We start from the raw sequence: 115343 nt of genomic DNA, 5'->3' as shown, positions 1-115343 counted from the left end.
ACCACCGACCACCGACACGGTCGCCGGCGCGTCGGAACTCCACGTCCGCAACACCAAACCCTCTAGCGCGACGTCCGCACCCTCGCAATAGACGGTAGGTGCGGCATCGCGGTTCTCCACCGTCACCGCACCCGGCACACCCGCACGGATAGTGACTGCCTTGGCGCGCACCACGACATGCCCGTCGTAACGGCCCGGCTCCACGAGGATCAGCGCGCCGTGGGGCGCAGCCGCTACCGCCAGCCCGATCCCACGGTACGTGTTCGGCCGGGTCAACGACACGACAAGCGTCGGCGCCCTCATCGACCCGCCTTTCCCGCGATCAGCCACCGCCAGGTAGGACGATAGACACACCGGAAGCATAGATCTCGTACGCCACCTACCCGAGTCTCAGCCCGTTCCACGCGCCAGGCGCGCCTCGCCTGGGTGGGTGCGCTTCATCGGCATCTCGGTGGCCGCCCTCTGCTGGCAACTGGTGTCTGGTGAGTGGTCGGGCAGGCGTCCTGTCTCCGACTCGACCAGTCAACGGCGCAGCACCTCGTCGAACTGGTGCGCGTCCAACGGCTCGACGCGGCGGCGTCGGGGTCTGTGGCGGCCGACCTCGAGGCATGCCTGCATGACCGCCAGCCGGGTGGCTACGCGGTGCTCTCCGTCCCATGACTCGCTCAGCGGCGCTGCGCCGAGGGCATCCACGAGTGCTGCCGATCTCTACACGCCCAACCAAGCTGGTTGTTGCGACGTGTGGAGTGAGACGCCGAGCGCCGTCAGCACTGGAGGCACCTCGGTCCAGAGGATGTACTCGTAGGAGAGATTCTCTTCGACCGGCAGGCTGCCGGCGCTGACGATGCCTCCCGCGGCGAAGAATCCGTCCGATCGGATTGACCGTACCGGGCCGCCGCTGTCGCCGGGTGCGACCGAGGGGCATCCCGCGCACCGATGACCCTTGACGCCGCGGCGAACCTTCCCGTTGTCGTCCGACCTGGCGATGCCGCTGAACGCCCCTCGGGGGACGCGGTGGTAACGCGAAACGTGGCCGCTTCCGTCCACAGCCGCTTCCGGCCACCCCGGAGACCTTCTGTATCCGCCGGTCGGCGATGAAGATTGATTCCAGGCGACAAAGGAGGCCCGCGGGTTATCTGAAATGTCTCCTCGAGAAAATCACGATGTCGACCGTCAGATTGGACGAAGGTCATGCGGATCCGGGTCGGAATCTTTGCTGTCGCTCTCGCTTTCCTCGGCGCTGTCACGCCACCGCTGGTGCTTTCCGTCGTGAACGGTTCGACCGCTGTGGCCGAGCAGGCGGGCGGAGGCGTTCGCGCCGACAGTCTTATCTGGGATTAGCGCGGCCATGCGGTTGACGCTGATAACGATCTCGTCCCAAGCAGGAACGATGTTCGACGGCGGTGCGGCGCGTCTCGTCGACACGCTGTGGGCAGCAGTCCGTGCCGAGGACGGGGTGGAACACATCTCGGTCCGAGCCGTACGGGGCAGGGTTGATATCGGCGTCTTCAGCGTATCGATGGATCAGGTGATGGCTCGTACGGTCGCTCGTGACGTGGTCGAACGAGCCCTCGTGATGTCACCGCAACTCCGGCAATGGAGCGTGGCCGGGACCGTACCCGGGCTGGCTGGCACCTGAGCAGCGCTGGGCCGATCGTCCGCGTCACCCGTCACATTCCCTGAAAGGGGCGAGCTAGGTGTCGACAACCTATCCGACGCAATCCACAGCCACGCCCGGGTGGCGACGGCGCGACGAACGCGGGCGACGCGAGGAGGGCGAGCGTGGACGGCAGGGCGGCAACGCCTCCTGCCTCGTCGAGATCCAGGTCAGCGGGAACCGCCCACCGCTGTTCTGGGCGCACGGCATCAGCGGCAGCACCAGCACCTACCGGCCGATCGCCCGGCTGCTGGCGGGGCGTCGCGACGTGTACGGGCTCGAGAATCGGACCGCCAACCCGTCGAACCGGTTGGCGGAGTCGGCCCGCCGGTTCGCGGCGGCGATCAACGAGCGCCGACCCGATGGACCGTGCGAGATCCTCGGTTACTCGCTCGGTGGTCTGGTGGCACTAGAAACCGCGCGTCAGTTGGTCATGACCGGCCGCGAGGTGACTCTGGTCGGCATTCTCGACACGGCACCGCCGACCGTTCCGGTCGCGCCGGAGAACACCTCGGTCGCCCTCTCGCTGATCTCCCGTGGCCTCGGTCTCAGGCCGCCGTTCGATCCCGCAACGATCGGCACCGACCCCGAACTGATCGCGATGTTGAGCGTACGGGCCGTCGAGGCGCGGATACTGCCCGCCAGCCTCGCCTTCGATTACGTGAGCGCCATGGCCCGAACCTATACCGCGAACGGGCAGGCGGCAGACCGCTACCGGCCACGGGCGTACCGGGGGCGGGCGGCGGTGCTCCTCACCCGCGACGGTGACGCCCTACGACATCTGGATCTGTGGCGCCGGTTCGCGCCCGGCATCTACCGGACCGACATTTTGGATCTGGACCACTTCAGCCTGATCGGCGACGCCGCCCCGACGGTACACGCGGTCATCGACGAATGGCTGACCCGATAGCTGCCACACCCGGCGCGACCTTCCGTCGACCCCCGGCCTTTCGTGAGTCTCGGTCTCGTCAGTCCCCACCGTTCGTGAGTCTCGACCCTTCGTGAATCAAGGAGAGTACGTTGTCGCACTGGATTGAGCCACTTTTCACGGGCCTGCTGCCCGATGCGACGATCGCCGCGGCGGTCGCCGACTACCCGGCGTACCGGGACGTCGATCTCGCCGAGTTGGGACTGGAGTCCCTGGCCACCATGCAGATCGCGATTCGCATGACGGAGCTGTTCAACTACGAGATCGACTACGAGTCCTTCACGATCAGCGCCTTGCAGACCTTCGGCGGACTCGAGCGTCAGCTCGGCCTCGTCCTGACGGAGGTCTGACGATGCCGACCCTCAGCCTGCCAGTGACGCTGCAGGAGAACCTGTGGCCCACCATGCACACCCGACTGCGTTTTCATTTCCCGCAGATCGAGCAGTTGGACATGACCGCCACCGAGATCCGCGTCCACTCCGCAGCGGCGCTCCCGGCCGCAAAGGTCAGGTCTGTGGTCGAGCGGGTCGCCGCCTCGTACAAGGCAATCAGCGAGCGGCTCAGCTCCAGGGTCGTCTACGACCCGGCCGACGGTACCGACGCCCCGGCCCTGAGCGCCGAGGACGCGACCGCGCTGCGGGCCGCCGCCGTACGCCTCGTGGCCGACCTGGATGAGGCTCGGGCAGCGCTTCCGGCGGACGGCCTCGGGGAGGTGCTGCCACGCGAGCGGGGCATCAACGTCTACGGCGGTGTCGGCGCGTACCGGCTGCGCGCCATCGACGACTTCTTCCGCCGCTTCTTCGAGCGCGCCCACGGCGCCACCGAGATCCGGGTTCCCTCGATGCTGCCCGCCACGGTCGTCGACCGGGCCGGGCACTTCGACACCGGCTGCCAGCACCTGAGCTTTGTGGCGCCGATGACCACCGACATGGAGGACTTCGAGGGCTTCCTGCCCTACTGGCGGGCCGACAACGACCGGGACCGGCTGCACGAGTTCCTGCGAACCCCCAGGGACATCCTGAACCCGGCGCTGTGCCTGCACGCCTATCCGCTGGTCGAGCACCGACCGGTCGACGACCTGGTGCTCACCCTGTCGGGTTCGTGCTTCCGGGATGAGTCGGGCAACCTCAACAACCGCGAACGGCTCCGTGAGTTCACCATGCGGGAGGCCGTGTTCTTCGGCAGCCAGACCGACCTCGCCCGAGTCCACCAACGAGTCGTCGCGATGATGGCTGCCGTGGCGGACCTGCTCGGGTTCAAGTACCAGCTCGCGACGGCCACCGACATCTTCTTCAACGACAACGCCCAGGAGCAGCTCTTCTCCCAGTTGGTCACCGACAGCAAGATCGAGATGCTGGTGCAGGTGGACGACGGCGATTCGATCGCCGTGGCCTCGCTCAACAAGCACGGGCAGCACTTTGCGAAGCCGTTCGGGCTCAGCAACTCCGACGGTACGACGCCGAGCACGATGTGTATCGGGTTCGGTCTCGACCGGGTTCTCCTGGCGCTGCGCGACGTTCCCGATCTGCCCGGCCAGCTCCGGCAGGGCCTCGCGCGGATGGAGCGGCAGGCATGAACCGCTCGCTGGTGATAGTCGAGTCGCCCGACTTCTTCGTCGCCGACATGACGCGGGTCGCGGAGGCTGAGCAGGACCGGGTGTACGTGTTGACCAAGGACGATCGGACCACGGGGCCGAACGTCATCCGCGCGGACGTCCGCAAGGATCCGGCGGAGGCGATGGCGGCCGTCCGCCGTACGGTGGGCGTGCCGGGAGGGGTGCTGACCGCCCAGGAGATGTTCCTCACCGAGACGGCGGCACTGGCCGACGCGCTTCAGGTCGGGCACGGTAGCCGGGAAACCGCGCTGCGGTCCCGGGACAAGGCCACGATGAAACGGATCTGGCTGGACGCAGGGGTCTCCACTCCCCGGGGTCGGTCGTTCCGGTCCGCCCAGGACGTCCGGGACACCTGCGCCGACCTCAGCTACCCGCTGATCGTCAAGCCCTCGCACGGGTACGCGAGCTGCGGCGTTCGCCGGGTGGAGTCCGAGCGGGAACTTCGGGAACACCTCCAGGCCGTCTCGATGATCAACGCGACGGTGATCGGACGGGAGCGTCCGGACGCCGGGATCGTGGTGGAGGAGTGCCTCGACGGTGAGGAGTACTCCGTCGACACGGTGTGGTTCGACGGAGTTCCGGCTTGTGACGGGCTGATGTCCAAGGGGGCCGCAGTCGGGCCGTACTATCCCGATCGGCTGTATCACATCGACCCCGAACTGCCGCCGGCCGTCGCCGCCGACATCATCCGACTGTCCCACGACGCGGTACACGCGCTGGGCATCCGCTCGGGCGCGACCCACACGGAGATCCGGCTACGCGGCGACGTCCCGTACGTCCTGGAGACCACCAACCGCCCCGGCGCCGGCGGCCTCTTCTACCCGCTGTTCCAGCAGGCGCACGGGGTCGACTTCGCCCGCGTCCTGTACCACGCGACCCTGGCCACCTCCCGGGGTGAGTTCGCGGCCGCCGGCACGCCGACCACCGCCTCGGCCGCGGCGGGTACGCACTACTTCTGGTACAACCTTCCGCACCCTCGACCCGGGGTCATCCGGGAGATCCGCGGCCTGGCGGAGTTGGCGGACCGTCAGGAGGTGCTGGGCTGCTTCTGCTACAAGCAGCCGGGCGGGGTCCTCTACCCGGACGGCCTCAACGCCGACTACTTTTGCTCGGTCCTCGGTCGCTACCAGCCCGGGCCCGCCGACCCGCCGATCAGCGAGTTCGTCCGGGGCTACGACGAGGCGCTCGAGGTGGTGCTGTGACAGCGAACAGCCTCTACCACCGCAGCTTCATCGCGCTCGTGTCGGGCGGGTTCGTTTCGGCCCTCGGCACCGTCGTCTTCGACCTCGTACTCGCGTGGTGGGTGATCTCCGAGACCGGGTCGGCTGTACTCACCGGATATCTGCTGGCCGCGGCGCTGGCGCCGATCGCCTTCATCGGACCGATCGGCGGCGTCCTGTCGGACAGGTGGAACAAGAAGGCCATCCTCGTCGGCACCGACCTGGTCAGTGGTGCCGTGGCGTTCGGGGTCGCAGTGCTGGCCTACCGGAACACCCTGCACGTCCCACTGCTGGCGCTGTCCTGCTTCGCGCTCGGCACCTGCGCCGCCCTCTACCGGCCGGCCGCGCGGTCCATCGTGCCGCTGCTCGTCCGGGACCGACACCTGGTCAAGGCCAACTCGGTGTCGAACAATCTGACCGAGGCGACCAAGGCGGTGGGACCGCTGCTGGGGGCCGCGCTCGTGGCGATGCCCGTCATCGGGGTCGGCGGAGCGATGGTGCTCAACGGCGTGTCGTTCTGGCTGTCGGCCCTCGCGGCGGCGGCGATACGCTACCGGCACGTCAAGCACGGCAAGGACATCGCCAGCGTGACGAGCGATCTGCGCGCGGGCTTCCGGTACATCAACAGCCGCGTGCTGATCCGGAACATGGTGATCCTCTGCGCCGCGGTCAACTTCTTCCTGATCTCGTTCAACATCCTGCTGCCGCTGTACGTCACCGAGGTGCTGCACGGATCGAGCGCGACCTACGGGCGAGCCCTCACCGCCGAAGCCGTCGGCGGGATCGCGGTCACGCTCCTGCTGCTGTTCCTCCACGACTTCGTTCCTACCAATCGGCTGCTCGCGGCGCTGATCGCGGCCGGTGGGATGTCGCTCGCAGTCATTCCCGTGGTGCCGGCCGTCGCCGGGCTGCTGCTGTTCTCCGCTGCCCAGGGATTCTTCGTCGGCGGATTCAACACGCTGTTCTTCGCCTACATCCAGAGGGAGGTCAGCCAGGAGTTCCTGGGCCGGGTCTTCTCCGTCGTGTACATGGCGGCGATCGGGGTGATGCCGATCGCGTACATCAGTTGGGGCTACATCGGCGACTACGCGCTTCGCTGGGGATTCATGTATGCCGGCCTCGGGACAGTGCTGTGCAGCGTCCCGTTCCTGCTCCTGCGCCGGCACGCCACCAGGTCGGTGGTGGAGCCCACCCGAATCACCAAGCTCGCCCACACACCCGAGCCGGCCCACACACCCGAGCCGGCCCACACACCCGAGCCGGCCCGCACACCCGAGCCGGCCCGCACACCCGAGCCGGCCCGCACACCCGAGCCGGCCCGCGTGGCCGAGCCGGCCATGGCGATCTGATCGATGCCGCCGACGAGATTCGCCTGTCGGGTGCCGGCTGCGGGTTCCCGCGGCCGGTACCCGACCGGCGTGCTGGCGGCGAGGTGGCTCGACCGCCGGGCCGGGTGGCGTCGGACGGGCACGACCTGCCCCCGCGGATCGTTCGTGGCTAAGTGCTCGACAGCTCACGCAGGCTCGTCAGGCGCCTGAACTGCTCGATCAGGGTCCGGAGTTCCGGGGTGCTCAATGCCTGACAACTGTCGGTCCACGACTGGTCCGGCACCGGGTGACTCTCGACGATGATGCCGGCGGCGCCGACCGCGGCACCCGCGAGGGCGAGTGGAAGCACCCACTCCCGACGTCCGGCCGCATGGCTGGGATCGATGATGACCGGAAGGTCGGTCCGGCCGGCCAGCACCGGAACCGCCGCGATGTCCAGGGTGTTACGGGTCTCGGTGACGAACGTGCGGATGCCCCGCTCGCAGAGGATGACGTCATCGTTCCCGGTGGCGCGTACGTAGTCGGCCGCCCCCAGCCACTCCGCATAGGTGGCGGCGAACGAGCGCTTGAGGATGATCGGCAGTCCGGTACGGCCGGCGACCTCCAGGAGCCGGCTGTTGCGCATCGACCTGGCTCCGATGAGGAAGCCGTCCACGTGGTCGCGCAGGAGTCGCACGTCGTCGCCGTCCAGCGGCTCTGCGATGATGGGCAGCCCGGTACGGGCCCGAGCCTCGTCGAGCAGCGGAATGCCCTCCGCGCCGATGCCCTGGAAGCGATTGGGGCCGGACCGTGGCTTGAAGACGCACCCCCGAAGGACGTCGGCCCCCGCGGCCGCCGCCGCCTCCGCATGTCCGACGTAGCCAGGCTCGACCGAGCAGGGGCCCGAGATGATCGGCCGCTCGTCACCGCCGAAGATGACGTCACCGATGGCCACCCGGCGGGTCGCCTTCGGCTGGGTGTGCTGGGGCGAAGTTCCCATGCCTTGTCTCCGATCGGTCACGTCCGTGTCACAGCCAACCCCGCTGGGCCGCCTTCAGGCCCGCCTCGAACCGGCTGCGGGCCTGAAGGCGTTCCATGAGATCCGCCATCATCCGCCGGGCCGTCCGTGCGGAAACACCGAGCCGGGCCGCGGCGGCTTCGTCCGTCAGACCCTGACCGAGTAGCTCGAGCAATGCGCGTTCCTGGGTGTTCAGTCCCTTCCGTTCCGGCTCGCGGGCCGCGCCCAGCGGCGTCGCGATCTCCCACACCTGGCTGAAGAGCGCCAGCATCGAGGCGACGAACCCGGGACCGGTCAGATGCAGGGCACCCTTGCGCGTGTCGGCGGGGTCGATCGGCACCAGCGCGGCGCGACGGTCCGCCAGGATCATGCGGGGCGGCAGGATGGGTGAGGTCCGGAACTCCGCGCCACTTTCGGTGAGGAAACGCGCGTGCGCGAGGGTCTGCGAGTCGTTCCGAATGCTGTCCAGGCCGACGGTCTGGATGCGGACGCCGCGTTCGAGAAGTTCGGTGTCGTTGCGACGTGCGTGCCCCAACGCCGCCTCTGACTGGGCACCGCCGGGCATGAATGTGAGAATCTCAAACTCGGTCTCGTGGGCCAGTTGGGCCAGCTTGTCCTGCACCGCGTCGATACCGAGCAGATGAGTGGCCGCCGGGGTCGAGGCATGCCGCTGTGCCGTGCCGAACTGGTCGATCAGTTGACTGATCTCGGCTTGACTCTCCGCGACCTGCCGCTGGCGACGAGCGAGGTCAGCCTGTTGCTGGGCGAGCGCGGCGCTCAACCCGACATCCGGACTCACGACGTGCAGCGCGCCGGGTCGATCCATCGAGTTGCGGACCAGGGACATCTCGAACAGGCGGTCCAGGGCCGCTCGGACCTGCGTCTCGGTGACGCCGAGATGGGCACCGAGTTCCGTGACCCCCCATTCCGGCTGCGCGAGCATCTGTCGGTAGACCCGCTCCGCGACGGAATCCAACCCCAAGGCGACCAGCACGAAATTGCCCTCCCCGTGTTGGCCCACAATGGACCAGGCAATATCTCGAGCGAGATCGTCCCACGTGGACCTTGCCCCCGCAAGCAGCTGCGACCTGGGGTCACCGACCGACGGATGGGTCATTCTTGCTGCCAGGGCGGGCGCGGACCGGCAGCAGCGCATCGAGGTAGTTGGCGGCGGTGGCGAGGCGTCATCCGCACCCTCACCTACATCGCCGCGGCCGCGCTGGCTGCCGGCGCGGCGGCTGCGTGGCGAACGGGACGAGGAGACGTTCCTGCGCGGGGGTGAGCGCATCGGGCCGTACCTGACGTGTCTGCGCGGCCGCCGGTTCGAGCAGGAGCACCGTGAGTGGTGCGAGCAGGTCGCGGTGCTGCTGCGCGTCCGGGCGGCGCTGTCGGACTGACCCTGCTGTCGGTGTCATCGGCGGGTCGGTCCCGGCTGGCCGACGAGAGTCGGCGGTCGGGCCGACCGGATCGGCCCGACCGCCGGCGTCAAGCGGTTTGGTCGGCCCGCTCAGCCGCCCGTCACGCGGAGACCGGTCAGCTGCAGGACGGGCTCGTCAGCCGCCAACCCGGTCCAGTGACGTCCGTCGGACGAGCCGACGAGCCGGTCGACGCGCTGCGCCCCCGGGCGGGCGACGATCCGCTGCACGCTTACGCGGCGTCCGGTGCCAGCGGCGGCGGCGGTCGCCACGGCGGCCTCAAGGGCGGTCGGGCAGATCGCGGCGGTCGGTGGAAACGGCATCGTCCACAGGTCGGCGGCCGTCCCGGCGGACAGGTCGGCCGAGTGCCCGCCGTCGTGCCCGACCCGCCATCGCGGTCGGCCGATCGCCAGGCCGGACCAGCGCAGCCGAGGTCCACCGGAGCGGGGTGGAGCGTCAGCGGCTGGCGGGAAGGTCGCCGCCAGCGCCGAGGGCTCGGGCGGATCCTCGGCGTACCGCAGGGTGGCCGTGGCCGCCGGTTCGCCACCGTCGCCGAGCACCGCCACGGTCACCGTCCAGCCGTTCGGGGTGTCCGCGCCGACCGCGTGGTTGACGAAGCGGGTTCCCTCCTCCCGTAGCCGCAGCGCGTCGAACTGCACGGACACGTCGCTCAGCTCGACCAGGTGGCGGCGGGGCCAGCCCGGCGGGGCCACCCAGTCGGCCACCGAGCACATCTGCTCGATCAACACGCTGACTGGCAGGGCGGGGACACCGTCCACGGTGAACTCGCCGGCCAGACACGGTTGGTCCCCGGCCCGGTGGGTGACCGCGCTGCGGAGCTGGGCGAACGGCTCGAACAGTTCGACCTCACCCAGGAAGTGGGCCAGCGAGTGCAGGCGTGGCAGGTCGGGGTGACCGGTGAACCGCCAGAATCCGCGCAACATCGAGGGAACCAGGGCGACCCCGATCCGGCCGATGAACATCACTTCGCTGGTCGTGCCCGCCCGCATCTCGTCGGTCCAGCGCCGGACGCCGTCGTCCGGCGCGATGGTGGAGACGTACCGGACGGCGTTGTCGTAGTTGGTGATCACCCCCAGCCGTTCCCAGGTCGGCCAGCACAGCGTCTGTGCCGGTAGGCCGTGGGTGCGGTGCGCCCAGAAGCCCAGCCGGGCGAGGGCTTCGTTACCCGCGGCGTAGTCGATCTGTCCGACCATGCCGCCCAGCCGCCCGGCGAGTGACCCGACGTTGCAGAACATCTTCAGCGTCGCGCGCCGGCCGTCGTCGGCGAGCACCTGGTTGACCAGGTTGGCGAAGCCGGTGACCTTGACGTCGACGGTGTCGACGACCTCTTCCGGCCGTTTCTCGGCCAGCCTTTTGGGCAGGTCGATGCCCGCGTTGTGGACGATCACCGTCGGCGCGCCGACGGTGTCGAACAGGGCCGCGACCTGGGCCTCGTCGGCGCAGTCGCACGCCCGGTAGGTGATTCGGAGACCGGCGTCGCGGGCGGCGGTGACATTGTGGTGCACCGCGCGCAGCTCCGCCTGTCGCCGCAACACCTCCCGCACCTCGCGCAGTCCCGTCGCCGAGGTCGCCGCCGCGACCTCGGCGCGCCGGTATTCCTCGAAGGCGGCGTCGTCGAGGGCGAGCCAGGGCTCGTCGATGGACATGGCACTGCGTCCGGTGACCACCACGTGGCAACCAAACTCCCTGGCCAGATGCTCGGCGAGCGCGAAACCCACGCCCCGTGCGCCGCCGGAGATCAGGACCAGGTCGTCGGCGCCGAGGTCGAGCCGGGGTTCGGGTGCGTCCTGCCGGCGTGCCTCCAGCACGTAACGCTCGTCGCCGGCGTAGCCGACCTCGAACTGGTCCCACGAGCCGAGTTCGGCGTGCACCACGTCCGCGATGCGGACCGCGTCCGGCCGGTCGAAATCCACCACCTTGATCGCCAGGTTGGGCAGCTCCCGGACCAGGCCCTTGGCGAGCCCCGCCCAGATGCCGCCCAACGGTTGTTCGATCGGGGCGTCGTCGTACCCCATCTTGCCGCCCATGACCGTGACCACGAGGTACCAGCAGCCGTTGGCCAACGGCTGGGCCGCCCAGTCCGGATAGCGGTGCGCGAGCATCCGGACGCTGCGGTCCAGCGCGGAGCGCCAGTCGCCGTCACCGGGGGAGTACCGGGCGCCAGCCACGTTGAGGTCGACGACGCCGCCCCAGGCCGCCGGGGCCGGCTCGACACCGGGAGCGGCCACGTCGACCGCGAGACCTCGCGCCCGTAACCGTGCGGCGACGCCCTCCGCCAGCGCCACGTCGTTTCCGACGACCAGCAGCGGTCCCACGTCGGCGACCCGGGCGGTGACCGGCCGAGCCGCCGGGACCGGTGTCCACACGAACCGTTCGACGGGCCGGACGAACGATTCGGTGGTGAACGAGACCAGGTGCGGCCGCAGGGCGGGAGCACCCGGTGGGGACACCGTGGCAACGGTCACGACCGCTCCTCAAGGTACGCCGGCATGCCGTCGGTCGGGAACAGGGTGATGTACGTGCCCGGCCGGATGTCGTGACGCACCAGGCGGAGCCGGAACCGTTGACTGATCATCGCCACCGCGAGGACGCAGGTCGCCAGTGCCAGGGCCTTGCCGATACACATCCGTCGTCCGCCACCGAACGGGAGGTACGCGTACCGGTGTCGGCTCGTGGCGGCGGTGCGGAACCGGGCGGGGTCGAAGGCGTTCGGATCGGTCCAGAGCTCGGCGGAGCGATGGGTGCCGTAAACGCTCATCAGGAGCGTGGTGCCGCCCGGCACGAACCGCCCCGCGACCGTGTCGTCGGCTATCGAGTCGCGGGGGAACTGCCACACCGGCGGGTAGAGCCGGAGCGCTTCGTCGACGGCGGCGGCGACGGCGGGCAGCCGGTCCACGTCGTCGATGGTCGGTGGGTTACCGGCCAGCACCCGGTCTACCTCTTCCTCGACCACCCGCCGCTCGCCGGGATGTCTGGCCAACTCGTACAGGGTCCAGATCATCGCCTGCCCGGTGGTGTCCGAGCCGGCCAGGAGCAGCGTTCGCAGACTGTCGGCGACGCCCTGGTCGGACAGGTCGGATCCGAGCAGTCGACCGGCGGGGTCGTCGCCGGTGTCACCGGTGCGTCCCCGTGACGTGACGGCGTTCCGCACGATCGCGTCGATCTTCTGATGGGCCCACCGGCGCTCCCGGTGGTATCGGGTCGGCAGCGCCTTGGGCAGAAGCTCGTTGATCCCGAAGACCGTCTTCGTGTACATCACCTTGGACGCGATCGCGGCGGCCTCGGAGTAGCCCGTCTCCGGCTTCGAGAGATCCCGACCGACCACGGCCGTGCCGATCACCCGGGCCGAGATGCTCATGACGTCGTCCGCGATGTCGACCGGTTCCCCTCGGTGGGCCAGTTCGGCCCAGCGGTCCAGCACGGCGCTGGTCGCGGTGATCGTCTCGACGGCGTCGTCGCGGGTCCGCTGCGGGGTGAACGCCGGCTGCACGACCCGTCGGTGCGTCTTCCACTCGGCGGTGTCGAGGGTGAGCAGGCCACGACCCATGTACGGGGCGAATCCCCGGTACAGCTTGCCCCGTACGTAGTTGTCGGGGTTGGTACGCAGCACCCGCTCGATGGCGTCGGGCTCGGTGACCTGGATGAATGGCACCGGCAGCTTGACGCCCACCATCGGGCCGTACCGCCGCTGGGCGTCGAGCGTGTACCCGAGCGGATCGCGGAAGTAGGGCCGCACGTCGCCGATGAGGGGCAGCCCCTTCGGGCCGTGCGGCACCGGGCACACGTTGCCCCGCTGCCCGCTGACCGGGCACGCCGCCGGTGGGCTGGTCGTATTCTCCGACTGCTGTTCGATGGACACTGGCCTGCTCCTGTCCTTGTGCGGTGCTCAGGGCCGAGTCGCTGGGGCGGGAAACATCTCGTCGAACGTCTTGCGGTCGACGATCTCGCCGGTGGACTGGTCGAGGTAGCCGACGATCGCGCCGATGATGTCCTTGACCTGGAGTAGCACCTCACCATCGCGGGACACCGCGATGGCGCGATTGTCGGGGTTCGGGTCTTCGAGATCGAGATCGACCGGGGTCACGTACAACTCCACGTCTTCGCCGCGGGCAGCCAGGCTGGCGTCCGTGTGACCGCCGTACAGGTCGATGCGCCGGACGTGCCGGGGGATCGCCACAGGCGTCCAACGGCCGTGCGCACGTTCCAACACGGCCACTCGGACCAGCCCGTCGAGCAGGACGGACGGCACCAGCAGGTCGGGGAACCAGCGGTGGATGCCGGCGGTGTCCAGGGCCAGCCGTCCGCGGCGACCCAGCGGGTGCACCCGGGTGTCCCTCGTGGAGCGGAACACCTCGCGCAGCAGCACCGGTGAGCCCGACGCGTGGTAGGGGTCGATCAACGCCTCGCTGCCGTGTTCGTCCCAGTGTGTCCAGCGCGGCCCGGGCGTCGGCCGGTCGCGCAGCCGCACCACGACGGAGAAGTGCAGCCGGTCGCGTACCAGGACCCGTCCGCCTGGCCCGAGCACGTCGCCGGAGATCCGCACCTGCACCACCGACTCGGTGTCGTCGCTGTGCAACAGTCGCGCGGTCAGCCGCTTCGTCCTGCTTCGGCCGTCCCGGTAGACCCGCAGGAAGGACTCCAACCGGAGATCCTCGAAGACGACCGGCACTCGGTCGGGCACCAGCATCACGGCCACCTCGGCGGCCAGTTCTGGTACGAACGTGCCGGGCAGGGTGGGGAACTCGAGCACCTGGTGGTGCTCCAGGTAGCCGTCGCGATCGAGATCGAAGGTGCGTACGGCGGTCAGCGACGTCGCGTCCCGGTGTACGACGTCGTCGATGAACGGTAGCCGCCGCTCGGCCCGGGGTGCCGGTCCCGCCAGCGGCACCGCGGGCTGCGGTGGTTTGGCGGACCGGGGCGCTGCGGCGGAACGGGATGGTGCGGCGGGCACCTGCCGTGTCGTGGGCTCGGGTGGTGCCGCGGCGCAGAAGTCGAGCAGACCGGGGAGCACCGTGGAGAGCGCGCCCGCCTCGCGGTCACCGAACAGGACGGTCGCGGCCGGCGGCCTCGGACACGCGAGTTCGGCCAGGAAGTGCGCCACGCCCTCCTCGGTCGGGGTGGCCGTGAACCAGCCGGACCGACTGAGGAATTCCTGCATCACAGTGCTGGCGCCCAGGCCGGTGTCGCGCCACAGCGTCCAGCCGATGGTGTGCTCGGTCGAGCCGTCGTCACGGGCGGCGGCTGCCGTGTTGAGAAAGTCGTTGGCGGAGGCGTAGTCGGTCTCGCCCCGGGTACCGCTGAAGCCCACGAACGATCCGAAGTTGCACCACCGGGCCGGTGGCCGCTCCCGCAGGGCGTCGGCCAGGTTGAGGTAGGTGCGGACCTTCAGGTCACGCACCGTGCGGAAGTCGGCCAGGCTCTTGGAGCGTAGGTCGGAGGCGCGGTTGATGCCGGCGATGTTGATCAGCAGGTCGATGTCGCCCTGTTCGGCCAGGACCGCACCGATGGTCTCCCGCACCGCCGCGGTGTCGCGCAGGTCGCAGCGCAGGTACTGGACCCGGCCGGGTCCGCAGTGCAGGGCGAGTTCGGTCAGCGTACGGCGCATGTGGGCCGCGTCGCGTAGCCGGTCGAACCGCGCGTTGGCCGCCGCGACCGATACCCGGTCCGGGCCGGTGACCTGTTCCCGGATGTACCGGCTGCGCTGCTGCGGGTCGTCGAAATCCAGCACCGGATCGTCGTCCGCCGGCGGCGCGGAGCTGCCCAGGAGCACGATCCGTGGCGCGTAGCGCCGGGCCAGGGCGAGCAGGATCGGCGCGCCGATTCCTCGCGCACCACCCGCCGCCACCACCAGCGACGAAACGTCCAGCGGTGGCGGCGCCGCATCGGGCTCGTCCACCTGCTCCGGACGGGCTCGCGGGGTCGTCCGACGGCCGTCGACGTGGTACACGCACGGCAACAGCTGCTCGGCACCGAGTTCTGCCACCGAGGTGGCGAGCATGGCCGATGCCGGCCCCGCTGCGTGGACGGTGGCGACCACCAGCGCACCGGGACAGTCCAGCGCCAGGCTCTTCGTCAGCCCGGTGAACAGCCCGGTGAACGGCCGCGGCGTGCCGTCGGCGGTGACCCCGTCGAGTACGGTGACCAGATAGCTGCCGCCGTCGACCAGCCGGTCGGCGCTCTCCTGCGCTGCCAGGAACGCCCACTCGTGCAGCCGGAGCAGATCCCCGGACCGGGTCGACCAGCCTGCGACGTGCAGCTCCGGGTCCCGGGTGTCCACGATCACGCGTACGTGCCGGGGTGGCGCCCCGACTGGTGCCCGCGCCTCGGGCCAGTCCGCCGGTGACAGGTGGCGCACTCCGCCGGACGTGCGTACCTCGACCGTGTCGTCCGAGACGACCAGGACGGTACCGTCGGCCGGCAGCGAGAATTCCGCGGCGGCGGCGGTCGTGTTGGTCAGCACCAGCACACCCGCCGGCAGCAGTTCCGGCACCGGCCGTATCGCCCGGTAGGGCAGCTCAGCCAGTTCCAGGACGTGCCGGCGCAGCAGCTGTTCGGTCGGTGCGTCGGTCGCGGCCGGCCCGGGCCGGCGCAGCCGCAGCGCCCGTACCGGGCCGGCGGCATCGGCGCGTACCGCCACGGTGCCGTACTCGACGCGGCCGGACAGCATCGCGGCGAGCCCGGCGGCGCCGCTCGCCCCGGCCAGTTTCGTGCCGAGCCCGCTCATCGGGTCACCTCCGCTACGGACAACTGGTCCAACTCGGCGAGGATGGGCAGCCCCTCGGCCTCGGCCACCGACCGCCGGGTCAACGCGAACAGGAACGCGCCCTCGGCCAGTTCGCCCTCCGAGGCGAACACGGCCCGCCACGATGCCAGGGTGTTGCCGTTCACCCCGGCGACCAGCGCCAGGTCGAGGTCGCCGAAGCGCAGGTAGTGGGCGGCGACCTCGAACGCGTCCGCCAGCGAGGCACCGCCGCCGTCCACGGTGATGTTGAGGCCGCGCAGATCGAAGTAGTTGCAGAGCCGGGCCGCGATGACGTTGGGCATCTCGCCCGGGAAGGAGTCCTCGGTCGGCGCGGCGATCCGCCCGGTGACGTCCTGCCGGAGCTGCTTGAGCAGCCGGGCCAGCGCCTCCGGATCGCGGGCCTCCGTACCGACGCGGTCCAGCTCGTCGAGGTAGCAGCGCAGCGCGAGCAGGACCGCGTTGCGGGTCGGACCCGCGTGCGCGACCACCACCCCGGTCCGCTCGCGGCGACGCTCGCAGGCCTGGCGTACCTGCCCGTCGAGGCGCTGCATGCACTCGACCAGCATCAGTTGGGTCCGGTCGGTGGCCCTCGCCGCCGGCGGCGGCATCTGAAGCTTCGGGAACGGCGGATGGGGATAGACCGGACCGAAGGTGTGCGGGGCACCGGCACGGCCGACGGAGCAGTCCGCGACCGCTTCGGTGTCGTCCACTCCGGGCAGGTGTCCCGACCAGCCGACCAGCACCAGCGGATCGGTGTGCGGCTCGCCGTAGCCGTAGGCGCCGTTCACGTCCGGGCGGTACTCGCTGACCAGCAGATGGGCGTTGGTGCCGCCGAATCCGAAAGCGGAGACCGCCGCGGTGCGACACCGGTCCGGCAGGGGCGGCCAGGCGACCGGCTCGCTGGGTACGGCGAGGTTGGAGGTATCCACTCCGAACGACTCGGGGGTGCCGGTGAACCGGTACTGGGCGGGTATCACCCCGTGCCGCAGGGCCAGCAGCGCGTGGATGACCGACACCACGCCGGCTGCCCAGCCGGTGTGCCCGATCAGCGACTTGTTCGACGTCACCTGGATCGGCGCGTCGCCCGCGTAGGCGGCCCGCAGAGACAGGAACTCCGCTTCGTCGCCGGCCGGGGTGCCCGTCGCGTGCGCGATGACCATGCCCACGTCGCCGGGGCGGACCGTCGAACGGGTCAGCGCGCGGTTCACCGCCAACTCCTGCCCGCTGCTGGACGGCGCGTAGATCGCCTTACCCTTACCGTCGGCGGAAAGCCCGGAGCCGGCCAGGATGCCGTGGATCTCATCGCCGTCGGCGAGCGCCCGGGAGAGCCGCTTGAGCGTCACCACACCGGCACCGTCGGAGAAGAGCACCCCGTCGGCGGCACGGTCGAGCGCGCGTACCGCCCCGGTCTTGGACAGGCCACCGAGCTTGGCGAAGAGCACCGAACCACTCGGCATGAGCGCGAACGAGCCGCCGCAGAGCGCGATGTCCGCATCCCCCGTGAGCAGGTCGCGGATACCCAGATCGATCGAGTACAGCGAGGACGAGCAGGCGGTGTCCACCATCGTCACCCGAGCGTCGTCCGGCAGGATTCCGGCCACCGCGGCGCGCCCGACCTGGTGCGGCAGGGCCACCGGCCGGTCCGGGGACTGGTGCGGCAGCACCCGGTCGAGCAGGGTGCGCAGGTCGTCGCGTACCCCGGGCTCGTCCGCCGCGGTTCCAGCCATCGCGAGAAACTCCTGGCTCGCCAGCGCCTCGAACAGGTGCTGGCTGCCGTCCGGCGTGTACCCGACCCAGACGCCGTACCGGTCGCCGGGGCGCCGGGTGACGCCGTCGAGAGCTTGGTGGACGCAGTGCCGCAGCCACCGGATCGTGAAGTCCGTGGTGTCGTCGTCGACGATCGACTCGCCGGCCATCGCCGGGTGTGCTCGCAGGTCGGTGATGAACCCCGACCTGCGCTGGTAGGTCTTGTCCGGCGCGGTCGGGTCCGGGTGGTGGAAGCCGTCCATCCACCAGCGCTCCGGAGGCACCTCGACGAACAGTTCGGCACCCTCGTTGAGCAGCGACCAGAACCCGTCGGGGTCGGACGCGCCGGGCACCGCGAGCCCCATCCCGACGACGACCACCGGGTCGTACGTGGCGTCGGGACCGGTTGGTGCGGGGGTGGCATCGCTCGTCGCCTCGGGAAGCGTGACACCCGCTTCCTCGGGAAGCGTGACAGCGGTCGACGGGGCGGGGGCCGGCGGGGCCGCGTCGGGTGACAGCGCCCGATGATGCAGGCTCAGCCCGCCGTCGGCCAACACCGTCTGCCCGGTGATCCAGCCGGCCTCGGGCGACGCGAGCAGCAGGACCACGCCGGCCAGATCCTCTGGCGTGGCGAGTCGCCGCATCGGCGTGGCGTCCACCAGATTGTCCCGCAGCGAGGGAAAGCCGGGAAAGCGGCGGCCGACGTCGTTCTCGATCAGGCCGGCCGACGCGGTGTTCACCCGGATGTCGTCCGCCGCGAACTCGGCCGCCAGATACCGCGTCAGGCTCTCCAGGGCCGCCTTGGACACCCCGACGGACAGATAGTTGGCCGGGGCGTGCGTGGCGCCCATGGACGAGACGTTGACGATGCATGCCCCCGGGGTGGCGGCAAGTAGCCGACGGGCGGTGCGTGAGCACCACAGCGGTCCCTTGACGTTGATGTCGAAAGCGCGGTCCAGGTGCTCGTCGGTGATGTCGTCGATCGTGGCGAAGGTCCCGGTGGCGGCATTGTTCACCAGCACGTCGAGCCGGCCGTACTCGTCGCGCACCTGGTCGAACATCTGCTCGAGCTGCGCCGGTCGGGCCACTGACGCGCGCAGCGGCTTCGCCCGTCCACCCGCTGCGACCACCTCAGCGGCCAGGTCCTTCGCCGCTGGCCAGGAATGGAAGCAGTTGATCAGGACGGTGGCACCGGTCGCCGCGAAACCTCGGACGATCTCCCGGCCGACGCTGCCGGCCCCGCCGGTGACCAGGACCACCCGTCCGCCCGTCATCGGACCTGCCCGCTCGCGAGGTTCCCGTGCACGAGGTCGACCACGTTGCCGAAGGTGCGGTACTCGCCGATGCGCATCCCCTCGGGGCGCATACCCAGCGCGAACGTCTGGCCGATGCGGTTGAGCAGTTCGGTCTGCTTGACCGAGTCCACACCGAGGTCCGCCTCCAGTTGCGCGGCGTCCTCGAAGACCTCCTCCGGGTATTCGAGAGCCTGGGCGTACATGGCGCGCAGTTGCGCGGCGATCTCGGACCGGGGTAGCGCCGACCGACCGGCCGCTTCCCGTACCTCCGGGGTCGCCGCGGCAGGCGTGGGGGCTGGCGGAGCGGGCGGCGCAGCGATCGGCGCAGCGGGCGCAGTGGTCGGCGCAGCGGGCGCAGTGGTCGGCGCAGCGGGCGTCGCGGTCGGCGGGACGAGCGTAGCGCGCACGGTGGCGGCCGGCGGGACGGCGACGGTCGACGACGGTACGAGGAAGGCAGCGGCCTCCGCGATGGTCGTCGCGGTCTCGGTCACCGGCGTCAACACCGTGACGTCGGGGTGGAGCGAACGGACCACGTTGGTCAGCGCCCGACCCGCGCCGAGTTCCACCCAGACCCGAGCGCCCGCCCGGTACAGTCGGCCAACGGTGCCGGCAAAGTCCACGGGCAGCACAAGGTGCGCGGAGAGCATCGCGGCCAGGTCGTCGTCCGCCCGGTAGAACCGGCCCAGGATCGGGGAGAAGACCGGGGTGTGCATGGGCGCGGCACGCAGCCCCGTGAGCCGCTCCGCGAGCGCCTGTCGGGCGGTCGTCAACATGGTGTGATGAAACGGGTACGCCGAGAGCAGCGGTGTGGCCGGCACTCCGATCGCGGCGGCGATCGCCTTGACCCGGCGCAGCGCGTCGGCGGACCCGGAGACCACCACCTGTTCCGGCCCGTTGTCGGACGCGATCACCGGGCCGGCGTGGTCGAGTAGCGCGAGCACGGCGTCCATCCGGTTCCGGCCGCAACCGACAGCGACGAGCCCGCCTTCGGCCGTGGCGTGCTCCCGCAGTACGGCGATCCGGTGGCAGAGCACGGACGCGCCCTGCTCGACGCTGAGGGCACCTCCGGCAACCAGCGCGGCGATCTCGCCCATGCTGTGGCCGATCAGCGCGCCGAACGCGCCACCACGGCGGCGTAGCGCGTCGTGTGTCGCGACGGTGCTGGTGAAGATCGCGAGCTGCATGGTGTCGGGCGAGTCGGCGAACAGCTGTTGGGTGCTCGGCGGCTCACCAGCGCGCAGGCCGGCGATCGGTTGGTGGCCGAGCATGGCCGAGCTGACCCGATCGACCTGCTCGACGAGCTCTTCCAACTCCCGGTCGGCACCAATAAAGTCCAGGCAGCCGGGGAAGTAGGCACCCTGTCCGGGGAAAACACCGACAGCAATCTCTGGTTGATCGAACATCAGATCTCCTCCGCTATCCCCTCGTGTGGTGTCACCGACGCTGAAGCGCCGCCACCGGCCGGAGGTCTGGCGAGCCGGCCTTGTCCTCCTGTCCTCCGCTCCTCGGCCGTGCCGAGGCCCGCTCCCGACCCCTCGGTCGATACACAGGGGACGGTCGGCCGGTGGGAAACACGTTAGGTCGTCGACTGGGATGCGCGTTAGGTCATCGACCGGGATACATCAGGTCCGCGACCTCTCGCCGGCGGCCGTAGCCCAACGACGAAGGAGTCGAGTGCCCACCCCGGACGGGTACTTTCTCGCCCTGCACGAGCCGTACTCGGCGCCGACGCACCCGGTGCCGATCAACGCCACCATCGTGCACAGCAGGAGAATCGCGCCGATCTTGCAGTTCCTGTCGCCAATTTAAGCGGTAATGCACCCTAATGTCGGGGCAGGAAGTGCAAGATCGCGATGCAGGATCGGTTGACGAACGGTCATTCCGCCTGACGCAACGACGTGCTGTGGTTGACAGGTCGGGTGGTGGTGATCGGGTGGGCCAGCAGGCGGTGGACCTCGCCGGGGGTGAGCGGAATGAGGCCGTCATCGGATCTGGCACCCCCTGTTTGGGCGGCAGGGCCGCTCGCCGTGCGGGGTCATCAAAGCTATTCATCCTGGTAACTTGCTGCGCTATGCGGAGCACCACCCTTTTGATGGCGGCGTGTCTGGCCACCATCGTCGTGGTTGCCCCCGAGGGGGCGCAGGCGGCGAGCACCGGCCCGGGTGCCACGTCGTCTGTCATGGAGCACTTCAACGATGCCGAGTTCGGCACTGTGCCCGCCGGCTGGGGTACCGATACGTCCGGCGGGACCGTCGGGGTCGCCGCCCTCCCAGACGCGGTGGACCGCAGCCTCCGGCTGACGAAGACTGCGACTGACGCAGCTTCGTCGACGATTGTGGAGCGGCGGACGGCGGCCGGTCTCACCGGCGTCGTCGAGGCGGAGGCACGCGTCCGCGTCGACTCGGCGGTAGGTGCGTTCAACGTGCTCTACGTGGCCAGCCGGACCGGCGTGCCGGTGGCGAGCATCGGCATCCGCGCCGGGCGCTACTACAACGCCGGCCCGGATCAGACGCTCGCGGCCGCGTCGCACGGCTGGCACGTCGTGCGTGTCGAGCTGCGCACCGACGACCAGACCTTCGACCTGTACGTCGATGGTGCCAAACTGCTCGACGCCGCGCCGTTCCGCACTCCGGCCGCCGATGTCGGCCGGCTCACGTTCGGCCTCGGTCCCGGCGCCACCAACCTCGGCACGATGTGGGTCGACAACGTGAGCCTGCGAAGGGTGCCCGAGGACACCGCGGCGTACCAGGCCAAGGACCTGTTCGACGACGTGCCGGTGGGTGCTGTGGCGCCGGGCTACGTGGTTGCCGGTGGCGGGGGCACCGTCGGTGCGCAGCCCGTCCCGAGCGACGCCGACCGCAGCCTGCGCATCACCAAGACCACCAGCACTCGGGAGCTGACCGCCACCCGGGCGTTGAGGACACCGCAGACGGGCGTGGTGATGGTGCAGGCCAACCTGCGGACGGAGTCGACGACCGGTGTCAAGATGGCGCTATACATCCGCAGTTCCACTGGCAGGATCTCGGCCTCGCTACAGTTCAGCAACTCGGTCCTGCAGTACGTATCCGGTGGGGTCAGCCATGTCTTGCTCTCCGGTGTGCAGCCCGGCGAGTGGTACACGGTCCGCCTCGTGCTCGACGTTCCGGGCCGAAAGTTCGTGGCCTACGCAGACGGCCGGCGCTTTCCGGCGGTCAGCACCACGGCAGGACCCACCCACTTCCCGTTCCGCGACCCGGCCGCGGCCGATGTGGCGCAACTCGTCCTCGGCGTCGGCGCCGGCCAGGTCGGCACCGTGTACGCCGACAAGGTTCTCGCGTATCCGGTTCCCGACCAGGCACCGACCGGGCCGGTTGTGGACGTGCGCTCGTTCGGCGCGACCGGGAACGGCACCACCGACGACACCGCAGCGGTCCAGGCGGCGGTGAACGCGACTCCCACCGGCGGCTCGGTCCTGCTCAGCGGCGGTGTGTTCCGCACCGGGACGATCATGTTGAAGTCCGACATGACGTTCTTCGTGGCACCCGATGCCATGCTGCTGGGCACCTGGGAGGACGCTGCCTACCCTCCCGTTGCGAGGATCGCCCCGAGCCGCCCTTTCGTCGGCGGTGTGCTCACCAAGGCGCTGCTCTTCTCCCACCGGGCAAACAATCTGACCATCGAGGGCGGCGGAGTCATCCACGGCAACGGCACGAATCCCGCCTGGGCCGGCGACCAGCCCGTGCCCGCCGAAAACCACCGTCCGGCCGGCATGTTCCTCACCTCCGGCAGTAATGTCACCATCCGTGACGTCTACCTGAAGGACGCCGCTTTCTGGGGCATTGTGCCCGCCGAAATCGACGGCCTGACCATCACCGACGTCGCGGTCGACAGCAACATCGACGGGAACCGTGACGGCATCGACGTCGTCGACGGTCACGACGTCCTCATCGAAAGGGTGGACGTCTACAGCGATGACGACTCGATCTGCTTCAAGAGTCACTTCTCGACCAGCCAGCGCGTCTCCAGCCGCGGAGTCGTCGGGGCCGTCGTCCGGCTGTCGAGCGTGTCCGCCTCCGGACGGGCGAACGGCGTCAAGTTCGGCACCGCCAGCGACGGCGCCTTCGCCGACATCACGGTCGAGGACGTCCTAGTCAAACGACCGCGCAACGCGGGAATCGTCGTCACCGAGGTTGGCGGCGGGACGGTCACCAGTGCCCGGTTCCGGCGTGTCACGATCGACCAGACGCAGCGGGCGATCTTCGTGCTGATCGGGCGCCGAACTGGATCACCCGACCCGCGGTGGATCAGCGGCCTGCGCTTCGAGGACATCACCGCTACCCGCATCGCTGATGCGGCACCCAACCATCTTGCGACGGGAGCCGTGCTCTCGGGTACCACGGAGAGCACGGGCGCCACGTACGGGATGTACGACATCCTCCTGAGCAATGTGAAAGTCAACGTCACCGTCGGCGGATCGGTCGCTGCGCAGACTCCGAACGAGTACCACGGCGACTATCCCGAGAGCACCCGCTGGCCCTACCTTGCGGCGTACGGCTTCTTCATCCGACACGCAGACGGGGTGATCCTGCGGGACAGCTCGGCGACGCTTGCGAGTCCCGGAGCCCGGCCGATGACAGCCACTGTCGACGTGCGTACGTATGCGACGGGCTGATACTGCAACGGCGTTTGCCGGCACGGCCACCGCCCGGAGTGACACCGGCGCCGTCTTCGCCACCCGGCGCGAGGCGGTCACCGTGCGGGAGTTCCGGGAGATGGTGTCGCGCCTGTCGCGCGACGACGACGGTGCTGTCGGCCGCGTCCCGCCGGAACCGTTCACGCGCTGAACCCACGGCGCAGAGCGTGGTCCGCGGCGCGCGACCCCGATGTCTCTGGTCGGGAAATTCCTCTACGCAATGAATGTGCGACCGTAAAAATAGCCCCTGTTGATCGTCTTTAGGCGCAAATCCGCCGCTGCGCCAGGGGGATGATTGGACGATTTTCGTCATCCCTCGTCTGACTACCCGCTGGCCCTTCGGGTCGACTCTAGTCAATGATCTTCCGCGCCAGGCATTGAGTCATATGCTCGTTCCATCGTGAAGTCCTGGGGGGGATCATGATCAATGTGGCCGGCCGCCGCGTGTCCATCTCGTGTGGAGCGATGTGCGCGTCCTAAGATGGAAGATTCGACGCTGATCCATCGCTTCGGCGATGCCACTACCGCCCGGCCCAACCATCCCGCCGTGCTCGGTGACACCGGCCCGCTCGACTACGCCGGCCTGGCCGGCCTGGCCGGCGGCCACGCCGAGCTGCTGGCCCGGGCCGGCGTTCATCCCGGCGACCGGGTCGGACTGTTGACCACACACGGCACCGGCACCATCGCCGCGATGCTGGGCACCCTCGCCGCCGGCGCCGCCTACGTGCCGCTCGACCCGGGCTTCCCGGAGCAGCGACTGCGTCAGCTCGTCGACGGCGCCGACGTCACCGTGCTGCTCAGCGGGGGCGAGCACACCGAGCTGGCCCACCGGCTCGCCACCGACCGGCCCGGCACGCGGGTCGTCCCCGCCGTCGACGTGCGGCCGGCGCCGCTGCGGCCGGTATCGGTGGACCCGGACGCTCTCGCGTACGTGCTGTTCACCTCCGGCTCCACCGGCCGGCCCAAGGCGGTCGGGCAGACCCACCGCAACCTGCTGCACGTGGTGGACAACCAGATCGCCACCCTCGACCTGCGGCCGGACGACCGGCTCAGCCTGCTCGCCTCGTTCAGCTTCGACGCGGCCATCCCCGACCTCTACCCGGCGTTGCTCACCGGCGCCGCCGTCGTCCCGGTCGACCTGCGCCGCCACGGGCTGGCGTACGCCGTCGAGCAACTGGCCCGGCACGGCGTCACCGTCTACCACTCCACCCCGACGGTCTTCCGGTACCTGCTGGACACTCCCGGCGTCGACCGGCTCGACCGGGTCCGGGTGGTGCTGCTCGGTGGCGAACAGGCCAGCTACGCCGACGCCGCCCGCGCCCAGGGTCACTTCGCCCCGGGTTGCGTGCTCGTCAACGGCTACGGTGCCACCGAGATGACCTTCGCGGCTCGGTCCGCGTTGCCGTTGGCCGACGTCGACCGTACGGCCACCGGGCCGCTGCCGATCGGCACCGCCCTGCCCGGGTACGCCCTGCGGCTGACCCCGGACGGCGAGATCGTGGTGCGCGGCCGGCACCTCGCCCCCGGTTACCTCGACCAGGCCAGCGACCGGTTCGGGCTGGACCCCGACGGGGTGCCGGCGTACCGCACCGGCGATCTCGGCGAGCTGCTGCCCACCGGCGACCTGCGCTGCCTCGGCCGCCTCGACCGGCAGGTCAAGGTGCGCGGGTTCCGCGTCGAGCTGACCGAGATCGAGTCGGTGCTCGCCGCCGAGCCGAGCGTCGCCGAGGTGCGTGCCGTCGCCCGTGACGGCGAGTTGCTGGCGTACGTCCGGTCAACCGGGAGACCGGTGGACCCGGCCGCGCTGCGGGCCGCCCTGGCCCGGCAACTACCCGAGTACGCGCTGCCCCGCGCCGTCGTGCCGGTCGCCGAGTTTCCGCTGACCGTCAGCGGAAAGATCGACGAACGGGCGCTGCCGGCGCCGGCCCGGGCCGTGCTGGCCGAGGATCGACCGGCCAACCCGACCGAGCGGATCGTGCACGACATCTGGTGCACCGTGCTCGGCCGGGACGCTGTCGGCCGCACCGACAGCTTCTTCGACGTCGGCGGGCAGTCCCTGCTGCTCGGCCAGGTGCAGCAGCGACTGACCGAACGGTTCGGGGTCCGGCTGCCGCTGCTGCGGCTCTTCGAGCATCCGACGGTCGCCGCCCAGGCTCTACTGGTCGACCCGCCGCCGGCCGCCGACCTGCCGGCCCCGCCCGTCGCGACCGCCTCGGCGTCCACCGCGTCGCCGTCCACCGCGTCGCCGTCCACCGCGTCGCCGTCCACCGGCGGTGCGTACTCCTCGTCGGTCGGCGTCCGCGAGTACACCGGCGAGGAGATCGCCGTGGTCGGTCTCGCCGGCCGGTTCCCGGCAGCGGTGGACGTGGCCACCTTCTGGTGGAACCTGTGCGCCGGCGTGGACGCCATCCACGACCACAGCGACGAGGAGTTGGCGGCGCTGGGCGTCGGCCCCGGGCTGCGCGCCGACCCCCGGCACGTCAAGGCCACCGGGCGGCTCGACGGCATCGCCGACTTCGACGCGGAGTTCTTCTCCTTCGGCGACCAGGAGGCCGCCCGTACCGACCCGCAGCACCGGCTGTTCCTGGAGACCGCGTGGGAGGCGCTGGAGGACGCCGGCCACGACCCGACCCGGTTCCCCGGCCTCGTCGGCGTGTACGGCGCCACCTCCGTCAACCGTTACTTCCTCTTTCACCTGATGGACAACCCGGCCGTGATCGGTGACGTCGATCCGGACGACTGGGAGGCCCGCCTGATCGGCCGCCAGCTCACCGACCACCTGCCCGGCCAGGTGGCGTACCGGCTGGGGTTGACCGGGCCGGCGGTGGCCGTGCAGAGCGCCTGCTCCAGCTCGCTGGTCGCGGTCTGCCTGGCCGCGCAGAGCCTGGCCGACTACCAGTGCGACATCGCTCTGGCCGGTGGCGTGAGCGTTACCTGGCCCCGGCACCGGCACACCCCCGGTGGCCTGGCCTCACCGGACGGTCGCTGCCGGGCCTTCGACGAGGCCGCCCAGGGCGCCGGCTTCGGCTCCGGCGTCGGGGTGGTGGCGCTGCGTCGGCTCGCCGACGCGCAGGCTGACGGGGACCGCGTCCTCGCGATCCTGCCCGGCTGGGCGGTCACCAACGATGGTGCCGACCGAGCCGGCTACGCCGTCCCCGGTCCGGCCGGGCAGGCCGCCGCGGTGACCGGCGCGCTCGCCGCCGCCGAGGTCGCCCCGGGCGAGGTCCGTTTCATCGAGGCACACGGCAGCGGTACGCCGCTCGGGGACGCCATCGAGGTGGCCGCGCTGCACGAGGTGTACGGGGGCGCCGCCCCCGCCGAGACCTGCGCGCTCGGCTCGGTGAAGACCACCATCGGTCACCTCGACGCCGCGGCCGGCATCGCCGGGCTGATCAAGGCGGTGCTTGCCGTACAGCACGGGGTCATCCCGCCGAACCTGCACTTCACCCGTCCGCACCCGGAGATCGACCTGGCCGCCGGTCCGTTCTACGTACCGACGAAGGCGCGGGACTGGCCCGACGTGCCGCGCCGGGTGGCCGGGGTCAGCTCGTTCGGGCTCGGCGGCACCAACGCGCACGTCGTGGTGGAGCAACCACCCGCGGTCGAGCCGGTCGACACCGGGTCGGCCAGCGCGCACCTGCTGCCGGTGTCGGCGCGTACCCCCGCGGCTCTGCGGGCGGCCCTGACCCGGCTGCGGCGGCACCTGGCGGGCACCGCGCCCACGCTGGCCGAGGTCGCCGCGACGCTGGCGCTGGGCCGACGGGAGTTCGGCTGCCGAGCCGCGGTGGTCGCCACCACCCCGGCCGACGCGGTCGCCGCGCTCGACGCGTTACTGGCCACGGACACCCGAGTGGTCGGTCCGGCCGGCCCGCTGCGCGACCTGGCCGCCGGTTGGGTGACCGGCCGGTCCCTGGACTGGACGGCCCTGCACCCGGCCGACGGCGTCCGACGAACCTCGCTGCCCACCTACCCCTTCCAGCGGCAGCGGTACTGGATCGAACCTCCTCAGAAAGGTGTTCGGTGAACTGGTTCCTCTCCGCCGGCAGCCGCGATCCGGCACCGGTGCAATTGTTCTGCCTGCCCTATGCCGGCGCCGGAGCCGGCGCGTTCCGCAACTTTCCGGGCCGATTCGGTCCGGACGTCGAGGTGCTGCCGGTGCAGCTCCCCGGCCGGGAAAACCGGATCAGCGAGGACCCCCGGTTCCGGGTGGTCGACGTGGCGAGCGCCATCGCCGGGCGGGCCACCGGGCCCTACGCCATCTACGGCCACTCGATGGGCGGCCGGCTCGGCTTCGAGGTGGTCCGCGAGCTGCGCCGCGCCGGGCGTCCACTGCCGCTGCGGCTCTACGTCGGCGGCGCCCGCGCACCGCACGTCACCGCGCCCACCATCTTCGACGGGCTGTCCCAGGTGGACGACGACGAGCTGCTGCGCCGGCTGCGGACCGGCGGCGGCCTGCCCGCCGGCGTGCTGGAGCACCCCGAGCTGGTCGACCTGCTGCTGCCGCTGCTGCGCGCCGACTTCGAGCGGGTGGACACCTACCGGTACCGGCCCGAGGAGCCGCTGCCGGTGCCGATCATCGCGTTCACCGGCCGGCGCGACCCGGCGGTGACCCGGGAGCAGAGCGCGGCCTGGCGGGAGCACACCGCCGCCGGCTTCACCCTGCACGAGCTGGACGGCGGGCACTTCTTCCTGCACGACGCGTTGCCCGAGCTGGCCGACGTGATCCGCGCCGACCTGACCGCGGCGCTCACCGCCGAACCGCCGGCCGCCGCGCCGAGGGCGGCCGCCGCCGCGCACCGGGTCCCGCTGGGCGACACCGGCTGGTCGGTGTGGCGCGACGCCGTCCTGCGCAGCACCGGCTTTCCGGCCGACGGGCTGACCCTGCTGTCCGCGCCGCACGCCGCTGCGGCGGCCGACGAGCTGCTGACCACCGGCACCGGTGCCGACGTTTTCGACAAGGAGTTCGCCGAGGCGCTGTCCACCGCCACCCGGCGGATCACCGAGTTGGCCGCCGACCCGCTGCTACGCGAGGCGATCACCTGGCAGAACCGGGGGGTGCTGCCCACCCTGGACGGGCTGGTCGGTGGTGGCCCCAACGCTCCCCGCAACACCCGTAGGCGTGAGCGCGAACGGGCCGTCATCAGGTACTGGCAGCGCTACTGCGGCAAGAACGAGACCGTCGGTTTCTTCGGCCCGAGCTGCTGGGTCACCCTCGACCCGGGGCTGCCGGTCGCCGCCGAGGTCCGGCCGGGCGCGGCGCTGACCCGTGACCGCTGGGTGTGGTTCGAGTCCTGGGCGCTGACCGTGTACGCGCAGCGGATCGCTGAGGACCTGGCCGTCCGCCGCTGGTGGGCACCCCAGCTCGCCCCGCACCTGAGCCTCGCCGGCCGGGAGGTGCGCCGGCCGGGTCGACCCCCGGTGCCCCTGTCGCCGGTCGAGGCGGCACTGCTCGGTGCCGCCGACGGCCACCGCCCCGCCCACGAGCTGGTCACCGACCCGGCCGTCGGTCTGCGTCGGCCGGAGGACGGGTACGCGCTGCTCGACCGGCTGGTGCAGCGGGACCTGGCCACCTGGGACGCCGCGCTGCCGGTGAGCCCGGCCGCCGAGGAGGTGCTGCGGCAGCGGATCAGGCAGGTCGGCGACGCCCCCGCGCGGGCCGTCGCCCAGGCCGGCTTCGATCGGCTGTGCGCCGCCCGGGACGCGGTCGCCGCCGCGGCCGGCGATCCGGACCGGCTGCACGCCGCGCTGAACGCGCTCGACGAGACGTTCACCGACCTGACCGGGCAGCCGGCGCAGCGCCGGGCCGGGCAGATGTACGCCGGTCGGACGCTCTGCTACGAGGACACCAGCCGTGACCTGGACGTGGTCTTCGGCGCACCGCTGCTGGACGGGATCGCCGCCCCGCTCGCCGTGCTGCTGCGGGCCGCCCGCTGGCTGGCCGGCGCCTTGGAGGAGGCGTACGCGGTGGTGTTCCGGGAGCTGTACGACGAGCTGCGCGCCGAGGCCGGCGACGCCCCGGTGGCCCTGTCCGACCTGTGGTTTCTGGTCCAGGGCATGTTCTGGGGCAGCGGGCCGCGCCCGGTCGACGCGGTGGCCGGCGACTTCGCGGCCCGTTGGGCGGGGCTGTTCGGGCTGGCCGACCTGCCGCCGGGCAGCACCGACGTGCGGCTGGACGTGGCGGACCTGGTCGCCCGGGTCGACGAGATCTTCCCCGTTCTCCGGCCAAACTGGTCGAACTCCCGGCTGCACAGCCCCGACCTACAGATCTGTGCGGCCGACGCCGGCGCGCTGGCCCGCGGCGACTACACCGTGGTCCTCGGCGAACTGCACGCCGCCTGGCCGTCGTTCGACTGTGCGGTGCTCACCGCCGCGCATCCGGACGTGGAGCGGCTGCGCGACGCCCTGGCGGCCGACCTCGGCCCGAACCGGATCCGGCTGCTCTATCCCACCGACTGGCCGCGCCGCACCAGTCGGGTCGCCGAGTCGCTGATCGGCCCCACCGAGCGGCAGGTGGCCTTCGCGTCCGCGCCCAACGCCGACCCGGACCGGGTGCTGCCCACGGTGGCGCTGACCGTGCGGGACGAGGACGGCCGACTGACGGTCGTGGCCCCCGACGGGCAGCGCTGGCTCCTGACCGAGGTCTGCGCCGGGCTGCTCAGCCTGCACGCCGTGGACGGGTTCAAGCTGGTCGCGGCCGCCCCGTACACCCCGAGGATCACGCTGGACCGGCTCGTGGTGGCCCGGCAGACCTGGCGGACCACCGTCGGCGCGTGCGACTTCGGCGCGGCGAAGGGTGAGCGGGCCCGCTTCCTGGCCGTACGGGACTGGCGACGCCGGTTGGGTCTGCCCGAGCAGGTGTACGTCAAGCTCGGCACCGAGACCAAGCCCTGCTTCGTCGACCTGAGCAGCCCCGCTTTTGCTGACATGTTCTGCGTGCTGGTCCGGGCGGCCCGGCGTGACGGCGGCGACGACACGACGGTGGTGGTCAGCGAGATGCTGCCCACCGAACAGGACGCCTGGGTGCCCGACGGGGCCGGTCGGCGCTACTTCAGTGAACTGCGACTGCACATCGTGGACGCCGACGAGCCGGAACCGGCCCGATGAGTCGCCTGTTGCCGCTGGGCGGGACGGGCTGGTCGACGCCGCCGCCCGCATCGGGCCGGACAGCGCGGTCGTGGTCACCGAGCTTCTACCGGTACCGGGCGACAGCTGGGTGACCGACGCGCAGGGCCGCGGCCACGTCAGTGAGCTGCGCCTGCAGATGACCGATCCGAACAGCTATCCCGGGGGGAACGGGTGACCGACCTACTGTCCAGCAACGCCGTACGGGGCGAGGCCCTGCCCTGGCCGGACGCGACGATCGCCGAGCTGGTGGTCGCGCAGGCCGCCCGTACGCCGGACGCGACGGCGGTGCGCCAATGGGACAGCCGGCTCAGCTATGCCGCGCTGCTGTCCCAGGCCGCCGGGGTGGCTGCCGCGCTGCGCGCCCGCGGTGTCGGCCGGCAGAGTCGGGTGGGAGTGTGCGGCAGCCGCCGGCCGGAGCTGGTGGCGACCGTGCTGGGGGTGTTGCTGGCCGGCGGTTGCTACCTGCCGCTGGAGCCGGGCGGCCCGCGCCGGCGGCTTCGCGGGATCGCCGCCGACGCGGGCATTTCCCTGGTGGTCGGCGACGCCGCCGAGACCGAGTTCGGGGATGCCCCTGGCATCGAGGCGGTTGGGTTGCCCGGCCCGGCCCCACTCGCGCCCTGCCCGGCCCGGCCCGGCGACCCGGCGTACCTGCTGTTCACCTCGGGCTCCACGGGTCGGCCCAAGGGTGTGCTCACCAGCCACCGCAACGTGGTGGAGTTCGTCACGGGCGTGGCCGCGTTGAGCGGTGCCGACGCCGGCGTGCGCAGCCTCGGCCTGGCGTCGCTCGGGTTCGACGCGGCCACCATCGACCTGTTCGTGCCGCTGCTGCTCGGCGGGACGGTGCAGCTCCTCGGCGCATCGGATCGCGCCGACCCGGTCCGGCTGGCCCGGTTCATCATCGAGCACGAGGTCAACTGGGGTTTCATCACGCCCACCGTGCTGGCCATGTTGGACCCGGCCGAGCTGAGCGGTTGGCGTACGGTGCTCTGCGGCGGCGAGGCGGTGCCGGCCGCGCTGGCCGCCCGCTGGGCGCCCGGCCGCCGCCTTCTCAACGCGTACGGCCCCACCGAGACGACGGTGCTGGCGGTCAGCGGCCCGTTGAGCGCCACCGAGGTCGACCCGGTACCGATCGGCCGGCCGATGCCCAACCACCGGGCGTACGTGGTGGACGCGGTGCTGGACCCGGTGCCGCCGGGCGAGACCGGTGAGCTGTTGATCGGCGGGCCCGGGCTGGCCGACGGCTACCTGGGCCGGCCGGCGCTGACCGCCGAGCGGTTCGTTCCGGACCCGTTCTCCGGGCTGCCCGGCGAGCGGTTGTACCGCACCGGCGACCTGGTGCGGCAGGACCCGGAGGGGCGGATCGTCTACCTGGGCCGGGCCGACCGGCAGGTGAAGATCCGTGGGCAGCGCATCGAGCTGGGCGAGGTGGAGGCGGTGCTCGCCGACCTGCCGGGGGTGACCGGGGTGGCCGTCGAGGCGGTGCCCGGTCCGGCCGGCACCGAGCTGGTCGCGTTCCTCACTCCGGCGGATGCCCCCGACGACGCGCGGCTGCGCGCGTACGCCGGGAGTCGGTTGACCACGGCGATGCTGCCGGCCCGGGTGCTGCGCAGCGCGGCCCTGCCGATCAGCCCGATCAGCGGCAAGCTGGACCGCCTCGCGCTGCGCGCGCTGGCCGCGGCCCGCACCGCCTTATCCGCCGACACCGTCGCTCCGGAGGTGCCCGGTGGTCCCCTCGCGGCGGCCGCGGCCGGCATCTGGACCCGGCTGCTCGGCGCGGCACCCGGGCCGGCGACCGACTTCCTCGCCGCCGGTGGCAACTCCATCGCGGCGATGCGCCTGGTCGCCGCGCTGCGCGCCGAGCTGGGCCGGCAGCTCGACACCCGCGAGGTGTTCACCGCGCGCACCTTCGGCCGGCTCGCCGAACGGGTGGCCGCCGCACCCGTCGGCGACGACCGACTGAGCACCGGCAACCCGCCCACTCTCTCCCCACCGCAACGCCGGCTCTGGTTCGTCGACCAGCTCGCGCCGTCCAGCGCGCCGTACAACATCGCGGTGGCGCACCGGCTGCTCGGTCCGCTGGACATCGCGGCCCTCGGCGCGGCACTGCGGACCGTCGCCGAGCGGCACGACGTGCTGCGCTGGCGCATCCCGCAGACCGCCGGGGTGCCCTACGCGGTCTGCGCCGAGCCGACCGACGTGGCGGTGCCGGTGGTCGACCTGACCGGCAGCGCCGAGCCGGAGGCGGAGCTGGCCCAGATGCTCGCGGCCGGTGCCGCGCACCCGTTCGACCTGGCCACCGGGCCAGCCTGGCAGGTGACCGTCTACCGGCTCGGCCCGGCCGAGCACGTGCTGGCCGTCACCTGGCACCACGCCGTCTTCGACGGCTGGTCGGAGCGAATCTGCTACGACGACCTCGCCGCCGGGTACGCCCAGGCGGTGGCCGGCACGGCGCCCACACTGCCGGCGCTGCCGGCCCGCTACGCCGACTACGCGGTGTGGCGTGCCGAGCGCGACCGGCTCCGGGGCGGGCCCGACCTGGCCTGGTGGACGGGGCACCTGGACGGCGTGCCGACCGTGCTGGACCTGCCCCGGGACCGGCCGCGGCCGGCGGTGCAGACGTACGCCGGGGCGGAGGCGGCGGTCCGGCTGCCCGCCGACACCGACCGCGCGGTCCGCGAGCTGGCCGAGCGTCGCGGCACCACGGTCGCCGCGGTGCTGCTGGCGGCCTTCGGTGAGCTGATCGCGCGGCTCACCGGTGGCGACGACCACGTGCTCGGGGCGATCGTCGCCGACCGGCGGTTGGCCGCCTTCGACGACGTCATCGGCTTCTTCATCGACACGGTGCCGGTGCGGGTCCGCACCGGCGGGGTGAGCTTCGCCGAGCTGGTCGACCGCTGTGCCGGGGAGTTGCACGAGGTCACCGCCCACCCGGGGGCCCCACTGGAACGCATCGTCGAGGCGCTCGGCGTCGGCCGGGACACCGCCCGCGCGCCGCTGGTGCAGGTGCTGTTCAACGTGCTCAACTTCGCGCCGCCCACGCTGACGTTGACCGGGTTGGCCGCCGAGCCGGTGGCGGTGCCCAAGCCGGGCTCGCCGTTCGACATCACCGTCTACGTGGTGCAGCACGGCGGCCGTACGGGCGTCGAGGTGGTCTACAACCCGGACCTGTTCGACGCCGGGCGCGTCGACGACCTGCTCGCCGACCTGGCCGAGCTGGTGGGCGCGCTGGCCGCGGCGGCGGACACGCCGGCCCGCGAGGTCGCCAGCGCGCTGCCCCGACCCACCGTGCGGGTGCCGCAGCTCGGCGCGATGACGGTCGCCGGCGGTGACCCGGTCGGCCTCCCACCCGCGCTGACGCCTGTCGGCCCGGACGGGCTCACCGAGACCGAGGAGCTGATCGCCGGGATCTGGCGGGAGGTGCTGGAGCACGACCGGGTCGGGGTGACCGACAACTTCTTCGACATCGGCGGGCACTCGCTGGCGCTCGCCGCCGTGCACGCCCGGCTGACCGCCGCGACCGGCCGGTCCATCCGCATGCTCGACCTGTTCCGTCACCCCACCGTCCGAGCGCTCGCCGCCAGCCTCGACGGTGCCGCCGACCGGCCGGAGCTGGCCCGGGCCGCCCTGCGGGCCGCCGCACGCCGCGGCCGTACCCGTCGTAACCCACCTCGCCGCCCCGGCGGCTCCGCGTGACGAAGGACAGCCTGATGAGCAACCCAACCGCAGCCGAGCAGTCCGACGACGTCACCGAGTCACCTGACCACGGCATCGAACCGATCGCGATCGTCGGCCTGGCCGCGCGCCTGCCCGGTGCCGCCGACGTCCACGAGTTCTGGCGCAACCTGCTCGACGGCGTGGAGTCCACCACCGAGCTGACCCGGGAGGAGCAGCTCGCCCGGGGCGCGACACCCACGGAGGTCGACGACCCGGGCTGGGTCAACCGGGCCCCGCTGGTCGACGGCTACGACGAGTTCGACGCCACGCTGTTCGGGATGACCGCCCGGGAGGCGGAGCTGACCGACCCGCAGCACCGCCTGTTCCTGGAGTCCTGCCACACCGCGCTGGAGGACGCCGGCTACGACCCGGCCCGCTACGACGGCGCGATCGGCGTGTACGCGGGCACCGGCGGCAACACCTACCTGCACCGCTACGTGTTGCGTAACCAGCGGGTCGGCGGCAACCCACACGGCACGGTCTCCATCGCCACCGGCAACTCGCCGAACTACGTGGCCACCAACGTGTCGTACCGGCTGGACCTGCGCGGGCCGAGTCTGACCGTGCACACCGCCTGCTCCACCTCGCTTGTCGCGTTCCACCTGGCCTGCGAGTCACTGCGCAACGGTGAGTGCGACATGGCGCTGGCCGGCGGTGTCAACATCGAGCTGCCGCACGTCGGCTACCTCGGCATGGAGGGCTTCACCTCGCCCGATGGCCGGTGCCGCCCGTTCGACGCCGCAGCCAACGGCACCGTGTGGGGCAGTGGCGTCGGGGTGACGCTGCTCAAGCGGCTCTCCGACGCGATCGCCGACGGGGACCACATCCGTGCCGTGGTTCGGGGCAACGCCATCAACAACGACGGCGCCGGCAAGGTGGGCTTCACGGCGCCCAGCGTCGACGGGCAGGTGGCCGCGATCGCCCAGGCCGTCGACATGGCCGACATCGACCCGCGCACCATCAGCTACGTCGAGGCGCACGGCACCGGCACCGCGATGGGCGACCCGATCGAGGTCGCCGCGCTCTCCGCCGTCTACGGCCGGGACACCGACGAGCGGGGCTGGTGCGGCATCGGGTCGGTGAAGTCCAACATCGGCCACCTCAGCCAACCCTCGGGCATCGTCAGCGTGATCAAGACGGTGCTCGCCATGGAGCACGGGCTGATCCCACCGACGATCAACTACGAGACGCCGAACCCGGCGGTCGAGTTCGCCGACACCCCGTTCTACGTGGCGAACACCCTCACCAAGTGGGACACCGACGGCGGGCCGCGCCGGGCCGGGGTCAGCTCGTTCGGCATCGGCGGCACCAACGCGCACGTCGTGCTCGAGGAGGCGCCGGCGGCGTACCGCACCGACCGCCGGGTGCGCCCGGCGCATCTGCTCCAGGTCAGCGCGGCCACCCCGGGCGCCCTGGACGCCGCGGTGCAGCGCCTCGCCGCCCACCTGGACGGCGCCACGGACGCCGGGCCCGCGTACCTCGCCGACGTCGCGCACACCCTGCGTGCCGGCCGCCGCCCGCACCCGCACCGCCGCGCGGTGGTCGCGTCGGATCTCCCCAGCGCCGGCACGGCCCTGCGCGCCCCGAAACGCGGAGCGCCAGCACCGACCGGGCGTCCAGCCCCGCAAGTCGCTCTCCTGTTCTCCGGTCAGGGTTCCCAGTACGCCGGGATGGGCGCGCAACTCCACGCCGAGCAGCCCCGCTTCGCTGCCGTCGTCGACGAGTGCGCCGAACTGCTCCTCCCCGACCTGGGCATCGACCTGCGTGACCTGATCCTCGGTCGGGATCCGATGGCGGGGGAGAAGCTCACCGAGACCCGCTACACCCAGCCGGCGCTGTTCACCGTCGAGTACGCCCTGGCCGCGCTCTGGCAGGCCACCGGCGTACGCCCGGCCGCGATGATCGGCCACTCGATCGGTGAGTACGTCGCGGCCACCGTTGCCGGGGTGCTGAGCCTGCCGGACGCGCTGCGGGTGGTCGCCGCCCGGGGCCGGCTGATGCAGTCGCTGCCCACCGGGTCGATGCTCGCCGTCTCGCTGGACGAGTCGGCGGTCACCGACGTGCTACCCGAGGGGCTCTCGGTGGCCACGGTCAACGGGCCGGGAACCTGCGTGGTGGCCGGCGAGACCGCCGCCGTCGAGGCGTTCGCGGCGACGCTGACGGCAAAGTCCAAGATGCTGCGCACCTCGCACGCGTTCCACTCGCCGATGATGGAGCCGATCCTCGCCGAGTTCACCGCGCTGATGGGCACGGTGTCGCTGCGCCCGCCGACCGCGCCGTTCCTCTCCAACGTGACCGGCACCTGGATCACCGCCGAGCAGGCCACCGACCCGGCGTACTGGGCGGCGCACCTGCGCCAGCCGGTCCGCTTCGGCGACTGTGTGGCCACCCTGCTGGCGGCGGGCACCTGGCAGTTGGTCGAGTGCGGTCCCGGCCGGCAACTGGCCAGCCTGGCCCGGATGCAGGTCGCCAAGGCAGCGCCGGAGCAGCGACCGCTCATCCCGCTGGGCAGCCTGCCCGCCGCCGGGGAGACCACCGGAGACCTGGCCGCTCTGCTCGGCACCGCCGGCGCGCTCTGGTGCGCCGGGCTGCCCGTACGCTTCGACGTGGACCCGGCGGCGCGGCGGGTGCCGCTGCCCAGCTACCCGTTCGAGCGCCGCCGCTACTGGATCGACCCGGACCCGGAGCAGCAGGTCGCCGCCGCTTCGGTGGAGGCCGGGCCGCGAGCGCTGACCGAGTGGTTCGCGGTGCCGGTCTGGCGGCAGGCCGCGTCGCTGCCGCCGACCGGGTCGTTGGGCCGCTGCCTGGTGCTGACGGCGGGTGCGCGCGGCGACGCCCTGGTCGCCGGCCTGCGGGCCGCCGGTGCCGACCCGGTCCCGGTACGCCCCGGCGACGCCTTCACCGCCGACGGCGGCTACCGGCTGCGCCCCGGGGTGCGCTCGGATCATGAGGCGCTGGTCGCCGCGCTCACCGCCGACGGTGGACTGCCGACCCGGCTGGTGCACGCCTTCACCCTGGACGGTGCGCCGACCGGCACCGACATCGCGGCCACCTGGGCGGCCCAGGAGCTGGGCTTCTTCAGCGCCCTGCACCTGGTGCAGGCGCTGGCCGGCGCCGGCCTGACCGGCGAGGACGGCGATGTCGTCCTGGACCTGGTCACCGCCGGCACCGGCGATGTGCGCGGCGACGACCTGCGCCGCCCGGAGCACGCCACCCTCGCCGGCCTGGCCCGGGTGCTCCCGGCCGAACTACCCGGGTTGGCCGTCCGGCTGGTCGACGCGGACCCGGCCGACGACGACGTCACCGCGCTGGTCGCCGAGCTGCGCCGTCCTCGGGAGCCGGAGGTCGCCCTCCGTGGGGGCCGGCGTTGGGTGGCCGACGTCGAGCAGGTGACGCTCGACGCCGAGGGGGAGCCGGGCGCGCTGCGCGACGGCGGCCGGTACCTGATCACCGGTGGGCTCGGCGGCATCGGCATCACCCTGGCCGAGGACTTCGCCACCCGCGCCCGCGCCAGGCTGGTGCTGCTGGCCCGCTCCGGGCTTCCGGAGCGTGAGCGGTGGGACGACCACCTCGCCGTGCACGGCGACGACCGGGCCGGTCGGGCCATCGCGGCGATCCGCCGGATGGAAGTCGCCGGTGCCGAGGTGCTGGTGCTCGCCGCCGACGTCACCGACCCCGCCGACCTGCGCCGGGTCCGCGACGCCGCGCAGGCCGCGTACGGCGGCATCGACGGCATCGTGCACGCGGCCGGTCTGCCTGGCGGTGGAATGGTCGAGGTGAAGGAGCGGGCCGAGGCCGAGCGGGTGCTCGCTCCCAAGCTCGCCGGCACGCTCGCCCTGGCTCAGGTTTTTGGCGACCTGCCGCTGGACTTCGTGGTGCTCTGCTCGTCCATCACCGCGCTGGTAGGCGGCTTCGGGCAGGTCGACTACTGCGCCGCGAACGCGTTCCTGGACGCGCACGCCCGCTCGGGTGCCGGTTGGCGGGCCCCGGTGCTGTCGCAGAACTGGGGCGGCTGGGCCGAGGTGGGCATGGCGGTGGAGACCGCCGCGCCGGCCGGGTTCCGGGCCGCCGGCCGCGACACGGTGACCAGCACCGTCGACCACCCGGTGCTCACCACGAAGGTCAGCGGGCCGACGGAGACCGTGCTGCACGGCCTGGTCTCCGCCAGCACCCACTGGCTGCTCGACGAGCACCGGATCGCCGGCGTACCGGTCGTGCCGGGCACCGCCCACCTGGAGTCGGTGCGGGCCGCGGTGGCCGCCGCGATCCCCGCGCCCGACGGGGGCGCGGCAGTGGAGCTGCGCGACGTGGTCTTCCTGGAGCCGTTCGCGGTGCCCGACGGCACCATCGCCCAGTACCGGGTGGAGCTGACGCCGGCCGACGACGGCGGCACCGACTTCGCCGTCCGGAGCCTGGCCGGCGGTCTCCTGCGCACCCACGTACGGGGTGGAGCCGGCTGGACCGACGAGCCCACCCCGCCGGCCCACCGCGTCGAAGCCACCGGTCGGCGGGTGGACGACGACGCGTCCTTCGGCCGGGGCCGCACCAGCATGCTCACCTTCGGGCCGCGTTGGGCAGCCTTGAACGAGCACCATCTGGCCGACGACACCGAGCTGGCGGTGATCGAGGCCCCTGCCGCTGCGCTCGGAGACCTGCCCGCCTGGGGCCTGCACCCCGCGCTGCTGGACGTGGCGACCGCGTTCGGCCGGGGCCAGGGCAGCGGCGCCTACCTGCCGCTGTCCTACGGCCGGATCGTGGTGCGCGGGCCGCTGCCGGCCCGGTTCACCAGCGAGCTGCGACACCGGCCCGGTCACACCGACGAGGTGGTCGCCGCCGACCTGTCACTGCGCGACCCGGACGGCCGGGAGCTGGTCGCGATCAGCGACTTCGTGCTGCGCCGGGTCGACCAGGGGGCGGTCACCGGTGGCCTGACCGCGACGTCCACGGTCGATGCCCCGTCGTTGGCCTCGACCGAGGACATCCGGCCGGTGGATGGTGCGGAGGCGTTCCGCCGCAGCCTCACCGCCGGTCTCGGCGCCCAGGTCGTCATCGCCACCCGGACGGTGGCCGACATCCGGCATCGGGCCGGTCGGGTCACCGCCGACGACCTCGCTGGCGACGACACGGTCACCGGCTCGACCCGGTCCGGCCTCGGGGACGGCGGCGCCGCACCGGGCACCGAGCTGGAAAAGATCATCGCCAGGGTGTGGCAGGACGGGCTCGGGATGGCCGAGGTCGACGTCGACGACGACTTCTTCACCCTGGGCGGCAATTCCCTGGTCGCGGTGCAGCTCATCGCGGCGATGCGCAAGGCGACCGGCGTGCGACTGCCGATGCGCAGCCTCTTCGAGACCCCCACGGTGGCCGGGCTCGCCGCCCGGATCGAGGAGCTGCGTGCCGCCAACACCGACGATCCGGCCGCCCTGGCGCCGGCCTCCGCCATCCCGCGACTGCCCCGCGCGTAACGAGAATCAGGAGTAACGAGCAATGAGCGACACGATCGCCACGCTGCCCGTGGTCGTCGAAGCCGACGGCCGGGCACTGACCGAGCTGATCACCGATCGCCGCGCCGAGCTGCGGGCCAGCCTGGCCGACCAGGGTGGGCTGCTGTTCCGCGGCTTCGACGTGGGCGGGGTGGACGGCTTCGACCAGGTGGTCCGGGCGTTGTCCGGGGAACCATTGACCTACACCGAGCGGTCCTCGCCCCGGCACGCCATCAAGGGCCGGGTGTACACCTCGACCGACTACCCACCGGACGAGGAGATCTTTCTGCACAACGAGAACTCGTACCAGGCGCGGTGGCCGTTGACTCTGTTCTTCTACTGCATCACCGCGCCGCAGACGCTGGGCGCCACCCCGTTGGCCGACATCCGTCAGGTCTACCGGGAGATCGACCCGGCGGTACGCGAGGAGTTCGTACGCCGGCGCTGGATGCTGATCCGGAACTTCCACGAAGATTTCGGCACCACCTGGCAGCACGTGTTCGGCACCGACGATCGTGGCGAGGTGCAGGCGTACGCGGCGGCCAACCGGATCACGCTGGAGTGGGTGGGCCGGGACGGGCTGCGCACCCGTGCGGTGCGGGACGCCGTGCACCGCCGCCCCGGCTCGGACGTTCCCCGCTGGTTCAACCACGCCACCTTCTTCCACGTGAGCAGCCTGGCGAAGGACCTCCAGGAGGGCCTGCTGGACATGTTCGGCGCCGACGGGCTGCCGTCGAACACCTACTACGGCGACGGTGGCGAGATCCCCGCCGACGTCCTGGACCACCTGCGGGCCGCCTACCGGGCCGCGAGCGTCCGCTTCGACTACCACCGCGACGACGTGCTGGTGGTTGACAACATGACCGCCGCGCACGGCCGGGAACCGTTCACCGGCCCCCGCAAGATCGCCGTCGCGATGGCCGAACCGCACACCCCTGACACCAACGGAGAGCAGTGATGGCCGAGCCCCGATTCCTGGTCGTGCGCAACGACGAGGAGCAGTACTCGATCTGGTCGGCCGAGCGGGACCTCCCGGCGGGATGGCACGACACCGGCTTCGCCGGCACCCGCGAGGAGTGCCTGGCGCACATCGACACCGTCTGGACCGACATGCGCCCCCGCTCGGTACGCGAGGGTGCCTTGTGAGCGCGAGGAGCGCAGCGCAGCGGAGCCCCGCAGTCGCGAACGGAAGGCGGCAACGATGAGCAAGGAGTGGACCTTCCCGGCGTCCTTCGCCCAGGAGCGGGTGTGGACGGCCAACCAGCTCGACCCCGGGTCGCCGGTCTACAACGTCTCCGCGCCGTGGCGGTTCCCGGTCGGCGTCACCGCCGCACAGGCCGCCGAGGTGTTCGGCCAGGTGGTCGCCCGGCACGAGTCACTCCGTACGCACCTGCGGATCGTCGACGGCGCGCTGGTGCAGGTGGTCCGGGCCGTCGAGCCGGTGGAACTGCCGGAGTTGGACCTGACCGGTCTGCCTGCCGACGAGCGGGCGACCCGCTACGACGAAACCCTCGCCGAGCTGGCGCGTAGCCCGATCCCGCTGGACACCCCGCCGCCGTGGCGGGCCCGGCTGGTCCGGTTCGCCGCCGACCGGGTCGGGTTGCAGTTCGTGGTGCACCACGCGGTCTTCGACAGCCACTCGGCGGTGCTCTTCGACGCCGAGCTGACCGCGTTCACCCGGGCCGTGCTGACCGGCGCACCCGCCGACGTGCCCGAGCTGCCCATCCAGTACGCCGACTTCGCCGTCTGGCAGCGCGACCAGCTCACCGACACCGAGTTGGAGCGGCAGCTCGCCTTCTGGCGCGGTCACCTGGCCGGTGCGCCGGCGGTAACCGGCCTGCCGCTTGACCGGCCGCGCCCAGCCCAGCTCGGCTTCGCCGGTGACGAGGTGCGCTTCGACCTCCCCGACGGGCTGCTGGACCAGGTCGGGCGGCTCGCCGCCGGCACGTCGACCACCCCGTACATGGTGCTGCTGGCCGCCTTCGCGGCGCTGCTCTCCCGGATCTCCGGTGACCCCGAGGTGGTGGTGGGCGTCTCCACCGCCGGCCGCGACACCGCCGAGCTGACCCCGCTGATCGGCATGTTCGTCAACCCGGTGGCGCTGCGGTGCGACCTCACCGGCGACCCGACCGTCACCGAGGTGCTCGGCCGCGTCCGGACCGGCCTGCTGGACGCGATGGAGCACGGGCAGACCCCGTTCCAGCGGATCGTCGAGGCGGTCGCCCCGCAGCGCGACCCGTCGGTGCAGCCGGTGTTCCAGACCGCGCTGAACCTGATCCCGGACTCCGGCCTGGACCCGGTGCCGCTGGGCACCACCAAGGACGACCTGGCCTTCGACATCACCGGCGGCACCAGCCGGCTGGTCTACCGCACCGACCTGTTCGACCGGGCCAGCGCGGAGGCGGTCGTCGCCCGCTACCTGCGGCTGCTCATCGCCGCCGTGACCGACCCGGGGACGCGGCTGTCGGCGCTGCCGCTGCTCGACGACGCCGACCGTGACCTGCTGCGCGCCTGGACCGACACCGGGCACGCGGTCGCCCCGATCACCCTGGTGGCCGAGGTGGAGCGGCAGGTCGTCGCCACCCCCGCCGCGATCGCGCTGGTCTGCGCCGGGGAGGAGCTGAGCTACGCCGAGCTGAGCGCTCGGGCCAACCAACTGGCCCGGCTGCTGGTCGAGCGCGGTGCCGGCCCGGAGACCCGGGTCGCGCTGCTGCTGCCCCGCTCGGTGGAGTTGCTGGTGGCCATCCTCGCGGTGCTGAAGGCCGGTGCCGCGTACCTGCCGGTGGACACCGACTATCCGGCGAATCGGATCACCTACCTGCTGACCGACGCCGAGCCGACGCTCGTGCTGGCCACCTCGCAGACGGCCGCGCTGGCCCCCGCCGACGCACTGGTGCTGACCGACACGACCGCCGCCGACCTGGACTCCGCCGACCTCACCGACGATGACCGCCGTACGCCGTTGCGTGCGGAGCACCCGGCGTACCTGCTCTACACCTCCGGCTCCACCGGGCGGCCCAAGGGCGTGCTGGTCGAGCACCGCGCGGTCACCGCGTACCTGGCCTGGGCCCGGGACACCTACCCGGGGCTGGCCGGTGTCGCGCTGCTGCACTCACCGGTCTCGTTCGACCTGACCGTGACCGGGCTGCTCGGCCCTCTCACCGCCGGGGGCACGGTCCGGCTCGCCGGCATCGACACCCCGGCGGCGCGGGCCGGTGGTCGGCCGACCTTCCTGAAGGTCACCCCCAGCCACCTGCCGCTGCTCGACGACGCCCTGTCGCCCACCACCGATCTGGTGATCGGCGGGGAGGCGCTGACCGGCGAACAACTGGCTGGCTGGCGGGCCACCCACCCTCAGGTGGCGGTGATCAACGAGTACGGCCCGACCGAGGCGACCGTCGGCTGTGTCGCGGCCCGGATCGCTCCCGAGCAGCCGGTCCCCGCCGGGCCGGTGCCGATCGGCCGGTCCACCTGGGACACTAGGGTCCACCTGCTCGACGCCGCGCTGAACCCGGTGCCGCCGGGTGCGGTCGGTGAGTTGTTCATCGCCGGGGCGCAACTGGCCCGGGGCTACCTGGGCCGACCGGCGCTGACGGCCGAGCGCTTCCTGCCCTGCCCGTACGGGTCGCCGGGGGAGCGGATGTACCGCACCGGGGACCTCGCCCGCTGGCGGGCCGACGGGGCACTGGAATACCTGGGCCGCCGGGACAACCAGGTCAAGATCCGGGGGATGCGGATCGAGCTGGGCGAGATCGAGTCGGTGCTGCGCGCCCGCGCGGACGTGGCCGAGGCCGCGGTGGTGGTCCGCGCCGACAACGGCGAGCCGACCCTGGTCGCCTACCTGGTCGGCCGGGTCGACGAGGCGACGCTCGCCGCAGACCTGGCCCAGGAGCTACCCGCGCACCTGGTGCCGAGCGCGATCGTCTGGTTGGACGCGCTGCCGCTGACGCCGAACGGCAAGCTGGACACCGCCGCGCTGCCGGCACCGGCCGCCGCCGCAGCCGCCGACGGCTTCCTCGCCCCGCGTACCGACGCCGAGGTGCTGGTCGCCGAGGTCTACGCCGAGATCCTGCAACTGGCGAAGGTCGGCGCGCTCGACGACTTCTTCGCCCTCGGCGGCAACTCGCTGCGTGGCATGCGGGCGATGGCCCGGATCCGCGCGGAGGTGGACGTGGAGCTTCCGATGCGGGCGCTGTTCAGCAGCCCGGTGGTGGCCGACCTGGCCGCCCAGATCGAGCAGCGGATCGCCGCCGAGCTCGACGAACTCTCCGAAACCGAGGTCGCCGCGCTGCTCGCGGCGGAGAAAGACACCCCCTGATGACCGACGTGAAGGACTCGGCCCGCGACGCCGCCCGGCAGGCGCTGATCGCCCAGCGGTTGCGCCGCCGGTCAGGCAGCCCGCCCGCCGCGCGGATCACTCCCCGCCCGCCGGACGCCGAGGTGCCGCTGTCGTACGCCCAGGAGCGGGTCTGGTTCATGGACCAGCTCGCTCCCGGCGAGGCGGCGTACCACATCGCGGTGCCCTTGCGAGTCCGTGGCCCACTGGACGTCGCGGCGCTGCGCCGCGCGCTGGCTGACCTGACCCATCGGCACGAGTCGCTGCGCACCCGGTTCCCGGCCGACTCGGACGGCCGGCCTACCGTGGTGCTCGACGAGGTCGTCGAGGTGCCGCTGACCGTGGTGGACGCCGCCGACGACACCGCCGCCCAGGCACTTGTCGACGAGGCGGCCGTCGAGCCGTTCGACCTGGCCAACGGGCCGCTGCTGCGGGCTCTGCTGATCCGGCTGGCCGCCTGCGACGATAATCCGGCCGCCGCGCCGCAAGACGGCACTGCGGACCGGATGAGCGTCGACGAGCACGTGCTCTTCCTCGGCCAGCACCACATCGTCGGTGACGGCTGGTCCGTGGACGTGCTGCTGCGTGACCTGATCGCCCGCTACCGCGACCGGGAGCTGCCCGCCCTGCCGGTGCAGTACGGAGACTTCGCGGTCTGGGAGGCACGGGAGATGGCCGGGCCGGGCGCGCTGCGGCACGTGGACTGGTGGAAGGAGCGCCTCGCCGGGATCACCCCGCTGGAGCTGCCGCTGGACCTGCCGCGGCCGGCCACCCAGACGTACCGGGGTGACTTCGTCGAGTTCACTCTGGACGCCGCCGCTACCGAGGGACTGGCCGCGCTGACCCGTGCCTACGGCGGCACGATGTTCATGACGCTGCTCGCCGCGTACCAGGTGTTCCTGGCCCGGCACGCCGGGCAGGACGACTTCGCGGTGGGCGCGTCGGTGGCCGGCCGGTCCGCTCCGGAGCTGGAGAACCTGGTCGGCATGTTCATCAACATGCTGCCGATGCGTGCCGAGTTGGCCGGCGACCCGACATTCACCGAGCTGCTGGATCGGACCCGCCGTGCGGTGCTGGACGGGCTGGAGCACGGCGAGGTGCCGTTCGCCCGGGTCGTGCACGAGCTGGGTCTGCCGCGTGACGTCAGCCGCTCACCGGTGTTCCAGGCGATGTTCGTGCTGCAGAACTACGAGATGGGCCGGTTCGAAGGGATGGCCGGGGACGCCGACGTCGGCTTCGAGTGGCATCCGATGGAGCTGCGCGCCACCCGCTTCGACTTCGAGCTGCACGCCGTCGAGACCGGCAACGGGCTCTGGGGCAAGCTGGTCTTCAACACCGACCTGTTCACCCGGGCCACCATCGAGCGGATGGCGCACCGGCTCACCACGCTGCTGCGCGCCGTGGTCGCCACCCCGGATCTGCCGGTCTCCGCGCTCGATCTGCTCGCACCCGCCGAGCGGGAGCTGTTGGCCGGGTGGAACGACACCGCCCACGATTTCCCCCGGCAGCAGACGCTGCACGCCCCGATCGAGGAGCGGGCCGCTCGTACTCCGGACGCGGTGGCGCTGCGACTCGCCGACCGTTCGGTGACGTACGCCGAACTGAACGCGGCGGCGAACCGGGTGGCGCACCGGCTGCGCGCCTGCGGGGTGGGCCCGGAGACCCTGGTCGGTGTCTGCGCGGAACGCTCGGTGGAGCTGGTCGCGGGCCTGCTCGGCGTACTCAAGGCCGGCGGCGCCTACCTGCCGTTGGACCCGGAGTATCCGGCGGACCGGCTGGCCTTCATGGTCACCGATGCCGCCGCGCCGGTGGTGCTGGTGCAGGCACACCTGCGCGACGCGCTGCCGGTCACCGACGCCACCGTGCTCGCCCTGGACGACGAGGCGGTCTGGGCCGACCAGCCGACGAGTGACCCGACGCCGACGGCCGGCCCGGCGCACCTCGCGTACGTCATCTACACCTCCGGCTCGACCGGCCGGCCCAAGGGTGTGCCGAACACCCACCGGGGCATCGTCAACCGACTGCACTGGATGCAGCGCACCTACCGGCTCGGCGCCGACGACGCGGTGTTGCAGAAGACCCCGGCCAGCTTCGACGTGTCGGTGTGGGAGTTCTTCTGGCCGCTGCGCGAGGGCGCGCGGCTGGTGCTGGCCGAGCCGGGCGGTCACAAGGACGCCGGCTACCTGCGCGACCTGCTGGTGTCCGAGCGGGTCACCACCGCCCACTTCGTCCCGTCCATGCTCACCGTCTTCCTCGCCGAGGACGGCGTCGAGGCGGCCACGGCGCTGCGCCGGGTGATCTGCAGCGGTGAGGAGTTGCCGCTCGCCGCCGCCCGGGACTTCAACGCCCGGCTGCCCGGCGGTGGCCTGCACAACCTGTACGGCCCGACCGAGGCGGCGATCGACGTCAGCTCCTGGGCGTGTGACCCGGCGCTGCTGGCCGAGGTGGCCAGCGTGCCGATCGGTGCGCCCATCAGCAACGTGCGGCTGCACGTGCTCGACGCCCGGGGCAACCCGTGCCCGGTGGGAGTCGCGGGTGAGCTGCACATCGGGGGGGTGGGGCTGGCCCGCGGCTACCACCGTCGGGCGGCGCTGACCGCGGAGCGGTTCGTGCCCGACCCGTTCTCCGGCGAGCCGGGTGCCCGGCTGTACCGTACCGGCGACCTGGCCCGCTGGCAGGTCGCGCCCGGTGACCGGCCTGGCGGTGTGCTCGAGTTCCTCGGCCGGATCGATCACCAGGTCAAGCTGCGCGGCCTGCGCATCGAGTTGGGCGAGATCGAGAGCGCGCTGCGCGCCCAGCCCGGGGTGACCGAGGCGGTGGTGCTGGTCCGCGAGGACACCCCCGGCGACAAGCGGCTCACCGGGTACCTGGTCGGCGCGGCCGAGCACGACGCGGTCAAGGTGGCGCTCAAGGAGACCCTTCCGGAGTACATGGTGCCGGCGGCGTTCGTCACCCTGGACGCCCTGCCGCTGACCCCGAACGGCAAGCTGGACCGCAGGGCGCTGCCCGCGCCGGTCGTCACCCGCGCCGCCTCGGTGGCGCTCGTGGAGCCGCGCGACGACACCGAGCGGCTGCTCGCTGCGATCTGGTCCGAGGTGCTCGGTGTGGCCACCCTCGGCATCGACGACGACTTCTTCGACCTGGGTGGGCACTCGATGCTCGCGACCCAGGTGGTGGCCCGCATCCGCAAGGCCGAGCATGGTGGGCGGCCGGTCGGCGTGATGGACCTGTTCCAGCAGCGGACCATCCGCGACCTGGCCACGTTCATGTCCGGTGGCGGTGGCGACGGGCCCCGTCGGCTGCTCTACGAGCTGACCAAGCCGATCTCGCCGGCCCAAAGAGTGATCACTTACGTCTGCGTGCCGTACGGCGGCGGCAGCGCGATCGTCTACCAGCCCCTCGCGGACGCGCTGCCGGCCGGGCACGCGCTCTGGTCGCTGGCCATCCCCGGGCACGACGTGGGGCTCACCGAGGACGCGCTGCCCTTCGACGAGCTGACCACCCGGGTCGCCGAGGAGATCATCGAGCGCGTCGAGGGCCCGCTCGCCCTGTACGGGCACTGCGGCGTGGGCAGCGCGATCGTCGCCGAGGTGGCCCGCAAGGTGGAGGCCGCCGGGCGGGAGCTGACCGCGCTCTACATCGGTGCGATGTTCCCGTTCGCCCGGCCCAAGGGCCTGTTCGCGGCAGTGCGCACCAAACTGGAGAAGCTGCGCAGCAACAAGCACTACGCGAGCTGGCTCAAGTCGATGGGTGTGGACACCGACGAGCTGGAGCCGGAGCAGGCGGACCGGATCATCAGCAACATGCGGGCCGACTCCCGGGCTTCCGAGGAATACTTCACCGCCCTGCTCGACCAGGGCGCGGTGAAGCTGCGCGCCCCGATCATCTCGGTGGTCGGCTCGGAGGACCCGGTCACCGACTACCACATCGAGCGGTACGCCGAGTGGCAGTTCCTCAGCGACCGCCTCGGGCTGGTGGTGCTCGACCAGGCTGGGCACTTCTTCCTCAAGTACCGCGCGCAGGAACTGGCCGAGATCGTCACCCAGGTGCACCCGGCGCTGATCGCCGGCGACGTCGGCGAGCTGACCCCGCAGGCGCGGGGCGAGGACGCCGGCTGGGCGGTGGCCGACACCCGGGGCGTCGACGCCGTCGTCGTCCCGGACAGGCCGGTGGTCCGGCCCAGCATGGCCCGCTTCGTGTCGGTCACCGTCGGGCAGCTCGTCTCCACCACCGGTTCGGCGCTGACCGCGTTCGCCCTGCCGATCTGGCTGTTCACCCGCTCCGGCTCGGTGACCGACCTGGGTCTGCTCTGGGCGTTGGCGCTGATCTGCGGCGTGCTGGTGCTGCCCGTCGCCGGGGCGATCACCGACCGGATCAGCCGCCGCAAGATCATGATGATCGCCAGTTGCAGTGCCGGTTCCGTCCAGCTCGTGCTGGCCGCGCTGCTCTGGACCGACAACCTGGCGCTCTGGCACATCTACGGCCTGGTGGCGCTCAGTCAGGTGGCCGGCTCGTTCCAACGGATCGCGTTCCAGTCGGCGGTGCCGCAGTTGGTGCCCAAGCGCTACCTGGGCCACGCGATGGGCATCACCCAGCTCTCCAACGGGTTCGCCATGCTGCTGATGCCGGTCTTCGCAGCCGGCCTGCTGGCCGCGATCGACCTCAAGGGCATCCTGCTGCTCGACGTGGCCAGCTATGTGATCGCGGTGGTGACCCTGTCCGTGGTCCGCTTCCCCGACCTGCTCGGATGGCGACCCCGGGAGCGACTGCTGGTGGCGATCGCCAACGGTCTGCGCTACTCGTGGCGGCACCGTGGCTTCCGGCTGATGCTGGGCTACTTCGCGCTGGGCAACATCTTCCTGGCGCCCGCGCTGGTGCTCACCACCCCGTTGGTGCTCTCCTTCGGCAACGCGACGCAGGTGGCCCAGGTGGCCCTCGCCGAGGCTCTCGGCGCGGTCGCCGGCGGCGTACTCATGTCGCTCTGGGGTGGTCCTCGCAACCGACGCATGATCGGCGTGCTGATCGGCAACCTCGGCACGGCGGTCGGCTGCGTCCTGGTCGGCCTGGACGCGTCCGTGGCGATGATCTGCGTCGGTGCGTTCTGGCTGGCCATGTCGATGACCACGGCACAGTCCATCTACGCCACGATCGTCCAGGTCAAGGTGCCGCAGCGCTATCACGGCCGGGTGTTCAGCCTCAACCAGACCATCTCCTGGTCGACGCTGCCCATCGGGTTCGCGCTGATCGCCCCGGCGGCCACCCGCCTGTTCGAGCCGCTGCTCGCCCCGGACGGGGCTCTGGCCGGGTCGGTGGGCGCGGTGATCGGCACCGGTCCGGGTCGGGGCATCGGCTTCGCGTACGTCTGCTTCGGCGCGACGCTGATCCTGATCACCCTGGGCGGGTTCGCGATCCGGCTGCTCCGCCGCTTCGACCTTGAAGTCGCGGATTCGCTGCCCGACGACCTGATCGGTGCGCAGGAGCGGCAGCGTCGGCTGGCGGCCCGGGCCGCGCAGCGCGAGGAGGAACGGATGCCGGTCGGCGTGTGACGATACTGAGCGGAGCGAGCCTGCTCCAGCAGGCGTGGTTCGACGTGGCGGACGTGGCCGTGGGACTGGTGGAGGGACGGGCGACGGTCGGCTCTGCGCCCAGCGGGCCGAAGGGCAGTAGCAGCGGCGCCAGCACCGCGTCGGCAAAGCCGCGGACGTCGAGCAGCGCCCAGATGGCCCGGGCGATCCTGCGGGGCTACGACTTGGACGAGCCGGGCACGACGCCTGCGGTCCAAATGCTGGGCAGCGTCTTCCACGGTGGTTTCGCACACAGCGCCCCCGGCTGCGCAGGAATCCTGGGGACCACATCGTGGATTCGCGCGACTCGCTGTCACGCATCCGCAGCTCTACCTGACCCGGACAATGGCCGCACCGCCGCAGGCGGTTCGCTGCGCGCGCGCCGATGAACACCGAGATTCGGTCGAAAGGCTTGGGGCAATGACCACCGAACGCCAATGGATCACCCCGGTCACCGCGGACCTCCTGCGCGGCTTTGTCGACGTGGAGTCGACCGCGCGTGGTCTGCTGCCGCATCGGCTGACCACCCAGGCACTGGCCTTGCTCTCAGTGTGCTGATGGTGCCTTCCGTTCCTCGGCTAACTCGCGCTTGAACCCATGGACTTGGCACCTCGAAATGCCGAGACTGCGAATGCGCACCCGTTCTCCTCGGTCGGCCGTATGGTGACCGAGGAGAACGCCGTCGGGACATCTTCCATGCTGGAGGGGAGTCGGTCGCGATGCGAGAAACTAGCGACGAATTTTTCTTCACCATGGCGGAGGTTGCTGGTGCTCTTGTCGGCACACTTCTCGTCGGAGTCTTCTTCTACCTCGACTCCGACCTGCACAAGACCCGTAAGGGCTCAGCTGCGGCCGACCGCTACATGCGCTCAGGAGTGCGGTGGATCTTCGTGGTCTCGGCCGTGCCGCTCATCGTGTCGCTCACACTCGCCGGCCTGGCGCCGATCTGGGGTGCTCTTACCTTCATCGCGCTCTCGGTCGTGCTGGTTGCCTCAACTGTCGACACGACCTACCGCACAGTCGCTCGCGGCGGCTCGGCCATCTCAACCGCGTTCGTTGTCAACGAAGTCGCCACCACGGCAGCGGTTGTCGTACTTGTCACGCTGCCCTGGGTGCTTGGTGGCTGGGTGCCACCGCCAGAAGCCTTCGTGCCCTCGCTGCTGCTGGCCCTGGGATCCGGCTTCTTCAGCATTGTGGCGCTCGTCATGACCCTCTTCGGGCCGGCCCGGCACGACGACGCCGCTGCGTAGCACCCGCCGTGCGCTCGTGCAGGCTTCGCCCGGCCCGAGGGGTGCTGCACCGTGCGCTGGCCGATGGAGATTCGCGCGCGATCTTGCACTTTCTGTCATCGATTTAAGCGGGAATGCACCCTGATGTCGGGGCAGAAAGTGCAAGATCGCGATGCAGGATCGGCTTGCGATGTCGCGGGTATGTTCCAGCGGCGCGGTCTTGCCGATGCCGGCTTTCCCGCGCGCCACCAGGGTGTCCGGACCGTGCCCGGGCTAGCAGCTGTTCTACCGCGGCGCTTCCGGTGCGGCGGCCGAGCAGCTCCATGAATCCGCGCCTCCGTCTTGCCGGCGCCGTTGGGGCCGAGAGCGTGGCGCCACAGCCGTACCAAGGGGGAGGAGCTGAGGTGGCCCGGAGCACCCGGGAGCTGGCCGTAGCCACTTTCGTCGTCTGGCAGGTCCTGATCGGGGCCGGCAACGGCGTGGTGCTGGCCAGGCTCTCCACGGACGTGGTGACGCGGGCGCCCGCGGACGCGGTCGGCATCAGCTCCGGCTTGTTCGACACCGCGCGGGCGGTCGGAGGCGCTGTGTCCGGTGCCGCCTTCGCGGCCGTCATGGCGGCCCTGTCGAGCCACGTGCCCGGGGCCGCAACGCCGGTGACGGTAAGGCCGGCTGCGTGGCGGTCTGGCTCGCCTGCGCCGTCTTGGCGATCGTCGTGGCCGCTGTGGCGCTCTGTCTGCCATGGAGAAGTCTGTTCGAACTCGAAATCCTTCGCGAGCTGGCCAAGGACCTCGACGGCGGTCTGGCACCGCGGGCACCTGAACAACCGGCCCGAGTTGCACAGTGACGAGTTCCGGCCCGGGCTGGTAGAAGTCACCCCGGTGGTCACCCGCCACCGGCCGCACGTGCGGCCGATCCAGCAGCCATCGCTCAGCCGTCGACTCGGCGGCGACGAGGTGGCGTGGCGCGGCTGACGCAAGCCCCGGCCGCCCGAGTCGGAGATCAATTCAGATCGACCCGCCGGGGCAGCTGTGCGGTGGACGGGGTGATGAGCTCATCGGCGACCCAACGCGCGACGCCAGCGGGGTAGGGCGCCGGCAGGATGAGCACGATGTGCCCGAAGCCGGCACCGATCGCCCTGCCGATGGCGTCCCGGGTGAGCCCGGGCTGGTCGTAGGAGACGGGCAGGTTGATCGAGCGGGTGATCGACGCTGGGTCGCGGCCGATGTCGGCGCAGTAGCGTTCCAGCAGGGCGCTGCGGCTGACGGCGTCGTCGATGTCTCCGCTGGCGATGTTCCAGATGTCCGCGTGCTCGGCGACCACCCGCAATGTGGCGGCGGAGCGGCCACCGACAACGATCGGCGGGTGCGGGCGCTGCACGGGCTTGGGGTTGGCGAACGCGCGGGTGAGATCGACGTACGTTCCGTGGAAGTCGAACGGCTCGTTGTCGGTCCATAGTCGCCGGATGACCGTGAGCGCCTCGGCGAGGCTGCCCACGGCGTCGGCGGTGTCGGCGAAGGGCAGGCCGTGCGCGGCGTACTCCCGCCGGGCCACGGGGTGACCAGGCCGTGACCCGACGCCGATGCCGAAGTCGAGGCGCCCGGCGGACACGATGTCGACGACCGTGGCGATCTTGGCGAGCATCGCGGGAGGCCGGAAGCGGTTGCTGGTCACCATCACGCCCAGTCGCAGTCGCTCGGTCTGCGCGGCGAGCGCGGAGAGCAGTGTCCAGCCTTCGTACGCCGCTCCGCCCGGGTCGCCGCCGATGGGCATGAGGTGGTCGAACAGCCACGCGTGCTCGATCTCGGCGATGGCGTCCGCTTCCTGCCATACCCGCAGGATGTCGTGGTAGTCGACGTGCATCGGGGCGGTCATGAGCCCGAAGCTGGGCGAGGGCTTGCTTGGCATGGGTCCGTTCGTCCTTTCGGTGCCGAGCCCGGAAGATCTGGCGGGTCAGGCGGCAGTCGGACGCACGGGCGCACGTCCGTCTGCCGTCTGGTCACTGGCGTGCCGGGTGGTCAGCGGCGGCGCAGGGTCGGCTCGAGCAGAGCTGGTGGGGTGTCGTTCTTCTCGTTAGCGGCGAGGTCGACGCCGGGGGCCACGATCGCGTCGATGGCGTCCAGCACGTCGGCCGGGAGGACCGTGTCGGCGGCGGCGAGCTGCGAGCGGAGGTGGTCCGTCGTGCGGGGCCCGATGATCGCGCTGGTCACGCCCGGGTGCGCGGTGACGAAGCCGAGCGCGAGTTGGATGAGGCTGAGGCCGGCCTCGTCGGCGACTGTGGCGAGTTGCTCGACGGCGTCGAGCTTGGCGCGGTTGGCGGGGATGCTGACGTCGTAGCGTTGCTGCATGAAGCCCGAGCGGTTCGTGCTGATGTCCTGGCCGGCACGGATCGCGCCGGACAGCCAGCCCGATGCCAGGGGGCTCCAGGCGAGCACGCCCATGCCGTACTCCTGGGTCGTGGGCAGCACGTGGGTCTCGATGCCACGCTGCAGGATCGAGTAGTTCGGCTGCTCGGTCACGTAACGGCTCAGACGTCCCTCGCGGGCGGCCCACTGCGCCTGCACGATGCGGTAGGCGGGGAAGGTCGAGGAGCCGAAGTAGCGGATCTTGCCCGCGCGCTGCAGGTCCGTCAGCGCCGACAGCGTCTCGTCGTCGCTGGTCGTCGGATCCCACCGGTGCATCTGGTAGAGGTCGACGTGGTCGACGCCGAGGCGGCGCAGGCTGTTCTCGAGCGCGGTGACCAGCCAGCGGCGCGAGCCGCCTTGCTGGTTGCGCTCGTCGCCCATCGGCAGGGTCGCCTTGGTCGCCAGAATGACGTCGTCGCGGCGACCGGCGATGGCCTTGCCGACCATCTCCTCGGACTGGCCGCCGCTGTAGACGTCGGCGGTGTCGATGAGGTTGATCCCCGCCTGCAACGCTGCGTCGACGATGGCGGTGGCGTCCTGCTGGGTGGTGTTGCCGATCCTGCCGAAGTTCATCGCGCCGAGTACGAGGGTGCTGACCTGCACACCGGTGCGGCCCAAGGTGCGGTAATGCATGACTGTTCTCCTTCACGTCCGGCAGTCCACGGTTTGGTGGCAGCCCGTCCGGTCAGTATGGTGAGCAAGCGGAACGCTGTTCCGATAACCAACATACGGAACCATGTTCCGGTTGCCAAGTGACGTGACGGAGGTAACGCGACGTGGCCGACATCGACAACGGCTCGGCGCAACCGGCCCCGCGCAAGCGAGCCGACGCCCGGCGCAACGAGAGGGCCCTGCTCGACGCCGCCGCCGCGGCGTTCGTCACCTCCGGCGTCGACGTACCCGTGCGGGACATCGCCGTTCGGGCGGGCGTCGGCGTGGGCACGATCTACCGCCACTTTCCCAGCCGGGCCGACCTCATCGTCGCCGTCTACCGGCACCAGATCGAGGCGTGCGCCGACGCGGGACCGGCCCTCCTGGCCGACAGCGACACCCCATACGCCGCCCTGGCGCGGTGGATCGACCTGTTCGTCGACTTCCTGGTCACCAAACACGGCCTCGCCGCAGCGCTACAGTCCGACGACGCCACCTTCCAGACCCTGCACGCCTACTTCCTCGACCGGCTCGTCCCGGTCTGCGACCTACTCCTCGACGCCACCGTCGCCGCCGACGAGATCCACCCCGGCCTCGACGCCTACGGGCTGCTGCGCGGAGTCGGCAATCTCTGCGTCGGCGCGGGCGTCGACCCCCGCTACGACGCACGCCGCCTGGTCGACCTCCTCGTCGCCGGGCTGCGCGTCCGCTAGTGCGGTGTTCACGAACGTTCACCGGGTGTCCGGAGGTCGTTGTGAATCCTCGCCTTGTGGACGAGCAACACGCCTCCGGCTGGTGGGCGGGCCTCCGCGGGCCACCTGATCCTCGCGCCGCGCACGGGCGGCGGAAATCACGTCGGGACCGGCCGGCACCGGGAAGGCGCCGGCCGGCTCGACGGTGCGTGAGCACCTCCGGCAACACACCAACTGTCGGGGTGGTGTGTCCGCCGCCCGGGCTACGGGTGGCGCTTGGTCGCTGAACCAACCACCGGAGACCTCCTGCGCTATCGACTACCGCCACGCCGCAACATCAACGCCACCTACGAAACGCGATCTGGCCGGGCCCGTCCTCAGAGCGCGGTGCCGCCCGAAGCGTCGATGACCTGGCCGGTCACCCAGCGCCCCTCGTCCGAGGCGAGGAAGGCGATGATGCTGGCCACGTCGTCCGTCTCGCCGAGCCGGCCGAGGGCGACGCGTGCTGTCTGCTGCGCCGCGAGTTCCGGATTGTCGACCAGGTACTGGCTGTTCCGAGTCATGACGATGCCGGGCGACACCGAGTTGACGGTGATTCCGCGCGGGCCCAAATCCAGCGCCATGTCGTAGCTGAACCAGTTCAGCGCCGCCTTGCTGACGCCGTAGGCCAGCAGATCCGGGCTTCCGACTCTGGCCGCGGTGCTGGAGACGTTGATGATCCGGCCGCCGTCGCGCAGTCGCGGCAGTGCGAGCTTCGTGATGAAGAACGGCGCCTTCACGTTCACGGCCATCACCTGGTCGAACTCGTCCTCGGGGAGGTCGGCCAGTCGGGCGAAGCTTCCCTTGCCGGCGTTGTGAACGAGGATGTCGATCTTCCCGTCGGGCACGAACTCCCGGCCCGCCCTGTCGAAGGTTTCCCAGAAGCGCGCCGCGTCGCCGGATGTGCCCAGCTCGGTGTGCGCCGCGAAGGCACGTCCGCCGTCCTTGCGGACGCGCTCCACCGTGTCGCGGGCCGCCGCCTCATCGTGGCCGTAGCCGACGGCGACCGTCGCCCCGTCACGGGCGAACCGCTCGACGGTCGCCCGGCCGATCCCGTGACTGCCGCCGGTGACGACGGCCACTTTGTTCTGCAGTGCTCCGGACATGACCGCTCCTTTGTTGAATGATCGCTCAAGAGGGACCGTAGCTCGTTCTTGAGTGATCTACCAACAAGTCGCCGACCAGCTTTTGAACGATCGCTCTAGAATGGGGTCGTGGACACACCAGAGGTACGGCGAGGCCGGCCGCCGACCTTCAACCGGGCGGCGGCACTGGCGGCCGCAACCCGCCTGTTCTGGGAGAACGGGTACGAGGGGACCTCGATCAACGACCTCACCCGGGCGATGGGCATCCGGCCCGGCAGCCTCTACGCGGCGTTCGGGGACAAGAGGTCTCTGTTCAACGAGGTCATCGAGGCGTACGGTCGCTCCCCGGCCGGCGAGTTCATCTGGGCCGCCATGGCCAGGGAGCCGACGGCTTTCGATGCTTTCCGCCGCATCCTGCTCGACGCGGCGGCGATGTACACCGACGCCGAGACGCCGGCCGGAAATCTGCTCTGCAGCGCGGCCGCGGCCGACACCGATGTCGCCACCTACATGCGCGACCTGCGCAACGCCAGCGTCGGCACCTTCGAGAAGCGCCTGGCAACCGCCCGGCAAGAGGGCGAAATACCGGCGACAGCCGACCCCCGCAAGCTTGCCGCGTACTTCACGGCCGTCATGCACGGCATGTCCCAGCGCGCCCGGGATGGTGCCACGGCGGCGGAGCTCACCGATACTGCGCAACTGGCCATGGCCGCCTGGCCGGCGCGCTGACCGCCGCCGCGGATCTGCCTGCTGCTGCCGATGGCCTGGATGACGCCTGATCCGGCTCCTGACCTGGCCATCGCGGATTACCGGTGAAGTCAGGCGAAGAGATTGCCGGTGATGTCCGCGTAGAAGTCGGCGGGATCGCGGGAGAGGGAGGCCTTGACGTTGGCGGTGGGCTTGTCGGCGATGACTTCGATCTTGCCTGCTTCCAGTCCGTCGAGGGCCTGGGCGACCACCTCGTGGGGCGCGAGCTTGGGGATGTCGAAGCCAGCCATCATGTCCGTGTCGGCGATCGCCAGCGCCAGGGCGGTGACCAGAGTCTTCTGGTCGGCCAACTCGAGTCGGATGCCGTTCGTCAGGGACCACTCCGCGGCCTTGGAGGCGGCGTAGCCGTTGGTGCCGGCACTGAAGGTGTACCAGCTCAGCGCCGAGATGACGTTGAGGATGGCGCCGCCGGCCAGCCTGGGCGCGAAGGCCCGGGTGACGTTGAGAGTGCCCCAGAAGTTGGTGTCGAGGTCGCGGCGGATGTTCTCCGTGGAGGGGCCGAGCAGCGGGGCTTCAGTGGAGGTGCCGGCGTTGTTGATGAGGATGTCGAGGTCGCCCACCTTGCCTGCGGCGGCCTCGATGGACGCGGGATCCGTGCTGTCCAGCTGGAGCGCGATGGCACCGGGAATGTCGATGCTTTCCAGGCGACGGGCGGTCGCATAGACGGTGGCGCCCCGGGCGAGGAGGGCCTCGGCGAAGGCCTTGCCGAGGCCGCGGTTGGCTCCGGTCACGAGAGCTGTTGAGCCGTTGATCTGCATACCACCACGCTAAAACCTCACGTTGACGTCAGGGGCAAGGTTGTGCGAGGTGAATCACGCTCGCCAGTGTCGGCGGTGCTCGGCTCAGGGGAGGGAGGTGGTGTCGCAGTACTACTCCGGGAGCGCCGTCCGACACCCGCACGAGAGCCGTGCCGCGTTGCTCATCCGGTCCGACGGCCGTGTCGCCTGGGCCTTGCCAACCGGTCTGATCACCGGATTAACGGTCGTCTCAGATTCGCTCGGTACGAAGTTGGCCTCAGACAAGCGATGCAACCCGTCAGGAGGCTATTGATGTCAGTCAACGCAGCGCCGCCCAGGGAGGCGCCGGCCGGCCGGTTGGCGGGCCGTTGGGTGCCGTGGTTGGTGATTGGCCTATGGGTGGCGCTGGCGGCGGTGATGGTGCCGTTGAGCGCAAAGTTGAGCTCGGTCACTACCGACAGAGCCGTGGACACCCTGCCGGCCAGCGCCGAGTCCACCAAGGTGGCGGTGCTGGAGGACAGTCTCCCCGGCGGTGAGGACAACACGTTCGTGTTCGTGTACCACCGCGCCGGCGGCATGACCGACGCCGACCGCGCGACGGTCGAGCGCCACTACAACACCCTTGCCGAGCGGTACCCGCCGAAAGTGGCGGACGGCGAGGACGGCGAGGACCCGGCGACGAGACTCTCCACCGACGGCAAGGCGATGATGTTCACCCTCGACGTGAGCACGACCTACGGCGCACCGGAGGCCATCGTCGGCCCGTTGCGTGACGCCGCGACGGACCGCCCCACCGGCCTGGAACTCGACGTGACCGGCCCGGCCGCGATCGACGGTGACATGGACGCTGTCTTCGACGGCATCGACCTGCAGATCTTCCTCACCACCGTCGTCGTCGTCACGCTCCTGCTCGTCCTCACCTACCGAAGCCCGGTGTTGTGGTTCATTCCGCTCGTGGCCGTGGGCGCGGCCGCACTGACCGCGATGGCGACCGTCTACCTGCTCGTCATGGGTTTCGGCATCGTGGTCAACGACCAGAACTCGGCGCTGCTGACGATCCTGGTATTCGGCGTCGGCACGGACTACGCGCTGTTGCTCATCGCTCGGTATCGGGAGGCACTGCACCACCACGAGAACGTCAGGGTTGCGATGGTCCACGCGCTACGCGGCGCGGCGCCGGCCATCGTCGCGTCCGCGGCCACCGTGATCGCCGGCCTGCTCTGCCTGCTCGTCGCGGACCTGAACAGCACAAGCGGGTTGGGCCCGATCGGCGCGGCCGGCATCCTGTGCGCGCTGGTGGCCATGCTGACGCTGTTCCCGGCGGTGCTCGTGGTGCTCGGCAGGCGGATCTTCTGGCCGGCCATCCCGCGGTTTAGCACGGCCGTGGAGCAGAAGCCGGGGCTGTGGGGACGGCTTGGCACCGCAATCAGCCGCCGACGGTGGGTGGCGATGCTCGGCTCGCTCGGAGTCCTCGGCGTGCTCGCCCTCGGGCTGGGGGGCAATACCGGCGCCCTGCGGGAGGAGGACCAGTTCCTGTCCGCGCCGGAGTCGGTCACCGGCTTCGCTGTCCTCCGCCAGCACTTCCCGGAGCTCGGCGGCCAGCCGATGACGATCTTCACGCGGCCGGCCTACCAGGAGCGAGTGCTCGACACCGTCAAGGGCATCCGCGGCGTGACCATGGCCATCCCGGGTCAGACCAGGGGTGGCTGGGCCGACATCTCCGTGTTCCCGACGGACGCGCCGGACACAGTCGCAGAGTACGACACCATCAATCGCGTGCGGACCGCCGTGCACGCGGTGAGCGGGGCGGAGGCGATCGTCGGCGGGCCGAGCGCGGAGAACCTCGACACCGAGGTGACCACCAGCCGCGACGAGAAGCGGGTGATCCCGCTGGTGCTCGTCGTCGTCCTGATCGTCCTCGGGCTGCTGCTGCGCGCGATCGTGGCCCCGCTGGTCCTGATGGCCACCGTGATCGTCTCATTCGCCGCAGCCTTCGGTGGCAGCGTGTTCGTCTTCGACACGGTCCTCGGGTTCAAGGGCATCGACTATTCGGTGCCGCTGCTGGCATTCCTGTTCCTGGTAGCGCTCGGCGTCGACTACAACATCTTCCTGGCCAGCCGGGCCCGGGAGGAAACCGTGCGGCTCGGCACCCGAGAGGGCATGCTCAAAGCCCTCTCCGCCACCGGTGGCGTCATCACCTCGGCCGGGCTGGTCCTGGCGGCCACGTTCGCGGTCCTCGCCACCCTTCCGCTGGTGATGCTGATCCAGGTCGGGTTCCTGGTCGCCTTCGGCGTGCTGCTCGACGCCCTGCTGGTGCGGTCGGTCCTGGTGCCCGCCCTCACCCTCCTGATCGGCCGGCGGATCTGGTGGCCGGGCCGGCTGTCGCGTCCAGCGGCGGGGCGGCCGATCGGTCGACACACGCTCGCCGACGAGGAGCCCGCGCTGAAACGGTGAGCGCCGCGGCACGGACGAGATCCGGGACGGGCATCCAGTCCGTCCCGTGTCCTTTCGTGGGTCCGACGGCCGCCGCCCTCCGTCCTGCGCGACGCGCCTGGCCTGGGGTCGGCGCACCGCGGTGTCCGGCCCCGAAGGTGAACGGCGCGGGGTCATGCCCGAAGACGGCCGTCTCTTGTCCCGCGCGCACCGCCGGGACGGGGTCAGCGCGCCGCGGTGTCCTCCCCGGCGGTGCGGCGCGCGATCGGGGCGGGCGGGGCCGCGGCCGGAAGGTCGACACGAAGCAGCGCACCACCGCGTGTGGAACGGGCGACAGCGGCCCGGCCGCCGTGGGCGTCGACGACCCGCTGCACGATCGACAGCCCCAGACCGGATCCCGGCAACCCCCGGGCGCTGTCGGCACGGTAGAATCGGTCGAACACCCGCGGTACGTCGACTGCGTCGATGCCCGGCCCGGCGTCATCGACCTCGAGCACCGCCGACGCGCCCTCGGCACGCAGCCGGACCTGGACCGGCTGGTCCACGGGGGACCACTTGGCGGCGTTGTCGATGAGGTTGAGCACCGCCCGCTGGAGCGCAGCGGGACGCCCGCTCACCCACACGGAGGTCACGTCGAGGGCGACCTCGATGTCAGGCACGCGGGAACGCGCCCGGGTCGCGGCGGCCACCACCACGTCGGCGAGGTCGAGCAGCTCGGTGCTCTCGTCGCTGACGTCACCGCGCGCCACCTCGGTCAGTTCGGCAGCAAGGGTGCTCAACTCGGCCACCTGGGCGCCGAGATCGTTGAGCAACCGGGTCCGACTCTCCGCCGAGAGTGCGTTGTCCAGGGTGCCGCGCCGATCGAGCCGGATCAGCAGCTCGACGTTGAGGCGCAGGCTGGTGAGCGGGGTCTTGAGCTCGTGGGCGGCGTCCTCGGCGAGCAGCCGCTGGGCCCGCCGGGAGTCCCGGAGCGCGGCGAGCATCTCGTTGATCGACTGGATCAGCCTCCGGATCTCCCCACCGCCCTCGTCCGGGATGTCGGCGTCGAGAACCCTGGTGTGCGCGACACGTACCGCTGCGGCAGTCAGCCGGTCGATCGGTGCCAGCCCGGCCCGTGCCACGGTCCGCCCGACAAGGGCGCCGCCAACCACGCAGAGCAGCCCGATCACCAACATCCCGAACCCGAACCGGTTGATCGGGCTGTCGTCGACCACGCGGGCCACCTGGACCGCGCCGTCGCCCGCCCGCAACGTGTAAATGTGGTAGCCGTCCTCGTCGCTGTCGTTCGTCTCCATCAGGTCGGCCGACGCGCCCTGCGCCACGCGAACGGCGTGCCCGCTGACCGGAGGCAGCGCGGGTTGGCCGACCGGCGTCCGGGCCGAGCCGTCGGGCAGGATGACCCGTACCAGCCGGCCGGACCCGGGATACGGCGGTAGCTGAACTTGCGCCACACCGGCGCGCTCCGCGTCCGTCGCCAGGACGCGGGAGTCGGCGCGTAGCTGATCCTCGGCGGAGTCCCGCAGCTCCCAGTCCAGCAGCTCGCTGGCCACCTGGAAGGCCATGAACACGCTGACCGCGATGGCCGTCGCCGCGATCACCGTCAGCCTGGTCCGCAGGGACCGCCGGCGCCACCATCGGGGCAGCCGGCGCGGTTCCCGGCCGGCGGGCCTGCTCACGGAGGAGTCTCGCGCAACGTGTATCCCAGGCCGCGCAGCGTGTAGATCAATCGCGGCTCACCCTCGGCCTCCATCTTGCGGCGCAGGTAGCTCACATACACCTGGAGGTTGTTGGCCGTGGCGCTCATGTCGAAGCCCCAGATCGCCTCGAACAGCACGTCGCGGGTCAACACCCGGGTCGCGTTGCGCACGAGGACCTCCAGGAGGGAGAACTCGGTTCGGGTCAAGCGCAGCGGGCGCCCGCCACGCCACGCCTCGAACCTGTCGGGATCGACCCGGACGCCGGCGAACGACAGGACCTGCGACTCCCCGTCGGCCGGCGTGCGCCGGCGCAGCAGGGCCCGCACCCGGGCCAGCAATTCCTCGGTGGCGAACGGCTTGGGCAGGTAGTCGTCAGCGCCCGCGTCCAGCCCCGCGACCCGGTCGGAGACCTGATCCCGGGCGGTCAGCATCAGCACCGGCAGATCCCGACCCGCCGCCCGCAACCGCCGGCAGGTCTCCAACCCGCCGAGGCGGGGCATCATCACGTCGAGGATCAGCAGATCCAGTGTGTCACCGCCGGCCCCACCGACCCCGTCGAGCACGGCGAGACCGTTGGCGACGGTGCTGGTGTCGTAACCCTCGACCTGGAGAACCCGCTCCAGCGACTCACGGATGGCCGCGTCATCATCCGCGATCATGATCCGCACGCCGGCGCGCCCCCTTCCAGTCGATGCTTTGCCGCTCATCCTCCCCGATCAACCTGAAGCCAGGATTAGAACCGTCGCCGCTGCGGTGCCCGTGGGTCCGTGCTCTTACGGATGCCTGGGCTCAGACCTGACTGCTGACGGCAACGAACCGTGGGACCGCCGGCACGGATAATTGCGAGAACGGGGTGCCCGCACTACCAGGCCCGCAGGCCGGCCAATGGGCCACGCGCGATTCGTGGCTGGCAGCCGCGCAACGGCAGGTGTGGCGGCCGATCGCGACGCTGCGGACTGCTGCCGGCCAGCCGGTGATCGTCGGAGGTCAGAGGTAGTTGACGCCGGTCAGGTCCGCGGCTGCCGCCCACAGCCGCGTGCCGACGGCCGGGTCGGCGGCCTCCTGGCTGAGCCGGGCCTCGGTGACCCTGCCTCGGGTCTCCCAGAGTCCCGACGGGCCGAAGAACTGACCGCCCCGCACACCGGGCTCGGTCGCAGCGTGCAACTGCGGCAGTGCGCCCTGCGCCACCGGCTGGGTTGCCAGCAGGCCGGCCGACGCGATCAGTCGCCCGAATCGGCCACGGTGTTCCCAGGCACGCGGAGTCAGGTTGGTGCGGGTGAGACCGGGGTGGGCCAGGGCGCTGACGATCGGCGTTCCGGCGGCGCGCAGGCGGCGGTCCAGTTCGATGCCGAAGATCGTGGTGGCGAGCTTGGACCGGCCGTAGGCGGCGGCTGCCCGATAGTCGTGTGCGAACATCAGGTCATTGAAGTCCAGGTGCGCGTTCTTGTGGGTGATCGAACTGAGACTGACCACGCGGGCTTCCCGCGCCGCGGCCAGGTTGCCGAGCAGCAGGCCGGTCAGGACGAAGTGGCCCAGCATGTTGGTGGCGAGGTGCAGCTCGAATCCGTCGGCGGAGATGCGACGTGGGCCAAGCAGCACCACACCGGCGTTGTTGACCAGCAGGTCGATCGCCGGGTGGTCGCCGGCCAGCTTCGCCGCGAAGGTCCGCACGGAGGCGAGGGAGGCCAGGTCCAGCTCGCGTACCTCGACGTCGCCGCCGATGCGGCGGGCCGCCTCCTCGCCGGCGGGAGTGTGGCGAACGGCGAGCACGACGTGGGCGCCGTGGCTGGCCAGCGCGGTGGCGGTGACCAGGCCGAGGCCTGAGTTCGCGCCGGTCACGACGGCGAGCCGACCGTGCTGGTCGGGGATGTGGTCGGTGGTCCCTGCGGTCATCTGCTGCTCCTGAAGGTGTCGGTGCGCCGGCCCATCGACGTTAGGAGGGATCGCGAGGGGTTCAGTCGTTCTCGGTTGCCTAGGTCTGAGGGACCTACCTTCGGCAGTCCGGGCCGCTGCACACTTGCGGCATGAACAGCCCTCATCCGTATGCTCGTGAGCTTGGCGACTTCCTACGCGCTCGGCGTAGTCGGCTGCTTCCGCACGACGTCGGCCTGGAGCCGGGCGGCCGGCGCAAGGTCTCCGGACTACGGCGCGAGGAGCTGGCCCTGTTGGCCGGGCTGAGCACTGACTACTACCAGCGGATCGAACAGGGCCGGGAGGTACGCCCGTCCGACGACGTCCTGGACGCGCTTGCCGGCGCACTCGGCCTCGACCACGAAGAACGCCGGCACCTGTTCACCCTGGCCCACGCCGCCCGCCGGTCGATGCCCGCCCGGGTGAACCGCGATCCGGAGCGGGTGCCAGAGGGCACCCGGCGCCTGCTGCGGGTGATGGACACTCCTGCGGTCATACTCGGCCGGCATCTCGACCTGCTCGACTGGAACCCGATGGCGCAGGCGCTGCTCGGCGACCCGGACGCCTACCCTGCCAACCGGCTCAACATGCTCCTATTGCTGTTCGACGACACGCTGACCGGCGAGCGCAGCTGCCCGGACTGGGAGCGGCAGGCCCTGGACTACATCGGCATGATGCGCGCCGCCGTCGCCACCGACCCCACCCACCCACGCGCCGCCGCGATCGTTGGTGAGCTGAGCATCCGCAGCCCCCAGTTTCGGCGGCTGTGGGCCCAGCACGACGTACGTGAGTCGGTCAGCGGTACCAAGACCTTCCGGACTCCCGGAGTAGGCGACATCGTTCTGGACTGGGACACCTACCCCCTGCCGGGAAACCCCGGCTCGGTCATGCTCGTCTTCACCGCCGAGCCGGGCAGCGCCGACGCGGACCGGCTGCAGCTCCTGGCATCGTTGCAGGCGACCCGCTCAGCGCTCACCAACAAGCACCCCCTCCCAGACGGGCTGGACCGCAGCCCGCTCCACCCCTGGCGCGGCTAGACGCCAGCGCCGCGGCAGGCTGCTCGCTCATCACCGGCACCAGCCGCGATCGGCGTACGAGAATCTGCCGCTGACGAGGCGTGGCGATTGTGGGTCTGCTCCACCATGGACCGATGCGGCTGCGGGAGCCAGCACTGGTGCCAACCAGGGCAGTGGCCCGGCAAGTCCTGATCGAGCGGCGGCCGGTGTGAGCCCGGTTTCGGGGAAGCAGGTTGGGATGCCCTGAAGGGCCTTGAACTGCGTCCATCGGCATCCAACGGTGCGGAGTGCTCCGCGGCTCTGCGCGGCGGTGCTCATCGCTCTATATCGCCTGGCAGGACAATGTGCGTAGGTCAGGGTGGTAAGGGGTGCCGTTGGTTGCCGCGGCCGGGCAACTGGGAGCAGATTGGGTGCAGTTTTGCGAAGGGGTCACCGCGCCCGAAGTGCTCACCATAGCTGAGACACCGATTCGTTTCGTGGCGCCGAGACCGGCCTGTCCTCTGTGGATATTCTGTTTGCGGATCCGAAGTGGAGCGCGCCTTGTGCGCCGACGAATTGGCGCTGTTTTCGGGAGAGATGGCCGCTTCGCGGGTGACCGTGCTGCGTCACGCGGTCGCCGCGGCAGCCCGTTCGGCGGATCTGGCGGCCACGGGCTCAAGGACGTCGTGTAGGTGGTGCACGTATTGGTCAGGGGGAGGTGAGGCGACCTTCAGCCAGCCGATCGTGAAACCGGTCAACGTGCCGTCCGAGCGGGGTGGGCAAGCAGGTGAGGGGCCGGGCCCACGCGCTGCCATGGGATCGGCGCCGGATGTGCTACGGTAGCCGTGTTGCAGTTTTGATTTCCGTAGACGTTATCCGGCGCCTGATGGGGTATCTGAAACCCATCTAGGCGCTTATCGTTTTTCGTGTCGTTTCGACGCGGGTGATCAACGCGGCGGCGTAAGGGTCCGCACACTGCGGTCTCTCACAGCCTGCGAGGAGCAGACATGACTACAGGTACCGTGAAGTGGTTCAACGCCGACAAGGGCTTCGGCTTCATCAGCCCGGACGACGGCGGCGCCGACGTCTTCGCCCACTTCTCTGCGATCTCGGCGAGCGGCTTCCGCAGCCTCGACGAGAATCAGAAGGTGGAGTTCGACGTCACTCAGGGCCAGAAGGGCCCGCAGGCGGAGAACATCCGCCCGCTCTGATCCGCATTTTGTGAACGGCGGCCCGACTGGTACAGCGGGCCGCCGTTTGGCGTTTAATTCGCATTGTCGCCCTGACCGAACGGTGAGGCTCCTCAGCCGGCTGAGCCGACGGGCGCTCATGCGGCGTTGGTGCTCGCGACGCGATCAACCACCTGGTCGTGCTGCACGCGCCGTTAGCGAGGCTTCCGGCCGTGATTGGCGGCAGTGCGTCAGCTCGTTGGTGCAGACGTGGGCGCGGCGCTACCCCGTCGAGCACGACCAGGTCCTGGCTCCGCTGCTTGGAGCAAAGGCCCTCGATCGCTCCGCTGTGCTAGCGGTCATCGGCGGGAAGTTCAGTGCCATGGCTCATCCGTCGGGCTAAGGCCGCCAGGGATTTGGCCCGAGAATCGGATCAAATCGTCCGGGACGTCACCGCTGCGGCCCGCGGCTGTCAGGACGGCGGTGCTGCGGTGCGCGCTCCACACCCTTGACCCCCGGGATCACCATCCGGGCCGGAGCGGGCGAGCATGACTGTAATCCAAGCTGTTCGATGTTACTATCCGTGCTCTCGGCATGACGTAATTGGGCGTTTGGTATGAGTCACGATTGGTAGCCACACCTGGCTGGTGCCCGACCTCGGAGGTGTGTCGTGATCTCCAACATCGTCGCCGGCCTGATCACCGCCGTCAGTCAGCGACTGGGTGAAGCTTGATCAGTGCGCTCGATCTTGGAATGTGTCACGCTTCGCCGCGTGCGAATCTCTCCGGATGGTCTCCGAGCGGCTGCAGCCGACGCCGCCTCCCCGGCGTGGAAAGTTATCTGGGAGCAGTCCTGCCATCAGGGAACCTGTGATCCGGCCAGCGCAGCTCTGCTGCCGTGGTTAGCCTCGACTATCGCTGGGTTCGCCGGCGATCAGCGAGAAACGCCGTTGGCTCTGGCCGGCTTCATCGCGGTGGATGCCACTGACGCGGACCGCGCAACCTACGCCAACGAGATCGAGGCCTTGCGCGCTCTTGCGGCCGACCGCCTGTCAGAAGCCTCCAATGATCCCGCCTTCGTCGATCTCCTTCAGGCGATTCGCGGCTTGGAGGGCGACGAGCTCTGGGGGAAAGAACTCGATCACCTCAACGACGGCGAGATCGACGTGCGATGCCCCGAGTGTGGCGAGGAAACACTGGTGGAGCTAGTGGCCGACGATCTCGACATCACCCCCGGTCTACCGTCGGAGCTGGCGGAACGTCTGCATGCTGAGGCTCTCAGCGCTGGCCGAGGAGCCGTAGCCGTCGGCTTGACCCGCCTCTTTGGGCAGCTCATCTGTCCCGAATGTGGGGCATCCTTCGATATCGCGGACAATCTTGCCGGCGTCTCGCAGCCCTGACCGAAGCCTTCCCCGGATAGCCGGACTACCGCGGGTCGTTGTGCTACCGGTTGGGACAGGTGGCGGTGCCCTGACCGCTACGGAAGGGAGGGGCGCTCCGGATCGGGTGGTGGCAGCATTGATCGCGAGCATCACCGCCCTCGAGGCGATCCTCCAGCAGCAGCGGACGACCGATCGGCCGGTAACGCGCTCGAGGAGATCGCGTACCACCTTGGCGAGATGGAGCCGGATGAGCGCCGGCAGTTCGACGCCGCCATTGAGCGCGTCGCCACCAGGTGGGAGGCGGATGATCCGGACCGAGGCGATGGTGACTGGATCCGCCAGCTACCCGGCCAGCTGGGGCTCTGCTGACGCGGCCCTCGCTCCTGCCCACAAGATCAGTGCCGATGTGCCCCGCAACGCCGATGCGTTAGGCGGAATGACTGTTCACCAACCGTGCCTGCATCGCGATCTTGCACTTCCTGCCCCGACATTAGGGTGCATTCCCGATTAAATCGGCGACAGGAAGTGCAAGATCGGCGCGATTCTTCTGCTCGACGCGTCTTGATCTACAAGCCCCGATAGTCAGCAGCGGGTTGACCTGCCGGCCACAGCCCTAACCGCTGACTGCGTCCGTGCTGTCGACCGTCCTGACACGTGCGTCCTACTGTCGTGGGATGAGTTCCCCTACTCGTCCTCCCTTGCCGCCCGACGTCGACCCCCACCTCTGGTTCGACACTGAGCAATGCGGACGGCACTACCTTCTCGACGGCAATCCGCACACCTCCGCCGGCCGCATGGACGCCTACTGCGCGGAGCACGGCATTCGTACCCGGGTTTCGAAGGGGGAGATCGGCGACTGCTCCGAGCAGACCCGGTACTTCGTACGCGGGTTCCTGTCCGGCAGTGAGCTGGCCCCGCCGGAGTCGCGCGACGGCACCGAAGCGGCCTATCTCGCCTGGCGCGAGGCGGCCGCTCGTTTCCGAGACACCGGTTCCTGGGTCGACATCGAGGCTGCCGGCGACATCGCTACCGCGCGAAAGGAGGACACCGAGGCGGATACCGATAGCGGGGTGGTGATCGGGGCCGAGGCGGAGGACCTCCCCGACGAACTGCGGTCCTTGGTGCGAGAAGAGGCAACGGTGCGGGTGGCGCTTGTGGTCGACGTGCCGAACAGTGCTGCCGACCGGGCCGTTGAGGTGGCCACGACACTCGCCGAACGGGTCGGCAGGCGGACCTGTGACGGCCCCGGCCCCGTCGAGGTCAGTAGGCCGCTGTCGATCACCCGGGTGTACGCGCTGGTCGGCGTCAGCGGACATCGCCCATGGGTGGCGGTGCAGACGGCGATGACAGCACTGGGCCGCAGCGGCTGGTCTCCCGCGACCGCGGTCGAGGGTGAGCAGTTCGTGACAGCGGAGTTCCAGGCGCACCGCAAGCTCAACCGAGGGCTCGACGCGCTCGGAGTGAGCGCGGTGGAAATCCGTGCCGGGTATGGACTGGGCCACGACCCGTCCCGCACGCCGGACAGTCGGTGGCAGGGCGAGTGACGACGGCGGTCAGCCCGCTACCGAGATGCGGGGTAGTGCAGCGCCCTTCGTCGCCAAGTCCACCGAGGCCGCAGGCTGGGAGTGAGCAGAGCGCGTCTCTGGTTGGGGAGACGATGCGTGGCAGGATTCGCCCGTGCGTCCCCGGCTGATCCTCCTGTCTGCTGCGGCTCTGTGCACCGCCGTCCATGTGGCAGGCGTCCTGACCGCCCGTCCGCTCTGGCGCTACGCGGAGCTGTTGAGCGTCGGTCTCCTCCTTGCCTGCGCCGTGGTCAGCCCATCGCCGAGATCCCGCTGGCCGCTGGGGGTAGCCCTCGCGGTCCTGCTCGTGGACGCGGTCCGGAGGATGCCGGCCGCTGGGGACAGCGATGGCGACGGCTGGCAAGTGCTCGTGCCCGGCTCGGCCCGGGAGGCTCCGTCCGCTTTCGAGTCGGGTCTCTCCCTCTGTTGGCCTTCGTTGACCGCGGCGCTGGTGCTGCTCGTTGCGTGGCGTCGAGGTGGCTGGCATCGGCAGACCGCGGTGCCCGCCGGTGTGCTGGCAGCGCTGATCGCCGGCTATGCGACCTTCCGTACTGTCAGTATCTGGCGTGCCGCTGCTGCTGTACCTCCGCGAACGGCCGGCACCGAGGTGGCCGATCTGACGATGGCCGTGGGCATGGCGGTCCTGCCGCCCCTGGTCCTCGGGATTACCGCGCTGGCGCTCGCCTCGGTGCTCGCCGGCAACGGTCGACGGCTCGCCTCGATCGGCGCGACGTTGCTGGCCCTCGTGGCGCTGCCGCTGATGGGCACAAGCATTGACACGGTCGCGATGCCCCTGTCGGTAGGCAGTGACAGCGGCCTGTTCGCCTGGAATGGCATCACGCCCACCCTGTCCATGCCACAACCGATGGTGGCGCTGACGGCGGTGGTTGAACTGACCGCGTACCTGCTGCTCGTCGCCGGCCTTACTGATTCGACGGATCCGGTGGATGCGTCGCCGGCTGAGGCTTGAGAGCGTCGGCGTTGGTGAAAGACTTGTGGCTCGCAAAGGAGGAAGCGGCGCGTTGCTGTAGACGGTCGGATTGGGAGACTGATCCACCGCCCACACCAAGGCCGCGCCGGGCGGCATGATAATAGCCGTCACGTCGCGTGTTGGCCTGCTGAACGAGTTCGAGTAGCGGCTCGGAAGTCTCCTCGACGCCACGGGCCCGGTGCTCGAGCCTCCAGACCGCCTCTCGCCAGTCCTGCGCTGCGGCGACGGTGCTGGCATCCCCAAGGAGCAGGAGGTTTTCCCATACCAGGGTGTGCCTGATGTCGGCGTCGGCGAGCCGAGGTAGCGCCGCGGCTTTGTCCAACCCCGAGCGGTACCAGTCACCGGCCGTCGTGGCCAGGACTTTCAGGGATACCGCCTGGATCTCTTTGAGTACCTGGGCGAACTCGCTGTACGCCTCCATTCGCCGATCGTCCCATCGCACGGCCTGACTGCGCCTCCACTGGCTTCTGCTGGACAGGAAGGTTGCCAGACCTGCACCGAGGGCACCGACAACGACGCCCAGTAGTGCCGGTAGCTGTGAGACGAAAGCGTCCATCAGCTCAAGGGTGCCATGCAGCGGCAACTCAAGCTCGGCATCAGATCCGCACGCGACGTGGGTTGATGTCCTACAGCACCGGAATGGCATCCACCGGCGTCCGAATGCCTGATACCGCCGCGGAGCCAGGCGCGAATGTGGGCGCGCCCCGTGCGCGTCGTCCACGTGGTGCGGACGGCGCGCACGGGGCAGGACCGAGGGTCAGAAGCTGCCGGCCCTGACGTCGGCCACCGTCACGCGGGAGACCTCGAAGGTTCCGGCAATGGAGGTTCCCGTCTCCGGGGAGTCCATCTCGGAACTGATCGGTACCCCGCTCTCAGCGTTGATGATCAGCACCTGTTGGGTGTCGTCAGTCCACACCTTGGCGGTGATGGTCAGGGTGGGCTGCCCGCCGGTCGTCGAATCCACGACGGTGACACCGGGGATGGTGGAGGTCAGGCGAAGCACGCCCGCCCGTACCTTCGGGTCGCCTCCTCCTGCGGAGAGCACGTCGACGCTGTTGACCCAGAGGTGATTGGCGGCGATGCGCTCCCGGTCCTCATCCGTCAGCGGAGACGGGTTGGCGACCCCCTTCTGCCGAAGGCTCTCCATTCGCTTTTCCTCGGCGCCAGCAGGGGGCTTCCCCTCGTCGTACACGGAGTTGATCATTTGCTCTCGGGCTTCGGCGAGGTCGCCGGTTACCGCGTTCCGCGCCGCCGCCACCCCACGCGTGTGGAAGCCGTTGCCGAGGTTCTCGCCACGAGCGATCACCCGTGGGAGTTCGTTCCTGGCCTCCGTGTAGTAGTACTCGCCGCCGTCGGTGTACAGGTGGTACCGGGTGCGAGATGGCACGGTGCCCCGACGGACGTCGACCTTCTCGATGATCAGCGACGCGTCGCCCGGCAGCGCGGCGTTGTCTGCGGTGAGGTTGGCTGCCAGGGACACGAGCTTGATGTTGCCTGCCGGTGCCGCTGGGGCGGCCCCGGCGTGACTGTTCGTGCCGGTCGGAGCCGGGGCCGTGCCGGATCCCGTGGCCATCGGCAGGGCCAGTGCGAGAGCGGCCACGGCCGCGACGCCGCCGCCAGCGGCCAGGCCGAGCACCTGGCGGTTGCGTCGCCGGGCCCGGCCGCGCTGCTCGATCGCCTCGACCGGGCGATCCATCTGTACGTCGGAAAGGGTCTGTTTCACCGCGTCCCACACCTCATTGTCATTCATGATCGAATCTCCTAACGGGCTGCGGGCGCGAGCTGCCCCCGCAGGGTTGCGGTGGCACGGGACAGATGAACGGCTACGGTTTGGGCGGAGATGCCCAACGCCGCAGCCACGGACCTGGTGTCCAGGTCGAGCCAGATGCGTAACACGACCACCTCACGCTGCCGCTGCGGCAGCCGGCGAACGGCGGCCAGGAGAGCGTCGGCCGTGTCGAAGTCGTCCTCGATGAGAGACGCTCGCTCGTGGCCGTCGAGGGCCACCTCCCGCCGGCGTCGACGCCACCAGGACACCCGGATGTTGAGGGCGGTGCGCACCACCCACGCCGCCGGTGCCGGATGCTGGCTCAACTGTCGCCAGGAGGCCCAGGCTCGCGCGTACGCCTCTGCGACCAGATCCTCGGCCAGCGCGCGATCGCCCGTACCAGCTAGTACGGCGCGCAGGCAGTTGTCTCGGGACCGCTGGTAGAAGTCCGCGAAGTCCGTCCGTTCTCGTTCCACACGGGGTTTACGCATCAGCGCCCCGATCCATTTACTCCCACGGAGAAATCTTTAGTTGATCATGAGGTTAGCCGTGACAAATGGGTTGAACCCTACGTGAACTTCATGATCGACGGGGTGGCGATCAGGTGGTGTCGGGCGGAGCAGGCGTCGGGAGACCGAAGCTCCGCGGTCTGCGCCGCGAGGGTGCCGGAGGTGATCAGGGCACGACTGCTGACCACCGCCCTGTCCAGTCAGCGGCTCTACGCCGAGTCCGTTGCTGGAGTTGTCACCCTTGACCAGTACGGCCGTGCCGGGAGGTCGGCGGGCTCTGGCCGACGCCAATGAGCACCGCCCGAGGTGACAGGCAGCCACCGATCAGCGCCGCCAGTCGCCCAAGGTGCGGCGGCGAAGGGCGCCCGACTTGCGGGCCCGACGAGCAGCAGTCCGGAAGACGACGGATACTCGCATGATGACTGAACCGGATCTCGACCCCGAACAGTATCCGCCCATCGACCCGCGTGAACCGGTGCCCGACGACCCGGGCGTCCTGCTGCCTGGCGCGCCGGACGAATTGCCCGAAGCTCCGACCGAACCGATGCCAGACGACGGTGGCAACGCCGGCGGCGTGCGCGAGCCGGCATAGATCCGTCCGCGATCGAGCGCGACACCAGCTCGACCGCCAATGCCGGCGCTGACGGCGCTCAGGGCGTCGGGGCGTCGCACACCGGATCCGCATACACCGCAGGCCTCCGCGAGCCCGGACTCGACCCCGACCTGGACCCGAAGCCGAAGTGCGGCGCTGAGAGCACGAGGCGGGCTCAGCGCCGGCCCTGACGCGACACCGCGGCGCTGAGCATGCCCGGGTGTGGTCGGGGTCGAGCGAGCCGGAAGTCTCGCGACGTGGTCGTTCTGTCCTGAGGAGGAGAGCGTCGCAGGCGCCATGCCGGCCACGTGTTCGGCGCTGTCGGAGGGCACCGCGACCCTCAGCATCCTGCGCGGGGGTGACGGCACGAACACCTTCGGCTCATTGTCGCGACAAGCGATGCGTCGAGCAGTTCGAGCCCGGCATGCCCAACCCGAAACCCCAGCCGCCGCTTCGATGGTGGGATTTGATGCACGGCCAACGTGCCGCGCTTCCACCGCAGCGCTCGCGGCTGATTCCGCTCTGGAGGCTGTCGCCGCACATATCGGTGCCCCGCTCGACTCCCACACCGTTGACGGGCCGTTACACGCCGCGCACCTCTGCGCCGAGCGAACCCACTCGCCATCGCATCCTTAGACCACTGACCGCCGTCCACCGGCACGGCTGCTCCGCAGTCTCGGACCGAATCCATCAGCGCCTGGTCAGGAAGGGCGCGCCCTCAACAATCTTGGTGACGGCCGGTGGCGCGGCGGTCCGGGCCAGGCCGGGGCTCAGTCGAGCAGATAGCCGGCCGGAACCGCGTCGGTGAGCCAGACACCGTTGGCGCTGCGGTGAAACACGTGCCCGGCGGCGGCCATCGCCGCCGCGTCGATGGTGAGGATCACCACCCGACCGGCCCGTCGGGCGCCGACCCGGCGGGCGGTCTCGGTGTCGGCGGAGAGATGGACGTGATGCCGGCCGCCGCGGTGCAGACCGGTGGCCCGGATCGACTCCAACGCACCGGCGCTGGTGCCGTGATACAGCCGGTCCGGTGGGGTCACCGGGGGCAGCCCGAGGTCCACCGGGACCGAGTGACCCTGGTTGGCCCGGATCCGCAGCACCCCGTCGGTGCCGCGCTCGACAGCGAACCGCTGCTTGTCGTTGCCGGCGACGACCGCGTCCAACTCGGCCCGCTCGATCCGTAGGGCGGCGAGCAGAGCGTCGACGGGGGTCCAACCGGCCGGGTCGAGCACCAGGCCGGCCCGGTCAGGGGCGTGCCGGAGCGCCTTCGCCATCCGTTTGCCCACCTTCACCAGGCGTTCGCGTTCCACGGTGGCATTGTGGTTGATCCAGTCGTTCGGATCGAGCGGATTTCCGGCGACACCGAACCCGGGTTCCTCCCCGGTGGGCCTGGCGGCTACGGGCGGCCGGCTCGGACCTGTCTACGGGAAAGCCGGCCACCCCGGCGGTCGTCGCGTCCCGGACCGCAAGGAGGCCGACGTTGGTGCCCGGGTGATCGGCGGGGACCTGACCGACGAGGTGGTCACCGCCCGCACGCGGCAACCCGGCAAGGGTCTACTGCTGACCAGTGAGTTCGGCCTCCGCAGTCGTCACCCTGTGCACCACCTGAGCGGCCCCTGCCGCAGGTCTACCGCAGCAGCGGCAGGTGGGGATCCGACAATCGTCGGCTCCCACCTTCATAGCCGCATTCGGACAATTGACCGATGCTGCCGGCGTCAGCGCCCGGTGAACACGATGTTTGAGGATTGCCCGTTCTGCTCTTCGCGCTTCAGGCGCTTCGCAGTCTGCTTCTCCTTGGTCGTCTTACCCTTCTTCGTGACGTTCGCCTTGGTCGTCGAGTCCCCGGCTCGGCCTTCGGCGTTACTGCGCCTCGGCGAACAGCTTCGTTATCCGCTGCACCCCATCGACCAGGTCGTCGTCGGCAAGCGCGTACGAGAAGCGGAAATAGCCCGGGGTGCCGAAGGCCTCGCCGGGAACAACCGCGACCTCCGCCTCCGTGAGCACCAGGTCGGCCAGTTCGGCGCTGGTGCTCGGGCACCGCCCCCGCAGTTCCCGCCCGAGGATCCCCCGGACGGACGGGTAGGCGTAGAAGGCACCGCGCGGCTCCGGGCAGACGACGCCGGGGATCTCGTTCAGCATCCGCACGATCGTCTGTCGTCTGCGGTCGAACGCCGTCCTCATCTCCGCTACCGCGCTGAGATCACCGGACACCGCGGCGAGGGCGGCCGCCTGTGCCACGTTGCAGACGTTGGAGGTGGCGTGGGACTGGAGGTTCGTGGCTGCCTTGACCACGTCGCGCGGGCCGATCAGCCAGCCGACCCGCCATCCCGTCATCGCGTACGTCTTGGCGACCCCGTTGAGCACGATGGACTGGTCCGCCAGCTCGGGGACCGCGGTCACGATGCTGGTGAACTCGGTGTCGCCGTACGTCAGGTGTTCGTAGATCTCGTCGGTGACCACCCAGATGCCGTGGTGGACGGCCCAGCGCCCGATCTCCACCACCTGCTCGCGCGGGTAGACGGCACCGGTGGGGTTCGACGGTGAGACGAAGACCAGGAGCTTCGTGCGACTGGTACGCGCGGCTTCCAACTGCGCGACGTCGGCCAGGTAGCCCGTTCCCTCATCGGTGGTGACCTCGACAGGCACGCCGCCGGCCAGCTTGATCGCCTCAGGGTAGGTGGTCCAGTACGGGGCAATGATGATCGCCTCGTCGCCCGGATTCAGCAGCGTCGCGAACGCCTCGCACACCGCCTGCTTGCCACCGTTGGTGACCAGCACCTGCTGGGAATCGACGCGGTAGCCGGAGTCACGCAGGGTCTTTGCCGCGATCGCCTCGCGCAGTTCGGGCAGCCCTGCGCTGGCCGTGTAACGGTGGAATCTCGGTGCCCCACACGCCTGCCGGGCTGCCTCGACGATGTAACCGGGAGTCGGGAAGTCGGGTTCGCCAGCGCCGAACAGGACGACCGGCCGTCCGGCCTCCTTCATCATCTTGGCCTTGGCATCGACGGCAAGCGTGGCGGATTCGGCGATTGCAGCTATCCGGGAGGAAATCCGCTTCATGATGACCATGGTGCCAGGGCCGCGGGGCGGCGGGTGGACCGGCATTGGCCGATGTGACTGGAGATGTGCACGTCCATGCACCGGCGTAAGACCCTCGTCGTTGTCCTGGACGCCGCCCGAGAGCAAGGCCAGCCAGCCGAACGAGGCCAGGACGATCAACCAGATCCCGAGCACCAGCCAGGCGGCTCGAATGGGCCGACTCGCGTTGATCTGGGCCTACCAAACCACCCCTGCGGTCAGCAGCACCACTGGCGCCAGGGGCAGGACGTGGACGTCCTGCCGCTGATCGTGGTGAGTCTCCGGCTCGGCAGTGCCGAACGGGTTGTCGATGATGTACCGCCAGCGGCCGTCGGGACCGCGGCGGGCCACGTCGGTGGCGGTGCCTTCGAGGTGTACGGGACGGCCGTCGTGATCGGTGCCGTCAATGGTCCAGTCGACGATGAGCAGGGCGATGTCGTCGGCCACATAGACGTGGCGGGGCCGTACGTCGATGGGGAGCCCGAGGTCGAGGAGGCGCTGGGCGCGTAGGTAACCAAACGGTGCGAGGCGCCTGGGATCGTGACCTGGTGCCGGACCAGCGGGGCGCGACCCGCCGGCCGGAGCTCAGTTGCCCCGTCCAGGTTGCCCTGGCCGCGGTGCGCCCACTGCTCGTCGAGCTCTACCGCACCGGTGACGCGCTGTTGCGCGAGCGAGCGTGAGAGCTCAGCCACGGGCCGAGTCGAGTCCGCGACGACCGATGGACGGACCGCCACTGGCGGCGAGGGTGAGTCGTCCCCGGCCGAGAAGAGGATCGGGTTCTGCTGGCCGGCCTGGCGCTGCGCGAGGTAGGCCGTCAGATCGGCGCCTCCGCCGACAGCGGGACCGGCCCGTCAGCCCTCGATGGGCGTTCGGCGGGCACCGGCGGGCCAGAGGATCGTGGTCGGGACGCCGTGGTGCCGCGCCCAGTCGATGGTCCGGTCCGTCGATGCGGGGTGACAGCCCGGTTTGCCGTCCCACACCGCCACGAGTCGCTGCACCCGTCGGACCAGCTCCCGATTGGCGACCACGTAGGCGGCGGTGCCCGAGCGGTCGTAACCGGTGTGGACGACCGCTGCCGCCCGGTCGAGCAGCTCGTCGAAGGACAGCCGGTTCTCCGGCCTGATCACCGCGACCCGGTAGTCGCGGGCCGGCAGGATCACCTCGTACGTGCCGCCCAGATCGAGGATCGTGCGCGCGAAGACCTGGTCCGCGCCGGCCGCCAGGCAGGTCACACCGTGTACGGGACGGTCGCTGATCCGGCCCAACTCGACGCGGAGGGCGTCGGCGACGAGCAACTCGGTGTCGCGGGTCAGGTTGATGTGCCCGGTCACGCCGACGCGGACCGGACCGGGGTCAGGCGGCATCCCGCGGGCCTCTCCGCTGCGCGGGCACCGGGGGTGTCAGCCGGATCAGCTCGAACCCGCTGTCGGACAGCACGTCGGGCAGTGCCCGGATCCCCTCGCGGTTCTGCTCCTGCACGTCGGACGGCAGCTCCTCCCACGGCCGCAGGGCGGGATGCCGCCGCTGGGCGTCATCGCGCGGGTCGCCGTACGTCCAGCCGTCCCCGCGCCGTTCCCGGCACCACCGGTCGTGCTCCAGGCGGGCGAGTTCCTCGATCCGGTCGTCGATGGCCTGCCCGGCGGAGGCGTCACCGGTGCCACCGTGGCGGGGCGCCACGACGCAACCGAGATCCAACAGCTTGGCGGCGATGTCCTGCACGTGGGCCCGGTTGGCCCGCCGCAACGACTCGGGTAGTCGTGACCAGTTCACCATCGCCGGGGCATCGCCGAGTCGTACCCCGGCGCGCTGCTGGGCCTGGACGTACCGCTCGTGAATCAGCCGGGCCAGCCGCTCGGTGAGGTCCTCGGCGATCAGCCGGGCGTCACAGGCGTGGGTGAGCACCGGATAGAGGCGGAGCTTGCCGTGCACCTCGTCGAGCAGGTCGTGACGGGAGTCGCCGTGGAAGGCCGCGGCGAGCGCCGCCTGCCGGTAGACCGGCACGAACACGGCACTCTCGGCACCCTGCCAGAGGGCGGGCGTGTCCAGTACGAACTGTAGGCCGCCGATCTCGTCCGCTGCGCAGATGTAGATGCGGTCGTAGCGGCCCCGGCCGAGACCGACGACACCGTCGAGATCCAGGTCGTACGCGGTCAGCTGGCAGACGGTGGCCAGGAACGGGTAACGCGACGACGCCAGAGCGATCTCGGTGCCGGCGTCCGGTGCCACGACGTCCACCCGCAGGGGTGGCACGGCGTCGCCCGCGGGGGTGTCGGCCCAGGATGCGCGCCAGTGCCGGGCGGTCTCCACCAGGAGGGCCCGGCGGAAGGTGCCGGTGCCCGCGATGAGGATCCGGGTCGGTTGGTCTTCCGCGCTGGGCAGCGGGTGGTGCCGGTGCAGTGCGCGTGCGGCGACGTCGTCGACGTGGAAGTAGTCCAGCCGCAGCCGGCTGGATCCGGCGGCACCGAGTCGTCGGGCCTGCAGGGACAGGCACATCTCCGAGTCGTGGACCAGGATGTAGACCCGTGGTGGTTGCCGTCGGTCCTGGATGAGCCGGTTGGCGGTGTTGGCGATCGCGTGGTTGCGGTCGTCGTCCTCGCTGCAGGCGTAGATGGTGTGGGCTCGGGGCAGGCCGGCGCCGCGCAACACCTCGGGGCTGGTCGGGTCGCCGACCACGCCGAGGTACCGGCGCCACCGGTACTCCAGCGGCCCGAACGGTTCGGAGCGCACCACCACCACACGTTCGCCGTCGGCGAAGAGCCGGTCGGCGAGCATGTGGGCGAACTGGGAGTCGCCGCAGACCAGGACGTGACCACGTGCCCGCCGGGCGCGCAGGCGGCGACTCTCGGCGGCCAGCAGCAACCGGCTGGCCTCGGCCACGGCCAGGAGCGTGAACAGCGGGGCGGCGAACCGGGCGACCTGCAACTGCCACGGGTAGGGACCGGCGTCCTGGAAGGGTTCGGCGCCGAAGACGAAGAGTTGCAGGTCGTAGTAGAGCAGGTCGTACGGATCGTGGGCGACGTCCGGTCGGGCCTGGAGCAGGCGCTCGAAGCCGGCATAGCCGAGGACGAGAGCGGTCAGCCCGATCACTCCGAAGAGGACTCGCAGGCTCCAGCCGGTCGGGCGGGACGAGCCGGCGACCGGATCCGTCATGAGCTCATGGTATTTGACGAGGTCGATCGGATCGTCGCTTGACGCGCCCGCGGGTGCACCTACGGCTCTGGGTCGATCACGGAAAGTCGTCGGGTCGGGTGTCGGGCAGCGTGGCCAGCAGTTGTCCGGCCAGCCGCCGCACCGCGCCGTCGTCCTCCTGGTGCGCGAGCCGCACGAGCACCTCCCGGGTCCGGGTGTCCCGATCGTAGTGACGGGTCAACGCGAGCAGCGCGGTCCGGCGGATCTCCCAGTCATCGTCGTCAGCCAGCCGCAGCAGCAGGTCCCGTACCCCTGTGCGGCCGGCCAGGGTGGCGCCCAGCTGCTCCACCGCCCGGCGGCGGACCTCCAGGGCCGGATCGTCGCGAACCAGCCCGACCAGCAGCACCTGAACCTCCGGGTCGGCGCCGAAGTGCTCGCCGAGCGCGGCGGCGATGCGGGCGCGGATCGCCGGGTCCTGGTCCGACAGGCGGCGCATGAGCCGCAGCGTCACCGCCATGGACGCCGAGCCATGCTTGGTCAGACAGCGCACGGCCGCGTCGAACACGGTCGGGTCGGTGTCGGACTCGACGCGTTCCAGCAGCACGTCGGTCACCAGCTCCGGGCTCCCGTACGCGCAGAGGGTCTGCACGGCGGCCAACCGGATGCCGACGTAGCTGTCTCGGCGCGCCCGCCGGCACAGTGTCTCCATCAGGCCCGGGGCGTCCCCGTGGCGGGCGAGCGCCTGGGCGGCGGCGCACAGCACGTTGGGGTCGGGGTCCCGACTGACCTGGTCGGCAAGGCACTCCCGCACCTCAAGGTCGGGTGGGTCGGCGAGACGGGCCAGGCTTCGGGTGACCCGCAGCCGGACGATCGGGTCCCGCTCCTGGGAGGCGCGGCCGATGAGCAGATCTCGGGTCGCGTGGCCGAACAGCGGTCGCCCGGTGAGCAGGTCGACGGCGGCGAGCCGGACGCTCGCGGTCGGATCGCGTCGAGCGCTCTCCAACAGCAGTTCCCCGGTGCGGTGGTCGGGGTAGGCCTCGGCCAGCGCGCGCACCGCGGCGAGGCGTACCGTCGCGTCCTCGTCGACGTGAGCCGAGCGGGCCACCACGGTCCACCCGGTGTCGTCGGCGCGGTCCTGATCGATCAGAGCGGTGACCGCGGCGGCCCGCACGGAGGACTCCTCGTCCTGCTCGATCTGATCGATCAGCCGGGCCCGGCAGCGCCCCTCCGGGTCGGGGACGAGCGCCAACCGCTGCACGGCGACCGCGCGGATCCGCGCGGACGGGTCCGAGCAGGCCAGCTTCAGCAACAGCTCGGTGCTCTCCGGGCTGGGTCGCTCGGGCAGCAGCTCGATCAGAACGCAGCGTCGGACCTCGTCCGGGGCGTCGCCGGTGACCCGCTGCAACGCCGTGTCTCGTGCGCTCTCGGCGGATTCCGGCAGAACCAGCAGACCCTTCAGCACGCACTGCACCACACCGGGGTCGGTGTCGGTGGCCAGCAGCCGCTGCATCGTCTCGGGTGCGTCCGGCAGGTCGGCGCACCGCGCGGTGAGCACTACGGCGGCGGCTCGCCGCACTGCGGCGGCGCTGTCCCCGGTGGCCCTGGCCAACACCTGGCGGACGTCGTCGGAGAGGTCGGACCGGGTGCCGAGGGACTGCACGGCCAGCGCCCGCACCGCGGGATCGGGGGAGTGGGCGAGGTCGCGCAGCACGTCCACGAGGTCGAGGTGGGCGCCGAAGTGGGCGACCAGTGCGCGTACGGCGGCCTGCCGCACCGCGGTGGATACCTCGGCCTGCGCCTGGGCGAGCAGCATGTCCCGGCATCGGCGACTGCTGCCGCCGGTGGCCTCGAGGCGGCCGGCGGCCTCGGCCAGCCCGGCGACCAGGGTGAGGTGGGCCTGCCGCTCGCGACCCTGGCCCAACTCCCGGACGAGCAGGTCCTCGATCTGCTCCTCGGCGGTGGACAGCACCGCCGCGATCCGGGTGGCGAAGGCAGAGCCGGATCGCCAACTGGTCCGCACCCCGCGGCGGCGGTACCAGTGCAGGAAGATCTCCCGGCCGGGCCAACTCGGGCCGAGCGCCCGAATCGAGGACAGCAGCTCCTGCTCGGTGAGATCCACCAGGTTCGGGTCATCGGCGGAGATGCCGTGCTCGATGAGACGTACAACCTGGCGCAGCACGGCGTCGCCCGCGCCGGCCAGGTCGGCGGGCTGCGGCGCCTCGGCCACGCACTGCGCCGCCAGCACCAGGTTCCACGGCGGGCCGGTCAGGTTCAGCGGCGGCCACGGTTGGGTGGCCTCGGTGGCGAGCAGGGTGACCAGCTCGTTGGCGATCTGGGCGGGCAGGGCGCTGGCGACCAGTCGAAGCACCTCCCGCCACGACGGATCGGCCCAGTGGTCGCGAAACAGTGAACGCAGACGATCGGGGCCCCAATTGGCCTTGTCGTGTTCGCATCTGTCCACGATCTCTTCGGCACAGAAGAACTCCAGGAACGCGCGGTGCACGAACCCGAACAGTCGCAGTCCGTACCGTTCCAGGATGAAACTTCGCTGCCGCAATTTGTCGATCATCGAGTAAGCCATGGCGAGCGCCCGCTCATTCTCGAAACCGTAGAACGCGACGAGGTGGTCCCGGAAGATGCGAGCCAGTTCGTCGGATTCAATGTAGTTGCCGGCGGGGCCGGACTCGCGGACCTGCATCCAGTACGCCAGGTGACGCAGCAGCCGACGCTTCGCCTGCAGGTCCAGCGACGGCACGTCGCCGTGGCTCTCGCGCAGTTGCTTGGTCACATCCCACTCGGAGATCAGTACGTCGGTCACGTGCGCGTAGAGCCGGCGTCGGTTGCGTGGCAGCGGGTGACCCCGGCCGACGATCGCCATGAGCATCAGCAGCAGGGGGTTGCCGGCGATCTCGCGCATCGCCCGGGAACTGCCCACCACGTCGAGGATCTGCCGCCGCTGCCGCTCCGCCTCTGCGGCCGGCGTGGGCATCACGTAGCGGTACCAGTTGCCGAGAAACCTCGCGATCTGCTCGTCGTCGAGATCCTCCAGGGTGAAGTGGTCGAAGCCCGCGTTGGCAAGGGTATGCCGCTGGTAGCCGGCCACCCGCGAGGTGACCACGGTCAGCACGCCCGGGTACTCGTTGGCGAACGTGGCGATCTGCGCGGCCACCTCCTCGCGCTGCGCCGGGTCGAACACCTCGTCCAGGCCGTCGAACAGGAACAGCGCCTGGCCGCCCTGGCGCAGGTACGCCTCCAGCACGTCCTGGTCGATACCGGCCAGCCCCTGCTGGTGGCGGTGGCCGACATAGTCGAGCAAGCCGTCGCACCGGCCGTCCCCGTGATGGGTGGCGTAGGAGCGCAGCTCGATCAGAACGGGTAGGTACCGCTCCAGCGCGCTCAGTCGAGGCTCGACGCAGACCCCGGCCAGCGTCAGCGCCAGGTACCGCGCGGCCGCGGACTTGCCGGAGCCGGGGTCGCCGAGCAGCATGATCGTGCGCCGGCCCGGGTCGGACACCACGTCGAACAACGACAGCTCGTCCTTGGCGGCGTACTCCTCCCAGAGCCGCTCCACCTCCTCCGGGTTGACCACCCCGGGCAGCCCGCCGACGTCGTCGCCCGGTGTGGAACCGGCCCAACGCCACCACGCCAGCGGCATCTCCGGTCGCGCGTCCTCGTGGACGCGGGGCTCCACGAACACCTTGGGCAGCCCGACGGTGAGGTAGCCGATGGTGGGACGCGGTGAGACCGCGTCCACCGAGACGGCCTGGTATCTCAGCGACAACTGCTTGTAGTACTGGTTGCGGACGGCCGTCGGCAGGTGGGTGTCCGGGTCGGCGGGCTCGCGCGCCGGGGACCTGCCGCTGCGTACGTCGGCCAGTGCGGCGGTCACCTTGGCGGTGAGGTCGTCCACGCCGGAGAAGAAGGCGCAGAGGTGGCGCTCCTTGAGCTCACGGCGCAACGCGACGATCTGCTGCCAGTCGGCATCCCGGTCGATCATGTCGACCGGCCAGGGTGTGTCCTCCGCGAGCAGGAATACCAGGCAGGGCTTTCCCGCCGCGAGCGCCTCCCGGTATTCCAACTCGGTGATCGAGGACTCCTGGCCGGGCGGCCGGAACCCGTACCGCCAGGCGAACAGCCCGACGTAGAGGTCGCACCGGCGCACGTCGGAGAGGCAGCGTTCCAGCGGCGGCCGGATGTCGGCGCCGTACGCCTCCATGGCCACGTCGTCGATCTCCAGACGGCGAGCCACGGCGTGCACGGCAGCGCGGTATTCCAGCAGGTCCTTTTGGGTGGCCGAAATGTAGACCTTCATGAACGGCAAACTCCAGGGGGTGGCTGGCGACCGCACCATTGAAAATATCAGCCGCTGTCACGTCCGTCCGACCGCGAACACTCCGAACGCCGGCCGTACATGGGATTCCCGCCGACCCCGGGCCTATGATGGCCATCAACAGATACGGATCCGGGCGGTCGAATCTCGTAATCGTGAAGTTTTGGTTGTCCGGTGTGGATCCGTGTCCGTGCCGGTCGCGAGGGTGTACATCAATCAGCATGAGCCGCATACCGCGGGATGAGCGCGGGTCGGTGGCAGCGTTGCGGAGGAAGCCATGCTCACGGTCGGTGAGGTGCACACCAGCCTTCTGCAGCACAGCACGGCGTTGGCCCAGGAGCAGAGCGCCGAGGTGCTCAGCCTGATCGAGGGCGAGGCCGTGCTGACCTCCCGGCGGCCATCGCTGTACGCGGTGTCACCCGATGTCCGCACCGGTGTCGACTGCTGGCTCCCGAGTGCCAGGAAGCGCCAGTTGCGGGGGGTGGGAGCCGTCGTCACCCGGGCCGTCATCACCGGCGGCCGGATCGTGCAGGCCTCCTCGGTCATCCACGTCGTCGCCGGCGAGCGCCGCCAGCCGTGGTCGCACTATCTGGCCAACCCCGGCGTGCTGGAGACGGTCGGCAAGCTGGACGTCGCCGACCTGAGCGCGGGCTTCCTGCAGGGCAACAACGCCGACGTGCTGAACCTGGAGGCGATCACCGGCCGCGTGCTCGACGGTGTGCAGATGTCCGACCTGCTGGACCGGCGCCCGCCCCTGCGCACCGCCCGCACCCGGCTGCGCTGGACCGCGCAGGCCGACGAGCGTCCGAACCGGGACGTCTCGGCGGTGGTCACCGTGGACTCGCCCACCCTGCGCACGGTCGAACTCGTGCTCGACCCGCAGGACGTGCCGGCCGCCGTGGCGGGGCTCTGCGAGGATCTCGCGTTGCACGACTGGCTGCTGACCATGCTGTCCTCGCTGGTGGAGTCCGCGGTCACCCGATCGGCCTCCGGGCAGGAGCACGTCGAGCGGCTGCGGCCGGTGCTGGAGCACCTGCTGCACCTGTGGCTGCCCGGCGCGCGGGTGCACCCGCGGCTGCGGCCGATCTGGGACCAGTTGGAGCAGGTACCCGGGTTCAGCCGTCAGTGGAACTCGTCGGTCAACTGGATCCGGGATCAGATCAGCGTGAGCAACATGGCGCTGCTGCGCGACCTGGCCGGCCGGGTGACCGTCGACGAGCCGTGCGGGCCTTGAGCGCGCTCAGTCGCCGATGAACACGTAGCTCAACCGGTCGACCAGCTCGCTGGGCAGGTGCAAGCCCTCGCCGCCGGCCCGTTTGGCGACCTGCTGCGCGACCGCCGGCGGCACCGCCACCTGGCCGAGGATGGTCCGTACGGCCAGCTCCACCGGCAGGTACTGGGTGCCCATCAGGGTCAGCGTCCGATACGCGCAGAACGGCGCGGCCGCCGGGTTCAGCTGGACGATCGCCGGCAGTTCGTCCCAGTCCGTCGGCAGCTCGCCGGTCAGCCGGCACGGCTGCGTCATCGTCTCGCCCTGGTGCCGGAGCACGCCGAGTCGGGTCATCTGCCAGACCGAGGCGAGCAGGGCGCAGGCCCACACCCGGGCGTCCGACTCGTCGGACCAGAGCTCGATGTCGACGAAGATGGAGTGCCGGGGATCGCCGGACTGCAACGGCGGAGACCACGGACGTGGCAGGGTCATCGCCGGCGCGTCGACGTGCCCGGGGGACCGCTTACCGTTGGACAGCCAGCCCGACTCGATCAGCGGCGGACGACTCCCGGTGGTGTGCCGAGGTGGTTCCACCACCAGTGTGTCGACCACCAACCGAGCCAGCTCGGCACCGTCGTGCCGGGCGAAGCTGGACTCCCGGGCCACGTAGTCCAGGATCAGGCCGTGCTCCGCCGCGGCGCTCTGCACCTGCGGGATCACCTCGCGGGGGGTGCCGAAGCGGTGGAAGTAGTCGTCCAACATGAAGCAGGTGCTGATCCGCGGCTCGCGGTGTGCGGGCAGCCCTCGTCGGGCCAGGGCCGGGATCGCGGCCGACCAGTCCGCGATCCGCTCGAACTTGCGCCGCAGTTCCTCACACCCGTCGCCGAAGTCCTCCGCGTAGAAGTGCCCCAGCTCCACGGACAGATGCGAGTACGCCACGCTCTCTGTACGTCGCACCGCAGCCGCCTCCTGGAACCTGACATCCATGCCGATCACGCCGTGTCCCATGCCGTCTCGTCGAAAAGCTTCTCGGTCAGGTCAACGAAGGCGTCCACCGTCTTGACGTTGGCAATCTTGGCCTGCACGTCGTGATCGGAGATCAGCTGCTCCCGCCACTGCAGCAGAGGATCCAGCGGCACCACGCCGAGCAGCGTCGTACGCCCGACACCCCGTCGTCGGGCCAGCTCCGACAGCTCCTCGTCGCACTTGCGCAGGAAGGCCTGCTGGGCGAGGCCGAGGTGGCCGACCTCCGGACCCCGTGAGTCGATCACCGCCGTACGGATGAAGCGCAGCGACTCCCGTAGTTTGTCCGGCTCGTGGCCGTACTCCTTGCCCATGGCCACGATCCCACCCGCCTCGAAGGCCAGGTCCGCCGCGGCGGTGACGTGCTGGGGAGTCCACCTGTGGAAGACCAACCAGCGCACGGCGACCTTGCGCAGGGTCGAGGTCGCGGTGGCGGCCAGCGCGATCTGACTGGCGTACGACCGGCCGGCGCTGAGGTCCACAAGTGTCAGGTCGAACTCCTCCTCCAGGCGGAGGAATAGCTCGGCGCAGCGCTTGGCGATGTCGTTGGTGAAACCGAACTCGCTGCCGTTGCGTTGCCCCGGCAGGAGCACCAGCGGACCGGACCCGATGGGCCGCTGCCGCAGGCTGGCACGTTCGGAGGTGCCCCACACGTCCAACTGCTCCGGCGACGGGATCTCCCCGCGCAGATATCGGTGCAGGCCGCCACCGTTGGGTCCGGCGCCCTCCACGCCATTGACGGCCTGCGGAATCTGGAACGTGATGCCGGCGGTCGGCGAGCCGAAGTCGTAATCCAGGTAGCAGGTGGGGCGACCGGACAAGGCGCTGCGGTAGGCGATGTTCGCCGCGGTCACCGACCGCCCGGTGCCGCCCTTGTGTGACGTGACGAAGACCAGCATTCAGATCCCCTCGCTGGCCTTCTGCTGCCCGGTGGCGACGTCGTTGAGCAACAACAGGAGAGTGTTCACCAGGGCGGCCGCCGTGCCCGGTCGCTCGTCGACCAGCAGCTGCGCCCGGCCCAGGCTGGCTCGGATGCTGCGCATGCTGCGTTGCATCGCCTCACCGTCGAAGGTGCCGCGCATCAACTCCCGGTCGAACAGGTATTCGGCCTCGTCGATGAGGTCCTGCGCGTAGCCGGCCAGCCGGCCGGCTCGGGGGAACGGCCGCTCCCACAGCAGCTGACCGGAGGTGACCAGCGCCTGCACCACCCGCTCGGTCAGATACCAGGAGGGTGCGCCCGGCTTCGGCGCCAGGCCGGGAAAAGCACCACCGGCGTGGTCCCACAGCCCCTGGTGCCGGCCGTCCGGAATGCGCCGCAGCAGCAGGTGGTCCCACACCTCGTCGGCCAGCTCGAGCAGTTCACTGCGCCGGCGGGCGTTGCTCAGCAGACCGGCGACGGTGGCCGCCCGCTGGAGCAGCACCGTGGAGAACTCGTTCACGTTCCACGTCATGATCGGCTTTGGCGTGTCGTCGTTCAGGGTCACCCGCTTGCCTGGCGCGTGCACGAACAGCGCCGGTTCGCCGGGCGACGCCCGCCGGGTGATCCGCGCCCGCTGCGCGAGTTCCACCAGCACCGAGGCGATCCGCCCGAGCTCCTCGTCACCGCCGCGCCCGACGGCGATCAGGCCCTTCACCGCCAGCGACGTGGCCTGGAGGGTGTAGTAGTCGGTCCGGTCACCGTCGGTCGTCCGCCAGGGGATGTCCTCGATGGGCCACCGCCGCCGGTTGCCGAAGGTCGCCACCGTCGCCCAGTACGTCCGGGTGAGCTCCCAACGCAGTTGCAGCGCCCGGGACAGCCGCTGCTGCTCCTCGTTGAGCAACCCGAGCAGCCGGGTGCGTTCGGAGTTCAGGTCCTCGATGGCGTCCATCGCGATGACCGTGAAGTAGAGGTAGGGGGCGTTCTCCGCCGTGCCCGCACGCTGCCGGCCGATCGGCTCGGTGGTCGGCACCTCCTCGGCCCCGGAGATGAGCCCCCACGACCAGCCGCACTCGAACAGCATCTCGCTGTTGTCCAGGTCCTCGGTCACCCGACCCGACCCGATGATGACGCTACGCAGACTCGCCATGGTGTCCCGCAACTGCTCGCGCAGGGCGGCCACCAGCTCGCGGCGCGGCAGCTCGTCCTGGTTGACCATGTCGCACAGACGAATGCCGTACTCGTCGGTGGAGGTGAAGACGAAGGTGCTGAAGCTGCGGAGCAGGCCGACCATCGCCGCCGTGAGGCGCACGCTCGCCATCGCGTCCAGTTCGTCCAGTTGCGCCAACAGATCGCGCCGCTGGGTGGAGCCGCGGTAGACCTTGACGAAACCGATCGTCGCCAGCGTGAGGGTGACCGACACCGCGAACGAGTCGACGATGTCCAGGGAACGCTGCTCGTCGGTGAGCTCCGGACCGCCCTCCAGCGGGGTGAGGTAACTGCCCCCGGCGAAGATCGGAGTGCCGGCGTCGTCGGTGTACCGCCGGAAATAGTCGATCATCACGCTGACCAGGCGGCGGGGAATCTCGATCGCGCCGCCGAGCGGGCTGAGCGCGTCGATCACCTCTTCGTCGGCGCGGTCCGGGTCGTCCAGTGACAACACCGGGACCTTGGCCGCGGGGAGCAACAGGGTCAGCAGTTGCTCCGCGTCGCTGATCGAGTTGCTACCACTTCGGCTGCCCCAGTGCCATTCACCGTTCGCCCAGCAACTGCGAACCGTAGCCCGCCAGATGTCGAGGATCTCCTGGCGCGGCTGCATCCGCATGATCCACCGCCGTCTGTTGTAGTGGTCGACTCGAAACCGCTGGTATTGCCGTGCCCACGATGGCGTACAGCATCATGGTAGCGGGCCAGTCGAGTGCCACTTGAAGGCTTCGATGGCCGCGTGTGTCGGCGCTGCGGCCAATCGGATGCGATGCAATGCCGCGCCGCCACGTCGTGCCGTACCGCACGACGTCGGCGTATCCCACCGACACGTGTCGGCGCTATCCGCGGGTACGGCCGGTGGCCAGCAGCATGCTCAGATACCCGTCCCGCAGCGGCGGCCTGGGTCGCACCTCGTGGACGTCCAGGTCGTACGCGCCGGCTGCGATGCTGGCCACCACGTCGGCGCGCTGCAGCGCCACCGCCGGGAACGTTCGCCGACCGACGCTGTAGCCGAGCGACCCGAGCATGACCGTCACGGCGAAGGGCGACCCGGGCCGCAGCGCGTCCAGAAACCGACCGATCGCGTGCTCGGCCTCGGCCCGCTCGGCCGAGATGGAGCAGGCCACGAAGAACATCGTGCCGGCGCTCCAGGCGTGCCTCGGCAGGGTGAAGACGCTGGCCCGCACCACCCGGCCCACCTGCGCCAGGCGCCGGCGCGGGTCCGCCAGTGCCGCGTACGCCGGGTGCTCCGCGCACACCCGCCAGTACGGGTCCCAGAGCTCGTCGTAGCTGTCGACCTGGGTGCGCAGCCAGTCCACGTTCGCCGTCGACCACTCACACAGATCGACGGCCTTCGCGAACGGCAGCAGCGACAGCGCCGGGTACAGATTCGCTCCCGACCCCACGTCGACGCACCGCGCGTCGGAGAGTTTCGCCTCGGCGAAGAAGTCTCGGACGCGGCAGAGGATCTCCCGATCGTCGGACCGCAGATCCGCGTAGTTGTGCCGGACATAAGCCTGCGGGTCGAAGCTGTCCCACTCGACGTCGGAATTGACCGGCCTCGGTGACTGAATTGGCGAGCGTGGTGTCGACTCGCCGCAACCGCCCCCAGTCGCCGGGGTCAACGCCATAGACGGGCCTCCATCGGGTTGGCGGATCACCGCGGTCGCTGAAGCGGCGCTCACCGCACTGCCCATTATGTAGCAGAGGTGGTGTTGGCCCACAAGTGTAGGGACTTCACCATCGGCCGGGAATGACGACGACAGGACGGTGGCCGGATGTCGACATGCAGATCTCGCCGGTGTGGACCGACCCGAGACCAGCTCCCGGCCGACGCGTGGGAGGTGGCCGCCGGGGCGGCGGGGGCGGTGGCCAGCACGCCTGCGCCGGTCGCGGCGAGGGCGATGGACTGAGTACCTGCCCTCAGGTGGCCGGCTCGACCGGCCAATAGTGTTGCCGCGTGGTGACATTCCTGCGTCGGTGGACGCTGCGGGCCGCAAGCTTCGCCCTGACCTGGCTCTACACCCTCTACCGGATCCATCCGGCGGTGTGGCGGCTCACGGCACGTCAGTACCGGCCCTACCTGGGCCGCTTCGCCCGGCTGCACGCCTGGATGACCTGCCAGTTCGCCGCGATCGACGTGCCCGCGTACGGCGATTTTCTTCGCCGCCACCACTGGCGGTTCCGCTGGTTCGATCTGTCGTCCTACCCGCCCACCGACAAGCGGTCGTACGTGCAGGCGTACCCGGAGGCGCAGCGTTGTCGGCACGGGGAGATCGAGATCGTCGGCAGCGTGGTCGACGAGTCGTCGGGCTCGTCCGGGCAGCCCTTCAACTGGATCCGCAGCCGCCGCGAGCTGCGCTCGGTGCACAAGAACCTGGCCGGCTACGCGACGATGGTGTTCCCGTCGAAGCGCCGGTTCGTCATCAACGCGTACTCGATGGGCGCCTGGGCCACCGGCACCAACACCGGCATCGCCATGTCGAAGATCGCGATGGTCAAGAACACGGGACCCGACCTGCGGAAGATCGTCGACACCCTGTCGTACTTCGGCCCCGGCTTCGACTACATCGTCACCGCCTACCCGCCGTTTCTCAAACACCTCCGCGACAAGCTCGACGCCGACGGCTTTCCCTGGGCCGACTACCGCATCAGCGGACTGGTCGGCGGTGAGGGGATGACCGAGGCGCTGCGTGACTACCTGGAGGAACGCTTCGTCAAGGTGCGCTCCGGCTACGGGGCCAGCGACCTCACCATCGGCATGGCCGGGGAGAGCGACTTCAGCGTCTGGGTGCGCCGACAGCTGCGTACCGACACCGCGCTGCGGACCGCCCTGCTCGGCGCCGACGAGCACCGGCTGCCGATGGTCTTCCAGTACAACCCGCTGGAGACCTACCTGGAGACCACAGCGGACCACGAGGTGCTCTGCACGATCAACTCCACGGCGGTGCTCAATCCCCGGGTCCGCTACAACATCGGCGACGAGGGCCGGCTGATGTCGTACCCGGATGTCCTGGCCGCGATCGCCGACCCCGCGGCGCGGGCCGCCGCGGACCGTGCCTGGCAGGTCGACCGGATGCGCCTACCACTGCTGTTCCTGTACGGCCGCAAGGACAGCACGATCTCGTACCTGGGCGCCAACATCTACCCGCAGGACGTCGAGTACGGGCTCTACGCGGGCAATCCCCAGGCGCACCTGCTGCAGAGCTTCTGCCTCGCGGTGACCGAGCAGGCCGACCTGGAGAGCCGGCCGGTCGTCAACCTGCAACTCCGCGAGGGTCTGGCGCTCGACCCGGTGCAGCGGCGAACCCTCTCCGACACCTGCCGCGTGGGAGTGCTGCGCCACCTCGCCGAGGTCAGCCGGGACTTCGCCGAGTCCCTCGCCGAGGACCCGTCCGCGGCGGACCTGCGGGTGGAGGTCCACGAGTACGGCACCGGCCCGTTCGCCGACTCGGCGTCCACAATCAAGAACGTCTACCTGGTGAAGGGTGTGCCGGCATGAGGACGACCGACTTCTCCGCCGCGCCCGCGGTGGGTCAGGCGACAGCCATGTTCGTCGGCGCCACCCGTTACCGGGGGCCGCGCTCGATCATCACGCTCACCCGGACCTGGTTCCGAATGGTCCGGCAGATGAGACGAATGGACGGATACCGCTGGCACACCGTCTACTACCAGTTCCCGTTCACACTCGGCACCATCGCCTTCTTCAGCGACCGTGACGCGCTCCTGACGTTCGCCCGCAGCCGCCATCACCGTGACCTCATGTGCTGGGTGACCGATCACGGCACGACGAACGCGACAGGCGGCTACATCCGCCTCTACAACGCCGAGCCCGAGGGCTACAGCAACGGCATCTGGCGCGCCGAGTCCGACGGCATGGCGCACATTGCGACCTTCACCCCGCTCTCCCGCGAGACGTCCGGCCCACCGGTGCACCGCGCATGAGGCTGGAACCCGTGCAGTCGCGGGCCGACCTACGGGAATTCGTCGACTTCCCGCTCCGACTCCACCCGACCGACAGGTACGTACCCCTGGTGTCATCGGTCATCGCGGCCCACTGCGACGCCGCCGAACTGTTCGTGGTCCGCGACCGACGCGGCGAGGTCGTGGGCCGCACCAGCATGCACCGCAGCGCGCCCTTCGACGCCAAGGTCGGCCCGCGGCAGCTGTTCGGGCACACCGAGTTCGTCGACGACGACGCCGTCTTCGCCGCCATCATGGACGCGGTGGAGACCCGGGCCGGCGATCGACCCCTGTTCGGGCCGGTGGCCCTGTTGCCGAACCAGACCGGCGGGGTGATCACCTCAGGCTTCGCCGACCGTGGCTTCGTGGACTCGGCGTGGAACCCCGCCTACTACCCGGACATGTACGAGCGGCACGGCTTCCACCGTCGCTTCGAGGCCGACACCTGGCTCGTCGACCTCGGCGGTACGGCCACGGCTGCTCGGCCCACCGCCGGTGCGCCGGCCGGGACCGACCAGGGGTTCGCCTTCGACGATGCCCGGATGGCCGCCGAACAGCTCGTCATCCGGCACGGCTCCAGGTGGCACCTGCGCCGCCAACTGCCGATCCTGCGCCGGATGCTCAACGCGAGCTTCGCGCAGTTGGGCTACTACACCGACATCTCCGCCGAGCAACTGGCGGAGCAGACCGACGGCCTGGCGTTCCTGCTCGACGAGGCGCTGCTGCTCTGGCTGGAGAAGGCCGGCCGACCCGTCGCGTTCGTCGTCACCGTGCCCGACATCTCCGAATACCTCATGAGCGTCGGCGGTCGGCTCGGCGTCCGCAACCAGCTCCGGCTCCTCGCCACCCGCCGCCGGTACCGGCGCGACGCGGTCCTCATCATCAAGGGCACCGTGCCCGACGAGCAGGGCAACGGGTACCTGACGCTGCTGTCCCGGGAGCTGCACCGCAACCTCGCCCGCAACGGCTACCGGACGCTGCGCAGCACCTTCGTCGAGCGGACGAACGTCGCCTCGGCCGCCCAGTACCGGCGCGCGGGTGGGCGGCCACTGCACGGGTACACCTTCTACGAGCGAGGCGCCGTGTGAGCTGGGTCGAGCAGTTGCGGGCCACCGAGGCGATCTGCCGCCGGGCACCGAGCGCGCACAACACGCAACCGTGGCGACCGGAGTACCACACCGACGAGATCAGCATCGACGTCGATCCGGCCCGCCGCCTGCCCGACTCCGACCCGACCGGGCGGGACCTGGCCCTCGGCATCGGCGCGTTCGTCGAGACCTGCCTCATCGTCTCCGCCGAACTCGGCCTCACCGTCACCGTGGCGCCCGGTCCACGACTGGTCCCCGCGGCACACCGGTACGCGACTCCGTTCACGATCGCCGACATCGAGGCCCGCCGGGTCGCCCGCGGTCCCTATACACCCGGGAACGTCGACGACGCCGTCCTCGCCGACCTCGAACCGGGGTTCGCGCACGTCCCGACCCGGGATCTCGTAGCGGACCTGCTCGTCGCCGACCGGTGGATGTTCGGCACACCTGCCGTCGCGGTCGAGCTGCGGGACTGGCTGCGCCTGAGCCCACGCCACCCTCGATACCACCTCGACGGACTCACCGACCGAGCGCTCAACCTGTCCCGGACCGAGGCGCGCGTCCTGTCCGCCGCGCTGCGCGCGTACCCCGTCACCCGCCGACTGGGCCTGCCGGCGCTGCTGGCCGCCAGCGGGCGCGGCCTGTTGCGCTACGACGGCAGCGTCCTGGTCCTCCTCGCCGCCGCCGACGACGACCGGATCAGCGCCGGCCGGCGCCTGCTGCGTACGTGGCTGACTCTCGCCCGGCACGGGCTGGCGGTCCATCCGCTCAGCCAGCTCATCGACTGCCCCGCGACCGCCGGTCGGCTCGCCGAGCGGGTCGCAGGCCTTCCGCTCGCGGTCTTTCGGGTCGGCCGACCCCGCACCGCCCCGGTCCGGTCCGCCCGACGCGGCGAGCAACCGTCGACCCAGCCGCAATAGCTCCAGTCGTGGGTAGCGGTCACGGTGCTGGCAGTTCCCGCAACTGACCGCGCGTCCAGCGGTGCGGGCGATGCGGTCGGGGTTGGCCGAGGCGCAGGCTGACCCCTCTGGTGCCGGTGGGTCAGGCGGAGTTGCGCCACTTGCGGCCGTGTCGGCCGATGAGCCGGTCGGCGTCGGTCGGGCCCCAGGAGGCGGCCTCGTAGGTGGGGATCGGCGATTTGTCCTTCTCCCAGTTGTCGATGATCGGGTCGACGATCCGCCAGCACTGCTGCACCTCGTCGCTGCGGATGAACAGCGACGCGTCACCGATCAGCGCGTCCAGGAGCAGACGCTCGTACGCCTCCGGGGACTCCTCGACGAACGTCTGGTCGTAGGAGAACTCCATCGTGGCGGTGCGGACCCGGAAGGAGTGGCCCGGCACTTTGGCACCGAAGCGCAGCGAGATGCCTTCGTTCGGCTGGATCCGCAGAATCAGCGCGTCAGCATCGAGGCCGGTGAGCTGGTCGGTCGGGATCGGCAGGTGCGGTGGCCGCTGGAACTGCAGCGCCACCTCGGTGAGCCGGGCCGGCAGGCGCTTGCCGGTGCGTACGTAGAACGGCACCCCGGCCCAGCGCCAGTTGTCCACGTTGAGCCGCATCGCGGCGTACGTCTCGGTCCGCGACAGGGGGTCGACGCCGGCCTCCTCGCGGTAGCCGGCCATCAGCTCCTCGCGGGTGCCGCCCCGGGTGTACTGGCCCCGGACCGCGGCCTCGGCGATGTCCCGGTCGGTGGGGAGCCGGATCGCCTGCAGCAGCTTCACCTTCTCGTTGCGCAGGCCCTCAGCCTCGAATGAGGCCGGTGGCTCCATCAGTGCCAGCGCGAGGACCTGGAGCACGTGGTTCTGCACGATGTCCCGCATCGCGCCGGCGTCCTCGTAGAAGCCACCGCGGCTGCCGACGCCGAGGGTCTCGGCGACGGTGATCTGCACGTGGTCGACCCAGGAGCGATCCCAGATGGGCTGGAAGATCGAGTTCGCGAAGCGCAGCGCCAGCACGTTCTGGACGGTGTCCTTGCCCAGGTAGTGATCGATACGAAAGACCTGGTGCTCGTCGAACGCGCTGTGCACGACGCCGTCGAGTTCGCGGGCCGTGACCAGGTCGCGCCCGTACGGCTTCTCGATGACCAGGCGGGAGAAGGAGCCCTCGCGTGGCTGGTTGAGCCCGACACCGGCCAGTCCGTTGATCACCGGCTCGAAGGCCCCGGCCGGGGTGGACAGGTAGAAGAGCCGGTTGCCGGACGTGCCCCGCTGCGCGTCCAGCTCGTCGAGGGTCTCCACGAGCCGCTTGTAGGTCTCCGGGTCGTCGTAGCCGCCGGCCACGTACCGTACGCCGCCCTGGAGTTGGCGCTTGCTGGCCAGGGTGCGTTCGCCGAGGAGGCTCTCGGCGAACTGTTCGTCGGTCATCGACGTGCGCGCGACGCCGACCAGCGCGAACTGGTCCGGGAGCCGCTCGTGCCGAGCCAGGCTCTCGATTGCGGGCAGCAGCTTGCGCCGGGTCAGGTCACCGGAGGCACCGAAGATCACCAGCGTGGCCGGCGGGGCACTCCGCTCCTGGATGAGTTGGGCTGCGTGGTCCATGGTCTGCGATCCTCCGGGCACAAGGGGTGTGGTGTTCAGGAATGCCGTGCTGTCACGCCAGGAATTGTGCGGGCTTTGACGGTAGTGGCCGGAACCACGCGGCGTGGCCCGTTGGTCACGGGGCTTGAGCGTCGCATGCCGGGCTGACGGGTGGGTCATCCGGTGCGGCCTCTCGGCGTACGCGGTAGCGGTACGAATGGTCGTGGCCAGGCAGCCCGCAGAGGTCAACGGCTCCGGTGGGCCGACTGCCATCGGGACAGGTGCCCGCAGGCCGGGGCGTTGCCACCCTGCGGGGTCCTGACCCGATCACTATCTACTCACCTGGTCAGCTTCACGGTGGCACCGGCAGCGTGCCGACGGTGAGTGCCTGCACGATGAAGGCGGCGGCGGCTTCTGACGCGGACCGCCTGGTGTCGTCGGTCAGTTCGCCGGTGCCCCAGTCGGAGATGCCTTTGACCATTATCCAGCCGCAGCGGCGACCGGCAGTGGCGACGTAGACCCCGGTCAGTTCCATCTCGCCGGCCGACGCCTCCTCGAACTCCCGGCGCAGGTGCGCGCGCAACGTCGCACTGCTGACGAGGGTGCTGCCGGACAGGACCGTGCCGAAGTGGACCGGTCGGCCGGTCCATCCGTGTGTCGCCGCCATGAGCGCCAGCAGCAGCGGGGTGCTCGCCTGGACCCGCTCGCCGCGCCAGACGATCCGTTCGCTGCCGTCCTCGTCGGTGACCTTCCGGTGGTCGACATTCTGCACGTACTCGGAGACGACGACGTCCCCGAGTTCCTGTCTGCCGTTGTCGTACCGGCGCGACCACAGCCCGAAGCAGATGCCGGCCAGGATCACGTAGTCGGGTTGAACGACGGGAATGAGCCGTTCCGCGGTGAGCATCATCGCGGCTGGGGTCACGATGCCCTGTGCGGACTGGGCGAGCAGCACCTCGGTGCCGTGGTCACCGAGCCGGCCGAGGCGGAAGATCGGGTAGCCGCCCAGCGTGTCGGGCTCGGCCTGCTGACCGTTCGCGGCGGTGACCGCGCTGGTGACGGCGTCCCGCTCGATGTCCAGCACAGTCAGGACGAGAACGCGGATGCGCCGGTTGATCGTCGTCTCCCAATGGGCGTACGTACTCTCCTGTCGTCTCTTGAAAGTGCTCGCCTGCCGCCAACCCGCGACGACGATGCAGAACAGGACGGTCAGGCCGAGCGGCAGCATCAGCCAGCCGAAGATCCGCGCCTGCGCGGTCGCCGGTGTCAAGCCGGCATCATCGAGGACCATCCGGTAGATCAGCCAGGTCGAGGCGTCGATCCAGGTCGCCGGCCGGTCGGCGCAGGTCCGTGCGGCGGCGCACGCGGCGGCCTCGGCGTTCGCCGTGAGCAGGCCGCCTACCCCGACGACCAGTGCCGTACCGGTCAGGAGCACCGGAACGAAGCTGATGGGTCGATGTGCCCCCGGATCCGGCGGCACGAACCGGCCGCCGTCGAGCACGACGTGCACGCCGGACCCGGCCGGACCCGAGCCGGTCGCCGATGGTGCGGCCGAGACAGCCCGCCGGGCCTCCACCGTCGTGATCGCGTGCTCCAGGCACATCAGGGCATGCGTGCCCTGGGCCACGTCCGGTCGAATGTTGTCCCTCGTCAGGAGCTGCGATCGGTCGAGGGCGGCCCGCAGCAGCCGATCGGCCTTTGCCGGGTCGCTCAGGTGGAACAGGACCACAGTCCAGTGCAGGCCGCGGGCGCTGTCCTCGGACGTGCCCCGCATCCGCCTCAAGGAACGCAGGACGAGCCCGAGGGTCATCTGCGCCGCGATGTAGAGCAGCGCGACGCAGACGAGCAGCAGTGCGAGGAGAGTGCCCACCTGCGGAACGATCGACGTCGGCACGCTGAGGATCAGCAGCAGGAACGGCGGGAGACCGAACATCAGGTGGTCCCACCAGCGGGCCAGGCGGCCGGACCAGGTGCGTCCGGCATCACTGCTCGCCCACTCCCGTCCCCGGGCGATCGGCGGCTCGATCAGGGCGAACTCATCCGTGGAGCGCCAGACCAGACGACCGTCGCGGGCGGCCCCGTACAGCAACAGGCCGAGCGGTGGACGCGACCGGTGGATGCCGACGCCGGGCGGGCGCACCGCATCCTTGACCTGCGGCCAGCTCGGCGTCGCGCGCACCGCACGGGCTGCTTTCCGGCAAGCGTTCAGGTCGGGTACGAAGGGCGGGTCGTGCAGGGCGGGGAAGGCCGACACCCGTCCATCGTGCCCCATCAGGTCGACAACTGCCGGGTCACGGCCCGTCCAGCCAGCCCGCGGCCAGCTGCGGCGTCCGGCTCGTGCTCGGCTTGCGGTTCGCCAGCAAAAACATCGATGCCGTAGGCGGTGACGTCGGCGAGCCCGTGCCGTGAGCCTCGCACTCGTCCTCGGTGTCAGGTACGCGCTGTGACACGCCGGTTACCCTGGAATCCTCCGACTGGAATCGAGGTTCCTGTCTTGGTCGTGAGCGTCGCCGCCGCCGTCTTTCTCATTCTGTGCCTCGCGACGTTGTGGTGGGCGACGCGGCCGTCGTCGGTCGGCGTGCGGCATACCCTCTTCGTCTTCGTCTGGTTGTGCGCCGCCCTGACCGCTACCTTGGTCACCTTCTCGCTGTTCCCGTCGTCCACCGCCGACGGCACGATGTTCGGGGTGACCCTTGGCGGCGCCGGCGCGTTCGTGCTTCTGGTGTGGACCGCCGCGCTGCGAGCCGGCAACCGGGCCGCTGACCGTGACAAACGCGAGGCCACCGCAGCCCGGAAGGCAGCCCCTGCGGATTCACCCCGGCCGACCGTGATCGGTCGCCAGGAGACCCATTGGTACCGCCTGCGCCGCACGGCTGGCCCCGGCAGGCGCTGGGTCGGCATCATCACCGGCGACGTACGCCGGGTGACTACCGCTGATGCCTGGGTGAACTCCGAGAACACCGATCTGATGATGTCCCGTATCCACGACTTTTCGATGTCCGGCATCATCCGCTACGAAGGTTCGCGGCGCGACGTGAGCGGCCGTGTGCTCAACGACGTCATCGCCGACGCGCTGGCCGCCGCTGTCCGCGAGCGACGGCCCGTAACCCCTGGGATCGCGATCGTCACCTCGGCCGGCGAACTGGCCCAGACCCACGGTGTACGCATGATCATCCATTCGGCTGCCGTGGAAGGTCAGCCCGGCAGTGGCTATCGACCCATCCGCGACCTTGACCAGGCGGTGCATCACGCCCTGAAAGCGGCCGAGCATCCTGTCCTGCCCGACGGCACCTCCATCGCCCCCGCCAGCGTGGTTCTCTTTCCGCTGGCTGGTGCGGGCACCGCGGGCGGCGACTTGGACGAGATCGCGCGCACTCTCCTACTGGCTGCCGTCGACTACCTGACCCGCTCGTCGGCCGCCGCCCCCGAGCGAATACTTTTCCTGGCCTACACCGATGCCGAGTTGACCGCTTGCCGTCGTGTCCTCGACATCTGCCCGGACGTGATCGGCAGGCAGCCCGCCCCTTCGTGACAGTCACACGGTCGCGGGACCCATCGCAGCCATCGTCCTGTGGCTGGCTGGTGACGGCCGGCCGGAAAGACAGGGCAGCCCGCGCTCCGGCCCGTGATGTCCTCGGCATCGTCCAGTCACTCGCACTGCAGTCCGGCGTTGGCGAACGTTGGACTCCACCTTCCAGGCCCACGCGACCCTGACTCCGTGAGAGCGTGCGCCGGTGCCTCGGTGCGGTCACCGAGTGCTACGGACAAACCTGCAACGCGCAGACAGCGGCAGAAGGGTGTGTCGACGGCCCCACGCTCTCGCGGCCGCTTGTCCACAGTGTGCAACGACGACGGTGCGTACGACGCCATCAGCAGGTCTCGGATGCTCGGTCGAAAGCTAACCAGATCACACCCGGTAGTACTGCACGACGCAGAACTCGTTGTCCTCCGGGTCGGTCATGACGAGGACTGCGCCCTCCTGGTAGTCATGCCGTTCACCTGTCCACCGCCCGCCCAACATCCCGATCCGATCGACCGCTTGGTCAACGTCGGTGACGGCGATGTCGAGGTGTAGTCGCGTCTTGCCGGCCTTGGGCTCCGGGACCGGCTGGAATGTCAGCACCGGGCCGCCCCCGGCGACAGTGACGCGCCGCCATCCGGGAAGAGACTCCGTCACGCGTCCTCCAAGCACCACCGACCAGAAGTCGGCCAGCCGCTGCGGATCCCGGCAGTCGACCGTGACTCCGGCAAGTCGGCCCAGTGTCCCCACGACACTGACCATAGCGACGATGTGCTGCCCGTTTCCACTGGGCGCACTCATCTCGGATCCAGATGCCGACGCTGGCCCGCTCTGGCTAGGGTGCGTGACGCGCACCGACAGCGGCCGTCCTGTGGGAAGAACTCGCGTCGAACGAATAGGCGCTCCTGCCATTCGTGCCGCCTGGTCGGCCGTGCTGGTCGTCCTGGCCCGTCGGCTGCGCACGACGACTACGCTGCGAACGTGATCAAGGGACTGTTGCTGGACTTCTACGGCACGGTGGTCGACGACGACGACGCGATCATGCAGGCGATAGCTGACCAGGTAGCCGCTGGTGCCTCGACATCCGTCTCCGCAGGCGACGTCCTGGATGCCTGGGCGCGGCAGTACGAGGCGGTCGCCGCCGGCCCGCGGTTCCGGACGCTTCGAGACTGCGCGATGCGCAGCCTGGCCACGGTGATGACTGAGGTGGGCTGCGCCGGTGACCCGGCCGAACTGTGCCGGGCGCAGTTCACGTACTGGCAGTCGCCGCCGATGCGTCCAGGAACCCAGGAGTTCCTCGCCCGGGCCACGGTGCCCATCTGCGTGGTGTCCGACGTCGACCGCGCCGACCTGGACGCGGCAGTGGCGCACCATGGCCTGACCTTCGCCGCCGTGGTGACCAGCGAGGACGTCCGCGCCTACAAACCGGATTCGGCCATGTTCGCCCGAGCGCTCGCCGCCCTGGACCTGGGTGCGGACGAGGTGCTGCACGTGGGTGACTCGCTCAGCGCCGACGTGCGCGGGGCGCACGCGGCCGGCATCCCGGCGGCGTGGATCAACCACCGCGGGCACGCCCTGCCGGACGACAGGACCGTCGAATACGAGATGACGGACCTGACCGGCCTTTGCGACATCATCCGGTAGTCACGTCCTCGGCCGCTGCGTCGACGACGACGACGTCGGTGGCGGCGGTGGCGGCGGTGCGCGCAACGTAGGTAGCGGGCCGGCACAGTATGGGCAGCGGCTACCGATGTCACCACGGGCGGCGCAGACCAGGGTGGGCGTATGGCCTTTACGCCGTCGTTCGCCCTCACCCGGGCCGAGGACCAGCTCGTGTTGCAGGTGTCGGTCAGCAACCTGCAGCCGCAGCTTCGCCCCGGCCCACCGACCGGTCACGACCTGAAGCTGGTCGCCGGCGCCACCCAGGGGCACCTGTGGGTGCGGTTCCCCCCGCAGCAACTCCTGGAGAACGCCGCCCGGGGCGCCAGCCCGCGGCTGGTGCAGACCAAGCCGATCTTCACACCACCCAGCGACGTGGTGCTCGTGGTGCGCCCGTCGGACGGCCCGATCGACCTGTCCGTCGCCGGTATCCTGGCCGCGATCTCCCGGCTGGAGATCGTCCCCGGTGAACAGGGCGGCGCGGTCGATCCTCTCGACGCCCGGCCACCCCGGCCGGCCACCTCGGCGTACCACCTGGTCGCGGACACGATGGCCAGGCACCTCGGCCGGCCCGGAGACCCGGCCCTGGCGGAGGACCGGCGCCAGGACCGCGCGGCCCGCCGGGCCGCCGTCGGCCCACCACGATCCAGCGGTACGCCCACCGCCCGCGCCGCCGACGCCGCGCTGGTGGCCGCCCCGCCGCCGGGATTTCCGCAGGCGTCGCAGTTCCGCCTGCCCTACCTGCTCAACCTTCAGTCTCCCGGCGGCCACGTCCGGCTACGCCACGCCGCCGCAGCCCGGGTGAACGCCGGCCGCACCGCCCTGTGGAGCACCCGGCTGGAGGTCACCTCGGTGGACTTCTCGGCCAGCGCCGAAGTGCCACTGGCGGCGCGATTCACCCACACCCCGCAGAGCGGTACACCGCAGCCGGGGTGGGCCGACGACGTCAACGACGCGCGGCTCAGGAACACCCTCCGGGCCGACCTGTGCGTCGAGATCTCCGAGCAGTCGCGCACCGTCGCGCCGGCCACCGTGCAGCGGCTCGCACTGAGCAGCCTCGGCGGCTGGCTCCGCGTGCGTGGTGACTGGCCCGACCCGCCGCCGGGCGCCACGCCCGAGCAGATCGCCGCCACTGTCGCGCAGTGGCGCCACGACACGTCGATGGGCCGCGACCAGGCGCAGCGGATCGTCGTGGTCGGCCGGCTCTACCCGTTCGGCCACCGGGCGATCTTCACCGAGGAGACGGTGCGGCGCTTCGAGAGCGGCAACACCCGGGTGGCCGCGCTGCGCACCGCGGCGACCATCCTGGTCACCGATCCGCACATGCCGTTCGTGTCGCCCGCCACGTCGGTCGACGACGCGGGCGGCGATGCTCATCGGCGCTGGCCGTTCACCCGTGTCGATGTCGTCACCACGGTGACCCCGGCGCTGGAGGCCGTCCAGCCGGCCGCTGGGATGACCGGCTCACGGGTGCTGTTGGTGGACGCCGCCACACCGTTCGCCTACCAGCTGATCGGCTACGACCATGAGGGCAGCCCGGTGCCGTTCGCGCTGCCGCTGCTCTTCGTGCCCAACACCGCCTCCGAGGCGCAGGCACGGGCGTTGTGGGACACCCTCGGCGGCGGAGCACAGGTGTCCGAGAACGTCTTCCGGACCATCCAGACCGGTGGGCAGCCGATGGCGGTCGCCCCGATGCCGGAGCCCGCATCGGCGACGACCCGCTCAGCAACCGGGTCGGCGGCGGACCTGGAGGTGCCCACCCCGGAGCAGGCCACGACGGTGCTCACCCGAAAGGTCGACCTGGCACTGGATGCCGTCACCGGCCTGCCGGTCGCCCAACAGATCGTCGGGCGCATCGCCGCGCTGGACCGTTACGCGCCGGGGGCCAAGGAGGCGGTGTTGCAGTACGCCGCGCCGTACACCCAGGCGCTCTTCGACGGGGCGAACGCCCAGGGACAGGTCTTCCTGAAAATGATCGGCGAATCGCCGGCGGTCGGCCTGGCGCAGGAGGCCACCGGTGGGCTTGCCGCCCTCACCCTGAGCACCTCGGCGATCTCCCGGCAGTTCGGGGCGCTGGCGGGTGCGGACCTGAGCAGCCTGGCAGCCGGGGCGGTGGACCTGTCGTTCCTCAAGGACGCCGACAAGCTGTTGGGTCTGGCCAGGATCAAGGACCTGCTGCCCACCGACGAGGGCATCGTCCGAGAGCTGGGCAAGGCCTACAAGATGGTCAGCGACCTGGTCGAGGGCGTCGCCTCGCAGGTGATGACCTGGAACACCAAGCTCTTCGGCGACAAGCCGCAGGCCCGCTTCCACCAGGGTTTCGTGGTGCTGCGGCCGCTGCGGGACAACCCCGGTGACCCCAACCGGGCCAACCTGAGGATCACCCAGACCACCGAGGTGGACGTCGCCCGGCTGGAGACCCGGTCCACCAGCGAGTGTCTGGTCGAGCAGGTGGAGTTGCAGATCCACTCCACCACCACACCGGCCTTCGACACCGTGCCGCTGCTCAGCGTGCCGATCCGGAGCATCCGGTTCACCAGCAGGGACGCCGGCAAGCCCGACGTCGACATCAAACTGGGCGCCCTGCGCTACGGCCAGGTGCTCGCCTTCATCGCCACCCTGGCCGAGGTGATCGACCAGGAGGGCTTCTCGGACCCCCCGGCGCTGACCGTGACCCCGACCGGCGTGCGGTCCGGTTTCAGCTTCCCGGTGCCGTCGCTGGCGATCGGCGTCTTCGCACTGGAGAACATCGCCATCTCCGCCGGCGCCGAACTGAACTTCACCGGCGACCCGTACCCGCTCTCCTTCGACCTTGGCTTCTCCACCCCAGACAACCCGTTCCGGCTGACCATCGCCGCGCTCGGCGGGGGCGGGCACCTCGCCATCGGCGTGGCCACCACCGGTCTGATCAAGCTGGTCGGCGCCCTGGAGTTCGGCGCCTCGCTCTCGGTCGACCTGTTCGTGGCGCGCGGGTCGGTGGAGGCGATGGGCGGGGTGCTCTTCGACATCGACGCCAGCTTGGACATCGCCCGGATCGGCGGCTACTTCCGCATCCGCGGAGAGGTCGAGGTCCTGAGCATCATCAGCGTCTCGATCACCCTGACGCTCACCCTCGACTACGACCTCAACTCCAACGAGCTGTTCGGCTACGCCGAGATCGCCGTGGAGATCAAGGTGCTGTTCTTCAGCGAGTCGGTGGTGGTGCCGATGGAGCGCCGCTTCGCCGGCCCCAGCGCCGATCCGACCTTCGCCCAGCTGATGGCGCCGACCGGGCGGCCCGGACCGCGCCCGTGGGACACCTACTGCGCCGCGTTCGCACAGGAGTAGACGATGACGTACAGCGTGCTCTGGACCGTTCTGCCGACCGGCTTCGCCGCCGGCAAGGCGCAGCTCAGCCTGGTCGCCGCCCCGCGCGGCCAGGGCATCACCACGATCGGCGGTACGCCGCTGGCGGACTGGCCGGCGGTGGTCAACGCCCTCGGGCCAGTCTTCCTGGCCGACACCGGTGACGGTGAGCCGCAGCCGTTGACCCGGCGCAGCGGCCCGGCGTCGTCGCCGCTGTGGACGGCGCTCTTCGGCCCGGCCACCAGGGTGCTCACCAAGGCTGGCGGGCGCCGTGCGTTGGGAGCCGCCCGACCAGGGCCGGCCTTCGCCGCCACCGCCACGGCTCTGGAGCAGATGTACGCCAGCGTCAACGGCACGAGCCCCACCGGCTCGCTGGGCGTCGACCACGTCGTCCGACGGGCGATCGCCGCACTGGCCACGGTGGACAGTGATCCCCGGGTGGCTCGGGCGATGGGTCGGGAGGCCGGCGCCGCGCTGCTCGCCCCGGCGGCGACGTCGAACGCGACGCTGACCACCGCCGTGCGGCGGCTGCGCCAGGAGGGCCACGAGGATCTCGCGATGGCGCTGCCGATCGCCGCCTACGCCCGGTGGCTACGCCGCGCGGGCGGCCCCCGCCGGGCACCCGGCCCGGACGGGCGGGCCGCCGGTGGGCCGCTGGCCGGGGTCAACTCGGTCACCCAGGCCGACTTCCACCAGGTCTGCACCCTGCTGATGGCGCACCCCGCGCTCTCCGTACCGCTGGGTCTTCGCGTTGATCTCGAGATGGCGCCGTTCGACGGCGCGCGCACCGTCCGGGTGGTGGACGCGGCCGGTCAGCCGCTGAACGGCCCGGTACCCCGCTCCCAGCCGTTCAGCGCGGTGGTCAGCGACCTGTCCGCGCGCCGGTTCACCATGGCCACCGAGCCGGACGCCCGCGCCGAAATCGTCGGCGGGGTGCTCAACCTGCGTAACCCGGCCGCCACCTACGTGCTGACAAGTGTGGATGTGGCAAGCCTGAGCGGGCAGCTGGCGGCGGCGTCGACCGCGTCGGCGCGTTCCGGTGAGCCGCTGCCGGCCCGGCTGCCGGTGCGCCGCGACGTCGGTCTAACCCTCGGCCAGCAGGCCCGTGCCGAGGCGGTGGTCAGCCACGCCACCAGCCGCACCGACGCGATCGCCTCGGCCGGCGCGCAGGCCCCGGCGGTGCTGTTCGCCGACGACGTGACCACCGGCTACCGGGTGGACGTGGCCACCGACGGCGGGCCGTTCCGGTCGCTGATGCGCCGCCGGGTGCGCTACACAGTGGGTGGGGTGACCATCGACGCCGACGACGAGGGCCGCACCGAAGCGGTGGTCGCCGCACAGCAGGATGACGAGTCCGGCGTCGCCCGGCTCGTCGTCGGCGAGGAGATCGCCGGATGGGACGGCTGGGGCCTGTCGGTCGGCAAGCCGGGGCCGAAGGTGGGCGGCGACGGCCGCGGCAGCCCGGAGGTGGAGGAGATCGACAGCGTCCTCGCGCCCGGCTATCCGCTGCGCGCGGAGGTCACCACCGCGCCGGGCACGCTACCGCGGCTGCGCTACGGACGCAGTTACCAGCTCCGCGCCCGGGCGGTGGACATCGCCGGCACCGCGATCGACCCGGACGTCTGCGATCCCACCCAGGTGCTGCCCGCGGTGCGTTACCTCCGCCACGAGGCGGCCGGCTCACCTACCCTGGTGCCAACCAGGCGCTTCACCGAGGGCGAGTCGCTGCTGCGGCTGGTGGTGCGCAGCGACGGCCAGGGCACCCTGCTGGGCACCTGCGAGCGGCACGTCGCCGCACCGGACAGCCCGCAGATGCTGGCCGAGCGGCACGGCATGTTCGACGCGGCCTTCGGACCGCAGGCCGCCCCGGCGCTCCGCGAGCGGATGTTCGCCATCGCCCGTCGCGAGGAGGGTTCGTTCCTCGACCCGATGGTGCCTGGCCCGAGCGGTGCGATGGTGCCCCAACCGGGCCTACAGGTGGTCACCAGCGACCCGACCAGGCAGGTCAAGGGCACTCTGCCGGTGCCGCGGGGTCGGGCGCTGCCCAACGGCGCCTACGTGGTGATCGACGCGCCGGCCGCCCTGCTGCCCTACCTGCCGGACCCGGCCGTCGCGGGCGTGGCCATCGGCGGCGTGCCGGCCGCGTCGCCCGTGGTGAGCACGGGGTACGGGGGCAGCTGGCCGGATCTGCCGCCGGCGAAGCTGGTGGTTCGTCCGATGGCGGCCGGCGCCAGCGTGGTGCAGGTCTCGGTGAAGCAGTCCGGTGGCCGATCGGTGCTGATCGTCGAGGTCCCGCCGGGTGTGGAGCAGACCTTCGAGCTGTCCAGCACGCTGCACCCCGACCGGCTGGATCACCTCGCCGTCGGCGCCGCCGACCCGCAGGACGTCCTGGACGGTCAGGTGCTGGGTCTGTCCTCCCGGCAACCGGTCACCGTGGTGCACGCGGTGCAGAAACCACTGGTGGCGCCGGCTCTGGTCGGGCCGCCCACGGTCACCGCGACCGGCGTGACCGGGCAGGTCACCGTCACCGCGCAGGTGCAGGCGCACCGACCGACCACCGGCCGGGTGCACCTGGTGGCGTCCTGGCTCGAAGCGGTGGACGCCGGCACCGGCAGCGTCGAGCCGCAGCCGCGTACCGCCACGCTCGCCCCTGTCGACCTGGAGCACACCGGTGGACCGGCGGCGCTGACCGCGTCGCAGTTCTTCGGCGACACCCGGCACCGGGCGGTCACCTACCGACCGGTCGGGTCCACCCGGTTCCGGGAGTACTTCCCTGCCGTGCCCGACGGTGATCAGAGTCAACTGCGCGAGGGCGCCCCGATGCTGGTGCACGTGCCCAACCGGGCCGTGCCGCCACCACCGGACGTGCACTCGGTGGTGCCGTCGTTCCGCTTCACCAGGGGCATGGAGTTCGGCGAGTGGACCAGCACCCGGGAGACGATGGGCGTGCGGGTGTGGCTCAACCGCCGCTGGAACCGCACCGGTGAGGGCGAGCTGCTCGGCGTGGTGCTCTTCGCCGGCGCGGCCGACGGTGACGTCGAGGAGGGCCGGGCACTGTCTGGCCTGGTCACCCGCTGGGGCAGCGACCCGATCGAGGAGATCGGCCTCGGCGACCAGCAGCACTTCGTCGCCGGCGACTTCGACTCACCGGGTCAGGTCACGAGCACCGTCACGCTGCTGGACCCGGCCGCGGGCGGCCGGCAGGTCACCGTGATCGGGCACCCGGTGCACTTCGACGCCGAGCGTGACCTGTGGTTCGCCGACATCGACGTGGACGTCGACCTCGCGGTGTGGCCGTTCCTGCGGCTGGGACTGGTGCGCTTCCAGCCGCACTCACTGCCCGGCCGCGCGGTGTCCCGGGTGGTCACCACCGACCTGGTCCAGCTGCCCCCGCACCGACAGATCAAGGTGAAGAAGTTCGGGACCACCGGAGTGCGGGTCAACGTCTTCGGCAAGCCCGCCGCCGCCAGCGAGTTCACGATGCGCCACGAGCGCCGGATGCCCGACCCCTTCCTGGCCAGCTCCGACATCGGCTCCGACGTCGGCGTCCGGGCGCAGGAGGGCACCACCGGCACGCCCGGTGACGGCTGGCGGGTCACCGCCCTGCCCGCCCCGGCCGGTGGCATCGCCGCGATGCGCCTGGAGTGGGTGACCGCCGGGGCACCACCGGATCAGCTCATGCGCGAGCTGCGCGCCGGCCGGGTCGTGGTGCAGGAGCGCCAGCGCGGCTGGGCGGTCACCGGTCCGGGCGAGGCCCTCCGGACGGTCTACACCGAGATCTTCGACCGCGCGGTGATCGACCCCAACCCGCCGGCCACCACCACCGCGACCGAGGAGAGCTGAGCACAGTGGACGTCTTCGGACTGCACATCCGCGACGAGATCCGCATCGATCAGGCGTTCGTCGACGCCCTGCCGCCCTCGCCCGCCAGCGGTGGTCGAGCGCTGGTCTTCATCGGCCGCCGGGTGGTGCTGCTCGGCGCGGTGATCCGCGGCTTCCGCAACGTCTTCGTCGTCGGTGACGAGGTGGTCGGCGAGGGCCCGGCCGGTACGCCCTCGCTGGCGATGGAGGTGCCCGGCGTGGCGGCGCAGGACGAGGAGGGTCTGTCCGGCCGCCGGCTGGTGATCCATGCCCGCAGGCTGACGGGCGTCTCCGCCACCAGCACCGGGCAGCGGGGCGGTAAGGGTGCGACAGGCGACCCCGGCCCACCGGTCAACGACCCGAACGTCTCGCGGACCACGGCGCTGCCGCCACCGCCCCCGCCGCCGATCGGCGGGCATCCCGGTCTGCGCGGTCGCCCGGGCAGCCCTGGAGGAGCCGGAGGTCCGGTGCACGTCTTCTACGTCGAGGCCTCCGGCACCAACACCTTCGCCGGCGTCGGCGGCCCGGGTGGCGCGGGCGGCGACGGTGGACCAGGTGGGCCAGGCATTCCGAACGAACCGGAGAATCAGGGCCCGCAGGGGCCGCCGGGGGAACCGGGTGGCCAGGGCGGCGCCCGCGCCGCCGAGGTGCTGGCCCGGACCCCGCAGCAGTACGACGAGGAGCTACGCGCACAGCTCGCGGGGCGCGGTGGCGACCGCTGGGCCGAACAGCGTGGCAAACAGGCGTGGTACGAGTTCCGTTCCGGCAACCTGTTCGAGGCCGAACGGGAGTTCGCAGCCGCCGAGTGGCTTCGCCCGGGCACCATGACACCCCAGTTGCGCGCCCTCATGGCCGACCACCGCACCGAGATCGGCGTGGAGCGCGACCTGGAGCTGGACCTGGTGCCGGCGGTCGACTTCTACGCCGGGCAGTGGCGCGCGGCGGCGGACACCCTCCGGGCGGCGCTGTTCGCGCCCGGCGACGGCCCGCTGCTGCTCGCCGGCGACCAACAGCGGCTGCTGCGGGCCCGGGAGGCGGTCCGCACCCAGTTAACCGCGCTGCTGGGCGACCAGGGGCCGCTGGAGGAGACCATCGGGGACAGCGCCCGGCGCCGGCGGGCAGCCGCCGAGCAGGCCCAGCAGGCATCCGGGCAGTTGGTCGGTCAGAGTGTGCTGCGCATCCAGGAGCGGCTCGGCGACCTGACCGTCGCCGAGGCGCTGATCTCGTACGGATCCGGCACTGTCTCCGGGGCCGACCTGGTCACGACGATCGCCCAGGTGCTCGGCGCACCCGACCCAACCCAGCCGCAGGGCGCCGCGGGGCTGCTGTTGCCGGCGGACACCACCCTGCTTGTCGACGCCGCCACCGCAGCCGGCGGCCCCTACCTCGCCGGGCGGCCCCCCACCACCCAGTTGGCCGCCGCCGGTGTGGGCCTGGCCGCGCACGGTCAATGGGCCCAGATCGGCACCCCCGGCTCCGGGCGGGTCGTGGACCTGCGCCGGGTCGCCGCCGACCTGCGCGCCGCCCAGGGTGACGGACCCCTGCGGGACCTGCTAATCGAGATGACCGAGGCCTGCCACAGTTGGCGGTTGGCGACACTGCGGCTGCGGCAGATCGCCGGCACGACGGTGGCCGTCGCCGACCTCAAACGGCGCGCCCGCGAGGCGATCCGGGACCTGGACTCGGTGGACACCGACGACCGGCCGGCCAAGTCGCAGGTGTCCCGACTGCTGCGCGGCCTACTGTGTCTCTTCGACGCGCTTGACCACTGGAGCCAGCGGGCCCAGCGGGCGTTGAAGCTCTACATCCTGGACCGCGGCAACCCCGGCAGCATCTCGGGACAGACCGCGGCGCTGGCCTACCCGGACCTGGATCTGGACCTGGACGAGAAGGTGCCGCCCGACTTCCCGGTGGGCACCTACGACCTGATGATGAACGCCATCTTCACCCGGGACCCGGTGGCTGAGCGCGACCGGCACCGGGCCAAGGGGCGGTCACTGGCGGTCCAGGACGGCACCCAGGTGATCCACAACGCGTTCACCGTCGACGCGCACACCACGGCGATCAACCGGTTCGTCAACGCCAAGTCGCTCTGGTTCGACCTGCCGCTGGCCAAGCTGCCACCCGGGCTGGCCGAGTTGAAGGTGGTCGGCGTCACCGTCAACCTGCGGGGGATGGCCGGCAACGACAACAGCCTGCCGATGACGATCACCCATGCCGGCTTCTCCCAACAGCGCGACCTCGATCTCGGCGTGCACGACCTGACCGGTCCACCGACCACCCAGGAGCTGGTGCTGCGCTTCGAACCGGCCACCCAGGTGTGGACCGGCGACACGGCCGCCGTCGCCGGTCAGGAGCACCTGTTCAGCCTGTACGGACGCGGCCTCACCGGCGGCTGGACGCTGGCCTACGACTCGGTGACCGTCCCGTTCAGCGGCCTGCAGCAGGTCGACGTCAACATCCAGTACGAGGCGCTGGAGTCCCTCGACTCGGTGTCGCTCAAGCGGGTGGAGCACGCCCGCACCGGGCTCTTCGTCGGGGCACGGGCCACCGGCCGGGTGTCGCTCACCGGCCCGGCACCGGACGGCGGCAAGCGGGTCACCCTGCACACTAGTCGGCCCGACCTGGTCAAGGTCCCCAGTGGAGTCGACGTCGTCGCGGGTGCGGCCACGGCCGAGTTCTCGATCGACGTGCTGGCGCCCACCGGTCCGCTACCGATCGACATCTCGGCCAGCATGGCCGGTGTCCGACGGGAGGCGATCGTGCACGTACCACCGCCGGCGCCGGCGGCGCCGCTGGTGACGACGGTGTCCCTGGGTGGCCCGGGCGCCGTCGCGGCGGTGGCGGTGTCCCGCGACGGCGCCGGTGGACGGGTCTTCGCCACCCATTCACCGCACGACCGGCCCGACGACGACGGCACCCTGACCAGCTGGGACCTCGCCCTGACCCAGGCGCGGACAGTCACCGTGGGTCACGGGCCGCGCGCGCTCACCATCCAGCCGCAGGGCCACCACGGATTCGTGGTCAACGGTGGCCACCACGACTTCGCCGTGCAGCGCTTCGAGGTGACCGCGGGCACGCCACAACCGGGGATCAGCAGGCCGATCGGGCTGGGCGTGGTCGACGTGGCGCTCGACGCGGCCGCCCAGCGGCTCTACGTGGTGCACCAGGGCGGTGCGCCGCCGGTGGGAGTCGACATGCACGTGCGAGTGCTCGCCCCGACCGACCTCAGCGAACTCGACGTCGTGGGTGACGAGGACGGCTTCGCCGGGATCATCGCCGCCGCGGTGGACAGCGCCGCGGCACGCGTCTACGTTGCCCGGACCTACCGCGCCGGCGTACCGCAGACGGCGGCCATCTCAATGATCATCCGGCGCGCGGACGGCCGGCACGCCGTCACCGGCACGATCGACCTGCAGGATGTGCTGCTGCAACCGGTCGACGTGGCGGTCGACGTACCGGCCGGGTTGGTCTTCGTGTCCTGTCTCGGCGGCAACACCACCCACCCCGCGGTCGTGGTGCTCGACCAGGGCGACTTTCCCACCGACGGCGGCACCCGGCCGGTGCCGGCCGGCGCGGTGCTGCCGGTGCCCGGCGGTGGGCGGGCGGTGGCCACCCGACCGGGGACCGGCATCGGCTACGTCGCGACCTCTGCCGGTCTGCTGATGGTGGACGGCCGCTCGCGGGCACTGCGGGTGGCGGTCAAGCTGGGCGCCGCGCCGTGCTCGGTGGCGGTCGACCCGGTCACCGGCGTGGCCTACGTCGGTGACTTCGTCGCCGGCACCCTGAGCCGGGTGCTCACGCCGGCCGATGTGGCGCCTCGGGCGTGGCGCTAGCCGGGCCGATGCCCCGTGCGCGGGCGGCCGCCGCGGCCTCCTGCCGGGTGCGCACCCCCAGCTTGTCGAAGATCGCCGCGACGTGGTGGTCCACGGTGCGCACCGACAGCACCAGGTCGGCGGCGATCTCGGCGTTGGTCCGGCCGGCGCTGAGCTGGCCCAGCACCAGCAGTTGCCGCTGGGTGAGGTGGGCCGGGTTGGCCCGGGTGCCGCGACGTGCGCCACGCGGGACCCGGGCACCTCGATCACGCAGCCGGCCCCGGACCAGGTCGGCCGCTGCCACCGCGCCGAGCCCGTCGAGCATCTGCAGGGCCCCGGCCACCGTGTCGGCGTCCGGGGACTCGGCCAGCTCCAGAGCCTGCTCGTACGGGTCGCCGTGGGTCGCCCACTGTGCCGCCGCGGTGGCCCAGTCACCACGGACACCTGCCGCGTAGGCCCGGGTCACCACCAGCTCGGACGCCTGCGTACCCACCAGATCCGACGCCTGCGTGCCCGCCGCATCGGTCACCGGGCTGCTGGCCGGGTCGACACTGACGCCCAGGCGGACCAGGTACCGCACCGCCTCGGCGCGGAACGGCGCGGCACCCGGGTGCGCGAGGCGGGGCAGCAACTCGACCGCGACCTCCTCCGCGCGCTGGCGGTCGTTGGTGAGCCAGGCCCACTCCAGGTAGGCGAGGCCGGCGTACGCCATGCCCAGCAACAGTCGGCCGCGCCGGGCCCGATCCCAGGCCTGGGCCAGCAGCGGCGCGGCGGCCGGGTCACCCCGGCGGGCGCGTAGCCGGGCGTACCAGGGGACGCTGTAGACGTACAGCATGTCCGGGTGGTCCTGGCGCTGCGCCAGCGCGCGCAGCCCCGGCTCGGCGCGGTCCCACCCGCCGCGGCGCAGCTCGACAAGCAGGTCGTGCACCCCCATGTTGTACGCGTGCGACCAGAAGCCGTGCTCCTCGGCGAAGGCCAGTCCGGCGCGTACGCACCCGGCCGCCTCGGCCAGGGCACCCATCCGGAAGAGCATCTCGCCGAGGTTGGTGTAGCCGCGCGCGACATACTCCAGCAAGCCGTCCTCGCGGGCCGTGTCCACGCTCTGGCGCAGCATGGCCAGCCCACCGGCGTCTCCCACCTCGATCCGGGCGATGCCGAGATAGTTGAGGCACAGTGTGTCCAGGTCGGTGCGGCCGGCCCGGCCGGCCCGCTTGCGGGCCGACTCCAGGGCGGTGACCGCCCGCGCGAAGTCGTCGGTCAACGCCAGGATCGCGCCCTGGTAGAGCAGTGCGTGTGCCGCCGCGGCGTCGTCGGCCCGGTTGTCGAGGATCCGGACGGCCTCGCCCGCGGTCCGCTCAGCGGCGTCGGTCTCGCCGGCCATGAACTGGTGGCGGGAGACGCGGATCAGGCAGCGCCCCCGGGCCGGTTCGTCGCCGAGCCCGGCGTATTCCCGGGCGGCCTGCTCGCCGGCCCGTACCGCCTCGTGGAATCGGTGCGCGTTGTAGAGCTCCCAGCCGTAGTCGTCCAACAGCGCGGCGCTCTCCGCGCCCCCCAGCCGGTCGCGGTAGGGCAGCACCGACTCGAGGAGCACCAGCGCCTGTCGGTGCGAGCCCGCTGCCGCCGCGGCTCGGGCCGCGCTCGGGCCGACCGCGACCACGGTCGCCGGGTCGTCCCCGGCGACCGCGTGGTGCACCAGGCGCCCCCGGTCCGGCGACGACTCGGCCCGCAGCGCCGCCAGCACCCGGCGGTGCAGCAGCCGCCGACGCAGCTCGGGCAGGTCGGCCTCGATCGCCCGTCGGGCCAGCTCGTGTCGGAAGGCCAGACCGTCCGGCCGAACCTCGATCACCCCGTTCTGCTCCGCTTCGGCCAGTGCGGCCAGCGCCTGCGGCCCGAGCAGGATGGCGGCCAGGTCCATCCCGACCGCCCGCGGGACCACGCAGAGTTGTGCCAGCGCCTCCTGGCAGGCGGGTGCGAGGCGGCGGCACCGGGCGCGGACCGCGTCGCGTACCGCCCCCGAGGTCGCCGAGCCGTCCGACGCCAGCGACTCACTGACGAAGAATGGGTTGCCGCCGGTCAGGGCGTGCAGCGCGGCGCCGTCGTGGCCGGTGCCGGCCGCCATCCGGGCCACCGCGGCCGCGGACAGCGCGGCCAGCGGTACCCGGACCACCGGCGCCGCGGTCAACGAGCCCAGCAGTCGGTGGACGGGGTGCGCGTCGTCCACGTCGTCGCGCATGGTCAGCAACAGGACGGCCGGCAGCGGCCCGATCCGCCGGGAGATGTAGATCAACACGTCGATGGTCGCCTCATCCGCCCAGTGGATGTCCTCCACCACGAGGAGCGTCGCGGGGGCGCCGCGCAGCTCGGCCAGCATCGCGGGCAGCACCGCCACCAACGGGTGCGGCCCGGCCGGCGCGCTCGGCGCGGTCGGTAGGTGCGGCGCGGCCAGGGCGGCCGCCAGCGGACCCCCGTGATTCGCCACCGCCTCGCGCAACGGCGCCAGCGGAGCAGGGGCGATCAGATCGTCGCAGCCGCCGGAGAGCGCCCGCACCGCCGGATCGACCTCGGCGAGCAGTTGGCGCACCACGCTGGTCTTGCCGATCCCCGCCTCACCGGTGAGCAGGGCCACCGAGCCGGTGCCGCCCAGCGCGGCGTCGACGGCGGCCCGCAGCGTGGTCAGCGCGGACCGGCGCTCGAGGAGCTGGGCAGGCATTCTCCGATGGTGCCACCCGCAACGGGGGTGAGTCCGGTTGAGACGGCTTGCTGACCGTGCTGCCCGAGGCCGGCGGAGATGCTGGAGTGTCGTTCGCCCTCGGGTTTCTGGACACCTTTTCGGGGGATGCGCGTGGCCTGGTCGTTCGCGAGGGAGGCTGACGAAAGGAGGATGGTCATGGCGTTGGCCAACCCGGCACCCAGACCACTTTGAGCCAGAAGACGGCATGTGACTCTGCGCCCGGTAGCAACTCCTCGCGACTGCTTGCCCAACTATCCGCCAGGAAGAGGAGAACAATGCCCATCTCCCGTATCGCGATCCGTGCGGGTAAGTCCGAGACGTACAAGAAGGCATTGCTCGACCAGATCTACGAGGCCATGCGGGAGACCGTCCAGATCAAGGACGGCGACCGATTCATGACCATCACGGAGCATGACGAGAGCACGTTCGCCTATGGTGAGTTTCTCGGCATCCAGCGGTCGGCCGACCTGGTGCAGATCCAGATATTCTGGACATCGGGCAAGTCCTCCGAGGCGAAGCTGTCGATGTATCGCACGATCGTCGAGCGGCTCGGGCGCGACCCGGGGGTGCGTCCCGAGGATGTGCTGATTTCGGTGGTGGAGACCGGTGCGGAGAACTGGTCCTTCGGTAACGGGGAAGCTCAACTCTTCAAGGCGCAATGAGCACCTGTCCGCAGCGTCGAGGTCCGGCATCGTCATCCGGAGCTGCCGTACACCTGGCGTTGGAGCTTCCCCATGTTTCCCGCTATTTGGAAGATCTTTTCAAATAGCGGGAAACTGGCATAGTGTCCGGCGCGGGGGGTGTCCGCGATGGAGCTGTTGGAATGGGATGCGCGCACGTATGACACGCTGCCCCTACCGCACAAGCGGTGGGGTGTCGATGTGCGGGCGCGACTGGGCCTGACGGGTACTGAGACTGTTCTCGACCTGGGTTGCGGTACTGGCCGGGACGCGCAGCAGCTACTGGCGCAACTGCCGGGCGGCCGGGTCGTAGCCGTCGACGGCTCGGCCCAGATGCTCGACCAGTTACGCGCCCGGCTCCCCGCCGCCGGTCACCGACTGGTCACCGTCCAAGCCGACCTGCGTGAGCCCCTGTTGCTGGCCGAGCCGGTCGACGCCGCGTGCAGTGTGGCGACCCTGCACTGGCTTCCCGACCACGAGACGGTGTTCCGTTCGGTCAGGAACGCGTTGCGGCCCGGTGGCCGGTTCGTTGCCGAGGCGGGCGGCTACGGCAACGTCTCCGGCTTCCTGGCCACGCTCGGCGAGGTCGTCGACGATGATGGTGCCCGGTTCTGGAACTTCGCCGACGTCGAGGAGACGCGGCAACGGTTACGTGCCGCCGGATTCACCGAGATCGAGGTCGATCTGGTGCCGGATCCCGCTCGACTGGCCCGTGGTGCACAGCTGGAGGCTTACCTGGCGACCGTGGTGCTCGGGGCGCACCTGCGCGAGATGCCGCCGCAGCGACGGCGGGCATTCGTCCACCA

General features: G+C 70.9%; 74 protein-coding genes and 2 pseudogenes (2 of these 76 only partly in view). 43 read left to right on the top strand and 33 right to left on the bottom strand.

Features of this window, described 5'->3' with window-relative positions; genetic code table 11:
- On the bottom strand, window positions 1–303 hold the 5' portion of the coding sequence (locus ACFYPM_RS11505; protein ID WP_387194304.1) for a hypothetical protein. 21 nt of this gene lie to the left of the window's left edge; 303 of the gene's 324 nt are visible here — the first part of the coding sequence; its start codon is at window positions 301–303; its stop codon lies beyond the left edge, outside the window.
- Window positions 304–1348: 1045 nt separating this feature from the next.
- Here ACFYPM_RS11505 and ACFYPM_RS11500 point away from each other — a divergent pair.
- The 6 genes from ACFYPM_RS11500 to ACFYPM_RS11475 all read left to right on the top strand — a co-directional run bounded on the left by ACFYPM_RS11500 (window position 1349) and on the right by ACFYPM_RS11475 (window position 6769).
- Window positions 1349–1639 carry a hypothetical protein gene (locus tag ACFYPM_RS11500; RefSeq protein WP_387194301.1) on the top strand — a complete coding sequence of 97 codons (291 nt, stop codon included), beginning with the start codon at window positions 1349–1351 and terminating at the stop codon, window positions 1637–1639.
- 58 nt (window positions 1640–1697) lie between these two features.
- Entirely contained in the window at window positions 1698–2567 is an 870-nt protein-coding gene (locus ACFYPM_RS11495; RefSeq protein ID WP_387194298.1) for a thioesterase domain-containing protein, read from the top strand.
- A gap of 110 nt (window positions 2568–2677) precedes the next feature.
- Window positions 2678–2935 (top strand): phosphopantetheine-binding protein, encoded by a 258-nt coding sequence (locus tag ACFYPM_RS11490; RefSeq protein ID WP_387194295.1) that lies wholly within the window; start codon window positions 2678–2680, stop codon window positions 2933–2935.
- A 2-nt stretch (window positions 2936–2937) separates the two neighbouring features.
- Entirely contained in the window at window positions 2938–4161 is a 1224-nt protein-coding gene (locus ACFYPM_RS11485; RefSeq protein WP_387194292.1) for an aminoacyl--tRNA ligase-related protein, read from the top strand.
- Entirely contained in the window at window positions 4158–5402 is a 1245-nt protein-coding gene (locus tag ACFYPM_RS11480) for an acetyl-CoA carboxylase biotin carboxylase subunit family protein (protein ID WP_387194289.1), read from the top strand. Before ACFYPM_RS11485 ends, ACFYPM_RS11480 begins: the two co-directional genes overlap by 4 nt.
- Window positions 5399–6769 (top strand): MFS transporter, encoded by a 1371-nt coding sequence (locus ACFYPM_RS11475; protein ID WP_387194286.1) that lies wholly within the window; start codon window positions 5399–5401, stop codon window positions 6767–6769. The genes ACFYPM_RS11480 and ACFYPM_RS11475 overlap by 4 nt, the downstream gene beginning before the upstream one ends.
- Window positions 6770–6917: 148 nt before the next feature.
- Here the strand turns inward: ACFYPM_RS11475 and aroF are convergent, their stop codons facing one another.
- Both aroF and ACFYPM_RS11465 read right to left on the bottom strand, forming a co-directional pair.
- A complete protein-coding gene (gene aroF / locus ACFYPM_RS11470) occupies window positions 6918–7727 on the bottom strand; it encodes a 3-deoxy-7-phosphoheptulonate synthase (RefSeq protein ID WP_387194283.1) in 810 nt (269 codons plus the stop codon).
- A gap of 28 nt (window positions 7728–7755) precedes the next feature.
- A complete protein-coding gene (locus ACFYPM_RS11465; RefSeq protein ID WP_387194280.1) occupies window positions 7756–8688 on the bottom strand; it encodes a LuxR C-terminal-related transcriptional regulator in 933 nt (310 codons plus the stop codon).
- Between the two features lie 289 nt (window positions 8689–8977).
- On the opposite strand from ACFYPM_RS11465, the pseudogene ACFYPM_RS11460 reads away from it, so the two are divergent.
- Window positions 8978–9142, top strand: a pseudogene (locus ACFYPM_RS11460) (PadR family transcriptional regulator); the annotation flags it as partial.
- A gap of 110 nt (window positions 9143–9252) precedes the next feature.
- Here the strand turns inward: ACFYPM_RS11460 and ACFYPM_RS11455 are convergent.
- Genes ACFYPM_RS11455 through ACFYPM_RS11435 form a run of 5 tightly spaced genes read right to left on the bottom strand, consistent with a single transcriptional unit; the run spans window position 9253 to window position 20367 of the window.
- On the bottom strand, window positions 9253–11646 hold the full coding sequence (locus ACFYPM_RS11455; protein ID WP_387194277.1) for an SDR family NAD(P)-dependent oxidoreductase: 2394 nt from the start codon (window positions 11644–11646) through the stop codon (window positions 9253–9255).
- Window positions 11643–13040, bottom strand: coding sequence for a cytochrome P450 (locus ACFYPM_RS11450; protein ID WP_387194274.1), 1398 nt, complete (start codon window positions 13038–13040; stop codon window positions 11643–11645). Before ACFYPM_RS11450 ends, ACFYPM_RS11455 begins: the two co-directional genes overlap by 4 nt.
- A gap of 27 nt (window positions 13041–13067) precedes the next feature.
- Complete coding sequence (locus ACFYPM_RS11445) at window positions 13068–15905, bottom strand: SDR family NAD(P)-dependent oxidoreductase (protein ID WP_387194271.1); 2838 nt, start codon at window positions 15903–15905, stop codon at window positions 13068–13070.
- Entirely contained in the window at window positions 15902–18943 is a 3042-nt protein-coding gene (locus ACFYPM_RS11440; RefSeq protein WP_387194268.1) for an SDR family oxidoreductase, read from the bottom strand. Before ACFYPM_RS11440 ends, ACFYPM_RS11445 begins: the two co-directional genes overlap by 4 nt.
- Window positions 18940–20367 carry an acyltransferase domain-containing protein gene (locus ACFYPM_RS11435; RefSeq protein WP_387194265.1) on the bottom strand — a complete coding sequence of 476 codons (1428 nt, stop codon included), beginning with the start codon at window positions 20365–20367 and terminating at the stop codon, window positions 18940–18942. The genes ACFYPM_RS11440 and ACFYPM_RS11435 overlap by 4 nt, the downstream gene beginning before the upstream one ends.
- Window positions 20368–20638: 271 nt before the next feature.
- Here ACFYPM_RS11435 and ACFYPM_RS11430 point away from each other — a divergent pair, with 271 nt between their 5' ends.
- From ACFYPM_RS11430 to ACFYPM_RS11370, 13 genes are all read left to right on the top strand, one after another.
- A complete protein-coding gene (locus ACFYPM_RS11430; protein WP_387194262.1) occupies window positions 20639–20773 on the top strand; it encodes a hypothetical protein in 135 nt (44 codons plus the stop codon).
- 16 nt (window positions 20774–20789) lie between these two features.
- Window positions 20790–23615: a glycoside hydrolase family 28 protein gene (locus ACFYPM_RS11425; protein ID WP_387194259.1), complete on the top strand. Its 2826-nt coding sequence runs from the start codon at window positions 20790–20792 to the stop codon at window positions 23613–23615.
- A gap of 502 nt (window positions 23616–24117) precedes the next feature.
- Window positions 24118–27660 carry an AMP-binding protein gene (locus ACFYPM_RS11420; protein ID WP_387194255.1) on the top strand — a complete coding sequence of 1181 codons (3543 nt, stop codon included), beginning with the start codon at window positions 24118–24120 and terminating at the stop codon, window positions 27658–27660.
- Entirely contained in the window at window positions 27657–30740 is a 3084-nt protein-coding gene (locus tag ACFYPM_RS11415) for a thioesterase domain-containing protein (RefSeq protein WP_387194253.1), read from the top strand. Before ACFYPM_RS11420 ends, ACFYPM_RS11415 begins: the two co-directional genes overlap by 4 nt.
- Before the next feature lie 192 nt (window positions 30741–30932).
- The gene (locus tag ACFYPM_RS11410) at window positions 30933–34454 is read left to right on the top strand and encodes an amino acid adenylation domain-containing protein (RefSeq protein ID WP_387194250.1); all 3522 of its coding nucleotides are present in this window, start codon (window positions 30933–30935) and stop codon (window positions 34452–34454) included.
- Window positions 34455–34468: 14 nt separating this feature from the next.
- A complete protein-coding gene (locus tag ACFYPM_RS11405) occupies window positions 34469–39940 on the top strand; it encodes an SDR family NAD(P)-dependent oxidoreductase (protein ID WP_387194248.1) in 5472 nt (1823 codons plus the stop codon).
- Window positions 39941–39962: 22 nt separating this feature from the next.
- On the top strand, window positions 39963–40916 hold the full coding sequence (locus tag ACFYPM_RS11400; RefSeq protein ID WP_387194245.1) for a TauD/TfdA family dioxygenase: 954 nt from the start codon (window positions 39963–39965) through the stop codon (window positions 40914–40916).
- Window positions 40916–41104 carry an MbtH family protein gene (locus ACFYPM_RS11395; protein ID WP_387194242.1) on the top strand — a complete coding sequence of 63 codons (189 nt, stop codon included), beginning with the start codon at window positions 40916–40918 and terminating at the stop codon, window positions 41102–41104. Before ACFYPM_RS11400 ends, ACFYPM_RS11395 begins: the two co-directional genes overlap by 1 nt.
- Window positions 41105–41159: 55 nt before the next feature.
- Window positions 41160–44276, top strand: coding sequence for an amino acid adenylation domain-containing protein (locus ACFYPM_RS11390; RefSeq protein WP_387194239.1), 3117 nt, complete (start codon window positions 41160–41162; stop codon window positions 44274–44276).
- Complete coding sequence (locus ACFYPM_RS11385; protein WP_387194236.1) at window positions 44276–49840, top strand: amino acid adenylation domain-containing protein; 5565 nt, start codon at window positions 44276–44278, stop codon at window positions 49838–49840. Before ACFYPM_RS11390 ends, ACFYPM_RS11385 begins: the two co-directional genes overlap by 1 nt.
- A gap of 438 nt (window positions 49841–50278) precedes the next feature.
- Window positions 50279–50416 (top strand): hypothetical protein, encoded by a 138-nt coding sequence (locus ACFYPM_RS11380; RefSeq protein ID WP_387194233.1) that lies wholly within the window; start codon window positions 50279–50281, stop codon window positions 50414–50416.
- Between the two features lie 161 nt (window positions 50417–50577).
- Window positions 50578–51108 carry a hypothetical protein gene (locus ACFYPM_RS11375; protein ID WP_387194229.1) on the top strand — a complete coding sequence of 177 codons (531 nt, stop codon included), beginning with the start codon at window positions 50578–50580 and terminating at the stop codon, window positions 51106–51108.
- 383 nt (window positions 51109–51491) lie between these two features.
- Window positions 51492–52058 (top strand): hypothetical protein, encoded by a 567-nt coding sequence (locus tag ACFYPM_RS11370; protein ID WP_387194226.1) that lies wholly within the window; start codon window positions 51492–51494, stop codon window positions 52056–52058.
- Window positions 52059–52086: 28 nt separating this feature from the next.
- Here the strand turns inward: ACFYPM_RS11370 and ACFYPM_RS11365 are convergent, their stop codons facing one another.
- Together ACFYPM_RS11365 and ACFYPM_RS11360 are read right to left on the bottom strand one after the other, a co-directional pair.
- Window positions 52087–52992, bottom strand: coding sequence for an LLM class flavin-dependent oxidoreductase (locus ACFYPM_RS11365; RefSeq protein ID WP_387194223.1), 906 nt, complete (start codon window positions 52990–52992; stop codon window positions 52087–52089).
- Window positions 52993–53102: 110 nt separating this feature from the next.
- On the bottom strand, window positions 53103–54122 hold the full coding sequence (locus tag ACFYPM_RS11360) for an aldo/keto reductase (RefSeq protein WP_387194220.1): 1020 nt from the start codon (window positions 54120–54122) through the stop codon (window positions 53103–53105).
- Window positions 54123–54274: 152 nt separating this feature from the next.
- Here ACFYPM_RS11360 and ACFYPM_RS11355 point away from each other — a divergent pair, with 152 nt between their 5' ends.
- Complete coding sequence (locus tag ACFYPM_RS11355) at window positions 54275–54853, top strand: TetR/AcrR family transcriptional regulator (protein WP_387194448.1); 579 nt, start codon at window positions 54275–54277, stop codon at window positions 54851–54853.
- A 356-nt stretch (window positions 54854–55209) separates the two neighbouring features.
- Here ACFYPM_RS11355 and ACFYPM_RS11350 read toward each other — a convergent pair whose 3' ends face one another.
- Window positions 55210–55977 (bottom strand): SDR family NAD(P)-dependent oxidoreductase, encoded by a 768-nt coding sequence (locus tag ACFYPM_RS11350; protein ID WP_387194217.1) that lies wholly within the window; start codon window positions 55975–55977, stop codon window positions 55210–55212.
- Between the two features lie 108 nt (window positions 55978–56085).
- On the opposite strand from ACFYPM_RS11350, the gene ACFYPM_RS11345 reads away from it, so the two are divergent.
- Window positions 56086–56685, top strand: a complete 600-nt coding sequence (locus ACFYPM_RS11345; RefSeq protein WP_387194214.1) for a TetR/AcrR family transcriptional regulator — start codon at window positions 56086–56088, stop codon at window positions 56683–56685.
- Between the two features lie 89 nt (window positions 56686–56774).
- Here ACFYPM_RS11345 and ACFYPM_RS11340 read toward each other — a convergent pair whose 3' ends face one another.
- Entirely contained in the window at window positions 56775–57482 is a 708-nt protein-coding gene (locus tag ACFYPM_RS11340) for an SDR family oxidoreductase (RefSeq protein ID WP_387194211.1), read from the bottom strand.
- Window positions 57483–57773: 291 nt separating this feature from the next.
- Here ACFYPM_RS11340 and ACFYPM_RS11335 point away from each other — a divergent pair, with 291 nt between their 5' ends.
- Entirely contained in the window at window positions 57774–59915 is a 2142-nt protein-coding gene (locus tag ACFYPM_RS11335) for an MMPL family transporter (RefSeq protein ID WP_387194208.1), read from the top strand.
- Between the two features lie 203 nt (window positions 59916–60118).
- On the opposite strand, the gene ACFYPM_RS11330 is transcribed toward ACFYPM_RS11335, so the two are convergent.
- From ACFYPM_RS11330 to ACFYPM_RS11320, 3 genes are all read right to left on the bottom strand, one after another.
- Window positions 60119–61492, bottom strand: a complete 1374-nt coding sequence (locus ACFYPM_RS11330; protein WP_387194205.1) for an ATP-binding protein — start codon at window positions 61490–61492, stop codon at window positions 60119–60121.
- 74 nt (window positions 61493–61566) lie between these two features.
- A complete protein-coding gene (locus ACFYPM_RS11325) occupies window positions 61567–62250 on the bottom strand; it encodes a response regulator transcription factor (RefSeq protein ID WP_387194201.1) in 684 nt (227 codons plus the stop codon).
- 328 nt (window positions 62251–62578) lie between these two features.
- The gene (locus ACFYPM_RS11320) at window positions 62579–63484 is read right to left on the bottom strand and encodes an oxidoreductase (RefSeq protein WP_387194198.1); all 906 of its coding nucleotides are present in this window, start codon (window positions 63482–63484) and stop codon (window positions 62579–62581) included.
- Between the two features lie 131 nt (window positions 63485–63615).
- On the opposite strand from ACFYPM_RS11320, the gene ACFYPM_RS11315 reads away from it, so the two are divergent.
- The 6 genes from ACFYPM_RS11315 (at window position 63616) to ACFYPM_RS11290 (ending at window position 69579) form a co-directional block, all read left to right on the top strand.
- A complete protein-coding gene (locus tag ACFYPM_RS11315; RefSeq protein WP_387194195.1) occupies window positions 63616–64539 on the top strand; it encodes a helix-turn-helix transcriptional regulator in 924 nt (307 codons plus the stop codon).
- Window positions 64540–65504: 965 nt separating this feature from the next.
- On the top strand, window positions 65505–65708 hold the full coding sequence (locus ACFYPM_RS11310; RefSeq protein ID WP_043326981.1) for a cold-shock protein: 204 nt from the start codon (window positions 65505–65507) through the stop codon (window positions 65706–65708).
- A gap of 730 nt (window positions 65709–66438) precedes the next feature.
- Entirely contained in the window at window positions 66439–67065 is a 627-nt protein-coding gene (locus ACFYPM_RS11305; RefSeq protein ID WP_387194191.1) for a hypothetical protein, read from the top strand.
- A gap of 219 nt (window positions 67066–67284) precedes the next feature.
- Window positions 67285–67416, top strand: a complete 132-nt coding sequence (locus tag ACFYPM_RS11300; protein WP_387194188.1) for a hypothetical protein — start codon at window positions 67285–67287, stop codon at window positions 67414–67416.
- A gap of 305 nt (window positions 67417–67721) precedes the next feature.
- Window positions 67722–68591, top strand: a complete 870-nt coding sequence (locus ACFYPM_RS11295) for a hypothetical protein (RefSeq protein WP_387194185.1) — start codon at window positions 67722–67724, stop codon at window positions 68589–68591.
- Between the two features lie 133 nt (window positions 68592–68724).
- Complete coding sequence (locus tag ACFYPM_RS11290; protein ID WP_387194182.1) at window positions 68725–69579, top strand: hypothetical protein; 855 nt, start codon at window positions 68725–68727, stop codon at window positions 69577–69579.
- On the opposite strand, the gene ACFYPM_RS11285 is transcribed toward ACFYPM_RS11290, so the two are convergent.
- From ACFYPM_RS11285 to ACFYPM_RS11270, 4 genes are all read right to left on the bottom strand, one after another.
- The gene (locus tag ACFYPM_RS11285; RefSeq protein WP_387194179.1) at window positions 69533–70156 is read right to left on the bottom strand and encodes a hypothetical protein; all 624 of its coding nucleotides are present in this window, start codon (window positions 70154–70156) and stop codon (window positions 69533–69535) included. The two genes, ACFYPM_RS11290 and ACFYPM_RS11285, sit on opposite strands and share 47 nt — an antisense overlap.
- 201 nt (window positions 70157–70357) lie before the next feature.
- On the bottom strand, window positions 70358–71350 hold the full coding sequence (locus ACFYPM_RS11280; protein WP_387194176.1) for a hypothetical protein: 993 nt from the start codon (window positions 71348–71350) through the stop codon (window positions 70358–70360).
- Window positions 71351–71361: 11 nt separating this feature from the next.
- Window positions 71362–71859 carry a sigma-70 family RNA polymerase sigma factor gene (locus ACFYPM_RS11275; RefSeq protein WP_387194173.1) on the bottom strand — a complete coding sequence of 166 codons (498 nt, stop codon included), beginning with the start codon at window positions 71857–71859 and terminating at the stop codon, window positions 71362–71364.
- Window positions 71860–71936: 77 nt separating this feature from the next.
- Window positions 71937–72065: a hypothetical protein gene (locus ACFYPM_RS11270; protein ID WP_387194170.1), complete on the bottom strand. Its 129-nt coding sequence runs from the start codon at window positions 72063–72065 to the stop codon at window positions 71937–71939.
- Window positions 72066–72292: 227 nt separating this feature from the next.
- On the opposite strand from ACFYPM_RS11270, the gene ACFYPM_RS11265 reads away from it, so the two are divergent.
- The gene (locus ACFYPM_RS11265; RefSeq protein WP_357240272.1) at window positions 72293–72469 is read left to right on the top strand and encodes a hypothetical protein; all 177 of its coding nucleotides are present in this window, start codon (window positions 72293–72295) and stop codon (window positions 72467–72469) included.
- Window positions 72470–73239: 770 nt separating this feature from the next.
- Here the strand turns inward: ACFYPM_RS11265 and ACFYPM_RS11260 are convergent.
- From ACFYPM_RS11260 to ACFYPM_RS11250, 3 genes and pseudogenes are all read right to left on the bottom strand, one after another.
- On the bottom strand, window positions 73240–73779 hold the full coding sequence (locus tag ACFYPM_RS11260; RefSeq protein WP_387194166.1) for an RNA 2'-phosphotransferase: 540 nt from the start codon (window positions 73777–73779) through the stop codon (window positions 73240–73242).
- Window positions 73780–74329: 550 nt separating this feature from the next.
- Window positions 74330–75529 (bottom strand): pyridoxal phosphate-dependent aminotransferase, encoded by a 1200-nt coding sequence (locus tag ACFYPM_RS11255; RefSeq protein WP_387194163.1) that lies wholly within the window; start codon window positions 75527–75529, stop codon window positions 74330–74332.
- 309 nt (window positions 75530–75838) lie between these two features.
- Window positions 75839–76048, bottom strand: a pseudogene (locus tag ACFYPM_RS11250) (YybH family protein); the annotation flags it as partial.
- Between the two features lie 47 nt (window positions 76049–76095).
- On the opposite strand from ACFYPM_RS11250, the gene ACFYPM_RS11245 reads away from it, so the two are divergent.
- Window positions 76096–76227, top strand: coding sequence for a hypothetical protein (locus tag ACFYPM_RS11245; protein WP_387194160.1), 132 nt, complete (start codon window positions 76096–76098; stop codon window positions 76225–76227).
- A 171-nt stretch (window positions 76228–76398) separates the two neighbouring features.
- On the opposite strand, the gene ACFYPM_RS11240 is transcribed toward ACFYPM_RS11245, so the two are convergent.
- The 3 genes from ACFYPM_RS11240 to ACFYPM_RS11230 all read right to left on the bottom strand — a co-directional run bounded on the left by ACFYPM_RS11240 (window position 76399) and on the right by ACFYPM_RS11230 (window position 82988).
- A complete protein-coding gene (locus tag ACFYPM_RS11240; RefSeq protein WP_387194157.1) occupies window positions 76399–76911 on the bottom strand; it encodes a hypothetical protein in 513 nt (170 codons plus the stop codon).
- Window positions 76901–78697 (bottom strand): RyR domain-containing protein, encoded by a 1797-nt coding sequence (locus tag ACFYPM_RS11235; protein WP_387194155.1) that lies wholly within the window; start codon window positions 78695–78697, stop codon window positions 76901–76903. Before ACFYPM_RS11235 ends, ACFYPM_RS11240 begins: the two co-directional genes overlap by 11 nt.
- 76 nt (window positions 78698–78773) lie before the next feature.
- Window positions 78774–82988, bottom strand: a complete 4215-nt coding sequence (locus ACFYPM_RS11230) for a HEAT repeat domain-containing protein (RefSeq protein WP_387194153.1) — start codon at window positions 82986–82988, stop codon at window positions 78774–78776.
- A gap of 295 nt (window positions 82989–83283) precedes the next feature.
- On the opposite strand from ACFYPM_RS11230, the gene ACFYPM_RS11225 reads away from it, so the two are divergent.
- Window positions 83284–84240, top strand: coding sequence for an SCO2521 family protein (locus ACFYPM_RS11225; protein WP_387194151.1), 957 nt, complete (start codon window positions 83284–83286; stop codon window positions 84238–84240).
- Window positions 84241–84246: 6 nt separating this feature from the next.
- On the opposite strand, the gene ACFYPM_RS11220 is transcribed toward ACFYPM_RS11225, so the two are convergent.
- The 4 genes from ACFYPM_RS11220 to ACFYPM_RS11205 all read right to left on the bottom strand — a co-directional run bounded on the left by ACFYPM_RS11220 (window position 84247) and on the right by ACFYPM_RS11205 (window position 88992).
- Window positions 84247–85203: an SCO2522 family protein gene (locus ACFYPM_RS11220; protein WP_387194446.1), complete on the bottom strand. Its 957-nt coding sequence runs from the start codon at window positions 85201–85203 to the stop codon at window positions 84247–84249.
- A 5-nt stretch (window positions 85204–85208) separates the two neighbouring features.
- Window positions 85209–86138 carry an SCO2523 family variant P-loop protein gene (locus ACFYPM_RS11215; protein ID WP_387194149.1) on the bottom strand — a complete coding sequence of 310 codons (930 nt, stop codon included), beginning with the start codon at window positions 86136–86138 and terminating at the stop codon, window positions 85209–85211.
- Complete coding sequence (locus ACFYPM_RS11210; RefSeq protein ID WP_387194147.1) at window positions 86139–87980, bottom strand: SCO2524 family protein; 1842 nt, start codon at window positions 87978–87980, stop codon at window positions 86139–86141.
- Window positions 87981–88200: 220 nt separating this feature from the next.
- Window positions 88201–88992, bottom strand: a complete 792-nt coding sequence (locus tag ACFYPM_RS11205; RefSeq protein ID WP_387194144.1) for an SCO2525 family SAM-dependent methyltransferase — start codon at window positions 88990–88992, stop codon at window positions 88201–88203.
- A gap of 329 nt (window positions 88993–89321) precedes the next feature.
- On the opposite strand from ACFYPM_RS11205, the gene ACFYPM_RS11200 reads away from it, so the two are divergent.
- The 4 genes from ACFYPM_RS11200 to ACFYPM_RS11185 are packed head-to-tail and all read left to right on the top strand — an operon-like array spanning window position 89322 to window position 93332.
- Entirely contained in the window at window positions 89322–90863 is a 1542-nt protein-coding gene (locus tag ACFYPM_RS11200) for a phenylacetate--CoA ligase family protein (protein WP_387194141.1), read from the top strand.
- Window positions 90860–91306 carry a DUF4188 domain-containing protein gene (locus ACFYPM_RS11195; RefSeq protein WP_387194138.1) on the top strand — a complete coding sequence of 149 codons (447 nt, stop codon included), beginning with the start codon at window positions 90860–90862 and terminating at the stop codon, window positions 91304–91306. Before ACFYPM_RS11200 ends, ACFYPM_RS11195 begins: the two co-directional genes overlap by 4 nt.
- Entirely contained in the window at window positions 91303–92412 is a 1110-nt protein-coding gene (locus ACFYPM_RS11190) for a hypothetical protein (RefSeq protein WP_387194136.1), read from the top strand. The genes ACFYPM_RS11195 and ACFYPM_RS11190 overlap by 4 nt, the downstream gene beginning before the upstream one ends.
- A complete protein-coding gene (locus ACFYPM_RS11185) occupies window positions 92409–93332 on the top strand; it encodes a hypothetical protein (RefSeq protein ID WP_387194133.1) in 924 nt (307 codons plus the stop codon). Before ACFYPM_RS11190 ends, ACFYPM_RS11185 begins: the two co-directional genes overlap by 4 nt.
- A gap of 121 nt (window positions 93333–93453) precedes the next feature.
- On the opposite strand, the gene zwf is transcribed toward ACFYPM_RS11185, so the two are convergent.
- Window positions 93454–94947, bottom strand: a complete 1494-nt coding sequence (gene zwf, locus ACFYPM_RS11180) for a glucose-6-phosphate dehydrogenase (RefSeq protein WP_387194130.1) — start codon at window positions 94945–94947, stop codon at window positions 93454–93456.
- A 331-nt stretch (window positions 94948–95278) separates the two neighbouring features.
- Entirely contained in the window at window positions 95279–97180 is a 1902-nt protein-coding gene (locus ACFYPM_RS11175; RefSeq protein WP_387194127.1) for a hypothetical protein, read from the bottom strand.
- A 246-nt stretch (window positions 97181–97426) separates the two neighbouring features.
- Between ACFYPM_RS11175 and ACFYPM_RS11170 the strand changes: the two genes are divergently transcribed.
- Window positions 97427–98458, top strand: coding sequence for a macro domain-containing protein (locus tag ACFYPM_RS11170; RefSeq protein ID WP_387194124.1), 1032 nt, complete (start codon window positions 97427–97429; stop codon window positions 98456–98458).
- 375 nt (window positions 98459–98833) lie between these two features.
- Here ACFYPM_RS11170 and ACFYPM_RS11165 read toward each other — a convergent pair whose 3' ends face one another.
- Entirely contained in the window at window positions 98834–99196 is a 363-nt protein-coding gene (locus ACFYPM_RS11165) for a VOC family protein (protein WP_387194121.1), read from the bottom strand.
- A gap of 231 nt (window positions 99197–99427) precedes the next feature.
- On the opposite strand from ACFYPM_RS11165, the gene ACFYPM_RS11160 reads away from it, so the two are divergent.
- From ACFYPM_RS11160 to ACFYPM_RS11145, 4 genes are all read left to right on the top strand, one after another.
- Complete coding sequence (locus ACFYPM_RS11160) at window positions 99428–100090, top strand: HAD family hydrolase (protein ID WP_387194119.1); 663 nt, start codon at window positions 99428–99430, stop codon at window positions 100088–100090.
- Between the two features lie 141 nt (window positions 100091–100231).
- Window positions 100232–103432 carry a hypothetical protein gene (locus tag ACFYPM_RS11155; RefSeq protein WP_387194116.1) on the top strand — a complete coding sequence of 1067 codons (3201 nt, stop codon included), beginning with the start codon at window positions 100232–100234 and terminating at the stop codon, window positions 103430–103432.
- A 3-nt stretch (window positions 103433–103435) separates the two neighbouring features.
- Window positions 103436–107293 (top strand): hypothetical protein, encoded by a 3858-nt coding sequence (locus ACFYPM_RS11150; protein WP_387194113.1) that lies wholly within the window; start codon window positions 103436–103438, stop codon window positions 107291–107293.
- A 5-nt stretch (window positions 107294–107298) separates the two neighbouring features.
- Complete coding sequence (locus tag ACFYPM_RS11145) at window positions 107299–111147, top strand: hypothetical protein (protein ID WP_387194109.1); 3849 nt, start codon at window positions 107299–107301, stop codon at window positions 111145–111147.
- Here ACFYPM_RS11145 and ACFYPM_RS11140 read toward each other — a convergent pair.
- On the bottom strand, window positions 111110–113836 hold the full coding sequence (locus ACFYPM_RS11140; RefSeq protein ID WP_387194106.1) for an AAA family ATPase: 2727 nt from the start codon (window positions 113834–113836) through the stop codon (window positions 111110–111112). The two genes, ACFYPM_RS11145 and ACFYPM_RS11140, sit on opposite strands and share 38 nt — an antisense overlap.
- 296 nt (window positions 113837–114132) lie before the next feature.
- Between ACFYPM_RS11140 and ACFYPM_RS11135 the strand changes: the two genes are divergently transcribed.
- Window positions 114133–114519 (top strand): tautomerase family protein, encoded by a 387-nt coding sequence (locus tag ACFYPM_RS11135; protein ID WP_387194104.1) that lies wholly within the window; start codon window positions 114133–114135, stop codon window positions 114517–114519.
- 147 nt (window positions 114520–114666) lie between these two features.
- Window positions 114667–115343, top strand: the 5' portion of a protein-coding gene (locus ACFYPM_RS11130; RefSeq protein ID WP_387194101.1) for a class I SAM-dependent methyltransferase. The gene runs 73 nt beyond the window's last position; 677 of the gene's 750 nt are visible here — the first part of the coding sequence; the start codon lies at window positions 114667–114669; its stop codon lies beyond the right edge, outside the window.

This window comes from Micromonospora sp. NPDC005203 (assembly GCF_042872705.1).
Classification (GTDB): domain Bacteria; phylum Actinomycetota; class Actinomycetes; order Mycobacteriales; family Micromonosporaceae; genus Micromonospora.
Note: the sequence above shows the minus strand (reverse complement) of the source record. Positions and strands in the feature narration are given on the sequence as shown.

Excerpts from the sequence above, each read along its gene's own strand:
- ACFYPM_RS11500 (WP_387194301.1), top strand. The coding sequence starts at position 1,349 with ATGCGGTTGACGCTGATAACGATCTCGTCCCAAGCAGGAACGATGTTC.
- ACFYPM_RS11485 (WP_387194292.1), top strand. The coding sequence starts at position 2,938 with ATGCCGACCCTCAGCCTGCCAGTGACGCTGCAGGAGAACCTGTGGCCC.
- ACFYPM_RS11480 (WP_387194289.1), top strand. The coding sequence starts at position 4,158 with ATGAACCGCTCGCTGGTGATAGTCGAGTCGCCCGACTTCTTCGTCGCC.
- aroF (WP_387194283.1), bottom strand. The coding sequence starts at position 7,727 with ATGGGAACTTCGCCCCAGCACACCCAGCCGAAGGCGACCCGCCGGGTG.
- ACFYPM_RS11465 (WP_387194280.1), bottom strand. The coding sequence starts at position 8,688 with ATGCTCGCGCAGCCGGAATGGGGGGTCACGGAACTCGGTGCCCATCTC.
- ACFYPM_RS11445 (WP_387194271.1), bottom strand. The coding sequence starts at position 15,905 with ATGAGCGGGCTCGGCACGAAACTGGCCGGGGCGAGCGGCGCCGCCGGG.
- ACFYPM_RS11440 (WP_387194268.1), bottom strand. The coding sequence starts at position 18,943 with ATGACGGGCGGACGGGTGGTCCTGGTCACCGGCGGGGCCGGCAGCGTC.
- ACFYPM_RS11435 (WP_387194265.1), bottom strand. The coding sequence starts at position 20,367 with ATGTTCGATCAACCAGAGATTGCTGTCGGTGTTTTCCCCGGACAGGGT.
- ACFYPM_RS11425 (WP_387194259.1), top strand. The coding sequence starts at position 20,790 with ATGTCGGGGCAGGAAGTGCAAGATCGCGATGCAGGATCGGTTGACGAA.
- ACFYPM_RS11420 (WP_387194255.1), top strand. The coding sequence starts at position 24,118 with ATGGAAGATTCGACGCTGATCCATCGCTTCGGCGATGCCACTACCGCC.
- ACFYPM_RS11405 (WP_387194248.1), top strand. The coding sequence starts at position 34,469 with ATGAGCAACCCAACCGCAGCCGAGCAGTCCGACGACGTCACCGAGTCA.
- ACFYPM_RS11400 (WP_387194245.1), top strand. The coding sequence starts at position 39,963 with ATGAGCGACACGATCGCCACGCTGCCCGTGGTCGTCGAAGCCGACGGC.
- ACFYPM_RS11395 (WP_387194242.1), top strand. The coding sequence starts at position 40,916 with ATGGCCGAGCCCCGATTCCTGGTCGTGCGCAACGACGAGGAGCAGTAC.
- ACFYPM_RS11390 (WP_387194239.1), top strand. The coding sequence starts at position 41,160 with ATGAGCAAGGAGTGGACCTTCCCGGCGTCCTTCGCCCAGGAGCGGGTG.
- ACFYPM_RS11385 (WP_387194236.1), top strand. The coding sequence starts at position 44,276 with ATGACCGACGTGAAGGACTCGGCCCGCGACGCCGCCCGGCAGGCGCTG.
- ACFYPM_RS11380 (WP_387194233.1), top strand. The coding sequence starts at position 50,279 with ATGACCACCGAACGCCAATGGATCACCCCGGTCACCGCGGACCTCCTG.
- ACFYPM_RS11375 (WP_387194229.1), top strand. The coding sequence starts at position 50,578 with ATGCGAGAAACTAGCGACGAATTTTTCTTCACCATGGCGGAGGTTGCT.
- ACFYPM_RS11365 (WP_387194223.1), bottom strand. The coding sequence starts at position 52,992 with ATGCCAAGCAAGCCCTCGCCCAGCTTCGGGCTCATGACCGCCCCGATG.
- ACFYPM_RS11360 (WP_387194220.1), bottom strand. The coding sequence starts at position 54,122 with ATGCATTACCGCACCTTGGGCCGCACCGGTGTGCAGGTCAGCACCCTC.
- ACFYPM_RS11350 (WP_387194217.1), bottom strand. The coding sequence starts at position 55,977 with ATGTCCGGAGCACTGCAGAACAAAGTGGCCGTCGTCACCGGCGGCAGT.
- ACFYPM_RS11340 (WP_387194211.1), bottom strand. The coding sequence starts at position 57,482 with ATGCAGATCAACGGCTCAACAGCTCTCGTGACCGGAGCCAACCGCGGC.
- ACFYPM_RS11335 (WP_387194208.1), top strand. The coding sequence starts at position 57,774 with ATGTCAGTCAACGCAGCGCCGCCCAGGGAGGCGCCGGCCGGCCGGTTG.
- ACFYPM_RS11325 (WP_387194201.1), bottom strand. The coding sequence starts at position 62,250 with ATGATCGCGGATGATGACGCGGCCATCCGTGAGTCGCTGGAGCGGGTT.
- ACFYPM_RS11320 (WP_387194198.1), bottom strand. The coding sequence starts at position 63,484 with ATGACCGCAGGGACCACCGACCACATCCCCGACCAGCACGGTCGGCTC.
- ACFYPM_RS11315 (WP_387194195.1), top strand. The coding sequence starts at position 63,616 with ATGAACAGCCCTCATCCGTATGCTCGTGAGCTTGGCGACTTCCTACGC.
- ACFYPM_RS11310 (WP_043326981.1), top strand. The coding sequence starts at position 65,505 with ATGACTACAGGTACCGTGAAGTGGTTCAACGCCGACAAGGGCTTCGGC.
- ACFYPM_RS11300 (WP_387194188.1), top strand. The coding sequence starts at position 67,285 with ATGGAGCCGGATGAGCGCCGGCAGTTCGACGCCGCCATTGAGCGCGTC.
- ACFYPM_RS11295 (WP_387194185.1), top strand. The coding sequence starts at position 67,722 with ATGAGTTCCCCTACTCGTCCTCCCTTGCCGCCCGACGTCGACCCCCAC.
- ACFYPM_RS11285 (WP_387194179.1), bottom strand. The coding sequence starts at position 70,156 with ATGGACGCTTTCGTCTCACAGCTACCGGCACTACTGGGCGTCGTTGTC.
- ACFYPM_RS11280 (WP_387194176.1), bottom strand. The coding sequence starts at position 71,350 with ATGAATGACAATGAGGTGTGGGACGCGGTGAAACAGACCCTTTCCGAC.
- ACFYPM_RS11275 (WP_387194173.1), bottom strand. The coding sequence starts at position 71,859 with ATGCGTAAACCCCGTGTGGAACGAGAACGGACGGACTTCGCGGACTTC.
- ACFYPM_RS11265 (WP_357240272.1), top strand. The coding sequence starts at position 72,293 with ATGATGACTGAACCGGATCTCGACCCCGAACAGTATCCGCCCATCGAC.
- ACFYPM_RS11255 (WP_387194163.1), bottom strand. The coding sequence starts at position 75,529 with ATGAAGCGGATTTCCTCCCGGATAGCTGCAATCGCCGAATCCGCCACG.
- ACFYPM_RS11240 (WP_387194157.1), bottom strand. The coding sequence starts at position 76,911 with ATGCCGCCTGACCCCGGTCCGGTCCGCGTCGGCGTGACCGGGCACATC.
- ACFYPM_RS11235 (WP_387194155.1), bottom strand. The coding sequence starts at position 78,697 with ATGACGGATCCGGTCGCCGGCTCGTCCCGCCCGACCGGCTGGAGCCTG.
- ACFYPM_RS11230 (WP_387194153.1), bottom strand. The coding sequence starts at position 82,988 with ATGAAGGTCTACATTTCGGCCACCCAAAAGGACCTGCTGGAATACCGC.
- ACFYPM_RS11225 (WP_387194151.1), top strand. The coding sequence starts at position 83,284 with ATGCTCACGGTCGGTGAGGTGCACACCAGCCTTCTGCAGCACAGCACG.
- ACFYPM_RS11220 (WP_387194446.1), bottom strand. The coding sequence starts at position 85,203 with ATGGATGTCAGGTTCCAGGAGGCGGCTGCGGTGCGACGTACAGAGAGC.
- ACFYPM_RS11215 (WP_387194149.1), bottom strand. The coding sequence starts at position 86,138 with ATGCTGGTCTTCGTCACGTCACACAAGGGCGGCACCGGGCGGTCGGTG.
- ACFYPM_RS11210 (WP_387194147.1), bottom strand. The coding sequence starts at position 87,980 with ATGCGGATGCAGCCGCGCCAGGAGATCCTCGACATCTGGCGGGCTACG.
- ACFYPM_RS11205 (WP_387194144.1), bottom strand. The coding sequence starts at position 88,992 with ATGGCGTTGACCCCGGCGACTGGGGGCGGTTGCGGCGAGTCGACACCA.
- ACFYPM_RS11195 (WP_387194138.1), top strand. The coding sequence starts at position 90,860 with ATGAGGACGACCGACTTCTCCGCCGCGCCCGCGGTGGGTCAGGCGACA.
- ACFYPM_RS11190 (WP_387194136.1), top strand. The coding sequence starts at position 91,303 with ATGAGGCTGGAACCCGTGCAGTCGCGGGCCGACCTACGGGAATTCGTC.
- zwf (WP_387194130.1), bottom strand. The coding sequence starts at position 94,947 with ATGGACCACGCAGCCCAACTCATCCAGGAGCGGAGTGCCCCGCCGGCC.
- ACFYPM_RS11155 (WP_387194116.1), top strand. The coding sequence starts at position 100,232 with ATGGCCTTTACGCCGTCGTTCGCCCTCACCCGGGCCGAGGACCAGCTC.
- ACFYPM_RS11150 (WP_387194113.1), top strand. The coding sequence starts at position 103,436 with ATGACGTACAGCGTGCTCTGGACCGTTCTGCCGACCGGCTTCGCCGCC.
- ACFYPM_RS11140 (WP_387194106.1), bottom strand. The coding sequence starts at position 113,836 with ATGCCTGCCCAGCTCCTCGAGCGCCGGTCCGCGCTGACCACGCTGCGG.
- ACFYPM_RS11135 (WP_387194104.1), top strand. The coding sequence starts at position 114,133 with ATGCCCATCTCCCGTATCGCGATCCGTGCGGGTAAGTCCGAGACGTAC.